Source organism: Clostridium drakei, assembly GCF_000633595.2.
GTDB classification, from domain to species: Bacteria; Bacillota; Clostridia; order Clostridiales; family Clostridiaceae; genus Clostridium_AM; species Clostridium_AM drakei.
In genome coordinates, this window is the sequence record NZ_JIBU02000013.1 from 1 (window position 1) to 115,343 (window position 115,343).

The 115,343-nt window shown below is 29.1% G+C and carries 121 protein-coding genes (1 of these 121 running past the window's edge); 5 read left to right on the plus strand and 116 right to left on the minus strand.

Annotated features, from left to right (window positions below; all coding sequences use genetic code 11):
• Positions 1 to 72: 72 nt before the first annotated feature.
• From arcA to dapF, 39 genes are all read right to left on the minus strand, one after another.
• Positions 73 to 1,335, minus strand: a complete 1,263-nt coding sequence (gene arcA / locus EG57_RS0207210; RefSeq protein WP_032076790.1) for an arginine deiminase — start codon at positions 1,333 to 1,335, stop codon at positions 73 to 75.
• Between the two features lie 640 nt (positions 1,336 to 1,975).
• Complete coding sequence (spo0A, locus tag EG57_RS0207215; RefSeq protein WP_032076579.1) at positions 1,976 to 2,791, minus strand: sporulation transcription factor Spo0A; 816 nt, start codon at positions 2,789 to 2,791, stop codon at positions 1,976 to 1,978.
• Between the two features lie 220 nt (positions 2,792 to 3,011).
• The gene (spoIVB, locus tag EG57_RS0207220) at positions 3,012 to 4,220 is read right to left on the minus strand and encodes a SpoIVB peptidase (RefSeq protein WP_032076580.1); all 1,209 of its coding nucleotides are present in this window, start codon (positions 4,218 to 4,220) and stop codon (positions 3,012 to 3,014) included.
• A gap of 190 nt (positions 4,221 to 4,410) precedes the next feature.
• Positions 4,411 to 6,111, minus strand: a complete 1,701-nt coding sequence (gene recN, locus EG57_RS0207225) for a DNA repair protein RecN (protein WP_032076581.1) — start codon at positions 6,109 to 6,111, stop codon at positions 4,411 to 4,413.
• A 22-nt stretch (positions 6,112 to 6,133) separates the two neighbouring features.
• A complete protein-coding gene (locus tag EG57_RS0207230) occupies positions 6,134 to 6,583 on the minus strand; it encodes an arginine repressor (protein WP_032076582.1) in 450 nt (149 codons plus the stop codon).
• A gap of 51 nt (positions 6,584 to 6,634) precedes the next feature.
• Positions 6,635 to 7,087: an arginine repressor gene (locus EG57_RS0207235; RefSeq protein WP_032076583.1), complete on the minus strand. Its 453-nt coding sequence runs from the start codon at positions 7,085 to 7,087 to the stop codon at positions 6,635 to 6,637.
• Positions 7,056 to 7,937 carry an NAD(+)/NADH kinase gene (locus EG57_RS0207240; RefSeq protein ID WP_032076584.1) on the minus strand — a complete coding sequence of 294 codons (882 nt, stop codon included), beginning with the start codon at positions 7,935 to 7,937 and terminating at the stop codon, positions 7,056 to 7,058. The genes EG57_RS0207235 and EG57_RS0207240 overlap by 32 nt, the downstream gene beginning before the upstream one ends.
• Complete coding sequence (locus EG57_RS0207245; RefSeq protein ID WP_032076585.1) at positions 7,934 to 8,758, minus strand: TlyA family RNA methyltransferase; 825 nt, start codon at positions 8,756 to 8,758, stop codon at positions 7,934 to 7,936. Before EG57_RS0207245 ends, EG57_RS0207240 begins: the two co-directional genes overlap by 4 nt.
• Positions 8,759 to 8,775: 17 nt before the next feature.
• The gene (dxs, locus tag EG57_RS0207250; protein WP_032076586.1) at positions 8,776 to 10,638 is read right to left on the minus strand and encodes a 1-deoxy-D-xylulose-5-phosphate synthase; all 1,863 of its coding nucleotides are present in this window, start codon (positions 10,636 to 10,638) and stop codon (positions 8,776 to 8,778) included.
• A 2-nt stretch (positions 10,639 to 10,640) separates the two neighbouring features.
• Complete coding sequence (locus tag EG57_RS0207255; RefSeq protein WP_032076587.1) at positions 10,641 to 11,189, minus strand: membrane protein; 549 nt, start codon at positions 11,187 to 11,189, stop codon at positions 10,641 to 10,643.
• Positions 11,190 to 11,569: 380 nt separating this feature from the next.
• The gene (locus EG57_RS27240; RefSeq protein WP_278246449.1) at positions 11,570 to 11,698 is read right to left on the minus strand and encodes a hypothetical protein; all 129 of its coding nucleotides are present in this window, start codon (positions 11,696 to 11,698) and stop codon (positions 11,570 to 11,572) included.
• A gap of 240 nt (positions 11,699 to 11,938) precedes the next feature.
• Positions 11,939 to 12,820: a polyprenyl synthetase family protein gene (locus tag EG57_RS0207265; protein WP_032076588.1), complete on the minus strand. Its 882-nt coding sequence runs from the start codon at positions 12,818 to 12,820 to the stop codon at positions 11,939 to 11,941.
• 33 nt (positions 12,821 to 12,853) lie between these two features.
• Complete coding sequence (locus EG57_RS0207270) at positions 12,854 to 13,072, minus strand: exodeoxyribonuclease VII small subunit (protein ID WP_032076589.1); 219 nt, start codon at positions 13,070 to 13,072, stop codon at positions 12,854 to 12,856.
• Positions 13,073 to 13,102: 30 nt separating this feature from the next.
• The gene (gene xseA / locus EG57_RS0207275; protein ID WP_032076590.1) at positions 13,103 to 14,302 is read right to left on the minus strand and encodes an exodeoxyribonuclease VII large subunit; all 1,200 of its coding nucleotides are present in this window, start codon (positions 14,300 to 14,302) and stop codon (positions 13,103 to 13,105) included.
• A 57-nt stretch (positions 14,303 to 14,359) separates the two neighbouring features.
• Entirely contained in the window at positions 14,360 to 14,827 is a 468-nt protein-coding gene (nusB, locus tag EG57_RS0207280) for a transcription antitermination factor NusB (protein ID WP_032076591.1), read from the minus strand.
• Positions 14,828 to 14,979: 152 nt separating this feature from the next.
• Positions 14,980 to 15,372, minus strand: coding sequence for an Asp23/Gls24 family envelope stress response protein (locus tag EG57_RS0207285; protein ID WP_029160985.1), 393 nt, complete (start codon positions 15,370 to 15,372; stop codon positions 14,980 to 14,982).
• 149 nt (positions 15,373 to 15,521) lie between these two features.
• The gene (locus EG57_RS0207290; protein WP_032076592.1) at positions 15,522 to 16,028 is read right to left on the minus strand and encodes a SpoIIIAH-like family protein; all 507 of its coding nucleotides are present in this window, start codon (positions 16,026 to 16,028) and stop codon (positions 15,522 to 15,524) included.
• Positions 16,029 to 16,087: 59 nt separating this feature from the next.
• The gene (gene spoIIIAG / locus EG57_RS0207295) at positions 16,088 to 16,723 is read right to left on the minus strand and encodes a stage III sporulation protein AG (RefSeq protein ID WP_032076593.1); all 636 of its coding nucleotides are present in this window, start codon (positions 16,721 to 16,723) and stop codon (positions 16,088 to 16,090) included.
• A 16-nt stretch (positions 16,724 to 16,739) separates the two neighbouring features.
• The gene (gene spoIIIAF / locus EG57_RS0207300) at positions 16,740 to 17,330 is read right to left on the minus strand and encodes a stage III sporulation protein AF (RefSeq protein WP_032076594.1); all 591 of its coding nucleotides are present in this window, start codon (positions 17,328 to 17,330) and stop codon (positions 16,740 to 16,742) included.
• 31 nt (positions 17,331 to 17,361) lie between these two features.
• Positions 17,362 to 18,525 (minus strand): stage III sporulation protein AE, encoded by a 1,164-nt coding sequence (gene spoIIIAE, locus EG57_RS0207305; protein WP_032076595.1) that lies wholly within the window; start codon positions 18,523 to 18,525, stop codon positions 17,362 to 17,364.
• Positions 18,526 to 18,534: 9 nt separating this feature from the next.
• Positions 18,535 to 18,918, minus strand: coding sequence for a stage III sporulation protein AD (spoIIIAD, locus tag EG57_RS0207310; RefSeq protein ID WP_029160990.1), 384 nt, complete (start codon positions 18,916 to 18,918; stop codon positions 18,535 to 18,537).
• A 90-nt stretch (positions 18,919 to 19,008) separates the two neighbouring features.
• Entirely contained in the window at positions 19,009 to 19,206 is a 198-nt protein-coding gene (gene spoIIIAC / locus EG57_RS0207315; protein ID WP_007060027.1) for a stage III sporulation protein AC, read from the minus strand.
• A 40-nt stretch (positions 19,207 to 19,246) separates the two neighbouring features.
• Entirely contained in the window at positions 19,247 to 19,765 is a 519-nt protein-coding gene (gene spoIIIAB, locus EG57_RS0207320; protein WP_029160991.1) for a stage III sporulation protein SpoIIIAB, read from the minus strand.
• Between the two features lies 1 nt (position 19,766).
• The gene (gene spoIIIAA, locus EG57_RS0207325; protein ID WP_032076596.1) at positions 19,767 to 20,693 is read right to left on the minus strand and encodes a stage III sporulation protein AA; all 927 of its coding nucleotides are present in this window, start codon (positions 20,691 to 20,693) and stop codon (positions 19,767 to 19,769) included.
• Between the two features lie 147 nt (positions 20,694 to 20,840).
• Complete coding sequence (locus EG57_RS0207330; protein ID WP_032076597.1) at positions 20,841 to 21,212, minus strand: CD1247 N-terminal domain-containing protein; 372 nt, start codon at positions 21,210 to 21,212, stop codon at positions 20,841 to 20,843.
• Positions 21,213 to 21,251: 39 nt separating this feature from the next.
• Positions 21,252 to 21,809, minus strand: coding sequence for an elongation factor P (gene efp, locus EG57_RS0207335; protein ID WP_029160994.1), 558 nt, complete (start codon positions 21,807 to 21,809; stop codon positions 21,252 to 21,254).
• 66 nt (positions 21,810 to 21,875) lie between these two features.
• Entirely contained in the window at positions 21,876 to 22,952 is a 1,077-nt protein-coding gene (locus tag EG57_RS0207340; protein ID WP_032076598.1) for a M24 family metallopeptidase, read from the minus strand.
• 212 nt (positions 22,953 to 23,164) lie between these two features.
• Entirely contained in the window at positions 23,165 to 23,578 is a 414-nt protein-coding gene (locus EG57_RS0207345; RefSeq protein ID WP_032076599.1) for a hypothetical protein, read from the minus strand.
• Between the two features lie 18 nt (positions 23,579 to 23,596).
• Positions 23,597 to 24,079: a hypothetical protein gene (locus EG57_RS0207350; protein ID WP_032076600.1), complete on the minus strand. Its 483-nt coding sequence runs from the start codon at positions 24,077 to 24,079 to the stop codon at positions 23,597 to 23,599.
• Entirely contained in the window at positions 24,080 to 24,838 is a 759-nt protein-coding gene (locus EG57_RS0207355) for a hypothetical protein (RefSeq protein ID WP_032076601.1), read from the minus strand.
• Between the two features lie 36 nt (positions 24,839 to 24,874).
• Positions 24,875 to 25,300, minus strand: a complete 426-nt coding sequence (locus EG57_RS0207360) for a hypothetical protein (RefSeq protein ID WP_032076602.1) — start codon at positions 25,298 to 25,300, stop codon at positions 24,875 to 24,877.
• The gene (locus EG57_RS0207365; protein ID WP_032076603.1) at positions 25,255 to 25,755 is read right to left on the minus strand and encodes a type II secretion system protein; all 501 of its coding nucleotides are present in this window, start codon (positions 25,753 to 25,755) and stop codon (positions 25,255 to 25,257) included. Before EG57_RS0207365 ends, EG57_RS0207360 begins: the two co-directional genes overlap by 46 nt.
• Positions 25,724 to 26,170: a prepilin-type N-terminal cleavage/methylation domain-containing protein gene (locus EG57_RS0207370; protein ID WP_032076604.1), complete on the minus strand. Its 447-nt coding sequence runs from the start codon at positions 26,168 to 26,170 to the stop codon at positions 25,724 to 25,726. Before EG57_RS0207370 ends, EG57_RS0207365 begins: the two co-directional genes overlap by 32 nt.
• A complete protein-coding gene (locus EG57_RS0207375) occupies positions 26,130 to 26,600 on the minus strand; it encodes a pilus assembly FimT family protein (protein ID WP_032076605.1) in 471 nt (156 codons plus the stop codon). Before EG57_RS0207375 ends, EG57_RS0207370 begins: the two co-directional genes overlap by 41 nt.
• A 57-nt stretch (positions 26,601 to 26,657) precedes the next feature.
• Positions 26,658 to 27,050 carry a prepilin-type N-terminal cleavage/methylation domain-containing protein gene (locus tag EG57_RS0207380; RefSeq protein ID WP_032076606.1) on the minus strand — a complete coding sequence of 131 codons (393 nt, stop codon included), beginning with the start codon at positions 27,048 to 27,050 and terminating at the stop codon, positions 26,658 to 26,660.
• 27 nt (positions 27,051 to 27,077) lie between these two features.
• Entirely contained in the window at positions 27,078 to 28,187 is a 1,110-nt protein-coding gene (locus EG57_RS0207385) for a type II secretion system F family protein (RefSeq protein ID WP_032076607.1), read from the minus strand.
• A 108-nt stretch (positions 28,188 to 28,295) separates the two neighbouring features.
• Positions 28,296 to 29,801, minus strand: coding sequence for a GspE/PulE family protein (locus EG57_RS0207390; RefSeq protein ID WP_032076608.1), 1,506 nt, complete (start codon positions 29,799 to 29,801; stop codon positions 28,296 to 28,298).
• Positions 29,802 to 29,907: 106 nt separating this feature from the next.
• Complete coding sequence (locus EG57_RS0207395; RefSeq protein WP_032076609.1) at positions 29,908 to 30,987, minus strand: hypothetical protein; 1,080 nt, start codon at positions 30,985 to 30,987, stop codon at positions 29,908 to 29,910.
• Entirely contained in the window at positions 30,988 to 31,809 is an 822-nt protein-coding gene (dapF, locus tag EG57_RS0207400) for a diaminopimelate epimerase (RefSeq protein WP_032076610.1), read from the minus strand.
• A 283-nt stretch (positions 31,810 to 32,092) separates the two neighbouring features.
• Here dapF and EG57_RS0207405 point away from each other — a divergent pair, with 283 nt between their 5' ends.
• Entirely contained in the window at positions 32,093 to 33,829 is a 1,737-nt protein-coding gene (locus EG57_RS0207405; RefSeq protein ID WP_032076611.1) for an Rqc2 family fibronectin-binding protein, read from the plus strand.
• Positions 33,830 to 33,871: 42 nt separating this feature from the next.
• Here EG57_RS0207405 and EG57_RS0207410 read toward each other — a convergent pair whose 3' ends face one another.
• From EG57_RS0207410 to mraZ, 26 genes are all read right to left on the minus strand, one after another.
• The gene (locus tag EG57_RS0207410) at positions 33,872 to 35,023 is read right to left on the minus strand and encodes a THUMP domain-containing class I SAM-dependent RNA methyltransferase (RefSeq protein ID WP_032076612.1); all 1,152 of its coding nucleotides are present in this window, start codon (positions 35,021 to 35,023) and stop codon (positions 33,872 to 33,874) included.
• A gap of 97 nt (positions 35,024 to 35,120) precedes the next feature.
• On the minus strand, positions 35,121 to 35,981 hold the full coding sequence (locus EG57_RS0207415; RefSeq protein ID WP_032076613.1) for an N-acetylmuramoyl-L-alanine amidase family protein: 861 nt from the start codon (positions 35,979 to 35,981) through the stop codon (positions 35,121 to 35,123).
• Between the two features lie 65 nt (positions 35,982 to 36,046).
• A complete protein-coding gene (gene uraA, locus EG57_RS0207420) occupies positions 36,047 to 37,384 on the minus strand; it encodes a uracil permease (protein ID WP_032076614.1) in 1,338 nt (445 codons plus the stop codon).
• A 59-nt stretch (positions 37,385 to 37,443) separates the two neighbouring features.
• Positions 37,444 to 37,977 (minus strand): bifunctional pyr operon transcriptional regulator/uracil phosphoribosyltransferase PyrR, encoded by a 534-nt coding sequence (pyrR, locus tag EG57_RS0207425; protein ID WP_029161012.1) that lies wholly within the window; start codon positions 37,975 to 37,977, stop codon positions 37,444 to 37,446.
• A 157-nt stretch (positions 37,978 to 38,134) separates the two neighbouring features.
• Positions 38,135 to 39,052, minus strand: coding sequence for an RluA family pseudouridine synthase (locus tag EG57_RS0207430; protein ID WP_032076615.1), 918 nt, complete (start codon positions 39,050 to 39,052; stop codon positions 38,135 to 38,137).
• A 2-nt stretch (positions 39,053 to 39,054) separates the two neighbouring features.
• Positions 39,055 to 39,501 carry a signal peptidase II gene (lspA, locus tag EG57_RS0207435; RefSeq protein WP_032076616.1) on the minus strand — a complete coding sequence of 149 codons (447 nt, stop codon included), beginning with the start codon at positions 39,499 to 39,501 and terminating at the stop codon, positions 39,055 to 39,057.
• A 69-nt stretch (positions 39,502 to 39,570) separates the two neighbouring features.
• On the minus strand, positions 39,571 to 40,176 hold the full coding sequence (locus EG57_RS0207440; RefSeq protein ID WP_029161015.1) for a TraR/DksA C4-type zinc finger protein: 606 nt from the start codon (positions 40,174 to 40,176) through the stop codon (positions 39,571 to 39,573).
• 109 nt (positions 40,177 to 40,285) lie between these two features.
• A complete protein-coding gene (locus tag EG57_RS0207445; RefSeq protein ID WP_032076617.1) occupies positions 40,286 to 40,978 on the minus strand; it encodes a 5'-methylthioadenosine/adenosylhomocysteine nucleosidase in 693 nt (230 codons plus the stop codon).
• An 11-nt stretch (positions 40,979 to 40,989) separates the two neighbouring features.
• Positions 40,990 to 42,066, minus strand: coding sequence for a 3-dehydroquinate synthase (locus EG57_RS0207450; protein ID WP_032076618.1), 1,077 nt, complete (start codon positions 42,064 to 42,066; stop codon positions 40,990 to 40,992).
• A gap of 109 nt (positions 42,067 to 42,175) precedes the next feature.
• The gene (locus tag EG57_RS0207455) at positions 42,176 to 42,832 is read right to left on the minus strand and encodes a DivIVA domain-containing protein (RefSeq protein WP_032076619.1); all 657 of its coding nucleotides are present in this window, start codon (positions 42,830 to 42,832) and stop codon (positions 42,176 to 42,178) included.
• Between the two features lie 20 nt (positions 42,833 to 42,852).
• The gene (locus EG57_RS0207460) at positions 42,853 to 43,623 is read right to left on the minus strand and encodes a YlmH family RNA-binding protein (RefSeq protein ID WP_032076620.1); all 771 of its coding nucleotides are present in this window, start codon (positions 43,621 to 43,623) and stop codon (positions 42,853 to 42,855) included.
• Between the two features lie 2 nt (positions 43,624 to 43,625).
• Positions 43,626 to 43,895 (minus strand): YggT family protein, encoded by a 270-nt coding sequence (locus EG57_RS0207465; RefSeq protein ID WP_029161020.1) that lies wholly within the window; start codon positions 43,893 to 43,895, stop codon positions 43,626 to 43,628.
• 15 nt (positions 43,896 to 43,910) lie between these two features.
• Entirely contained in the window at positions 43,911 to 44,378 is a 468-nt protein-coding gene (locus EG57_RS0207470; RefSeq protein WP_032076621.1) for a cell division protein SepF, read from the minus strand.
• A gap of 14 nt (positions 44,379 to 44,392) precedes the next feature.
• The gene (locus tag EG57_RS0207475) at positions 44,393 to 45,055 is read right to left on the minus strand and encodes a YggS family pyridoxal phosphate-dependent enzyme (protein WP_032076622.1); all 663 of its coding nucleotides are present in this window, start codon (positions 45,053 to 45,055) and stop codon (positions 44,393 to 44,395) included.
• Positions 45,056 to 45,239: 184 nt separating this feature from the next.
• Positions 45,240 to 45,968, minus strand: a complete 729-nt coding sequence (locus tag EG57_RS0207480) for a DUF881 domain-containing protein (RefSeq protein ID WP_032076623.1) — start codon at positions 45,966 to 45,968, stop codon at positions 45,240 to 45,242.
• A gap of 10 nt (positions 45,969 to 45,978) precedes the next feature.
• Entirely contained in the window at positions 45,979 to 46,320 is a 342-nt protein-coding gene (locus EG57_RS0207485; RefSeq protein ID WP_029161024.1) for a small basic family protein, read from the minus strand.
• Positions 46,321 to 46,362: 42 nt separating this feature from the next.
• Complete coding sequence (locus EG57_RS0207490) at positions 46,363 to 47,073, minus strand: DUF881 domain-containing protein (protein ID WP_032076624.1); 711 nt, start codon at positions 47,071 to 47,073, stop codon at positions 46,363 to 46,365.
• Positions 47,074 to 47,087: 14 nt separating this feature from the next.
• Positions 47,088 to 47,858 carry a cell division protein FtsQ/DivIB gene (locus tag EG57_RS0207495; protein WP_032076625.1) on the minus strand — a complete coding sequence of 257 codons (771 nt, stop codon included), beginning with the start codon at positions 47,856 to 47,858 and terminating at the stop codon, positions 47,088 to 47,090.
• A gap of 136 nt (positions 47,859 to 47,994) precedes the next feature.
• A complete protein-coding gene (gene spoVE, locus EG57_RS0207500) occupies positions 47,995 to 49,104 on the minus strand; it encodes a stage V sporulation protein E (protein WP_032076626.1) in 1,110 nt (369 codons plus the stop codon).
• A 47-nt stretch (positions 49,105 to 49,151) separates the two neighbouring features.
• Entirely contained in the window at positions 49,152 to 50,105 is a 954-nt protein-coding gene (mraY, locus tag EG57_RS0207505; protein ID WP_032076627.1) for a phospho-N-acetylmuramoyl-pentapeptide-transferase, read from the minus strand.
• A gap of 12 nt (positions 50,106 to 50,117) precedes the next feature.
• A complete protein-coding gene (locus EG57_RS0207510) occupies positions 50,118 to 51,506 on the minus strand; it encodes a UDP-N-acetylmuramoyl-tripeptide--D-alanyl-D-alanine ligase (protein WP_032076628.1) in 1,389 nt (462 codons plus the stop codon).
• 15 nt (positions 51,507 to 51,521) lie between these two features.
• Positions 51,522 to 52,973 carry a UDP-N-acetylmuramoyl-L-alanyl-D-glutamate--2,6-diaminopimelate ligase gene (locus tag EG57_RS0207515; RefSeq protein ID WP_032076629.1) on the minus strand — a complete coding sequence of 484 codons (1,452 nt, stop codon included), beginning with the start codon at positions 52,971 to 52,973 and terminating at the stop codon, positions 51,522 to 51,524.
• Between the two features lie 80 nt (positions 52,974 to 53,053).
• Positions 53,054 to 55,243: a stage V sporulation protein D gene (locus EG57_RS0207520; protein WP_032076630.1), complete on the minus strand. Its 2,190-nt coding sequence runs from the start codon at positions 55,241 to 55,243 to the stop codon at positions 53,054 to 53,056.
• A 58-nt stretch (positions 55,244 to 55,301) separates the two neighbouring features.
• Complete coding sequence (locus EG57_RS0207525) at positions 55,302 to 55,787, minus strand: hypothetical protein (RefSeq protein WP_032076631.1); 486 nt, start codon at positions 55,785 to 55,787, stop codon at positions 55,302 to 55,304.
• Positions 55,788 to 55,814: 27 nt separating this feature from the next.
• Positions 55,815 to 56,744, minus strand: a complete 930-nt coding sequence (gene rsmH / locus EG57_RS0207530) for a 16S rRNA (cytosine(1402)-N(4))-methyltransferase RsmH (protein ID WP_032076632.1) — start codon at positions 56,742 to 56,744, stop codon at positions 55,815 to 55,817.
• A 24-nt stretch (positions 56,745 to 56,768) separates the two neighbouring features.
• A complete protein-coding gene (gene mraZ, locus EG57_RS0207535) occupies positions 56,769 to 57,197 on the minus strand; it encodes a division/cell wall cluster transcriptional repressor MraZ (protein WP_032076633.1) in 429 nt (142 codons plus the stop codon).
• A gap of 401 nt (positions 57,198 to 57,598) precedes the next feature.
• Between mraZ and ychF the strand changes: the two genes are divergently transcribed.
• Positions 57,599 to 58,699: a redox-regulated ATPase YchF gene (ychF, locus tag EG57_RS0207540; protein WP_032076634.1), complete on the plus strand. Its 1,101-nt coding sequence runs from the start codon at positions 57,599 to 57,601 to the stop codon at positions 58,697 to 58,699.
• A 423-nt stretch (positions 58,700 to 59,122) separates the two neighbouring features.
• Here ychF and EG57_RS0207545 read toward each other — a convergent pair whose 3' ends face one another.
• Entirely contained in the window at positions 59,123 to 61,432 is a 2,310-nt protein-coding gene (locus tag EG57_RS0207545) for an AAA family ATPase (RefSeq protein WP_032076635.1), read from the minus strand.
• Positions 61,433 to 61,777: 345 nt separating this feature from the next.
• Here EG57_RS0207545 and EG57_RS0207550 point away from each other — a divergent pair, with 345 nt between their 5' ends.
• On the plus strand, positions 61,778 to 62,182 hold the full coding sequence (locus EG57_RS0207550) for a hypothetical protein (protein WP_032076636.1): 405 nt from the start codon (positions 61,778 to 61,780) through the stop codon (positions 62,180 to 62,182).
• A 35-nt stretch (positions 62,183 to 62,217) separates the two neighbouring features.
• On the opposite strand, the gene EG57_RS0207555 is transcribed toward EG57_RS0207550, so the two are convergent.
• The gene (locus EG57_RS0207555; RefSeq protein ID WP_414629341.1) at positions 62,218 to 64,764 is read right to left on the minus strand and encodes a calcium-translocating P-type ATPase, PMCA-type; all 2,547 of its coding nucleotides are present in this window, start codon (positions 64,762 to 64,764) and stop codon (positions 62,218 to 62,220) included.
• A gap of 203 nt (positions 64,765 to 64,967) precedes the next feature.
• On the opposite strand from EG57_RS0207555, the gene EG57_RS0207560 reads away from it, so the two are divergent.
• Entirely contained in the window at positions 64,968 to 66,602 is a 1,635-nt protein-coding gene (locus EG57_RS0207560) for a putative manganese-dependent inorganic diphosphatase (RefSeq protein ID WP_032076638.1), read from the plus strand.
• 83 nt (positions 66,603 to 66,685) lie between these two features.
• On the opposite strand, the gene EG57_RS0207565 is transcribed toward EG57_RS0207560, so the two are convergent.
• From EG57_RS0207565 to EG57_RS0207730, 34 genes are all read right to left on the minus strand, one after another.
• The gene (locus tag EG57_RS0207565; protein WP_242859827.1) at positions 66,686 to 66,937 is read right to left on the minus strand and encodes a hypothetical protein; all 252 of its coding nucleotides are present in this window, start codon (positions 66,935 to 66,937) and stop codon (positions 66,686 to 66,688) included.
• 114 nt (positions 66,938 to 67,051) lie between these two features.
• Positions 67,052 to 67,846: a flagellar basal-body rod protein FlgG gene (locus tag EG57_RS0207570; protein ID WP_032076640.1), complete on the minus strand. Its 795-nt coding sequence runs from the start codon at positions 67,844 to 67,846 to the stop codon at positions 67,052 to 67,054.
• Between the two features lie 13 nt (positions 67,847 to 67,859).
• A complete protein-coding gene (locus EG57_RS0207575) occupies positions 67,860 to 68,639 on the minus strand; it encodes a flagellar basal-body rod protein FlgG (protein WP_032076641.1) in 780 nt (259 codons plus the stop codon).
• A gap of 196 nt (positions 68,640 to 68,835) precedes the next feature.
• A complete protein-coding gene (locus EG57_RS0207580) occupies positions 68,836 to 69,372 on the minus strand; it encodes a DUF6115 domain-containing protein (protein WP_032076642.1) in 537 nt (178 codons plus the stop codon).
• 29 nt (positions 69,373 to 69,401) lie between these two features.
• A complete protein-coding gene (locus tag EG57_RS0207585) occupies positions 69,402 to 70,127 on the minus strand; it encodes a FliA/WhiG family RNA polymerase sigma factor (RefSeq protein ID WP_032076643.1) in 726 nt (241 codons plus the stop codon).
• 4 nt (positions 70,128 to 70,131) lie between these two features.
• Positions 70,132 to 70,806, minus strand: coding sequence for a flagellar brake protein (locus EG57_RS0207590; RefSeq protein WP_032076644.1), 675 nt, complete (start codon positions 70,804 to 70,806; stop codon positions 70,132 to 70,134).
• An 11-nt stretch (positions 70,807 to 70,817) separates the two neighbouring features.
• Positions 70,818 to 71,696, minus strand: coding sequence for a MinD/ParA family protein (locus EG57_RS0207595; RefSeq protein ID WP_032076645.1), 879 nt, complete (start codon positions 71,694 to 71,696; stop codon positions 70,818 to 70,820).
• Positions 71,693 to 72,886 (minus strand): flagellar biosynthesis GTPase FlhF, encoded by a 1,194-nt coding sequence (gene flhF / locus EG57_RS0207600; protein WP_032076646.1) that lies wholly within the window; start codon positions 72,884 to 72,886, stop codon positions 71,693 to 71,695. Before flhF ends, EG57_RS0207595 begins: the two co-directional genes overlap by 4 nt.
• Positions 72,886 to 74,901, minus strand: a complete 2,016-nt coding sequence (flhA, locus tag EG57_RS0207605) for a flagellar biosynthesis protein FlhA (protein WP_414629342.1) — start codon at positions 74,899 to 74,901, stop codon at positions 72,886 to 72,888. Before flhA ends, flhF begins: the two co-directional genes overlap by 1 nt.
• Before the next feature lie 68 nt (positions 74,902 to 74,969).
• Positions 74,970 to 76,802: a fused FliR family export protein/FlhB family type III secretion system protein gene (locus EG57_RS0207610; protein WP_032076648.1), complete on the minus strand. Its 1,833-nt coding sequence runs from the start codon at positions 76,800 to 76,802 to the stop codon at positions 74,970 to 74,972.
• 51 nt (positions 76,803 to 76,853) lie between these two features.
• Positions 76,854 to 77,123 (minus strand): flagellar biosynthesis protein FliQ, encoded by a 270-nt coding sequence (fliQ, locus tag EG57_RS0207615; protein WP_032076649.1) that lies wholly within the window; start codon positions 77,121 to 77,123, stop codon positions 76,854 to 76,856.
• 10 nt (positions 77,124 to 77,133) lie between these two features.
• A complete protein-coding gene (gene fliP / locus EG57_RS0207620; protein ID WP_032076650.1) occupies positions 77,134 to 77,910 on the minus strand; it encodes a flagellar type III secretion system pore protein FliP in 777 nt (258 codons plus the stop codon).
• Complete coding sequence (gene fliO / locus EG57_RS0207625) at positions 77,903 to 78,259, minus strand: flagellar biosynthetic protein FliO (protein ID WP_032076651.1); 357 nt, start codon at positions 78,257 to 78,259, stop codon at positions 77,903 to 77,905. Before fliO ends, fliP begins: the two co-directional genes overlap by 8 nt.
• 23 nt (positions 78,260 to 78,282) lie before the next feature.
• Positions 78,283 to 78,822 carry a flagellar basal body-associated FliL family protein gene (locus tag EG57_RS0207630; RefSeq protein ID WP_032076652.1) on the minus strand — a complete coding sequence of 180 codons (540 nt, stop codon included), beginning with the start codon at positions 78,820 to 78,822 and terminating at the stop codon, positions 78,283 to 78,285.
• An 86-nt stretch (positions 78,823 to 78,908) separates the two neighbouring features.
• The gene (locus EG57_RS0207635) at positions 78,909 to 79,136 is read right to left on the minus strand and encodes a flagellar FlbD family protein (protein WP_032076653.1); all 228 of its coding nucleotides are present in this window, start codon (positions 79,134 to 79,136) and stop codon (positions 78,909 to 78,911) included.
• A 109-nt stretch (positions 79,137 to 79,245) separates the two neighbouring features.
• Positions 79,246 to 80,295, minus strand: a complete 1,050-nt coding sequence (locus EG57_RS0207640) for a flagellar hook-basal body complex protein (RefSeq protein ID WP_032076654.1) — start codon at positions 80,293 to 80,295, stop codon at positions 79,246 to 79,248.
• An 83-nt stretch (positions 80,296 to 80,378) separates the two neighbouring features.
• On the minus strand, positions 80,379 to 80,765 hold the full coding sequence (locus EG57_RS0207645) for a TIGR02530 family flagellar biosynthesis protein (RefSeq protein ID WP_029162662.1): 387 nt from the start codon (positions 80,763 to 80,765) through the stop codon (positions 80,379 to 80,381).
• Between the two features lie 20 nt (positions 80,766 to 80,785).
• Complete coding sequence (locus EG57_RS0207650) at positions 80,786 to 81,517, minus strand: flagellar hook capping FlgD N-terminal domain-containing protein (protein ID WP_032076655.1); 732 nt, start codon at positions 81,515 to 81,517, stop codon at positions 80,786 to 80,788.
• A 37-nt stretch (positions 81,518 to 81,554) separates the two neighbouring features.
• Positions 81,555 to 83,024, minus strand: a complete 1,470-nt coding sequence (locus tag EG57_RS0207655; RefSeq protein ID WP_032076656.1) for a flagellar hook-length control protein FliK — start codon at positions 83,022 to 83,024, stop codon at positions 81,555 to 81,557.
• A 5-nt stretch (positions 83,025 to 83,029) separates the two neighbouring features.
• Complete coding sequence (fliJ, locus tag EG57_RS0207660; protein WP_032076657.1) at positions 83,030 to 83,467, minus strand: flagellar export protein FliJ; 438 nt, start codon at positions 83,465 to 83,467, stop codon at positions 83,030 to 83,032.
• An 18-nt stretch (positions 83,468 to 83,485) separates the two neighbouring features.
• Positions 83,486 to 84,793 (minus strand): flagellar protein export ATPase FliI, encoded by a 1,308-nt coding sequence (fliI, locus tag EG57_RS0207665; RefSeq protein ID WP_032076658.1) that lies wholly within the window; start codon positions 84,791 to 84,793, stop codon positions 83,486 to 83,488.
• 12 nt (positions 84,794 to 84,805) lie between these two features.
• Positions 84,806 to 85,573, minus strand: coding sequence for a FliH/SctL family protein (locus EG57_RS0207670; RefSeq protein WP_032076659.1), 768 nt, complete (start codon positions 85,571 to 85,573; stop codon positions 84,806 to 84,808).
• Complete coding sequence (fliG, locus tag EG57_RS0207675) at positions 85,557 to 86,573, minus strand: flagellar motor switch protein FliG (RefSeq protein ID WP_029162668.1); 1,017 nt, start codon at positions 86,571 to 86,573, stop codon at positions 85,557 to 85,559. Before fliG ends, EG57_RS0207670 begins: the two co-directional genes overlap by 17 nt.
• Positions 86,574 to 86,579: 6 nt before the next feature.
• A complete protein-coding gene (gene fliF / locus EG57_RS0207680; protein ID WP_032076660.1) occupies positions 86,580 to 88,166 on the minus strand; it encodes a flagellar basal-body MS-ring/collar protein FliF in 1,587 nt (528 codons plus the stop codon).
• Between the two features lie 21 nt (positions 88,167 to 88,187).
• Positions 88,188 to 88,499: a flagellar hook-basal body complex protein FliE gene (fliE, locus tag EG57_RS0207685; RefSeq protein ID WP_032076661.1), complete on the minus strand. Its 312-nt coding sequence runs from the start codon at positions 88,497 to 88,499 to the stop codon at positions 88,188 to 88,190.
• 11 nt (positions 88,500 to 88,510) lie between these two features.
• Entirely contained in the window at positions 88,511 to 88,945 is a 435-nt protein-coding gene (flgC, locus tag EG57_RS0207690) for a flagellar basal body rod protein FlgC (protein ID WP_032076662.1), read from the minus strand.
• 28 nt (positions 88,946 to 88,973) lie between these two features.
• Complete coding sequence (gene flgB, locus EG57_RS0207695) at positions 88,974 to 89,375, minus strand: flagellar basal body rod protein FlgB (protein ID WP_032076663.1); 402 nt, start codon at positions 89,373 to 89,375, stop codon at positions 88,974 to 88,976.
• A 430-nt stretch (positions 89,376 to 89,805) separates the two neighbouring features.
• Complete coding sequence (locus EG57_RS0207700; protein WP_032076664.1) at positions 89,806 to 90,666, minus strand: flagellin N-terminal helical domain-containing protein; 861 nt, start codon at positions 90,664 to 90,666, stop codon at positions 89,806 to 89,808.
• 37 nt (positions 90,667 to 90,703) lie between these two features.
• The gene (locus tag EG57_RS0207705; protein WP_032076665.1) at positions 90,704 to 91,384 is read right to left on the minus strand and encodes an Ig-like domain-containing protein; all 681 of its coding nucleotides are present in this window, start codon (positions 91,382 to 91,384) and stop codon (positions 90,704 to 90,706) included.
• Positions 91,385 to 91,451: 67 nt separating this feature from the next.
• Positions 91,452 to 92,126, minus strand: coding sequence for a hypothetical protein (locus tag EG57_RS0207710; protein WP_032076666.1), 675 nt, complete (start codon positions 92,124 to 92,126; stop codon positions 91,452 to 91,454).
• A 200-nt stretch (positions 92,127 to 92,326) separates the two neighbouring features.
• On the minus strand, positions 92,327 to 97,654 hold the full coding sequence (locus tag EG57_RS0207715; RefSeq protein ID WP_052037773.1) for a DUF5050 domain-containing protein: 5,328 nt from the start codon (positions 97,652 to 97,654) through the stop codon (positions 92,327 to 92,329).
• A gap of 189 nt (positions 97,655 to 97,843) precedes the next feature.
• Positions 97,844 to 100,114 (minus strand): cell wall-binding repeat-containing protein, encoded by a 2,271-nt coding sequence (locus tag EG57_RS0207720; protein ID WP_032076667.1) that lies wholly within the window; start codon positions 100,112 to 100,114, stop codon positions 97,844 to 97,846.
• Positions 100,115 to 100,129: 15 nt separating this feature from the next.
• Positions 100,130 to 102,871: a cell wall-binding repeat-containing protein gene (locus tag EG57_RS0207725; protein ID WP_032076668.1), complete on the minus strand. Its 2,742-nt coding sequence runs from the start codon at positions 102,869 to 102,871 to the stop codon at positions 100,130 to 100,132.
• A gap of 185 nt (positions 102,872 to 103,056) precedes the next feature.
• Positions 103,057 to 103,395 (minus strand): hypothetical protein, encoded by a 339-nt coding sequence (locus EG57_RS0207730; protein ID WP_032076669.1) that lies wholly within the window; start codon positions 103,393 to 103,395, stop codon positions 103,057 to 103,059.
• A gap of 366 nt (positions 103,396 to 103,761) precedes the next feature.
• On the opposite strand from EG57_RS0207730, the gene EG57_RS0207735 reads away from it, so the two are divergent.
• Positions 103,762 to 104,094 carry a single-stranded DNA-binding protein gene (locus EG57_RS0207735; protein WP_032076670.1) on the plus strand — a complete coding sequence of 111 codons (333 nt, stop codon included), beginning with the start codon at positions 103,762 to 103,764 and terminating at the stop codon, positions 104,092 to 104,094.
• Between the two features lie 304 nt (positions 104,095 to 104,398).
• Here EG57_RS0207735 and hepT read toward each other — a convergent pair whose 3' ends face one another.
• The 15 genes from hepT to EG57_RS0207805 all read right to left on the minus strand — a co-directional run.
• Positions 104,399 to 104,803, minus strand: coding sequence for a type VII toxin-antitoxin system HepT family RNase toxin (hepT, locus tag EG57_RS0207740; protein WP_032076671.1), 405 nt, complete (start codon positions 104,801 to 104,803; stop codon positions 104,399 to 104,401).
• The gene (gene mntA, locus EG57_RS0207745) at positions 104,796 to 105,206 is read right to left on the minus strand and encodes a type VII toxin-antitoxin system MntA family adenylyltransferase antitoxin (RefSeq protein WP_032076672.1); all 411 of its coding nucleotides are present in this window, start codon (positions 105,204 to 105,206) and stop codon (positions 104,796 to 104,798) included. Before mntA ends, hepT begins: the two co-directional genes overlap by 8 nt.
• Before the next feature lie 135 nt (positions 105,207 to 105,341).
• Complete coding sequence (locus EG57_RS25730; RefSeq protein ID WP_084572181.1) at positions 105,342 to 105,509, minus strand: YjfB family protein; 168 nt, start codon at positions 105,507 to 105,509, stop codon at positions 105,342 to 105,344.
• Between the two features lie 83 nt (positions 105,510 to 105,592).
• Positions 105,593 to 105,823 (minus strand): hypothetical protein, encoded by a 231-nt coding sequence (locus tag EG57_RS0207750; RefSeq protein WP_052037775.1) that lies wholly within the window; start codon positions 105,821 to 105,823, stop codon positions 105,593 to 105,595.
• A gap of 203 nt (positions 105,824 to 106,026) precedes the next feature.
• Positions 106,027 to 107,034 carry a dTDP-glucose 4,6-dehydratase gene (locus EG57_RS0207755; protein ID WP_032076673.1) on the minus strand — a complete coding sequence of 336 codons (1,008 nt, stop codon included), beginning with the start codon at positions 107,032 to 107,034 and terminating at the stop codon, positions 106,027 to 106,029.
• 49 nt (positions 107,035 to 107,083) lie between these two features.
• Positions 107,084 to 108,142 (minus strand): UDP-2,4-diacetamido-2,4,6-trideoxy-beta-L-altropyranose hydrolase, encoded by a 1,059-nt coding sequence (gene pseG, locus EG57_RS0207760; RefSeq protein ID WP_032076674.1) that lies wholly within the window; start codon positions 108,140 to 108,142, stop codon positions 107,084 to 107,086.
• A gap of 33 nt (positions 108,143 to 108,175) precedes the next feature.
• A complete protein-coding gene (locus EG57_RS0207765) occupies positions 108,176 to 109,192 on the minus strand; it encodes an SDR family NAD(P)-dependent oxidoreductase (RefSeq protein WP_032076675.1) in 1,017 nt (338 codons plus the stop codon).
• A gap of 122 nt (positions 109,193 to 109,314) precedes the next feature.
• The gene (pseI, locus tag EG57_RS0207770) at positions 109,315 to 110,370 is read right to left on the minus strand and encodes a pseudaminic acid synthase (RefSeq protein WP_032076676.1); all 1,056 of its coding nucleotides are present in this window, start codon (positions 110,368 to 110,370) and stop codon (positions 109,315 to 109,317) included.
• A 32-nt stretch (positions 110,371 to 110,402) separates the two neighbouring features.
• Positions 110,403 to 111,086 carry a PIG-L deacetylase family protein gene (locus EG57_RS0207775; RefSeq protein ID WP_032076677.1) on the minus strand — a complete coding sequence of 228 codons (684 nt, stop codon included), beginning with the start codon at positions 111,084 to 111,086 and terminating at the stop codon, positions 110,403 to 110,405.
• Entirely contained in the window at positions 111,079 to 111,774 is a 696-nt protein-coding gene (locus EG57_RS0207780; protein ID WP_032076678.1) for a formyl transferase, read from the minus strand. The genes EG57_RS0207775 and EG57_RS0207780 overlap by 8 nt, the downstream gene beginning before the upstream one ends.
• 9 nt (positions 111,775 to 111,783) lie before the next feature.
• Entirely contained in the window at positions 111,784 to 112,233 is a 450-nt protein-coding gene (locus EG57_RS25385) for a GNAT family N-acetyltransferase (RefSeq protein ID WP_052037777.1), read from the minus strand.
• A gap of 27 nt (positions 112,234 to 112,260) precedes the next feature.
• Complete coding sequence (locus EG57_RS0207790) at positions 112,261 to 112,995, minus strand: cytidylyltransferase domain-containing protein (RefSeq protein ID WP_032076679.1); 735 nt, start codon at positions 112,993 to 112,995, stop codon at positions 112,261 to 112,263.
• Positions 112,996 to 113,007: 12 nt separating this feature from the next.
• Complete coding sequence (gene hisF, locus EG57_RS0207795; protein ID WP_032076680.1) at positions 113,008 to 113,763, minus strand: imidazole glycerol phosphate synthase subunit HisF; 756 nt, start codon at positions 113,761 to 113,763, stop codon at positions 113,008 to 113,010.
• A gap of 20 nt (positions 113,764 to 113,783) precedes the next feature.
• Positions 113,784 to 114,401 carry an imidazole glycerol phosphate synthase subunit HisH gene (gene hisH, locus EG57_RS0207800; protein ID WP_032076681.1) on the minus strand — a complete coding sequence of 206 codons (618 nt, stop codon included), beginning with the start codon at positions 114,399 to 114,401 and terminating at the stop codon, positions 113,784 to 113,786.
• Between the two features lie 24 nt (positions 114,402 to 114,425).
• Positions 114,426 to 115,343 carry the 3' portion of an N-acetyl sugar amidotransferase gene (locus EG57_RS0207805; protein ID WP_032076682.1) on the minus strand. 234 nt of this gene lie beyond the right edge of the window, so only the last 918 of its 1,152 coding nucleotides appear in the window; the start codon falls outside the window, past its right edge; it ends in the stop codon at positions 114,426 to 114,428.

Genomic DNA, 115,343 nt, shown 5'->3' on the forward strand with positions numbered 1-115,343 from the left:
ATCAATGTTAAAAAGTTTCTGTTTCTTAAATTAAATGCCATTTCTTCATTTCTCCCTTACATTACATACTAATTAAAGATTTTCTCTATAAAGAGGCATGCTCATACATCTTGGGCCTCCTCTTCCTCTTGATAATTCTGAAGAAGGAATAACATGAAGTTTTATTCCATAACTTTCCAAAATTTTATTTGTTACATGATTTCTTGAATATACAACAACTTCACCTGGAGCAATAGCTAAAGTATTTGAACCATCGTTCCATTGTTCTCTTGCAGCATGGATTTTATCTCCACCACCACATCTTATAAGTGTCACTTTTCTTCCTAGATGCTTTTCTAATACAGCTTCTAATTCCATAGTCTGTTTTTCAACTTTTAATCCACTAGCAGATTTTTTATCTCTAGTTATTTCATATACTGTTAATGGTCCTTCTATTTCAGGATGTATAGTGAACTTATCATAATCAACCATAGTGAATACAGTATCCAAATGCATAAATGCTCTAGATGCTGGAATATGGAAAGCTAATACTGTTTCAAAATTTGTATTCATTTGGAATAATCTCTTACAAACTTTTTCTATTGAAGCTGAATCAGTTCTTTGTGAAATACCTATAGCTAAAACTTTTTCACTTAAAATTAATTCATCTCCACCTTCAAGAGATGTTGTTTCATCTCTATTAAACCATAGTGGAACATCTTTACCTTTAAATCTTGGATGGTTTTCAAATATGTATTTTGCAAATATAGTTTCTCTATTTCTTGTTTGAGTTCTCATATGATTCAAAGTGATTCCATTAGCAATTGTTGCAAATGGATCTCTTGTAAAATACAAGTTTGGCATTGGATCACATATGAAAGGATAAAAATCGTTTACTTGGTCATATAGTGAGTTTCTTATATATGAATCCAATTCTTCTTTTCTTATTCCTGCCATCATCTTGTCTACCATTTCTTTATTAGAAAAAGTATTTAAGTACTCTGTTAATGCTGCTTTTAATCCTTCACTTTCAACTCCAGCTTCATCTATGAACTGGCTTATAAATTTAGCTTTAACCGCTTTATCTTCAATAGCTTCTGCAGCAAGTCCTTCAAGATAAAGAACCTCTACTCCACAATCTCTTAAAGTTTTTGCAAAAGCATCATGCTCTTCCTGTGCTACCTTTAAATATGGAATATCATCAAATAACAATCTTTCAAGAAGTTCAGGAGTCAAATTTTCTACTTCTTGTCCTGGTCTGTGTAGTAAAACTGTTTTTAATCTACCTATTTCTGATGTAACATTTAAAGCGTTATTTTTTCTAGTTAAATCTTCTTTAGTTTTAGTTCTTTCTATAGTTTCCAAAACTATCCCTCCTCATTTAATACAAAAATATAAATTTAACAATTAATAATTGATAATTGATATTTAATGCTTAACTTTTAGTAACCACCAAAATGGTTACTACCTTTTATGGATTCATTATAAATAAAAAAAAAAACGTTGTCAATGCCTGATTTTGGAATATTTTCTTTAAAAAAGAATAAATATTCAACTTATTATGTTATTATGCTAAGTCAAAAAAATGATATTGCGTAATTTTAACAATTAAACTAATTAGTAGCACATATATTTTTATAAATATTCAAAAAAAAAAAGTTATTTTTGTCAAAAAAATAACTTTTTAGTCATATAAATTTCACAATCCTATAAAGCTTATACTTTTCACTGAATACTATTCCTTATTATTTTTAATAAATTTTCAGTAATTTTTGACAAAATAAAAACACCTTTTGTATATTGATTATTTAAACCAACATACAAAAGATGTTTTTAATAATTCAATTTTAAATTTATCTTTAAAATGATTATAAAATTCCTCCCTATTAGTGCTTATACTTTAGCAACCAATAAGGAGGTGTGCATTTCACCTATAAAAATATAAGTTGGCTTGCACGTATAATGTGTATACACATTAAGGTATTAATACAACTAGTTAACATACCTTATTTTTTAATCTTAGCTTATCAGCAACCATCGCAATGAATTCTGAATTTGTTGGCTTACCTTTATCATTGTGTATAGTATATCCGAATATCTTGTTTATAGTTTCTACTTGTCCTCTAGCCCATGCAACCTCTATAGCATGCCTTATTGCTCTCTCTACTCTACTTGCTGTAGTATTATACTTTTTAGCTATAGAAGGATATAACTCTTTTGTTACTGCAGATAAAAGTTCCATATTGTTTACTACCATAGTTATAGCCTCTCTTAAATACATATATCCTTTTATATGTGCTGGAACTCCTATTTCATGTATTATGTTTGTTATTTCCTGTTCAAGATTAGTAGGTTCGTTTTTAGTAAATTTAATTCCTGTAGTATCAATAAATGAAATTGTTTTCTTAGGTTCATCTCCATTACTTATGGTATTATTAAACATTTGTCTTATTCTCTTGGTAAAAACATCCATATCAAATGGCTTTACTACATAATAGTCTGCACCTAGTGTTATAGCTCTTTGAGTTATTTTATCCTGTCCTACTGCCGAAAGAACAATTATTCTTGGCATAGGATCTATATTCATACTACTTAGTCTTTCTAAAACTCCAAGACCATCAAGATGCGGCATTATTATATCTAATACTACCAAGTCCGGATGCTTTTCCTCTATAAGTTTTAATGCTTCTAATCCGTCTTTTGCAATACCTGTTACTACAATATCCCTCTGGTTTAAAAGATAATCATTGAGAATATTACAAAACTCTTTATTATCATCCGCAATAATCACACTTATTTTTGATTCTTCCATATTTCTTACTCCCCTTTATTATTTTAATTTCCATTTCTTAACAAATTAATTAATTCGACAAAACTAATTTAATTCCTTCTTAGAAATAAAAAATTCTATATTAAATTTAAAAGATAGCATAATTTATGCTATCTAACTTTATTCTATCATACTTTTTCCTATTATTTCAAATTTATTTGTATTTTTATTTATCAATATTTTTATTTATCTGCATTTTTATTTATTTTGATAAAATATTAGCATCTTTAAGCATCCATTCTATATATATGCCATAGCCAGTATCTGGTTTATTTATGAGCACATGAGTTACTGCACCTATTATTTTTCCTTCCTGTATAATAGGACTTCCACTCATTCCTTGAACAATACCTCCAGTCTTGGCTAAAAGAACAGGATCTGTTATCTTTATTACCATACTCTTAGGTCCTGGTGAATCTTGTGCTAGCAATTTCTCTACTCTTATATCGTAAAATTTTGGTTTTTCTCCTTCTACAGTTGTTAAAATCTTAGCTGGTCCTTCTTTTATTTCATTTCTCAATGCAATTTTCATAGGTTTAATATTTCTATTGACTAGCTCACTACTTCCTTTACCAAAAATACCACATTTAGTATTTTTATATATTTTGCCTATTATATTTTCTTCATTTACAAATATGCCCTTCAATTCACCAGGATTGCCCTTTAACCCTCTTTTTACTGATATAATTGAGGATGGTACTATTTCCCCTGAACTTATATTTAAAATAGTTCCAGTATCAATATCTGTTATAGGATGACCTAATGCTGCAAACATTCCAGTTTTTTCATCATAAAAAGTTAATGTTCCTACCCCAGCTGTACAATCTCTTATCCATAGTCCTATTTTTAAATTATCATCTTCTGGATTTTTAATAGGTTTAACTTTCTTTTCAATTTCTTCTCCTTTTCTCTCTATTATTATTTTTAATTCTTCTCCATTTGAGTCATTTACTTGTTTTTGAACATCTTCTGAATCCTTAACAAGACAATTGTTTATTTTGATAATATTGTCTCCTATTTGTATGCCAGCTAAAGCTGCAGGACTAGTTATCTTTTCCTTTTCTGTTTTTATATCAGATAAAGCTACCACCAAAACTCCTTTTGTATTAAGTTTCACACCTACTGGTTGACCTCCAGGATATAAAACTATGGAGTTACTTACAGACTTTAGTGACACAAATTTTACAGGCAATATCCCTAATAAATTTACACTTACTTTTTTATCTTCCAAATCTATATTTTTTGTTTTATCTGCTTCTCTTAGTTTTATTAGATTGTCAGATTTTAAAATTTCACCTTCTCTTATAAATATAGTAGTAGGTATATTTTGTGCCTTATAGTAAGAAACTATCATTAATAACAGGATAGGAATTAAAATACAGCATAACATTTTTTTAATTTTTTTATCCATGCTTTTGCCTCCTGTCTTTAATTTATCTGATTTTAAGTTTCCCTTTACAAGCGCTTATTATGCTATTATATACTTTCATTTAAAGTCATCTTTTTATTTTTACACTAAAATTTTCAGTAAAAATTTATAATTCACATCTATGGGATTGAATTATTAAATAAATAAAAAAAACTGCAAAAATTTGCAGTTTTTATATAATTAATTTTTTTCTAGAATTAGCCATTTTTATAAGTTCTTTAGCATGTTCTAAAGTCAACTTCGTAACTTCAGAGCCTCCTATCATTCTAGCTATTTCATATTCTTTTTCCTGATAATTCATCTTTCTAATTGTAGTATAGGTTTTTTCATCTTTGACTTTTTTAGATACCCAATAATGTATATCTGACATACAAGCAATTTGTGGAAGATGGGTTACACAAAAAACTTGATGATTTTTAGATATAACATACATCTTTTCTGCCACACATTGAGCAATTCTTCCGCTTATTCCAGTATCTATTTCATCAAATACTACAGAAGGTATATGATCTTTGTCAACAAATACAGTCTTTAATGCCAACATTATTCTGGAAAGTTCTCCACCTGATACTACTTTCTCTAGAGGTTTTAAAGGTTCTCCTGGATTTGTTGATATATAAAATTGAATTTTATCCATACCATTTAAGTAGAACTTTGTTTGAAACTCTATATTTACTTTAAATGTACTCTTTTCAAGCCCCACAAAATCTAATTCGTTTTTTATCCTTAACTGTAATTCATCAGCTATTTTGCATCTTTCTTTGTGAAGCTTTTCTCCATATATCTTTAACTCTTCCATTAAATTATTTCTTTCATTCTTTAAATTTTCTATTATCTCGCTGCTATTTATCATTTCATCATATTGAAATTTTATTTTATCCCTATACTTTAAGATATCATCTATACTATTACCGTATTTTTTCTTGACTCCATTTATTTGATATATCCTACTATTTATATATTCTAGTTCTCCTTCATCATAAAAAATATCATCTTTTATACTTCTTATCTGTTCTATTCCATCTTCAATATAATAATAGGCATCTTTCAAAACATCTACTATTCCTTTTATTTGGGATAGATTTTCCTGTACTAAAGAAAGATCTTTTATAGCAACTCCTAAATTATCATGAATAGACATCGATTCTTCACTGCCAGTATAAAGACAAGCATATGAATTATTTAATGTATTGTTTATTTTTTCTGCATTTGAAAGTACTTTATATTTTTCTTCAAGCTCTACATCTTCATTTTGTTTTAATTTTAAGGAATTTATTTCATCTATTTGATATTTCAAAAAGTCTATTAGCTTATCTCTTTCTCCATCTTTACCTGCAAGTTCATTAATTTTGCTCTCAATTTCACAAAGTTTATCATACTTTTCCCTATAATTTAATAAAAATTCTCTTAAGTTTTCTTCTCCATAAGAATCTACATAATCAATATGATTTTCTGCCGATAATAAATTTTGGTTTTCATGTTGTCCATGAATATCCAGCAAAGTACTACTTATTGACTTTAAAGTATTTATCAATACTGATTTTCCATTAATCTTTGTAATACTTTTTCCTGATTGAAAAGTCTCTCTGCTTATTATAACCAATTCATCACTATCAACACCTATATCATTTCGTTTCAACATTTCTAATGTTTTACAATTTGTTAACGTGAAAATTGCTTCTACAAAGGTTTTATTTTCACCAGTTCTTATTAAATCTTTATTAAACTTGCTGCCAAGAACATAATTTATAGCATCTATAATTATAGATTTTCCTGCTCCAGTTTCACCTGAAAGCACGTTGAATCCATCATCAAAAGATATGCTTAAATTTTCTATTAATGCAAAATTTTTTATATTTAACTGAAGAAGCATAATTTCTAAATGCCTCCCTACTTTAAGAAATCATTTTTTTCATTTTTTGTGCTATAATTTCTGCCTTTTCACTATCTCTAGCTAGCAAAAATATTGTATTATCTCCTGCAATAGTACCAGCTACACCATCAAAATTTAATGTATCAATAGCTTCAGCAGCCGCCGCAGCAGATCCTGTCATAGTTTTTATAATTACAAATTTATCTATATTTTCAACATTAACCACAGTTTGGGAAAATATATTTATAAGTTTATTTGATAGAAAACTTTCTGTATGTACTATAGTTGCATATTTATAATTACCGTCATCAGCTAAAACTTTGATCAATTTTAATTCTTTTATATCTCTTGAAACAGTAGCCTGTGTAACATCCATACCACTCTTTCTTAATTCTTCTGCTAGTTCCTCCTGTGTTTCAATGTTTTTTGAATTTATAATTTCTAGTATTTTAGCATGTCTGGTTATCTTCATAATTTCACCTTCACATTCCTTTGCCTATATGTAATTTTTGCACATTATATCCTATTGAGAAATTATTTTTTTCATATCTTGAATTATTGTTTTCGCTTTATCAGTATCCCTAGCCAATATTAAAATGGTATTATTTCCTGCAATAGTACCAGCTATGCCATTAAAGTTTAATGAATCAATAGCTTCAGCTGCTGCATTGGCAGAACCACTTATGGTTTTTATTATAATAAAATTGTCTACATTTTCAGCACTAATTGCAGTTTGGGAAAAAATGTTCATTAGTTTATCTGATAGAAAACTCTCTGTATGTACCCTAGTAGCATATTTATAATTCCCATTATCACCCAAAATCTTAATTAATTTTAATTCTCTAATATCCCTTGAAACAGTAGCTTGTGTAACATCCATTCCACTTATCTTTAGTTCTTCTGCTAAACTTTCTTGTGTTTCAACATCCTTTGAACTTATGATTTCAAGTATTTTGGCATGTCTTGTCACTTTCATATTCTTCACCTTCGTATCCCTTTGATCTAAATGTAACTTTTTTTCTTAGTGTATCAAAATAATCATTACTATTTAGTTTAACTAATTTACATTTATTTTTTGCACTACAAACATTTACAGATTGAGCCTTATCCACTTCTATCCACTCTTGACCATCTATAGACAAAAATATGTTTTCATTATTTTTAGGGAAATTTATAGATATATTGCTTTTCCCATCTAAAACTATAGTTCTTGCCCCAACAGTTTGCGAATACATAGGAGTTAAAACAAAATTATCTAAAGTTGGATAAATTATAGGTCCTCCTGCTGATAGAGAATATGCTGTAGAACCTGTAGGGGTACTTATTATTATTCCATCAGCTGCAAAAGTGTTATAATATTTATTATCAATATAAATTTTATATTTTACTATTCTTGCCAAAACTCCTTTTGATAAAACTACGTCATTTAACCCTACATGCTGATTTATTACACCATCTTTTTCATAACTACACTGAAGCATTGTTCTTTCTTCAACAACATAATCTCCCTTTAAAATACTCTTAATAGCATAACTTATGTTTGAACTTTCTACTTGAGCTAAAAAACCTAAATGCCCTATATTGATTCCAAAAATAGGCACATCATATTTAGCTATGTGTCTTGCAGTATTTAATATTGTTCCATCTCCGCCTAAAACTATAATCATATCTAGTTCATAACTTTTTTTCTCATTTAACCCTATGCAATCTTCATATACACTAATATTAATATTCTTACATTCATTATAAATAGTTTTTAATATAAAATCTAACATTTTTCTTCTTTGGTCTTTTGTCGTATTTACATTAATACCTATATTCTTCATAGTGCCTCCCCATTAAGATTAGCATGTGCTGAATTTACTACATTCATAATATCATCTTCACAATAAGTTCCAATATAATCTTTTTCCTTAGTAAAATAAATTAAATATTCTATATTTCCTTCAGGTCCCTTTATAGGTGAATAATCTAATGCAATTATTTTTACGTTTTGCTTTTGAACAAATTCTGCAACTTCCTTAACAACCTCTTCATGAGTTGATTTTTCTCTTACTACTCCCTTTTTTCCAACTTTCTCTCTACCTGCTTCAAATTGTGGCTTTATTAGGGCCATTATTCTTCCACTCTCATTAAGTAAATTTAAAACTGCTGGAACTACTTTTTTTAAGGATATAAATGATACATCTATACTAGCAAAATCTGACAATTCACCTACATCTTCTGGTTTTAAATATCTCACGTTAGTTCTTTCCATACATACCACTCTTGGATCTGTTCTTAACTTCCATGCAAACTGTCCATAGCCTACATCTACAGAAAAAACTTTTTTAGCCCCACTTTGAAGCATACAATCTGTAAATCCTCCAGTAGAAGCACCTATATCCAAACACATTTTATCTTTTAAATCTATATTAAAATTCTTTACAGCTTTTTGAAGTTTTAATCCTCCTCTACTTACAAAAGGGAGTTTTTCTCCTTTAAATTCTATATTTGAAGATTCTTTTACCCTTTCTCCACACTTATCAACTCTTTGATTATCTATAAATATTTCTCCAGCCATTATACTGGCTCTAGCTCTTTCTCTAGAAGAGAATAATCCCTTTTTCACCAATAATACATCAAGTCTTTCTTTCGCTTCTGACATAGTAAACTCCTTTATTCTTATACTATTTTCAATACATTTTTTACAATTCCCTCAACATCTAATCCATATAACTTATACAATAAATCTGGTTTTCCATGAGTTATAAATTCATCTTTAAATCCAAGATTAATAACTTTTACCTTTTTATCAAGAGTATTTATATATTCAAGTACATATGATCCAAGTCCCCCTCTTATAACATTATCTTCTATAGTTACAATATTCATGCCTTCTTCTACTAACATCTTAATTAATTCTTTATCTATAGGTTTTATAAAACAGGCATTTACAACACTTACGCTAATGCCTAATTCTTTTAACTTCTGTTTTGCTAAAATAGAATGTTGAACCATTTTTCCTTGAGCAATTAATACTATGTTTCCTTCTTTACTGATTACTTCCCATTTCCCTAATGTAAAATCATTGATAGGTTCCATTAGAACTTTCTCATTATCTCCGCCTCTTGGATACCTTATTGCTATAGGATAATTTTGTTCCACAGACCATCTAAGCATATTTTTAAGTTCCAAAATACATTTAGGTGACATTACTGTTATATTAGGTATATGTGTCAAAAATGACAAATCAAATACTCCTTGGTGTGTTTCACCATCCTGACCTACAATTCCAGCTCTATCAACAGCAAATATAACAGGTAATCTTTGTATGCACACATCATGTAATATTTGATCATATGCTCTTTGAAGAAATGTTGAGTAAACAGCAAAAACAGGTTTTAATCCAGTCTTGGCCATACCTGCTGCCATAGTTACTGCATGTTGTTCTGCAATACCTACATCAAAAAATCTACTTGGAAAAACTTTCGAAAATTCACCTAGACCTGTTCCGTCTCTCATAGCTGCAGTTATTGCCACTACATTATTGTAATGCTTTCCAAGGCGAACCATTTCCTCTCCAAAAGCCTTTGAATAAGTAACACATGAATCAGCACATGCTTCTCCACTATCACAATGAAAAGGTCCTATACTATGAAATTTTCCAGCGTTCTTTTCTGCAAATTCATAACCTTTTCCTTTTTTTGTTATTACATGTATAATTACAGGTTCTTTAATATTTTTGGCTTTTGACAATACTTCTGTAAGCTCTTTCAAATTATGTCCATCAACAGGACCTAAATATTTAATTCCCATATCTTCAAAAAACATACCAGGAACTATCATCTGCTTTATTCCATTTTTTATTCTTTCTAAGTATTTAGCCATGCCTTTACCTATATTAGGTATCCTTTTCAATGCACTTTCTACTTCTAATTTAAATTTATTATACTTAGGATCAATTCTTATTTTATTAAGATATTTTGATACTCCGCCTACATTTTTTCCTATAGACATTTGATTATCATTTAATATTATTATTAACTTAGTCTTTCTATATCCTGCGTCATTTAATGCTTCTAATGCCATACCTCCAGTAAGAGCTCCGTCACCTATTACAGCTACTACTTCATGTGTTTGTCTCTTTAAATCTCTAGCTCTAGCCATTCCAAGTGCTGCTGATATTGATGTACTGCTATGTCCTGTTTCAAAAAAATCATAAATACTTTCTGAGCTTTTAGGAAATCCACTTATACCTCCAAATTGTCTCAGAGTATTAAATTTTTCTTTTCTACCTGTAAGTAATTTATGTACATAAGCTTGATGTCCTACATCCCATATAAGTTTATCCTTATCCAAGTCCAATATGTTGAATAAACTCAATGTTAATTCTACAACACCTAAATTAGACGCAAGATGACCTCCTGTTTTTGAAACATTCTCTATTAAGAATTCTCTTATTTCACCAGCTAATTGTTGTTGTTGTTTCAATGACATATGTTTTATTTCATGTATTCCTTTATAATTTTCTAGTATATTTGACATTTTTATCTATCCTTTTTTAAAAAATATATTATTTTGCAAACTTTAAATAGTATTTCATTACTTCTGTTAATGGCTAAATTCTTTCCTATAGACTTTCCTCCTATAGTAAAAGCTCCTATAGCCACTCCTATAAGTGTATTTATAATATATGTATTTACGCCTGGAAAAAGTAAATGAGCCTTACTTCCTATGTATACACCTATAGAACCACTTACTATTCCGCATACATCACCTACTACATCATTACATATACTAGATGTCTTATCTGCATTTTTTATAAGCTTTATAGCAATTTTAGCGCCCCTTACTTTCTTAGATGCCATAGCATGAAATGGTATTTCATTAGCTGCAGTAACAGCTACGCCTATAATATCAGATATTATTCCTGTAAATATAATAAAAATTAATATAATAAAAGCTACTAAGATATTTACTTTTTTTAGTAGCACATCGGACAAAAGAGAAATACTTCCGCAAATTATCATGGAGCCAAAAATAACTTTCAAAATCCATTTAGTATTACTCTTTTTATTATTAGATTTACTTCCCAAATATTCATTCCTCCAAAAGTTATGTATAACCAAGTTTTAAAATTTAAAACTTCCATTCACTTTAAAATATGCATTGGTGGTAGCATACTAGGTAAACTTTGCGGCTTAGGTCTAGTAGGATTTCCCATAGAGTAATCTAAATGTCGCCATTTGGACGGTTTCCCTTTAATACTCTATCTACATTGTCGCCATAAATAGAACTAGATCGCCACTTAGTCCGCACTGTAATCCCTAATATACTTTTGCTCAAAACAGTCTAGGAGATTTCCTCAACAGTTAGGTGCTTTTCTAGCCTCTTTTGCAGAATAGGTTTCTTTAAGCAATAGCCTGAATTTTTTGGCCAAAACTTCAGATTTAAACTTACATCCACCTAAATCCACTCAAGGCAGGCTACACTGCACATAGCTTTTACACCACATTACAGGTTTAATCCATTGACGTACACTAGGCATCTCGCCACATGTACAAGCAATGGTCTCCACGGTGGTAGGGTCAGTTGCGCATGCCATTGCGGCCGCCCCATCCTCCTTACTCCCAGCACCAACCCATGACTGGGCGTCATAAGCCAGCACAAGGAACTTCATCGATATGCCCTTTGACGGATTTTTAGCCCCGTCCTCAAAAATCACTTACCTGACTAGAATACTGCACCACCTTTTATATTTTACAGTAAAACATTATATCATAGCTTTTTTATATATTCAAAGTATGTTTAAATCCAAATTCACCATAATGCTACAAATACAATATTATTTTTCCCTATTTAATAAAAATAGTGTTAAATCTTTCAATTTAGATGTATCTCCAGAAATGTTATCCAGCACTTCTATACATTCTGCTGTAATTGAATTACACATTTCAATACATTTATTCAATCCATATGTTGTAATAAATGTGGTCTTATTATTATCCAAATCACTTTTAGCTTTTTTGCCTAAAACTTCTGTATTTCCAACTATGTCTAAAATATCATCCTTTATTTGAAAAGCAAGTCCAAGCTTTTGTCCATAGTAATCTAAATTTTCTATATCTCTTCTTGGAGCCTCACCTAGTACTGCTCCTGCTATTATAGATGCTTTTATAACAGCTCCTGTTTTCTTACTATGCATGTAATATAATTGATCAATTGGTATCTTAGTATTTTCACTTAATATATCAACAGTTTGACCTCCAACCATACCTTCAGCTCCTGCACTTTCAGCAATAATACTGCATGCTTTTATAAAATTGTACTGTTGATTTATACAACTTTTTAGCATTATACTCATGCCTTCATTTAAAAGTCCATCTCCTGCAAGAACAGCCACTGCCTCTCCAAATACTTTATGATTTGTAGGTTTCCCTCTTCTTAAATCGTCATTGTCCATACATGGCAAATCATCATGGATTAATGAGTAAGTATGAATCATTTCTACAGCTGAAGCTATGGGCAAAACTTTTTCAAAATCATCTTTATAAAGCATATAGGTAAGTAGTAAGAGTAACGGTCTTATCCTCTTTCCTCCAGCACCTAAACTATACTCCATAGCTTCATAAATTTTCTTATTATAACTTCCTTTGTCCTTAAAATAACTCCCCAAACAATTTTCAATGCTATTTCTCAAATGTTCTATTGATATCTCTTTCTCCATATCACATTCCCCATTCTTAATTGTTAATAAAATCTAACTTTCTACTTTAAAATCCTTTTCCCCTGCTTCTGTGAAAAGCTTTATTTTTCCTTCTGCTTCACTTAAAATTTTATATAATTTGTTTGTAAGCTTTACACCTTCTTCATATTTTTTCATGCTTTCTTCTAAAGATAAACTTCCTGTATCCATTTCGTTAACTATTTCCTCTAGCTTTTTTACCATAGCTTCATAAGATTCATTTTTTCTGGGCACAAGATCACCTTCACTCTCAAATTTCTATAATTAATTTTTAATATTTAAGTAAAACTCTTCACTTCCATCTTTTAAAGTAATTTTAACCTTATTTAATTTTCTTAAATTTTGTATGGTGTTTACAACACCTATTTTATCACTTTCAATAAGAGCATACCCCTTATTTAGTATATTCATTGGATTATGTGCTGTAAGTAAAGAATTAGCCTTAATAAGTTTTTCTTTTTCCTTTTCTAACCTTGTTTTTATCTTTATATTCATTAATTCCTTTAATCTATCAATGTTGTTATATTCATTTACTATATATGAATAAGGACTATTAACATCTAAGTTTCTTTTAATTAATTCTAAAGAATTCTTTTTTTCCTTTAATATAAAATCTATTAAATTATTTAAATTGTTTTTATAAGAATTTATTTTACTTTGCAAATCTTCCAGGTTAAATACTGCTAATTCAGCCGCAGCTGAAGGTGTTGGCGCTCTTCTATCACTAACAAAATCTACTATAGTATAATCAGTTTCATGTCCTACCCCTGTTATTATAACTTTTTTTGAATTATATATTGAATATGCCAGCTTTTCATCGTTAAAACACCATAATTCTTCTATAGAACCTCCACCTCTTGCTAATATAATAATATCTATATCATTAACTTTGTTTAAGTACTCTATAGCCTTTATTATACTTTCACTAGCATTCATTCCTTGAACTAAAGCAGGATATATTAAAAGTTCTATAGTACTATTCCTTCTTTTTGACACATTAATTATATCTCTTATTGCCGCACCAGTAGGTGAAGTTATTACTCCAATTTTTCTAGCATAAGAAGGTATTTTCTTCTTATGTGTTACTTCAAACAATCCCTGACTTTGAAGTTTACTCTTCAACTTCTCAAAAGCCATATAAAGCTCTCCAACACCATCTGGCTCTATATCATTACAGTATATTTGATATGCTCCATCCTTCTCATAAACAGAAACTCTTCCTTTAACTACAACCTTCATTCCATTTTCAGGCATAAACTTCAAATTCTTTGCTGAACTTCTAAACATAACACAATTTATTTTGCTGTATTCATCCTTTATAGAAAAATATATATGTCCACTACTATGAAGTTTAAAATTAGATATTTCTCCTTTTACATTGGAGTTTCCCAATATAAAATCATTATCCACTAACTTTTTTATGTAACCATTTAACTCAGATACAGTTAAAGTTTTAATATACATTATTATTCACCTTTACAAATTAGACATTGAAAACTCAATTCAATGTCTAAATCTTAATTATTTTTCCTTAATCATGCTGCCTAAGACTCCATTTATAAATGCTGCAGACTTATCTCCTGAATATCTTTTAGCTAATTCAATAGCTTCATTTATGGATACACTTTTAGGAATATTTTCTTCATATAAAAACTCATAAGTACACACCCTTAATATAGCTATATCTAGCTTAGATAATCTGTTAAGCTTCCAATTTATAAGATGATTTTCAATTTTTTTATCTATAGCTTCCTTATTTTCTTGTACTCCTTTAAGAACTCTTATTACATATTCCATATCTATATCTTTTAGGTCAATATTTTCAGGGTCTATCTCATTTTTACCTTCAATACCTGTAATTTGCAACTCACTTTTGTCTAACTCTATATTTTCTTTCAAGTTTACTATAACATCCTTGAAATCTTCCTTATTTATAGTCATTTGAAACAATAACTTCATAACTAGTTCTCTTGATTTTCTTCTGTTCATTTCTTCCTCCTAATTTTGCCAGATAATATTCTATTATTAATTATTCTCAGTTTAGATATAATTATACTTAAAGTATTTATGTAGTTCAAGTGTACTAGCATAAATATTTACTAAAACATGGAAACACCCTCTGAATTCAGAGGGTGCAAATACTATTCTTCAATATCTTCTACAGAATCTTCTACCTTTGGTATCATAACATTTTGAACATGTATATTTACTGCTGAAACGCTAAGTCCAGTCATGGATTCAACAGCTTTTTTTACATTATCCTGTACTTCTAATGCAACATCAGGTATTCTTATACCATATTCTACTACTACATATAAATCAATAGCTGCACTACTTTCTCCAACGCTTACTTTAACACCCTTTGACAGGTTTTTCTTTCCACTTAATATCTGAGTTATTCCACCTACAAGGCTAGCACTCATTCCTACTATTCCTTTTACTTCCGTAGTTGCTAATCCTGCAATTACACCAACTACTTCATCGGATATTTTAACAATACCTAAGTCGATTTCATTTTTAACATTATCTTCCATTGGCAATACCCCCTAGTTCTTGACGTAAATCAAAAATCTTATTTATATTATACCAAATAGATTTATCTTTTACAAACACAGAATTTTTATGCTAAAAAAAAGAGAATTAAGAAATTTTCATTCTATATTCTCCATAATAAATTTTTATTTTATTTAGTTTCAATTTCCACTTCCTGTATTTTTGCTATTCCCATAACTACATTTTTCATATCTCTTGTATCCTTATCCGTTAGTTTGTCCTTTGCTTTTACTACTAATCTAGCTTTACTTCCTTCTATAGAACATAATACATCTTCATATCCTTTACTCTTAAGAGTAGTTTCTATTTTAGATTCATAGTTAGTATTCATAGCTAAATCTGTATATTTTTTAGAAGCATCATTCTTTTTGTCACTGGTAACATTTTTATCATCGATAAAAGTCTTTAATGTCTGTAATGTTTGAGCATTTTTGTTATCTCTTGTTATTTTAGCTTCTTCAAAGAATTCAGACTTGTTATCTTTACTACTACTATTATTTAGTGATACTGTACTTTTTCCAGCACTATTATCTCCCCCATTTACATATAAAGGATTATTAAGCTTTGTAGCAAGCACTCCAGCACAAACAATAAGCGCTAGAAGAGCAACAATAATTACAGCTTGTTTTTTATTCATTATTAATTCCCCCCATCTACCTTTCTAAAAAATTATATGCTTTAAAATTTTTATATATACTATTTTTTCATAGGATAAACATTAACTTTATCTTCAGATATATTAAATAAGTTGACCACAGCTTTTGTTATTCTGAGTTCAGTAAGCTTGTTTTCAGATCCTTCTGCCACAACACAAACTCCTGAAACCTTTGGTTTATATGTTTTAACTATAAGAGGTTTGGATTTACTTCCATCATTAGTTATAACCACTGTACTACCATTATTTTTTTGAGTTGAATTTCTTACTCCACCTTCATTGTCCTTTTCTTCTGTAGTGTTTGTAGAATCACTTACATTAACTGCTGGAACTTGTTCCTCTCCACTTTCAAAACTAACCATAACATCTACTTTACCTACACCTTCAATTTTTTCTAAAGTACCTTTAAGTTTATCTTGAACTTCATTTTCATATTGCTCTTGATCTGTATTTTGTTCTTCTGTTTTTTGTTGTTCTTTAGTTGTCTTTGTATTATTTTTATCTTGTGCACTTATCTGTGTATTTGAAGTCTTAAAAAAACTAATACTTATAAGAATTAATATTCCTACTAAAAAAGCTATAAATAAATTGGCTCTGTTATTTTTATCATTAAGATAACCATTTTTTTCTTCATCCCCTTGTTTTTGAAACAACTTTTTTAAATCCTTTAAATTCATAGTTTACCTCCTTATTTCATAGTTTGTGTACCTTTATTATGTCTTTAGAAACATTTAGTTCCTTGCTTAAATATGTTGTAATATTTAAACTTTCTTCATCATTTACGCTATCTTGATTATTAACTACTTTACTACTTGTTCCTATTTTGATTTTTTTAATTTTTTCCACAGTACCTTCTTTTATACCTACATTAATATCTTTTATTTCAACTTTTTCTTTTTCTTTATCATAATTTGCATCTACTTGAACTTTATAACTACTGTCTGGATATTTTTCCTTTAATTTTTTTTCACAGCTATCTTGTAGATTTAATTTAAAAGCTTCCAAAGTACTATTTATACTTTTTTCCTTGTATTTGTTAAAATCATCATTAAATTTACTATTATTATCTATACACTGTACTGCATTACTTGTATAGGTATTTATATCAAAGTTTTTATCAAATAGTTTTATTATAGGATTTATAAAAACTGTAATTAAAATTAATCCTAATACAAATTTTGCATACTTTTTCAAACTATTATTTGGTAGAATCATTTCTACAGCTGTAATAAAAAACACCGCTGTACAAATAGTTATAATCCATGCTTTTAGTGATTGAATCAACTTTTATCACCTTCTTCTAAAGTTTTTTAATTTACACTCCCATCATCACTTTTCCAGCTGATGCAATAATAGCTACCATTATGAAAAACATAACTGAAACACTTATAAGACAAGAGGCTATAAGTATCAAAGAATCACCTGCAGAAGTTATACAATTTACAAGCCTGCTGTCACTAATAGGCTCTATTAAAGCTGCTGTGAGTTTATACATAAATGCCATGATTAAAATTTTTAACACTGGAAAAAGCATTATTATAATGATTATAATTAACCCCAAGCTGCTTAAAGCATTTTTCAATAATATAGAATAGCCAGCTACAGTTGATATAGCATCAGAAAGACTCTTTCCAACAATAGGTACAAAATTATCTACTGCAAACTTTGCCGTCCTAGCTGTAACCTCATCAATAGTTTTAGAAGTAATTCCCCTTATAGTAATTATCCCTATAAAGACTGTCATTATAATTCCTTGTGACCACAATGTGACCTGATTTAATAATTTAGTAAGTTTATCTATTTTATATTCATTGGACATATTATTTACAAATTGAAGTACAAATGCCATACATATTACAGGAATTATTATATTCATAAATAAATTTGCGCTTATTGTTATTGTACCTATAATTACTGGATCCATTACTGCTGCTTCTACAAATCCCCCAACACTTGCAATTAACATTATTAGTACTGGAATAAGTGCTGTCATAAAATCTGTCATTTCCTTTATTGTTGTTCTTGCAATATCTACTCCCATATAAAAACTTTTTGCCATTATTATTATTAAAAGAGAGTAACACGCAAAATATGCTATATTAGATAAATCTTCACTGCTGAATGCCTTTTGAAGATTTGTAAGCAATGCACAAATTAAAGCTATTGCAACTAAAACAGCAAGAAGCTTTAAAGAAGCAATTACTTCTCTAAACAGATAACTACCAGCTGCATTTAAAACCTTTTTAGTTGATATTTTTCCATCGCCTGTTTTTATAAAACTCTTTACATATTCCTTTATATCCACATCTTTTAATACTTCATATTTAGTTTTCATATTGGACATATAATTGTATAATTGTTCAACTTCTTCACTTTGACTTTGATTTTTTAAACTTTCTGAATAATTATTATTTTCAGCTGCTTGTACATTAAAAGACATAGTAAAAATTATAAATAAAACACATATAATTTTCTTCATAATAAACACCTACATAATTTTTAATATTGACTGTAATACAGCCATAAGTATAGGAATTGCCAGTGCTAAAATTAAAATCTTACCGGCAAATTCAACCTTTGTGCCTATATTGCCTTGACCTGCATCTTTGCATATTTCACTGCAAAAGGAAGCAAGATAAGCAATCCCCAATATTTTAAATACAGTAATTAGATATACAAAATCTATATTGGACTTAGCTGATAATTCTTGAATAAACTGCAATATAGACGTAATCTTTGTTATCATAAATAGAAAAATAAGTATTCCTACTGCCATACTTACATATATTGCTAAATCGCTTCTTCTATTTTCAAAAATCATTACTATAAAAAGAGATATAAAGGCAAATGTAACTATCTTTATTATCTCCATAGCTTCCTCCTTTCGTTTTAAACACTGGGTGATTTTGCTTGTTCTTAATATCAAAATTACCCGTTAAAATCCATTTAATCTTTTAACCTCCTAAAGTTGAAACATTGTTCTCACTGTAGTAAATAGTTTATTAACTAAATTTATCACCATCATAAGCACTATTAATATACCAGCCAAATTTGCTACTACAGCATAGTCCCCTTTGCCACTTGACTCCAAAACTTTATCTATAATTATTATTACTATTCCTACACCTGCAATTTTGAATATTAAGCTTATGTCTAGCATTTTTAACCCCTCCCTTTTCAAGTAAAGAATATTTACTAATCTAAATTAGCATTATAACCACCATAGCTCCTAATGAAAATCCTAGGTATCTGCACATCTTTACATTTTTATTCATGGAAATTTCAGAATTTTCAATTTGTTTCTTTAAACTACCAAGTGTTAGTGAAAACATTCTTTTTTCTCCATCTATATCACATTCTCCAAGAGTCTTAGCTAAATCTAGTATTACATTTAAATCTTCCTTATTTAAATTTAAAACTTCTTTTTTATCATTAAAAACTTTACAAAATGCATCATATGCACTATCAACAGCATTAGAAAATAATAAACTTGAAATTTCTTCAAATATGCTTTTTATAGGATATTTGCTCTTTTCAGCTATGTTAGAAATAGCTTCTGGTAACGGAGTAAACGTATAAATCATATCGTTCTGAAGTTGATTAATGCATCTTTGAAGCTCATTAAGTTGTTTTGTCCTCTTTTTAAAACTATCCCCATAATTAAATCCTATTGCCGTGGATGCAATTATTATAATAATACATGCTAAAATCTTTAACATTTTAACGCTCCCATATTTTAGATTTATTTTTAAAATCATATATATATTCAACGGTACCTGCTCCATTATTACTACTCAATACTATTGCTCTTTTAAATACTTGATTTTCTACAATTTCTTTAAAAACTGGTCTCTTATATAAATCTTCTATTCCATATCCATGTATCGTAGTAATTAAATTTACTCCTGAATTTAATGCAAATAAAATACTATCCATATCTTTATATGTTCCAATTTCATCACATACAACAACATCAGGAGACATACTCCTTATTGCCATCATTATTCCTTGACTTTTAGGGCAACTATCTAAAACATCAGTTCTTAATCCTAGCTTTAATTGAGGTATTCCATTGTAACAGGCTCCTATTTCACTTCTTTCATCAATTACACAAACTTTTTTACCTACAAATGTCTTTTGTTTCATTCCATCAGAAATATTTCTTACAATATCTCTTATTAAAGTAGTTTTTCCACATTTAGGAGGAGAAATTACTATTGTATTTATCACATTATTATTTTTAGTGATAAAATTCATTAACGAATCAGAGCATCCTATAACTTCTCTACATATCCTTATATTTAGAGATGCTATATTTTTAATTGTCTTTACCTCATCTTTTTCTATAACACATCTTCCACATATTCCTATCCTATGGCCTCCTCTAATGGTTATATATCCTTTTTTTATTTCTTCTTCAAAGGCATATATGGAATAGTTGCTTATCCTTTGTACAATTGACTTTAAATCTTCCCTATTAGGTATATACTTAAATATCATTTCTTCTTTCCCATTTTCAAATACTAAGGGCTTGTCTGCTCTTATTCTTATCTCTTGAAGCTCTCCTTTCAATGAAGCTTCTGTAATAAAATTCTTTATACTTTCTGGTAAAATATTAAAAATTTCTTTCGTATCTATTTTTCTCATCTCCTTCCTTTATATCTATTTCTATTTTTGTTTATTCAAATTTATTCCATATCGATGTAAAATAATTTTAAAAAAAGACCATATAAATGTTTAATACATTCATATGGTCTTTTTCCTAATTTTATTCATTATATATTTAAGAATTCTTTATGTTGTAATTAAATTATGGCAATTAGGACATGTTATTTTTTCTTTTTGTTTTACTATATCTTTATCAACATAAACGTCATCGCCGCAGTTAGAACATTTCAACTGAATGAAATTATCTCCTTCATCTTCACATAACTCATAGTCATCATCATATATGTCATCCTGTAAACTAGATAGATCTTCATCTATAGCATTTATATAATCTTCCATATCTTTTTGTGATTCAGATATTTCATCAACCTCTTCAGCTATAACTTTCAACACATTGATTATCTCAGTTAGCACTTTTCCTTCCTTAGTAGTGGTATCAATTTCCAGTCCATCTACTAGTCCATTAAGATAAGCTACCTTTGATATAATATCACTCACCATACCACATCCTTAAATTTATTTTGCCATTAGTATTCCTTAAACTCTTTCCATGTATTCTCCAGTTCTAGTATCTATTCTTATCATTTCGCCTTCGTTTACAAATATAGGCACATGAACTACCGCACCTGTTTCAACAGTAGCAGGTTTTAACACATTAGTAGCAGTATTACCTTTAACACCAGGATCTGTCTGTGTTATTTGTAATTCAACAAAGTTTGGAGCTTCTACTGAAAAAGCTTCTCCTTTATAAAATTTGATTATAGCAAACATATTTTCCTTTAAGAATTTAATAGCTTCTTCAACTTTTTCAAAATTTAAAGGAATTTGCTCAAAAGTTTCCTGATCCATGAAGTAATATAATTCTCCATCAGAATATAAATACTGCATTTCTTTTCTTTCTATTACAGCTTCTTGAAGTTTTGCTGTTGGGTTGAAAGTTGTATCAGTAACTCCTCCTGTTATAACATTTCTAAGTTTTGTTCTAACAAAAGCAGCTCCTTTTCCTGGTTTTACATGAAGGAAGTCTATTACAGTATACACTTGTCCATCTTGTTCAAAAGTAGTTCCTTTTCTTAAATCTCCTGCTGATATCATTTATGTATCCCTCCAAAATTTATTAATCATTTTTATATTATAACCCTTTCAGGTAATTATATACGGTTAATCTATGCATATAAGCTTCTTTGTTGACTTTGACAATACCTCTGATCCATTTTCAGTAATTACAAGTAAATCTTCTATTCTGACGCCACCAAATCCTGATATATATATTCCTGGTTCATCTGTAACTACCATTCCTGATTCTAATTTTTGAGTATTTCTATATCCAACTATAGGTGACTCGTGAATTTGTCTTCCGACTCCATGTCCAAGGCTGTGTCCAAAATAATCTCCATAACCCTTTTCAGTTATGTATCCTCTTGCAACTCCATCCACTTCAGTAGCAGATACTCCAGGTTTATAAGCTTTCAAAGCTCTTTCCTGTGCTTCCAATACTATATTATACACTTCTATCATTTTTTCCGAAGGTTCTCCAATAACTATAGTTCTTGTCATATCAGAACAATACCCTTTATAAACACATCCATAGTCAAGAGTCAAAAATTCACCTTTGTTAACTACCTTTTCTGTAGCTTCTCCATGAGGTAAACTTGATCTAACACCAGATGCTACAATTGAAGGAAATGATAAATCTGTAGCTCCTAACTTTTTCATATAAAATTCAAGTTCAAGACCTATCTCTCTTTCTGTCATTCCTGCTTTTATAAATTTAAGCATATGATCAAAAGCTTTATCCGCAATTTCCGCTGCTTTTCTTATTAATTGCAATTCTGATTCATCCTTTACAAGTCTTATTTTTTCAACCATTCCCCCCATAGGAACCAATTCACATTGAACTTTAGACTTATATATATTATAAGTAGCAACTGAAATTATATCCTCTTCAAAGCCAAGCTTTTTAATAGTATTATTTTTAACTAATTCACCTAAAAAGTCTTGAAAAGAAGTACCTTTATTATACTGAAGCACTTCATAATCTTTAACTTGCTGCCTTGCTTGTTCTGTAAATCGTGAATCAGTAATAAAAAATGTTTTATCATTAGTTATTACTGAAAAACTTTCATTTCCTGTAAAACCACTTAAATAATTCCTATTACAATCTCCAACCAAAAGAACAGCATCCATACCTTTTTCAGCCATTAATTTTCTAAGTTCCCCTATTCTCTTTTTAAACATATTAATTCCCCTCTACAATTCAAGCAAATTATAATATATTACTAATTTACCTAATTTTTACAAAATTATTCACTTGTTTTCTTATCATATATCATTTAAATTCCTTCAATATAATAAGCCTTGTGGACAATGTTATTTTATCAAAACTTGTGATTATTTGCAAATACTATTAAATGTTTATATTTGCTTCTTATACATTATTGGATTTAATTCTACTTTGAAAATTTCATATTTATTTCAGCATTTATTTTGTTTTCAGTATCTTTTTCTATAATCAAATTACTTATATCAATAAATCCATTTTTATTTTGTATTTTTTTCAATATATCTTTTGTTTTTTCAACATCCCAATTACTTTCTACTTTAACTGTTGATACCTTATCATCTTTTTTATTATCAATTTCAGTTATTCTTACATCCTGTTGATCCTGCAAGAACTTTATAACATCGCTGTATTGAATTCTATTATAAGTTAGCTGTTTATTTTTTCCTAATTGCTCTAGGTTACTTAACTTTGTATTACATTCAATTCTTTTATTAATTAAAAAATAATTTTTAACTAATAATGTTACAAAAAAGATAAAGCACATAGTTAATATAACTTTATATTTTTCTTCCTTATTCATACTCCAAATCCTTTCCCATTATTTTAGCTGTAACCTTATTTCTGATGAATTATCATCATTCTTGTTTGATAGACTATCATTTTTGTGTAGATCATTAATATATGTTATATTAAACTTATTTGTATCTTCAATCTTTTTTATAAATACTGAAAAATCTACTGGATTTATATTAAATTTGATGTCTATATTTCTTTTTTCTATATTCAAACTTTTAAAATCAATATTTTTATAAATATCTTCTTCAAATTTCAAAAATGTATTTAAAGTTTCAGTATTACTACTATGTAATTTAGCTTTTTTATCAACATTTGCTTTTAATGAAACAATTTTTTCATTAGTTTCATTACTTATAGTATTTACCTTATTTCTATTTATCATTATCATATCTATCAGTATTAAATCTAAAATAAAAAATATAATAGTAAATATCTTTAAAATTTTTAATTTCTTTATTTTTATTTTTTCCAAATACCAATTAGGTAAAAAGCGTCCGCAATTCACTTATATTACCTCCAGCTTATCTTTACATATAGTTCCAAGATCATTACAATTATATTTTTTATAAAGTGTTTTTACTATGTCTTGATATGGTAAATTTAACAAAAATATATTTTTTAAGTTTCCAATCACACCCGTTATTCTACACTTTTCTTTGAACTTATCCATAATTTGTTCAAAATTGTCTATATGAACATCTTGAACCACACTATTAGCAAATATTTTTCCATCTATGCATGCTAAAAGATAAAGTTTATTATCATACAAAAAAGCAAGAATATATTCATGTTCCTTAATTATTTTTTTATAATTATTTAAAATACAAAATTGTATAGGATATACACCTTTTACGTTAGCACCTTTTTCTACACATTTTTCTATAATATTATCTTTATCCCAATTTAAGCAAAATACAATTATCTCCAAGCTCTTACCATTATCTTTAAATACATCATATGTAAACATTATGTTATCTATATCTATACTTTTAAAATGATACCTAAGTTCTGTTTTAATGATAGAATTAAGCTTTCTCTTGCTTACCTTTGGTATTTGTATAAGCTTTACGTATATTTGCTCTCCCTGTACTATAATAAAAATATTTCTGCTGTGAAAATCAATTTTAATATCATCTATACTTTTACCTTTAATACCCAAGTCTTCTTTCCAAGTACCTTCTTTTATTTTACCAATAAGACTTTTACTCATAATATCATTATATATTAATCCTTTTTCATTAATTTGCAATATACCACTTTTCATAATTTTTTCAATTCAGCTCCTTTTTTAAAAAATATTTTAATCTATGCATCTATAAAAAATAAAGTTATTCTCAACTTTATATTGATAATGCTCTTCTTTACAAAATTTATTATTCACATTGTACATAAGTACTAAATAATTATTTGTATCATATTTAATATAAGAGTTATCATATTGAACTATAGAACCCGTCTTAGAACTTAAATAATTCTTTACTTCATCATTTGTTAGAGTTGTAACATCCTTATATAATAATTCATCTAATTCAGTAAGCATATATTCTTTAATTTTTTGAGTAGGATCAACTTTTAATACACTCTTTTCCATATTCAAATTGTTTTGTCTTTTTAGAACTTCTAATTTAAAACAACTTAAAGCTATAAAAATACAAAAACTAACTATAAACATTACATATATTATAATGAACCCTTTTGATCTTCTTCTATTTTTAATGGAAAACATCTTTTATACACATTACCCTTCCTAGTTTCTATAGATACATATAGTACCTGCCTATCTTTTTCAACTTTAAAATCTTTAATATTCTTTAATATATTATTTGTTGTAGAATAATACTTTGAATAATAACTTATTATTATGTCAGAATCCCTGTTTGTCCTTATATAATTAAATCCTCTTCCATCATATCTTCTTATTACAATTACATTATTGTTTTCTGTTTTTACATATCCTTCATTATTTATTTCCTGATAAATTAAGTTAAAAGCCTCATTTATATAAAAAGATTCTCTACTAGAGTTTATTTCCTGTCTATAAACTTTCATATATTTACACATAACAATTGCTTGAACAGATGTTATGATGCCTATTATTGAAACCACTAGCATAAGCTCTATTAGTGTAAATCCTTTTTTTATGCATATTTTATTTTTTATATTTTCCCTTATAGAATTCACACTGCATAATCCTTTCTTTGTTAAGAATTTTAACATACAATTTTAAATTAACTTTATAAACCTTATCCCCATCTATATTCATTACAATATAAGGCTTTTTTTCTGGTTTACCTTTTGTAAACAATCTTCTCAAGTTTTCTCCTTTAAAATTATCCAATTCCTCTGTATTTATTGAGCAATAATATTTTCCTTGATCTTTTAAATTTTGTAAATCATTATAAGTAAAATTATAAATCATGTTATTTTTTATGTACTCCATACCTACCAAATATTTCTTCATACTTTTGTTGTACTTTTCTAAATTTAAAGCGTCTAATTCTGTTCTTAAACATGTAATAAACAAAGTTGAAAATAAGGTAATAGCACATAATACTTCAATGAGAGTAAATCCTTTTTTCTTCTTTAAAATCGACATAAGTAGTTCCTACACTCACAGTTATGCGGTGATTATTCCTCCTATCTTTAAACCTAATAGTACAAGGATCTGTGATCTTACCTGCACTATTTATTTCCATTTTTCTGCCTTTTTTCCCTATAGCTAAAATAAATTTATCAGGTAATTTCATTTTATGAATCTCTTCCAATCCGCAATTTAAAGTTAATTCACTTCTATCTTCATCCAAATATATATATCCTCTAATATCATTATCTCTACAATATTCTCTTGAATTATTGATAAAATTAACCATTACATTTCCAAAGGTCTCACCTTCAATATCATTTTGCAATGTATTTAGACCTGTTAAATTTATAAAGCTGTAACTTAATAATATCGAAATTATTGTAAGAACCAGCATTAATTCTATTAATGTAAATCCTTTTGATTTTAATTTATTTTTAGTCATAATTTTATAAACCTTTATTCATTTTTATTCTTAATAATTTAAATTTACAACTTCCAACTAATTTTTAGGGAATATTTGTTTATCACCATATTTCACTATATATGTACTGTCACTTGCATTTATTTCTACAGAATAATTCTTATCATCACTTATATAAGCAATATTAACGCTTTGATCACTTGCATTACTAACACTAATATTTTTTGCTGAAGTAAGCTGTTGTACAGTAGTTGTTACATCAGTTCCATCAAACTTACTATCATTATTACCATAACTAGCCATGGCTGCAGTTTCTATTTGTTTTGCAGTATTTACAGCCTTAGCATTTCTAGCCTTTTCCTGATATGCTGAAACCTTAGGTACTAAAAAACCCATTAATATTAAAATTATTGTTATAACCAACATAAGTTCTATCAATGTAAAGCCCTTACATTTGTGAAAATTCTTCATATTTTATCCCTCCAAAATCTTTCTATTTTAATTTATTGAATCCATAATATTGAATATTGGAAGAAGAGCTCCTACTACAAACATTCCTATAAAGACAGCTAAAACCAATATTGTTACAGGTTCTATAAAATTTACTATTTTCTTCAAGTTATCTTCAACTGCACATTCAAAAATATTTGATATTTTGAATAAAATAGATTCTATATCACCGCATTCCTCCCCAACATCTATTAAATTTAGAAAAGTTGAATCTCCTATACCTTGTTTTTTGAAAGAAAAATAAATACTCTCCCCTTTTTTTATGTCCTCTATAGAATTAATTATCTTATTTTCTAAAACTTTATTTTGTACTGTACTTAAACATATATTTAATGATTTTATTATTGGAATACCAGAAGAAATAAGTATGGCCAAAGATTTACTGAACTGATGAAGTAAAAATTTGCTATAAATACTACCTATAACAGGTAACCTTATCTTCAAACTATCAAAGTACTCTTTTCCTTTATGAGTTCTACTAAATTTATATAAAATAAAAATAGTTGTAATTAATATTAAATTTATAATAAAAAATTTATCCTTTAAAAAAACAAAAATCCATAAAATTGTAGATGTTAAGATTGGAATACTTCCTCCTGAGTTAGAAAGAATAAACATAAATTCTGGGACTATTTTCATCATTAAGAATATGATTACTACTATAGATGTAATTAAAACCATTATTGGATATGATATTGCAGATTTTATTTTATTAAATATTTTATACCTTTTATCATAATATTCTGATAAATATTTAAATACTATTTCCAATTTTCCTGATTCTTCACCAACTTTAATCATTTCTATCATAAATAAAGGATATATATGAGAAAATTTTTTTATACTTTCATATAGTGCTTCTCCTCTTTCAATACTTTTCTGTACTTGATGCATACTTTCGGTTATTACTGATTTTCTATTTTGGGTACATACTATATTAAAAATTTCTGATATTGAAAGTCCTGATTCTATCATTTGGCCTAAATTATTGCATAAGATACTTATATCTTGTAAATTTACTCTTTGAATAAACAATTTGTTTAATAGCTTTTTATTAATTCTATACTTCAATAAGAAGTACCCTTTTTCTCTAAGCATATTGCTTAAATCTTCTACACTTTCAGTTTTATATTTTCCTTTAATTTTATTTCCATCTATGTTTATAGCTCTATAACTAATAAATATACTATTCTCCCCCTTTGCCTTTTAAAGATTTTTTCTTATAAGCTCATCATAGGTTGTTATTCCATTTTTTATAAGCTCTATACAATTGTCTTTTATTGACGTTATATATTTATTTAAGTTATACTTATCAATATGTTCAATATATTTCTTATTAACAACATTAATATCTTTTAATACTTTAAAGTTTACTATTTCATAGACTACCGTTCTATCTTTATATCCAGTACCTCTACACTTATAACAACCTATTCCATGATATAATTTGTCATCAGAATTTAAATTCAAATACTTTTTTTCAGCTTCTGATGCATAATAAGACTTTCCACAGTATGGACAAATCTTTCTTACTAATCTTTGCGATATAACTCCAATTAAAGCATCTTCTATAAAATATGAAGGTATTCCCATTTCTAAAAGTCTAAGTATGGATTCAACAGCACTATTCGTATGTAAAGTACTCAAAACTAAATGCCCCGTTATTGCTGCTCTTATAGCTATATGTGCAGTTTCCTCATCTCTTATTTCTCCAACCATTATCACATCTGGATCCTGCCTAAGTATACTTTTAAGTCCTTGTGCAAAGCTAAGTCCTACTTTATTATTTACTTTAACTTGATTTATATTATCCATAATACACTCTACAGGGTCTTCTATACTTGTAATATTTTTTTCATTTTTATTTAAAGTATCAAGCATAGAATATAATGTAGTGGATTTTCCACTTCCAGTTGGTCCAGTTATTAGAATTATTCCGTGAGAATTTTTTAGCATGTTTTTTATAGCTTCAACATCATTTTTTAAAAATCCTAAAGAATCTAATACTTTTATATCCTCAGATTTATACAATATTCTTATTACTATTTTTTCTCCTAATATAGTAGGAAGAGTAGAAATTCTAAAATCATAATTTTTATTTTCATACACATACTTAATTTTGCCATCTTGAGGTATCCTTTTTTCTGAAATATCCATAGAAGCCATTATTTTAAATCTTGTACACACAAGTGGATATATATCCTTAGGTATTCTTGTAAAACTACTTATAATACCATCTATTCTGAATCTTACTAAAACATCCCTTTGAAATGGTTCTAAATGTATGTCACTAGCTTTTTCAGATATAGCCATATTTATTATAGAATTAATAATTTTAACTACTGGTGCTTCTTGTAAACTTTCATCATTTGTAAATTCATATCCATTTTTTGCATTGTAAATTTTTTTTTCTGTTTTAATAATTTTTATAGCCTTCTCTACACTGCACTTACAATAATAAGCATTTATTGCATCTACTATTTTATTCTTATCTCCGCGAAAAAATTTTACTTCCCTATTGCTTATAAACTTCAACTCATCCTTCAATAAAAGGTCTGGATTTTCATTAATTACAATATATAAACATTGATTCTGCTCTTTAATCGCTATTAAACAATTTTCTCTAGCAATATTTTCTGGTATTTTCTTTACCATTTCATCTTCAATGTTTATACTTTCTAAATCAATATACTCTAACTTTTCACTACTCATAATTAAATTATTTTTAAGCCTCCATTTATCATATTATTATTTGAAATTATAACCAATTGAGTTGTTTTTAAACACAAATAAGGCATATGATTAAATCATATGCTTCTTATTTTACACTACTATAAACACTATAATTACCTTGCTCTGTAGATATTAAATTTACAGAGTTCTCTTTTTCATTATACATATAAACATCTTTTTTGATGTTTTGTTCTAAACTTTCTATACCACAAAAATATACATTATCATTATTATCTATTGCTAATCCTGATGACACATCCAAATTTTTAGGAAAATCATAAGTAAGTCTTTTTAGAGTTAAATTTTTATAAGAAAACACATATAATGCATTTGTTTGACCGCCTTCAGTTCCTAAAATAAAGACTTCTTCATTGTTATAATTTGTAATAGTTTTATATATTTCTGTTAAGTTAACAGCTATACTTTTAGCAACTTTAGTTTTTATGTCATAATAATATAACTGTTCACCGTCTCCCTTGCTGTTTAAAATTAAAGTACCATTTTTCATAGGAGTAAAATATACACAATTTCCATTTATACCATCTAAATAGACTTCCTCTTTATCCTTACTAAAATCATAAATATATATCTTCTGTGAATTTTTTTCCCCTTCTATACTTCCATAATAGACTATTTTATTTTCATCTATCCATTCATAAAGTTTACCTGATACCAAAACTTTTGATTTTAATTTTAAATATTTATTATTTTTTATATCATATACTTTCATTCCCTCTGCACTACTTAATGAATTGCTTTTAAAAGTTCTAAAAGCCAATTTATTTCCATTACTGTTTAGTTTTAAATCCAATGCGGAATAAAAATCTTTCAATTGAAGTTTTTTTCCTAATGAATTTATATCTATAATATTTTTATTAGAATTTTCACCATTTGGCATACTTATAGAGTGTACATAAACTGAATTTTTAACAGCATAAGCCATATCGATAACATTACCTGTAGTACTGCCAACATTCGCCAGAGCTTTATCATCTATTTTGAAAGCATTAAAGTTACCATTATTATTTTCCAATACAGTAACTTCTGAATAGTTGGGTACATTATTTTCTTCCACCTTTTGCTCTTTCTTTATGCCACATGAAACAAAAGTTAAGCTTGTTAAAAATGTAATAATTAAAATTACAGATTTTAAAAAAGATTTCATTTACAATTCATATTCCCCTTTAAAAGAAACTACTGCAGGACCCGTCATAAAAATTCCATTTTTCTTTATCTCTATGAAGAGCTTTCCACCTGGTACTTGAACTTCTACACTTTCACTAGTAAGTGTTAATCTGTTGGCAGCTATAACAGAAGCACAGCTTCCTGTACCACAAGCTAAAGTAGGACCTGCTCCTCTTTCCCAGGTTTTTACTTTAACTTTATTGCTACTTACTACTTCACAAAAATTAACATTTGTACCATCTGGAAAGAATTCAGATTTTTCTATAGCCTTTCCTTCCTCTATATTATAATCTTCAAGTTTTCCAAATATAATTGTATGAGGAACTCCCATAAGCATGCTTGTTATATTATACTCTTTCTTTTCTACTTTTATTCTCTTATTTACAACTTCTTCATTAAACCTTGCAGGTATTTTTTCCACTTCAAAGGAAGGTATACCCATATTAATAGTTACTTCCTTTATACTACCATTTTCTAAATGTAAAATAGCTTCTTTTACACCATCACCTGTTTCTATAGTTATAGATTCTCCCTTTACTATTTTTTCATCCCACACATATTTAGCAAAACATCTTATACCATTTCCACACATAGAAGCATAAGAACCATCTGCATTCATTATAATCATTTTTATTTGTGCAATATCACTGTTTCTCACTAATAATATTCCATCTGCACCTATAGCAAATTTTCTATCACAAAGTTTTTTAGCTAATTCTCCTTCTTTACCTAAAAAACTATTTTTTCTATCATCTATTACTATAAAATCATTTCCTGTTCCTTGCATTTTCGTAAACTTCACTATAATTATCCACCTTTCTTATAATAAAATGACTTGTGATTTTAATATATTCTTAATAAATGAATAAACTTCAAAATAAGTTTACTACTAGAAAGTAAATTTAGCAATAATATATTAAAAACTTGTTTTATTAACATTTTGTATCATTTGCAAAGCATTGAATTTTCATAGTTTGTTTATTATACAAACCTTTATTTTAAAATTTCAAAATGATATAATACTATAGATATATGTGAGTATATATATAATTAACTACTTTAATTTGTAGAGAGGATGATAACATATGGCCTTAGATGGTATTTTTATACATAGTGTAATAGATGAATTAAAAAAATATTTATTAAATGGTAGAGTAGAAAAGGTAAATCAACCTGAAAAAGATGAAATAATTTTATCTATAAAAAATCAAAGAAAAACTTACAAACTATTAATAAGCGCTAGTTCTGTTTATCCTAAAATCCATCTTACCCAATTATCCAAAACTAATCCTATGCAGCCTCCATTATTCTGCATGGTTTTGAGAAAGCATATAAATACTGGAAGATTAATAAACATAAGACAATTAGATACAGATAGGATAATCTTTCTAGACTTTGAAAGCAGTGATGAATTAGGATTTAACAGTATTTATACTTTGGTTATAGAAATTATGGGAAGACACAGTAACATAACATTAGTTCGTGACAGAGATCAATTTATTATGGACAGTATAAAACATATTACACCAGAAATAAACACTGTAAGATTTTTATATCCTGGCATTAAATATGTACTGCCTCCTAATTCTACAAAACTAAATCCTTTTAATTATACTATAGATGAATTTAAAGATTTTATAGAAAAAAATAATGTAAAATATGAAAAAAGCTTTTTTTCTAAAGTATTTACAGGAGTTAGTTCTCAATTTTCTAGTGAGATTTTTTACGAATTTGTTAATGAAAATAGAGAGTTTTCTGAAGCAAATTTATCTAGTATATATGATTTAACTAAAAGAGTTTTTCATAGTATAAAACAAGACAATTACTATTTTGCATCTTATTCATTAAATGGAGTAGTGAAGGATTTCTACTGTGAAAATTTATACTCGCTTAAAGAATATACACAAAAAAATTATTCTTCTCCTTCAACACTTTTAGAAGAATTTTATTTTTCAAAAGATAAACATGATAGACTAAACAGCAAAAGTTCTGATTTGCAAAAGCTCATAAATGTAAATTTAGAAAGATGCTATAAAAAAATAAATATACTAGAAAATTCCCTTAATGAATGCCAAAACAAGGATACATATAAAATATACGGAGAAATTTTAACAGCTAATATCTATAGTCTTAAAAAAGGAGATAAAGTTGCAAAACTTCAAAACTATTACGATGAAAATATGGATTATGTAGACATTAAGCTAGATGTTAATAAAACTCCTTCTCAAAATATTCAGAAATATTTTAAAAAATATAACAAACTCAAAAAAACTGAAGAAGCTTCTAAAATACAATTGGAACTCACAAAAAAAGATGTAGATTATTTACAATCTGTATTAACTAATATAAAGAACTCAGAAGATTATGAAAGTATAGAAGAAATTAAAAGGGAACTAATGGAAACTGGATACCTCAAATTTAAGAAAAATCACAGTAACAAAAAAGTGAAGCCTTTAAAGCCTATGAAGTTTGTATCTAGTGATGGCATTGAAATATATGTAGGAAAAAATAATTTTCAAAATGATTACCTAACATTAAAATTTGCAGACAAAAGAGACATGTGGATGCATACTAAAAATATTCCTGGTTCACATGTAATAATAAAAAACTTTGGAAATATACCCGATAAAACTTTAGAAGAAGCTGCTAAGTTAGCTGCTTTCTATAGTAAATCTAAAGATTCTACAAAAGTAGCTGTGGATTACACTGAAGTTAAAAATGTGCATAAACCTAATGGTTCAAAGCCAGGAATGGTAATCTACTATACTAATAAAACTATTTTTATAGATCCTGAAAAACCATCTATACAGCAACTACAATAAGTCCATAAGATAAAAAATGCGAAGCTTTGCTTCGCATTTTACTTATTTCGTTGCATTAAATTTTTTATCATTTTCTGGTTTTGCTCCAAAATACTGATAGTAATAACATTTTATTCTTCCATTATAAAGCTTTCTATTTTTATTAGCTTTTAATCCAAAGTGTGTTTCAAATTCTGGATGAGAAGTTATTACAAAGTAAGACCAATCGTTTAAATTTTGAAAAACTTCACCCATTTGCTTATAAAGTTGTTCTATTTGTTTTTCATTTCCTAATCTTTCTCCATATGGAGGATTACATATTATAAATCCATACCTTTTTTTTGAGCTAAACTCCTGTACTGGAATTTTTTGAAAAGCTATGCAATCTGCCACTCCAGCTTTCTCAGCATTTTGTCTAGCTATTCTAATTACACTACCATCTATATCTGAAGCTAATATTTTAACTTCACTCTTGTTTATAGCATTTCGAGCAAACTTTCTATTTTCTTCCCATATATTTTTAGGAATTATGTCCCAATTTTCAGAAACAAAACTTCTATTTAATCCAGGTGCTATATTTTTGCCTATAAGAGCAGCTTCAATTGCTATAGTACCTGATCCACACATAGGATCTGCAAGCATCCTAGAAGGTTCCCACTTACTTAAAAGCACTAAAGCTGCTGCTAATGTTTCCTTCATAGGTGCTCCACCTGCAAGCGCTCTGTAGCCTCTTTTATGAAGTCCAGCACCAGATGTATCTACTGTCAATGTAACTATATCTTTAAGAATTCCAACTTCTATTTTATATTCGGTACCATCTTCACTAAACCATTCCGTGTTATATTCTCTTTTCATAGCTTCTATTACTGCTTTTTTAACTATAGATTGACAATCTGGAACACTAAATAGTGCAGATTTCACAGACTTACCAACTACGTGCATAAAAGCATCCTTTGGCATAAGTTTTCCCCAATCTACTGCTAAGGTACCTTGAAATAACTCTTCGAAGCTTTGAGCTTTGAATTCTGACATTTTTATTAATACTCTATCTGCAGTTCTAAGCCACATATTGCAAGTTACTATATCACGCTCATCACCTTCAAAAGTTACTTTTCCATTCTCAACTTTTAAATCATAATATCCAAGTTCTTTTAATTCATTTGCTACTATAGCTTCTAATCCAAAAGTTGCTGTAGCAATTAGTGTATAATTCATATTGTTCCTCCAAGTATAATTAAATTTATCACCTATCTTGTAAAACTAAATTCATGTCAAACATAATTATACTCATAATTAGTAATTTTTTAAAGGATTATTTAATTGCTAGTTTAATTCCATGACATAATCCTTGTGCTAGTTTATTTTGATATTCATCTGAGCACAATAATTTATCTTCTTGAGCATTAGATAAAAATCCCATTTCTACTAAAACTACAGGCACCTTTGACCAGTTAAATCCTGTCATATCATTTCTTTGTACAACGCCTCTATCATTCATACCAACTTCACTTACTAAAGCATTTAAAATTGTCTTTCCATAATACATACTTTTTTCACTTATATTTCTAGTATCTTCATTTATAGGTTCAGGAACCAGCATTGATGCTCCACTAACTTTACTGCTATCACTTGAATCAGCATGTATTCTTATAACTAAATCTGCATTTTCCTTATTTCCTATTTCTGCTCTTTCCACATTACCTAAACTCTCAGAAATTTTTGTTTTAGTCATTTTTACTATATATCCTTCTGATTCTAGTAAAGCTTTTAGTTTCATTGATACACTCATATTCACACTATATTCTGGAGTTTTAGTAACTACACCTTCAGCCCCTCCACCATCCTTTATTTTCATTTCTGAAGAACCAGGTGCTAAAGGCTCCTTTTCTAAATTTGATCTATCAGCATGACCAGGATCTATTACTATTATCTTTTTCTTTAACTCTGAAGAATTATTTACAACTGAAGCAGTTTTAGTTTTTTCAGCGCTATTACTTGCAGTTGTACTATTATTGTCATTTGATTTATCTTGCTTAGTACTTACTTTATTTTCTACTGGTGCAGTTGCACTTTTACTTTTAACTGCAACATGAGATTTATATACAAAAAATCCGGCTATTGAAACTCCTACAACTAATAGCAATCCAACTACAAAGCCTACATTTTTTTTCATTATGTTATCATCTCCTAAAAAAATCATACCAGGTAACTGTAAATTAATACAGTACCTGGTATATATTATACAGCTTTACTTGACTTAGATTCTAAATCAGTTTTCAAATCATCTTGTACTTCAACCTTTTCAGTCGCACTTACCTCAGGCAATATTAAGTTTAATACAATTCCTACTAAAGTAGCTAATGCTACACCTGCTATTTCTACATCTGCTCCATTAAATTTAAATTTAACAGCAGCTCCACCTATTCCTATTACTATAATAACTGATGCTAGCAATAGGTTTTTCTTTTTGCCAAAATCAATTTTATCTTCAACAAATACTCTAAATCCTGATGAAGCTATTATCCCAAAGAGTAATATACTTACGCCACCAATAACTGGAAGTGGCATATTTTCAATTATAGCAGCTACAGGTCCTATAAAAGAAAGCATTATTGCTATTATTGCAGCTCCCCCAATTACCCAAACACTATATACTCTTGTTATAGCCATAACTCCTATATTTTCTCCATAAGTTGTGTTTGGAGGTCCTCCAACAAGTCCTGCAAATATAGTAGCTACACCATCACCTAAAATTGATCTATGAAGACCTGGTTCTTTAGTAAAATCTCTTCCAACTACATTATTAGTAACATATACATGCCCTATATGTTCTGCTAAAGTTACAAATGATACAGGAGCCATAAGCATCATGGCATTTAAATTAAACTTAGGTGTCATAAAAGGAGGCATTCTAAATACCTTAGCACTAGCTATTGCCTCTACAGCTTTATGAGGTATGATTCCTAAACATAATGCTGCTATATATCCTACTACTATAGCTACAAGCACTGGTATTACTCCTAAGAATCCTTTAAAATACATACTTCCAATTATCCCTACACCTAATGTGATCATAGATACTGTGATCCATGCCCATCTTGGTACACTTTGTAATGATGCATCTGTATAAGCCGAGTTTAAGCCTGCCCAATTTATAGCAGTTGATGCTAATCCTAAACCTATTACTATAACTATAGATCCTACAACTACTGGCGGCAACGCTTTATTAAGCCAGTTAACTCCACAAAACTTAATTATAATTGATACTATAATATAGACCATTCCTGCCGCTAAAACACCTGAAAGCATAGCTTCGGGGCCATAGTTTTTAGAAGCTACCATCATAGGTGCTATAAACGCAAAGGATGAACCTATATATGCTGGAAGCTTAGCTTTAGTACAAACTATATAAAGAAGTGTACCTACCCCACTGCAGAAAAGAGCAATAGATGGACTCATTCCTGTAAGAATAGGAACAAGTATGGTAGCTCCAACCATAGCAAAAAGGTGTTGAAAACTCAATGGAATAGTAACTCCTATAGGCAATTTTTCTTCTACATCTACAATATTTTTCATTTAAACTCTCCTTTTTTTAGCCTCACTGGACTAGTTTAAAAATATAATTTATTTAATTTTTATAATTCATCAATCTTTACAATATCAGCTCCATCTATTTCAGAAATCTGAACTGATACTACCTCGTTTCTAGAAGTAGGTATATTTTTCCCCACATAGTCAGATCTTATTGGAAGTTCTCTATGTCCTCTATCTATTAATACAGCAAGTTGTATCAATTCAGGCCTTCCAGCATGTATAACAGCATCAATAGCCGCTCTGACTGTTCTTCCTGTATATATTACATCATCTACTAATATTACTTTCTTACCTTCTACATCAATTAAATCCGTATCTTTTAATTTAGGTTGATCATACAACTTACTTAAATCATCTCTATAAAGAGTAATATCAACAGTTTCTACAGGAATTTTTACTCCTTCAATCTCCTCAATTATTTTTGAGATTCTTTGAGCTATAGGATATCCTCTTCTTTTAATACCTACAAAAATAATATTCTCTACTCCTTTGTTTTTTTCTATTATTTCATGAGATATTCTAGTTAAAGTTCTTTTTATGCCTTTATCATCTAAAACAACTGCTTTAGTTTTCACAAAAATCCCCCCTATTTACATAATAAAAAAACTCATGACGAAGATCATGAGCATAATTATACACATACAGCTTTTGCCTTATGACCTCACAGGATCTTCTTAAAGGTACACTATTAATTTTTTTATACATCTTAATTATGATAACATAATACCTTTTTTATTTCAATTCATTTCTTAAAACATTTAGCACTTTTTTGAAGTAATCTGGTATATCAGACATAAATTCAATGTATTCATTAGTGCTAGGATGTATAAAACCTAACTTTTTAGCATGAAGCATTTGTCCATTCAAGTTAAATCTTTGTTTTTTATAACCATAAACAGGATCTCCAACTAAGGGGTGTCCTATATAAGCCATGTGCACTCTTATCTGATGTGTTCTTCCAGTTTCCAATACACATTCTACAAGAGTATTATTTTTAAATCTCTCCAATACCTTATAGTGAGTTACTGCTTTTTTACCATCCTTAATCACAGATATCTTTATTCTTTCTACAGGATGCCTTCCTAATGGTTTATCTATGATACCATCATCTTCTTTTAAAATACCTTCAACTAATGCTGTATAGGCTCTAGTCATAGAATGATCCTTAAGTTGCTCTGCTAACTTGTTATGAGATTTATCATTTTTAGCAACTACTAATATACCTGAAGTATCTTTATCTATTCTATGCACTATCCCAGGTCTTGTTACTCCATTTATTCCAGATAGATCACTGCAATGATTTAAAAGAGCATTAACTAATGTACCAGTATAAACTCCTGAAGCTGGATGAACCACCATACCCTGTGGCTTATTCACCACAATCACATCACTATCTTCATAAACTATATCTAATGGTATATCCTCAGGTTCTATATCCAATCCAACGGGATCAGGTATAGTAATAAGTACTTTATCTTTTATCTTCAACTTGTAATTGCTCTTTTTTAAAATTCCATTTACTTTTACCTGTGACTTCTCTATAAGTCCTTGTATGTAAGATCTAGATTTATCTTCCATTCTTTCTGATAAGAATAAATCCAACCTAGCATTCACTGAATTTTCATCTATAATAAATTCTCTAGTTTCCATACTTACTTATCTTCCTTTATTAAATAAATTGCTAATAAAAAGGTTCCTGTTACTACTAAAACATCAGCCACATTAAAGGTAGGAAAATAATATACATCTTTATAATGTAAAGTTAAAAAATCTACTACATACTTATAATAGGTTCTATCGATTAAATTTCCTATAGCTCCACTTATTATAAGCGCCAAACTTATTCTCAATAATTTTGAAGCTGGTCTATATTTTATAATATAATAAATTATACCTGCCATAACAAAAAATGTAACTAAACTTAAAAAAACTACCTTATCCTGCAAAATACCAAAGGCAGCTCCTCTATTTTCTAAATAAAAAAGTACAAAAAAGTCTTTTATAACAACTATTCCGGAGGTATTTGATAACTCTTTAAGAGCCCATAACTTTGTAATTCTGTCCAATATCAATCCCAAAATTATTATTATTAATTCCATTTACATCCCCCTTTTAAAGCTTAGGAAAAGTTAACAAGAAATTTCTTGTTAACTTTTACATTTCAATTACTATGGTAATTGATTCTTATACTGTTCATTGCTTATTCTTTCTATTGGTTCCACATAATCCTCATCTTCATCACTATATACATCTATTACATTTTTTATTCTGTTAAATCTTCCTACAGCTTGATAACTATCTTCTGCATCAAAGCCTACTTCATCTCTGCGGTCGTTATATCCATATCCAAAAGGATAACCAGGTTCTTGTTTTTCTATAGGCGTATTTTTTTTCTCCTCTGAATAAGAATTACTAATCCATTTTTGACATTCTACACAATGATCTGTATAAGGAATAAATTCTAATCTTTCTTCTTTTATATCCTTACCACATATACTGCATTTCCCATAGGTACCTTTATCTATGTTTGAAAGTGAATTCTCTATCTTTTTTATAATAGATAACTCATTACCTTTAAAGGCTATTCCTCTTTCCTTATCAAAAATTTCAGTAGCAATATCTGAAGGATGATTATCATAAAAAGACAACTCTGTAGATAGTTCAGCATTAGAATTAATAGTTTCATTTTCCTCCATTTGCTTTAATAAACTATATACTCTCTTTTTTTCTGATTCTAATTTTTTTCTAAAATGTTCCAATCTCTCATTATTCATAACCCCAGAACTCCTTTCTTATTGTAGAGTAAAAACAACCTATTTTTATTTTTACTAAAAATATTTTATTTATTCTGCAGTTATGGAATAATTATGGAATCAAATTAAGTTATATATTCATAAGCATGCTCTTCAAAATATCTGTTGAGTTTTTTATAGCTATTGGTGCAAACTTTTCATAATCCATATGAGCTCCATTATTAGCATTGTCAGATATGGATCTTATAACTACAAAAGGTATATTATTTAAATAGCATACCTGTGCAATACTTCCGCCTTCCATTTCACAAGCTAGTGCCTCAAATTTTTCATTCAACCACTTTATCTTCTGTGTATCAGAAATAAATTGATCTCCTGTTACTATTCTTCCAATAAAGCTATTGCTCTTTTCAATATCTTTGCAAGCTGCTTTAGCTTTGTATACAAGATTTATATCACATTTAAAATCAAAGCTATCCAATCTTGGAATTTGACCTACTGGATCTCCAAAAGCTGAAGCATCCATATCATGTTGAACAAGATTATTAGCTATAACTATATCACCTGGATATACATCTTTTCCAATGCCTCCTGCTATACCAACATTTATTACCTTATCAACTTGAAAATCATCTATCAATATTTGAGTGCATATAGCTGCATTTACTTTACCAATACCACTTCTAACAACAACTACTTGTTGATTGTAAATTTTTCCTGAATTAAAAAGCATATTGGCTTTTATTTCTTTTCTATCTAATTTCATTTCCTTTAACAAAATTTCTAGTTCTTCATCCATAGCTCCGATTATTCCTATTACCATATTTTTACCCCCTAGTTTATACTTTCTTTTAAGGCCATATCAATTTCTTTCTGACTGACCTCAACCTTTGTTTTGTACCCTTCATTATTCTCTAAAAGCACAAATTTTAATTTATCATTATTTTTATTATCATGGTTAATAGCATACATAAATGAAGAATAATTGTCAACTTTATACTTTGTAGGCATCTTAAGCTTTTTTAATATACTTTCTACTTTACTATATATATCTGAAGATATATTAAATTTATTTTGAGATAACTTTATACAAACAAGCATTCCAAGACCTACTGCTTCTCCATATGATACCGTAAACTTAGATGACATTTCTATTCCATATGCTATTGTACGACCAAAACTCAATATATTTGTTAACCTTTTACTTCTATACTCTCCAACTAAAATTTCTGATTTTATTCTTATACATTCTTTTACTATATGATCTAATTTATCATTTTCTCTTTCTAGTATATATTTATAGTTCAAATTTATAAAATTTAATAATTCTAAATCACCAATTACTCCATATTTAACAACTTCACTTAAACCATCTTTAAATTGTTTATCACTTAATGTTTTTAAAAATCTAGTACATACATATACAAATACGGGACTATAAAAATTTCCTATTAAATCTTTAACATTTTTATAATCAAATCCTACTTTCCCATCTATACAACTATCAATCTGAGATAATAGAGTTGTTGGTACATTTACAATTTTTATTCCTCCCATATATGTTAATGCAGCAAAACCAGCTAAATTTCCAATAATTCCTCCTCCAAAGGCTATAATAGTACTATTCTTATTGGCATTGTTTTTTAAAAGGAAATCATATAAGTTTTGTACAGTATAAATATTTTTTTCCTTTTCACCTTGAGGAATACAAAAAATTTTACAATTGTTTTCTGACTTAATATGCTCTATTATATCTTTATACAATTCATATATTAAACTATCTGTAACAATAAATATTTTTTCATTTATCTTAATTTTGTTTTTTTCAAATAAGGTATGAAACTTATTAATATTATTATCTATGTAAACACTATACTTTTTGTCTATTGTTTCAACAATTACCTCCTTCATTCATTTCACCACCTTTATTATAAAGCTTAAATCACATTTATATTATACCATATACTCAATATTTCTATTTAAATAGCATAAAAAAAAGCACTCTTACTGAGTGGCTTTTTTATTTTACAAAAAAATTTTTAATTTCTTCTAACTCATTTTCATTATTATAAAACTCTGAATCTGATTTTGGATCTTCATATTTAGAACCAGAACTGTTTGAATTTTTCTCTGGTATAATTTCTATTTCTTTTTCTCTGATTTCTCGATTTTTTATAGTTTCATTTACATTTTCACTACTTTCGTAGCCTATATTATAATTTTTAATAAATTCCTTTTCCATATCATCAAACATTTCTAATTGAGATCCCATAAAACTTCTAAACTTAGTTCTAAATTTACAAAATTCCTGCTTCATTCTTTCAAACTCATCAGTAATTTGAATCACATCACTGTGAGCCTTATCGATTATCTTCTGAGCTGCATCATTAGCATTTTTTAATATTAATTCACTTTCTTTTTTAGCATTTTCTCTAGCCTGTTCAGATGCATTCTGTGCTAAAAGCAAAGTATTTTGTATTGTATTCTCCATTTTATTATAATGCTCTATTTTTTCTTGTATGCCTGAGAGTTTTTCTTTGTAATTTGAATTTTCTTTGTAAAGAACTTCATATTCTTCAGCTATTTTATCTAAAAATTCATCTACTTCTTCTACACTATACCCTCTTAAAACTTTTCTAAATTCTTTTTCTGTTATATCCATTGAAGTTATCTTCATTGCGAACTGCTCACCTCAAATCAAATAAATTTTTTTACAAGGATTTTTATTTTTCCACTATTCGTCCATCCAACTTCTTCTACAATTTTAAATTTTCCATACCCTCTTACAGTTATTATTGTATCACTGTTCAAAATTTTATTCTTCCTAAAATCCTCTGAATAGTCTACTAAAACTTTCCCTTGCTTTACTAATTCTTCAGCTTTACTTCTTGATATATTACACAAAGTACTTACTACACAATCAATTCTAAGAGAAGAAACATTCACAATAATTTTCTGAAAGTCATATTTAGGAATTTCTGAACTATATATATCTAAAACATCAATTGTGCAATGAGTTTTACCTATACTAACCAGGTTCATTTTTATGTAATCAACTATTTCTTCCTGCACGGCAACATAACATCCATCATTGCTAAGTATTAAGTCTCCAAATTTTTCTCTCTTAACACCTAATGCCATTAAAGACCCTAAATAATCTTTGTGCCTAAGATTATTAAATTTTGACTTTCCATTAACTCTAATAAGGGTGACAGGATAACAATATACATGATCATTGGAAAAAGCTATAACTTTTCTTTCTGCATCTTCAAAAATACCATAAGAGTAAATGTTTATACCAAGTTCCTCACTTAAACTTTCTATGGTTTTCCAAGTTTTAGGAGTATAAAATTCTCCTGTACAGATTACTTTATTAATTTTTTTGGCTAAAATAATCTTATCATAGATATTTGAAGCTATATTATTTTCTAAAAAGCTTACCTTATTTAAGAAATCTTTTTTATTCACAACTATAACAATACAGTAAACACAATTTTTCTTATTATATCTAGTATTACTAATGCAAGTATAGGTGAAAAATCTATCATAAAACCAGGCATAAGCTTTTCTTGAATTTTTCTTCCTGGAATCATAAACGGATCTGTAAATACATGAAGTAAGTCTAAGAAACCATTACTTCTTCCTGGCATAACCCATGAAAGAATTACATCCAATAATATAGCACCTTCAAGAAATCTAAATAATAAATCTAGCGCCATTACTAAAGTACCACTTATCATTTTATCCTCCGAACACTACTTATTCCAGCCAAAAATTCCTTTATTTGATAGTTCACTTTTAAAATCATTGCTAACCTCTACTGTTGCTGGTGACAGTAAGTAAACTCCTCTTTCTACTTCTTCTAAATCTCCTCCTAAAGCATAACTTGCTCCACCCATGAAATCTAAAAGTCTTTGAGCTATTCTTTGTTCTAAGCCTGTAGTATTTATAACTATAATTTTTCTATTCTTTAATTCATCGCAAATATCTGCTGCTTCTTCATAAGTAGTTGGTTTCACTATTTTCACCTTAGCAGCAATAGTAGTATGTATACTTACCACCTTATTTTGTCTTTTTGAATTTGATATAATTGGCTCTACTGAAGCTGTTGTATCATTTACTGCCTTTGCCTGTCTTCTCTCTTCTGTTTCTTCTATTTCCTCTTCTAAATCATCCTCTAGGCCTAAAAAACCCATAACCTTACTTATAACTTTACCTGACATTTAATTTACCCTCCTCAATTATTATAATTTCTCTTTCCAAATATTCCTTGACCAACTCTTATCATATTTGACCCTTCTTGTAAGGCCATTGAGTAGTCACCACTCATACCCATAGATAAAATATCCATTTGTATATTTTTAAAGCTTTTCTTCTTTAGGTCTTCAAAAATGTCTTTCATTTTCTTAAAATGACATCTACAACTTTCTTCTGTACCCTGTGGTATAATAGCCATAAGTCCTTTAACCTTTACATTATTACAGTTTTCACACTGTTGTAACAGCTCATCTAATTTCTCTAACAAAATACCTGTTTTGCTTTCTTCTCTGCCTATATTTATTTGAATCAGAGTATTAGCCATTTCGTTATTTGCAGAATAATGCTTCTCTATCTCCTGTAAAAGTCTTATACTATCTAAAGATTGAATAAGGTGAACTTTTCCTACTATGTATTTCACTTTATTTCTCTGAAGATGACCTATTAAATGCCATTTTATATCTTTAGGAAGTTTATCATATTTATCTATAAGTTCTTGAACTTTATTTTCTCCAAAGTCCCTAATTCCTATATCGTATACTTTGTTTATTTCTTCAACAGTTTTGGTCTTTGAAACTGCTATTAAAGTAACATCTTTTTCTATAGCATCCTTTATAATCCTTACATTTTCTTCAATTGACAATTTCATCGTCTCCTTTACTGTCCAATTGATGTTGCAATTTTATACAATTAAAATGGTATAAAATACATTCTTCATAAGTATATTCTTCATAAAATTTAAAAATCCTTCAATAAATCCACAAAATTTAAATAAAATTTTAATTAATTATAATATGTCATTAAAATCTAAATTTCGCTAAATAACATTATTCATTTTTACTACTTATTAGTGATTTTTTTTGTTCTCCAGTATAGGCTGGGACAGTTAAGTTATCACATTGCTGTACATCTACTCTTACTTTTCTTGTTATTAAACTTTTTAAATAGTTTTCATTTGACAGCATATAATTATACATAACTTCTTTGTTACCTATAGCATAAATTGTAAATGGAGCCATCATTTTAACACCATTAATTCTTAAAAAAGCACCACTGCAGTATATTTCAGTCTTATCAACTACTCTTTGACCGTTTATACTTATAGCTTCTGCTCCTGAATTTTTAATGTCATTTATTACTTGCATAATATCCATATCATGAACTAATCTTAATGCCTTTTCAAATGCTAAAGAATTTTCTATATCTTTATCATTTGCATCATTTAACATTATTTTTATTCCTTGTCCTTCTAGAGCAACTTTTCCTAAAATAATATTATTTTCATTTAATTCTTCAACTATTCCATTAGCAACTTGTTCTTCATTTTTTTCATTACTTTTATACTCTACAAGCTTAGAATTATATTTTTGATATTGTTGTATAAGTGCCGCTATATCACTATAAAGCTTGTTTTTATAATTATAAGAATCTTGATATTGCTTTGCACTTAAAAAAACTCTATCTGTAGTTCTTGTGAAGCTAATATTCATAGATATTAATATACCTATAATTATTGAGGCTATAAAAACAAAAGTGCTAGCTTCATTGTTTTTCATTTATCTCACCTCATTGATGATTTCTTGCCTTCTCTATTAATAATCTTCTTATAGTAGCAAAGTTATCAAAAATTCTTCCTCCAAATACTATTATTGCTGCAAGATATATAGGTACTCCCATCTTATCCCCTAAGTATGCAAGTCCAGCTGCCAATACTGCATTTCCAAAAAAACCTGAAATAAATATATCTGGTTGAAATTTTTTTGATAAGCTTCCTTTTATTGCACCAAATACGGAATCTAAACAAGCTAATATTGCTACAGACATATACGGAGAAAATTGTTCTGGAATATTTACTTTCCATACAATACCAACAATTATTCCAATTATAAGTCCAATAAAACCAATCACTTTATACCACCCTCCAAAACTATTATATATTTAACTTATTTATTATTGTACTGGTTTTGCATATTCAAATTTGTAAGTTTTATTATTCTTTTTAATTTTAATATCATCTGATTTTTCAAATTTCACATCACACAAACCTTTGAAATCAGCAAAAACTTCTGGAAAACTCATATCTCCATATAATAAATTTTTATCTCCTATTGCTTGTATAACAATTCTGCTAGATGGAGATATTTTTTCATCATTTATCAAAATATAGCTTCCTGCAGTTCTAATTCCTGTCCTTGAAAGTATTCTTATATCATTTATAGATATAGCTTCTGCACCTGCAAATTTTAACTCATTTACTAAATACACCAAATGTTTATCCGTTATATGATCTCCCATATTATTTCCCAAAAATCTAGCATCAGGTGTAAGATAAACAGTTATGCCAGGTCCATGTACATCTATAGATCCAGTAAGTACTCTAGTATCTTCTAACTCTTTTAAAAGATTTTTTGTTGTATCACTTTTTCCTGCTGCTGCATTTTCATAATTTTTAATTTGATTTTGAAGATCATTAACTTTACCCTCAAGTTCTTGTTTTTGTTTTTTATATTGCTCAATTTCAACAGTAACATCTGTACCATTTTTATTAGTTAGGTTCAATGTTTTATCTTGCCTTACGATAGTCTTAAGCTGGTATGCAAGCATAAACCCTAAAATACCTAGTACTACAGCAACACTTATTTGAGCGTTAACCTTACGCATTTTTTTATATCCTCCTACTTTTGAATAGAAAATACAGGATTACCATCAAAGCTTACATCCACATATCCTTTAGCCCCTTTTAATCCTTTGCTATTAATTATATTCAAAGCTTCATTAACCTTTTTATCAAGCTTATCACTTCTACCAAGTTTAACACACATATCACCAAAATATATTTTTATATCTATAGTACTATTTAGGTCTATATAAGTAATTCCAATAGTATTTTTGCTATTTAAAATAATACCTCCTAAATCAGTAACTATATCTATTTTTGATTTGTCATCATTTTTTAACACTTTACCAATTTCGCTTTTATCATAGTCAAAGCCATCTAATTTAACTAAATGCATTTCCTTTATATCATCTTTTTTTTGAAGGACCACTCCATTTTTATCTACTATGAAATACTTGTTATCTTTTGTATTATAAAACAATGCTTCTCTTTCCTTTATATTTATTTGTACTGTAGCTGGCAACTTTCTTTTTATTTGTACTTCTGAAATATAAGGATTGCTTAAAATGTTATTTTCACCATTTCGAACATTTATATAAAATATGTTATTACCTTTAGATAATGTTGATAAATCAACAATTTCCTTAGATGAAATATTTCTATTTCCACTTACCTCAATGTTTTTTATATTAAAATAAGGATGCTTTAAACATAATGTAATACTTATTGATAACAATAAAATAAATAGCATAAATATTTTTTTTATTCTTTTTCGCTTTCTTCTTCTTAAAATCAATTCATTTTCTGTTTGGGGAGAAGTTAAAGCCATAGTATATCAATCCACCTCAATTTTTCAAGATATATATATAATAACACTCTATTAAATTAATTTCATTAAATTTTTCATTAAATTTTTCTTAACTACATAAATTATAGCATTGCTTATTGCAATGCTACAATGAATATTAATATTCTTTTTGTCTAGATATATTTAGAAGTGTTCCCATAGCCACTAAATTAATGGCTAAAGCTGACCCTCCATAACTTATAAAAGGAAGTGGTACACCAGTTACAGGCATTGATCCTGTAACAACTGCTATATTAATTATTGCTTGTATTGCTATAACCGATGTAATTCCTGTGGCTAAAAGAGTTCCATAAGTATCTTTTGCCTTTACTGCTGTTACTACACCTCTCCATATAAGGACAATAAAAAGTATAATAATAATTGTACAACCTATGAGGCCCAATTCTTCACCAATTATAGAAAATATAAAGTCATTATGAGGTTCAGGTATATAATAACATTTTTGCCTAGACATTCCAAGTCCCATTCCCCATATTCCACCAGATCCCAAAGCTAAAAGTGATTGTATTAACTGATATCCTGTATTCTTTGGATCAGCCCATGGATTTAAAAAACTACTAAACCTAGCCAATCTGTATGGCTCAAATGCTATTCCTGCTGCTCCCGCTAAACCTACTAAGCCTAATAACCCTAACATATGGGATGTCTTAGCACCTGCTACATAAAGTACAATTAATGTAACTATCATTATTACTGCTGCTATACTTAAATTTTTTTCTTTAAAAACCATACCTGCATAAAAACCAGATATAATGAGATAAGGTACAATACCATACTTTAATGTCTTTATTTTTTCTCCTTTACTTTCTATGCTCTTAGCCATATAAAATACCACTATGTATTTTGCTAATTCAGATGGCTGAAGTGATGGTAATCCTCCAATTTGTATCCATCTTTGTGCTCCATTTACAGGCTTAAAAGCAAAAACTGCTGTCAAAAGCACCACAGTAATTATCATAATTATTTTAGTATATTTTTTAATTCTATGATAATCAAGCTTTATAGTCATAAACATAAATAAAATTCCTACTAAAGCTGCTCCTGCTTGCTTTTTTAAGTAATAAGTACTATCTTTTATGTGTGGATTAAAATATGCACTATAGGAACTAGCACTATAAACCATGACAACACCAATTGCCACTAAAAGCATTATAGTCGAAAATAATACAAAATCAATAGGACCCATTTTATTAGTGGGTTTATTCATCCCTATATCCTCCTACATAAATTACTTTTATCAGACTAAACATTCACTTACAAAGACAAAAAAGCAAACAAACATAAAATTACTGTAAAAATACAAAATACAGAAACTACCTTAGTTTCATGCCAGCCTGATAATTCAAAATGATGATGTATTGGACTCATTTTAAATATTCTTTTTCCTGTAAGCTTAAAAGATGCTACTTGAAGAATTACAGATAATGCTTCCATTACATATATTCCACCTACTATTATAACCAATAATGGCAATTTTAGTATCAACGCTACTGCTGCTACTGCTCCACCTAAAGCCAGTGAACCTGTATCCCCCATAAAAACTGCTGCTGGAAAGGCATTGTATCTCAAAAATCCTAAAAGTGCACCAGCAACTACAGCACAAAATATTGCTAGAGTATAGTGACCCATAGCAAAACTCACTAATGCAAAGAAAGTCATAACCAATAATGTAACAGATGTTGCTAAACCATCTAGCCCATCTGTTAAATTAACAGCATTAGTAACAGCTGTAAAATAAAAAACTATAAATGGAATGTAAACCCATCCCAAATCCAAAGTTCTATGAGCAAAAGGTACTATTATAGAAGTACCTATGTCTGGATTTTTAGCTGCATAATATGCAAACCAACCTGATACACCTAAAAGTAATATCATTTTTTGATAAGCTCTAAGCCCTAAATTTTTCTTTTGTATAATCTTTAATCCATCATCTAATGCACCTATTATTCCAAAAGCTACAAAAGCATATAAAGCTATCATAGCTTCATCACCCGGTTTTTTTATAACAAGAGCCATAGTTATAAAGGAAGCTAGTATAAATATTATTCCTCCCATAGTAGGCGTTCCTGATTTTTTTTGATGACTCTTTGGTCCTTCTTCTCTTATACTCTGTCCGAATTTAAGCTTATGTAATATTGGAATTATAATAGGACCTTCTAAAATTGATATAAAAAATGCAACTAATACTGAATAAATTAATCTATCCATTTTATAACCCCCCTATAAATTATTTTTCTTAAGTTCTTCTACTATTTTTTCAAATTTCATGGATCTAGAAGCTTTAACTAAAATTGTATCTCCTTCTTTTAAATATTCATTCACTAAATATTTTATACCTTCATTGTAATCATCAAAAGCTTTATACTCAGCCTTAGTACTGGATTTAAAGCCTTCTTCAAAAGCTTTATTATATTCTCCAAATATCAAAAGTAAATCTATTCCATTTTTTGCTGAATATTCACCAATTTCTTTATGAGATTTGTATGATTGTTCTCCCAATTCTCCCATAGTTCCAAGTACAGCTATTCTTCTACTAGACTCTACATTTTTTAAAACATCTATAGCTGCTTTCATAGAATCAGGATTAGCATTATAACAATCATTTAATATATTAAACTTTTTTCCTTTAATAAGATCCATTCTCATAGCAGTAGCTTGAAGATTTTTTAATCCTTCTTTTATGTCTTTATATTCCATACCTAATATTCTTCCACAAGCTATAGCTAGTAGTGAATTAGATATTGTATGCTTTCCTGGTATTTCTACATGAAATATCTCTTTGGATTTTTTTTGATTTTCCTCTACACTAAACTCTACAAAATTTTCCTTAAGTCCTATATCACAAGCATTAAGATTGTTTTTATTTTTCATACCTGTAGTATATATAGAAAATTTATTACTCTTTACTTTAGAAAGAAAATCATCGTCTCCATTTAGAATTAAGATATTATTCTTATGAAAAAAATCCGTAATCTCCAGTTTTGCCTTTAATATGTTCTCTCTTGATCCAAGATTACCTATATGACTTACACCCACATTAGTAATTAAAGCTATATCAGGTTTAGCAGCTTCTGCCATTCTATGAATTTCATTTAAATTATTCATTCCCATTTCTAGTACTGCTATATCATAACTATTATCAAGTTTAAATATCATTGAGGGAAGCCCTATCTCATTATTAAAGTTTCCTTGTGTTTTAAAAACTTTATACTTAGAACTTAATGCTGCAGCCAACAAATCCTTAGTAGAAGTTTTTCCATTAGATCCAGTTATACCTATTACCTTTAAATTTAACTTGTTTCTATAAGCTCCAGCTAAATCCAGTAGTGCTTTTTTCGTATCTTCAACCTTTATTATGGTAGTTTTCTTTTTTATTTCATCTTCTATATACTTAATTTCATCTACAATGCATATAGCAGCTCCTTTATCACTAGCAACTTTTATATATTCATTTCCATTAAAATTTTCTCCTTTTAAGGCTATGAATATATCATCTTTATCTATTTTTCTAGTATCCGTACTTATTTGATTAAACTTTTCATAGTTTCCTTGCAATACAATTTTTCCTTGTACTGCATTAACTATTTCATCAAAGGTCATATGTTCCAATTGTAAACACTCCTTCTATTTATTCAATTCCTTTATAATTTCTGCAATTACTTCTCTTTCATCAAAATGAATAGTTTTATCCTTTAATATTTGATAATCTTCATGTCCTTTTCCAGCCACTACTATAACATCATCCTTTTTTGCCATTTCCATAGCCTTTTTTATAGCTTCTCTTCTATTTTCTACCACAATATAATTATCTTTTTGTACACCTGTTACAACTTCTTTTATTATTGACATAGGGTCTTCAGTTCTAGGATTATCTGAAGTAATAACCGCTTTATCACTTAATTCTGTGCCTATTTTGCCCATAATAGGTCTTTTAGTATTATCTCTATCTCCACCACAACCAAAGACACTTATAAGTTTACCTTTTGTAAACTCTCTTGCAGTTTTTAATATATTTTCTAATCCATCTGGAGTGTGTGCATAATCCACTATAACCTCATAACCCAAGTTATAATTTTTAGTCACTATTTCACACCTTCCAGGCACACAAAGCATAGCTTCTAACCCTTGTTTCACACTTGCAAGACTCATACCTTCACCTAAGCATGCAGCTGCACTTCCAAGAGCATTCATAACATTATATTTTCCTGGTATATTTAAATTTATATGCTGAGTTTCATTCTTGTATGTTATGTCAAATTCTACTCCTCTAGAATGCATATGTAAATTACTTCCCTTAACATCAGCCTCTTTATCCATTGCATAAGATGTCTTTTTTCCTTCTGAATCCTCATATACTCTTTCACCATATTCATCATCTATATTTACTACTGAATTTAATGTATTTTTAAATAATATAAGTTTTGCATTATAATAATTTTCAAAAGTCTTATGAAAATCTAGATGATCTCTTGTTAAATTAGTGAATATTGCTTGACAAAATTTTATACCATATACTCTGTTTAGATATAATGAATGAGATGATACTTCCATAATGCAATAGTTTACTCCTTCTTCTACCATTTCTGCAAACAGTTTTTGAAGTTCTAAAGATTCTGGAGTAGTTCTATGAGCTGCTATTTTTTTATCTCCAACATAATTTGCTATAGTTCCCAAAAGTCCAACCTTATATCCCTGAGCTTCTAAAACAGATTTCATCATAAATGTTGAAGTAGTTTTTCCATTTGTACCTGTTATACCCATTACCTTTAATTTATCTGAAGGATGATCATAATAATTTGCTGCTGCTAATGCTAAAGCTTTTCTAGTATCTTCAGTTTTTATAACTGTACATTCAGTTAAATTTTCTATATCTTTACTACAAATAACAGCTGCGGCTCCATTACTTACTGCACTGTTTACATATTTATGTCCATCTGTGCTATACCCCTCAATACACACAAATAAATCTCCACTTTTTACATTTCTGGAGTCATACTGAATTTCCCTTATTTCTAAATTATTATTTCCATTTAATAATTCATAATTTATGTCCTTTAATATTTTTTTCAAATTCATAGAAACACCCCTTTTTAATTCTCTTACATAGCATTGGCATGCAACACATATGATTTTCTATGTATTGCATGCCTAATATTTTAATCTCCTAGTATGTCAGTGTCAAGTTTTACCACCGTTCCTTTTTGCACTTCATCTCCTGGCTTAACACTTTGATCGGATACTACTCCTTCTTTTTCAAATTCTGCTTTCAAGCCTAAACTATTAAATACGGCTTCAGCTTTCTCCTGACTTAATCCTTCAACATCAGGAACAGCTACTACTTTATTATAATTTGATGTGTTTCCCGTGTAAAGTAGAATTTTAGTACCTTCTTTCACTGTATATCCTGGTTTAGGATTCATATCTACTATATAGTCTCCATTTGAATCTAATTCATCAGTTAAATTATGTTCTTTTAAAATTTTTTCTGCATCAGATTTTTTCATTCCTCTTACATCTGGAACTATAACATCTTTTAACATACTCTTTTTTACATCTTCACTGCTAGCATCACTTTTAATATCCAAATAATTAAATATATCATTAAAAACTTGTTTTGCTACAGGTGCAGATATTTGTCCTGCATAATAATTAGAAGGATCAGGTTCATCTATAGATACAAACACTGTTACTTTAGGATCACTAGCTGGTGCCATCCCCGCAAAAGATGCTATGTATTTACCTTGCTGATATCCACCAACTCCAGCTTTTTGTGCAGTTCCAGTTTTACCTGCTATATGGTATCCGTCTATAAAAGCTTTTTTACCTCCACCTTCTGCAACTACCTTTTCAAGATAACCTCTAAGCTGTGATACCTTATCTGAATTCACAATTTTCTTACTTTTAGCTCCTGATATATCAAACTTTTTATCCGTAACTTCACTACTTAGATTATTATCATAATGAGATATTTCCTTCATTACATGAGGTGTTATTAATGTTCCTCCATTTGCTACAGCATTAAATGCTGTAAGATATTGAATTGGAGATGCTGTATTTGCCTGTCCAAACGATATGGTTGCTAAATCAATATCACTGATAGCACTTGTCTTTTTAACAATTCCTTTAGCCTCTCCTGGCAGATCTATACCTGTTTTCTGTCCAAAACCAAACTTTTGTATATACTTATTTAAATTTTCTTTTCCTATCATCTTTCCTAGTTGAGCAAAACCTACATTACAAGAATTTTTTAATATATCAACAAAAGCTTGTTCACCATGTCCAGCAGTCTTCCAACAATGTATAACCTTTTTTCCTATGGTTATACTTCCTGAACATGAAAATTTATCACTTTCTTTAACTGCATTTTCTTCTAATGCAGCAGTAGCCGTTATAACCTTAAATATAGATCCCGGCTCAAAGGCATCGCTAACTGCTCTATTTCTCCACAACTTTTGAAGTTCATCATAAGATTTATCTTTAATCCATGGTTCATTAGGATTATAATCTGGTTTATTTACCATAGCAAGAATTTCACCATTCTTGGGATCCATAACTATTACAGTAACTGCTTTTGCTTTATTATCACTTAAAGCTTGGTCGGCAGCTTTTTCACAAAAATGCTGTATTGTTTCATCTATGGTTAGAACCACATCTTCTCCATCTATAGGCTTAGTGTATTCTGAAATAGTATTGGTAAATTGTTTACTTTTTTTATCTGTTTCTGCTATTCTCATACCTGGTGTTCCCGAAAGCTCTTTGTTATAATAAAGCTCTACTCCAGTAAGTCCTGTTCCATCAGAATTTGTATGTCCCATAACGTGTGCAAGAAAATTATTATTAGGATAATATCTTTTAGTATCAGCAGATACTAAAACTCCTCTTAAGTTTAAACTTCTAACATTATCAGCCTCTGCTTTTTCTACTCTTCTTTTCAATGTAGCTGATCCAAGAGGTAGTCCTCCTGGTAGTGTTTTATTAAGTATTTTGTTAACTTCATTTTTATCCATAGTCAAAGCTGAAGCCAACTTACTTGCTATATCATCCTTTGATAAGTTTTTTTCCTTTATTGTATCTCTTAGGGTGTTCATATCTAAATCTATTCTATAAACATTAGCACTTACTGCTAACTCATGTCCACTTCTATCTAGAATTCTACCCCTTTTAGCATCAATTTTTACTTCGCTTGTCCACTGATCAATAGCAAGTGCTTTTAATTTAGAAGATTCATAAGCCATAACATAAATCAATCTGTTAAATAACAACAAAAATGTTATAAAAAGAAAACTAAAAATTATTATCATTCTTCTTTTGATGATAACTTTATCTCTGTATTCCTTTTTATTCAATAAATTTACCCCCGTAAAAATTGCTCTTTTAAAAATTTAAAAATATTATTCTGCCTAATTAAAATAGCATTTTACTTAATTTACTCCATATGCTTTTATACGTTTGAGTATCTGACTTCTTATCTGAAGTTTTTACAACTTCCTTATCTAAATCTGCCTGTACTGCTATACCCTTATCAGGAAGTATCATATGTAATTTTCCAACTGCAGCATCTTCTATATATTGAATGTTATTATACTTAACTAAATCTACCTTTAAATTTTCATTATCCCTGTTTATTTCATTTATATTATTACTTATAGAATTTAATTTCTGCTGCATATTATAAATTACACAATATCTACCTACGAGTATTACTCCTACAGTAAAGGCTAAAGTAATGTTTCTTATTATCTTAATTTTACCTTTTAACCTTTTTTGTCTTAGCTTCTTTTCCTTTGCTCTTCTTCTTAATTTTTCTTGCTCTTCTTCTACGTAAGGTACATATTCAGGTTGGAGAACAGTATTTCCTGATATAATATTTTCTTTATTTACCACTATCACTTTATTCACCTCACACCTTTTTTAGAACTATATTCTCTCAGCCACTCTCAGTTTAGCACTCTTACTTCTTGAATTATTTTCTGCTTCTTCTATTGATGGTTCTATAGGCTTTCTACTTATAAGTTTTACAAGAGGTTTTTTACCACATACGCATATTGGAAAATCCGGAGGACATGTACAGGGCTTTTCCAATTGTTTAAACTTAACTTTTATCTTTCTATCCTCTAATGAATGAAATGTTATAATAGCTATCCTTCCTCCTTCATTTAAACGATTTACACTATCCTCTACAGCCTTATCCAATATTTGTAGTTCTCTATTTACTTCTATTCTAATCGCCTGAAAAGTTCTTTTAGCTGGATGACCATCCTTTTGAAATTTTGCAGGTATTGCTTTACGTATTATATCTACAAGCTCTAATGTAGTTTTTATTGTTTCCTTTTCCCTTTTCTGCACTATAAATTTTGCTATCCTTTTAGCAAAATTATCTTCACCATATTCCTTTATTATTTTAAAAATCTGCTCTTCACTATAAAAATTCACTATATCATATGCAGAAGTACTACTATCTCTATTCATCCTCATATCTAAAGGAGCATCTTTCATATAACTGAATCCTCTTTCAGCTTCATCTAATTGATAAGATGAAACCCCAAGATCCATCATAATTCCATCTACTTTTTCTATATTTAATTCTTGTAAAATTTCATCTATATTATAAAAGTTATTATGAACATAAGTTACATTATTAAATTGCTTCAATTTCTCACCTGCCGCTTTTAATGCAGCAGTATCTTGATCTATGCCTATAAGTCTTCCTCTAGGGGAAAGTCTTTTAAGTATTTCATAAGAATGTCCTCCTCCTCCTAAAGTACAGTCTACATATATTCCATCTTCTTTTACGTTTAATGCACCTATAGTTTCATCTAACAATACTGATACATGTTTAAAATCCATCTAAAAATCTACCTCCAACTTATGTTATATTCCAAGTTCACTCATTTGTTCCGCAATCTTATCAAAATCTATATTCGAACTATTATATTGTATCCATTTCTCCTTGCTCCATATTTCTAATCTATTGGATACTCCAATACTTACTATTTCCTTTTTTATCTCTCCATATTCTAAAAGGCTTTGTGGAATCAAAGTTCTTCCTTGCTTATCTAACTCCATTTCATTGGCACCAGAAAAAAAGAACCTAACAAAAGCTCGTGCATTTTTACTCGTTAATGGAAGCTTTCTTAATTTATCTTCTAGTACACTCCATTCCTCAATAGTATAAGCATATAAACAACCATCTAGTCCCTTGGTAAGTATAAACTTACTTCCAAGCTCTTCCCTAAACTTAGAGGGTATGATTATTCTATTTTTATTATCTAATGCATGTTCATACTCCCCTATAAACATTTTTTACACCTCTACTTGGTTATTTACTCCACTTCACTCCACTTTTAACCACTAATTTTACATATTCTATATTAACATAAAAATTCCTTCTTTGTCTAAAATAATTTTAATTATTTTTTTAAGGGAATTAAAATTATTTTTCACTATTATTCGATAACATCTACTTTAATGTTCCAATAAACAATACTAAAATAGATTACAATAAAAATTATATTACTACTTAATTCGCTATAATTTTAAATAAAGCACTCAACTTTAACACATACAAAGCCTCGATTTAATAAACATAATGCACTTTTTAGAGAACAATTGATAGGTTGAAATACCTTCATTTGTAGAGTATAATTTAATAGAAAAAATTTAAGTTTTTTATAATATATAATTGAAAGGAATGTACATAAATGAAACTTGGAATCGTAGGATTACCTAATGTAGGTAAAAGTACTTTATTTAATGCTATAACAAAAGCTGGAGCTGAATCTGCTAACTATCCTTTCTGCACTATAGAGCCTAATGTAGGTGTAGTTAGTGTTCCTGATAAAAGATTGGATGTTCTTGAAAAAATGTATAATTCTAGAAAGAAGGTATACACTGCAATAGAATTTTATGATATTGCAGGATTGGTTAAAGGAGCAAGTAAAGGAGAAGGTCTTGGAAATAAATTCTTATCTCATATTAGAGAAGTAGAATCCATAGTTCATGTAGTAAGATGTTTCGATGATCCTAATGTAGTTCATGTAGATGGTTCTATAGATCCTATTCGTGATATTGAAACTATAAATCTGGAGCTTATATTTTCAGACATAGAAGTAATGGACAGAAGAATTGAAAAAATTGTTAAGCTTGCTAAAAGTGGAAGTAGCAAAGAAGCTAAAGCTGAATATGAATTAATGCTTAAAGTTAAAAAACATCTTGAAGACGGTAAGCCAGTTAGAACTTTAGAGTTAACTGAAGATGAAAGCGAAATCGTTAAAGGATATTTTCTACTTACAACAAAACCAGTATTATATATAGGAAATATTTCTGAAGATGATTTAATTTCTGGTAATATAGAAAATGATTATGTTAAGAAAGTTAAAGAATATGCTTCTAAAGAAAATTCTGAAGTAATAGTTATTTCAGCAAAAATAGAAGAAGAGCTTTCTACTCTTGAAGATGATGAAAAGAAAGAAATGCTTGAAGAATATGGACTTGATGAAGCTGGATTGGATAAGCTAATACATGCAAGTTATAAGCTTCTAGGCCTTATGAGTTTCTTAACTGCTGGTGTTCAAGAAGTTAGAGCATGGACAGTAAAAAATGGGACAAAAGCACCTAAAGCTGCTGGCAAAATCCATACAGATATTGAAAGAGGATTTATAAGAGCTGAAATAGTATCTTATGACAAACTTGTAGAGTGTGGATCTGAAGCTGCTGCAAAAGAAAAAGGTTACTTTAGACTTGAAGGAAAAGACTACATCATGCAAGATGGAGACATTGTTAACTTTAGATTCAATGTGTAGAATGCTCATATTATAATAAATACATTATGACACAACTTTTTAGGCGGAGTCCGCATCTCTAGATATATGGTGTATAAAAGCCAACCGTTTATTAAGAAGCTCTAATGCCAAAAATTTAAAAAATCCCTACCCGCTCAAATGTCCCGTTCTGGGACTTTCGCGGCTTGAATCGTCCTGATTCAAATTACGAGATTTTTTAAATTTTTAGCATAAGAGCTTCTAAAATTCACTCAAAAGCTTTCATACACCATATATCTAGAATGCTTCCTCCGCCTAAAAAATTGTGTAGTAAATGTAACACTTCTAATTATGATGAATTGCTAACATCACTTATGACAATATAATCATATATCACGGAATAAAAGTTAAAATCCAAACTTCCACTGAACTCTTGCATAGTATTATGCGTAATGTGAAAATTTTTTATCTACTTTTTTTATGCCTTCTAGTGTATTTTTTTAGCTCTTTACTTAATTCATCCATAATTTCATTGTAGCCGGAATTTTCTATTCCCATTAGCACCTCTACAGCATCTTTCACACAGCTCATAGAATATATGTGAAAATTGCCATTTTTAATTTCTTCTTCTATTTCTTTATTTAAAACAATATTATTTAAATTAGATTCTGGAACTAAAACTCCCTTGTCTTTTATTGTGTCCTTTAATTTACATACCTTGAAGAAGCCCTCTATTTTTTCATTTACTCCTCCTATAGGCTGTACTTTTCCAAATTGATTTATAGATCCTGTAACTGATATATTTTGTTTTATCCCTATTTTACTTAAAGCTGATATCATGGATACTACTTCCGCTACAGATGCACTATCTCCATCTACTGTGCCATATATTTGTTCAAAGCTTAAATGAAAATCTACAGGTATCTTTTCATAACCACCTATAAGATTGCTTATATATCCTTTTAATGTGCTTATGGCTTTATTGTGTATATCTCCACTTAAATTACTTTCTTTTTGTACATCTATTATATTTCCTTCTCCTTTATAACAACAACAAGTTATTCTTATAGGTTTCCCAAAGCTGCAGTACCCTGTGTCTATAACAGATAAACCATTTACTTGACCTATTTGCTTTCCTATTACATTTATAAGTATCTTGTTATCTTTATAGTTTTCATTTATTTCTTTTTCTACTGTTTCTTCAGTATATACTGTATCTATTATATCTTTTTGCTCTATTTTATCTCTATTATCTTCCTCCACTTTATTATTAGAAATTGTAAGTACTCTATTTAATTCATAATCATCTATATAAAATTTATTTTTATTTTCAGCTTTTCTAGATAAAAATTTAGCTAACTCTGTTACACCTTCCTGAGACAGATGATAAAAATTGTTGATTCTACACATATTATATATTTTTATTAAGAAAGATTTTTTTGTTTCCTCATTAATATCTAATAAAGATTTATATTCAGCTCTAACTTTAAAAACTTTTTTAAAATCTTCGTCGTAATTGTATAAAAGATTATAAAGATTATAGTCACCTATAATTATTATCTTTTCATTAAATTTAACAGGTTCTGGCTTTAGACCATTTAAATTTAAAAACTCCAAATATCCTCTATTATAATCTAAATCTACTTTACCACTCATAATAGATTTTTTTAAATGATAATATGCTGAAGGATTATTTAAAAGACTATTTGCTCTAACTATAACGCATCCACCATTTGCCTTTAAAAGTGATCCTGGTTTCATTAAATTTATATCTGTAATATATGACCCATTTTTATTTTCATATTCTATGCTTCCAAGCAGATTATTTACACTAGGATCTTCTTCAAATATTACAGGTGGTTCATTATTTTCACTATTATCCACTAAAACATTTATCATATATTTATATATTTCATCATTTATTTCCTCTTCATCATCTTCATAATTCATAGAATATATTTCTTTAACATTCTCTTCTATTTGAGCGCAAATATTATTTAAAAACTCTATAATATCCTTGCTATCTCTAAACTTTTGAAAATATTCTTCTTTAATATTTTCTGTTTTTCCAATATAATAATCATCTATAAATCCTTTTATCCTTTCAATTCCTGATTGTTCTATATTTTTTAATTCTTCCAAAACTTTTTGAGCATCCTTCTTTAAGCTGCTAGCATTATTTAATATCTTTTCTTTCTTTTCATTTTCTAACTTTTCATATTCACCCTCATTCATAACTTCTTCTTTATCCTTCATTGGAATGAAGGTAAATCCGTTTTGAGTTGCTCTAATAGTAAATCCTTGTTCTTCAGAATCCTTTAATAACTTATTAATTAAATCAGATCTTCTTTTATGGATACTTTCAATTATTTCTTCCTTTTCACTATTAGTTGAATCAGTATAAAATTCATAAGTTATTTCTGAATATATTTTTTGTATTTTTTCTAAAGTTTCTTTTAGAACTTTTCCTTTACCAGCCATTAAAAATAATACCTTAGGACACTTCTCATCATCTTCTATGACATAGCATATATCAACTAGCTTTTGCTTAAACTTTAAATTTCCCTTTACAAATTTTATGATTTCTTCCAATTTATCTTTTGAAAAATCGTCTATTAAATAAACATTATACCCCTCTTTATCTATTTCTAAAGCCATCTTTAATTTTTTATACATTTCATTATCATCAGGCATATGGTAGCTATCTTCTTTCAATTCTGCATTTTCAAACTCAAATTTATATACAATTTCTTCAGCTGTCAATTCTCTATGCATATCCCATCCTCCTTTTATCGCTTACTATAATAATATTCTTAAAATTATTATTTAGGCACAAAAAATTAAAAAACCGTTAATTAGTTTTTATCATTTTATTTTTAAATTTGAATTTTCTTATCACATTGCATATAATAGTACTATAATTTAAAACTTTTTTGACAAAGTATAAGTTTATTTAGTATACTTATAGCGTATATGTACATCCAATGATAAGTGTGAATTATATTATAAAAAAACATAATACTATGTTATAAATACACTATCTAAATTTAAAGCTATACGGATTGAAACAGCTGAAAAACTCAGCATTCCATAAAATTTAAACGTAAAGGAGTTATTACCATGAGTTTTAAAGAAAAAATTGCTCAATACTACACAAAGTCTTATTTTAAAAAATATGGTGACAGACTTACTCAAGTACAAGGAACCGTAGTATCTGTTAAAATTACTGAAAAAACTATATTGTGGATATTCCATAAATTAAATGTAACCCTTTTGGTAAGACCTGAGAGAAGTAAAAATGTTGTAAAATGTTCTTATATGAAAAATAGGTGGTTTAAGAAACCAGAATTTGTAACTATATCTCAAGGAAATTTAGTTTTGGTTCAAGGTTTAAAAGGTAAAAAAGGTAAAGAAAATAGAGAACAAATCGAACTTATTAATATAAGAAATATTACAACAAAAAAAGACTTAGTACCTATGGATGGAAAACCTCAAAGGACGCAAAGGGTTCAAAGAATCAAATAAAGGATAGAATTGCTAATGCAATTCTATCTTTTTTATTATTTAAAGTATAAGTATAAGCTATTAGTTAATGCTATTATACCTGAGAAAAATATTACAATTCCCCATTGAATTAAATTTAAAGCTGCAGTATGGAATACCATTTGCATAAATGGTATGTATAATACACATATAAGCATAGCCATTGATATAGTTACAGCTCCAAGTAAATAAATATTTGTAAATAAATTTATTTGAAATATAGAATGTTCTTCTGATCTACACTCAAACACATGTATCAACTGTGATATTATTAAAGTACATAACGCTAATGTCCTGCAGGTTTTTAGGTTATATCCATAAAATTTTCCTACCATGAAGGCTAATATTGTACATACTCCAATTAAGGTTCCCCTTATAACTATTTTTTCACTTAAACCTCTTGCAAATATGCTTTCATTTTTAGGTCTAGGTTTTCCAATCATTATATCCTCATTAGCTGGGTCCACTCCTAATGCTATAGCTGGCAACCCATCTGTTGCCAGATTTACTAGTAAAATTTGTATAGGTAAAAGTGGTGTATCTAAATAAAATAGAGAAGATAAAAACATGGTAAGTACTTCTCCTAAATTACAAGAAAGCAGGTACCTTATAAATTTTCTTATATTATAGTAAATAACTCTTCCCTCTTCCACTGCTGCCACAATAGTTGCAAAATTATCATCTAAAAGTATCATAGAAGAAGCCTCTTTAGTTACATCTGTACCTGATATTCCCATAGATATACCTATATCAGCTTCCTTAACTGCGGGTGCATCATTTACTCCATCTCCAGTCATAGCTACAATTCTATTTTTTGATTTAAACGCCTTTACAATCCTTAGTTTATGATTAGGACTTACTCTAGCAAATACAGATACTCTCTCAACCAATTCTTCTAATTTCTTATCGCTTATTTTGTCCAACTCTTCACCAGTTATGACCTGTGATTGATCCTTACAAATATCTAGTTCCTTACCTATAGCAAAAGCTGTGTTTTTATGATCTCCAGTTATCATTACTGCCCTTATTCCTGCCATTTTGCATTTTAAAACTGCATCTTTAGCTTCCTTTCTAGGTGGATCTATAATTCCTGCAACACCTAAAAACACAAGATTGTCTTCTAATGATTTTCCTCTTACAATCCCCTTATCCTTGTATGCACCTGCTATGCATCTTAGTGCATTAAAGGACATATTTTCTACAGCTTTTTCTACTTTTTCTTTGTAACTTGACGTAAATAATCTTACCTCACCTCTATATAAGATATATTTACATCTACGTATTATTCTTTCTGGTGCTCCTTTTACATAACAAGTTTCTTTTGTACCTTCTCTCATTATTACAGACATCATTTTTCTATCAGAATCAAATGGAATATCATATACCCTATTTGCTTTAACTAAAAAATTTTTTAGTTCACTACCATCTTTAAAAAGAACTTTAATTAAAGCTGTTTCTGTAGGATCTCCAAACAAACTTTTTGAAATATTCTTTTCCTTAAAATCAAAATTACAATCATTACAATATGTAAAAGCTTTCTTCAATAATAAATTTTCAGGAATTGAATCTTCATCTACTTTATATATTTTTTCATTAAAATACATGGCCTTTACTGCCATTTTGTTTTCTGTTAAAGTCCCGGTTTTATCACTGCAAATAATAGAAGTACATCCTAGTGTTTCAACTGCTGGAAGTTTTCTAACTAAAGCATTCCTTCTAAGCATTCTTGAAACTCCAAGTGCTAAAGCTACCGTAACTATAGCTGGAAGACCTTCTGGAATAGCTGCAACGGCTAAGCTTACCCCTAGAAGAAACATTTCATATTTATCTTGCCCTCTCCAAATTCCAGTAAAGGTTACGATTATGCATATAGCAATGCAAATTATTACCAGAACTTTTCCAAGTGAAGCTAATTTTTCCTTAAGAGGAGACCTTTCATTTTCTATATTTTCAAGCATACCTGCTATTTTTCCCATTTCAGTTTTCATACCAGTTTCTACTACTCTTGCCCTAGCTTTTCCCTTTAAAACTGTAGTGCCCATAAATATTGAATTTTCTTTAGTTTTGCAACTTTTTTCCACACCTACAGATTCGCCTGTCAAAAGAGATTCATCTAACATAAAATTGCTATCTTCTATCAACATACAGTCTGCTGGTACTCTGTCTCCACTTTCTAGAAGTACTAAATCTCCAATAACTAATTCTTCTGCATTTACTACAGTTAAATCTCCTGACCTTACTACCTTAGCTGTAGGAGCTGCCATTTCCTTCAATGCCTCTAAGGATTTTTCAGTTCTATATTCTTGAAAAAAACCAAGTATTGCATTCATTACAACAATTATAAGTATAGTGATAGCATCTGCTTTCTCCCCCATAAAACCTGATATAGCTGTAGCTGCAATAAGTACCCAAACCATAAAATCATTAAATTGTTGAAGAAATATTTTAATTGCAGATATTTTCTTCTTTTTTTCTAATCTATTAGGTCCATACTTTTTTAACCTTCTATTGGCTTCTTCTTGTGTTAGTCCATTTTGTAATTCTCTTTCATTAATCAAATACATCCCTCCCTCTTTTTTAGTTGTTTATACAATTTAAATATATGCCTTCAATTACCACTATTATGAAAAAATAATAAAAAAACAAATACTATGCACGAAAGTATATACATGAGATTTCGTATATATGTTGTATAAAATATTACTATTGTATATAATAATATGTAGCAATCATTAGAATTTAGTATAAAATTAGGAGGATTTAAAAAATGAATGATGTAGTATACATAACAGGACATAGAAATCCGGATACAGATTCTATTTGTTCTGCCATATCTTATGCAGAATTTAAAAATAAAACTGGCGTAAATGCTATTCCCATAAGACTTGGAAACATAAACAGAGAGACTGAATTTGTATTAAATTATTTTGGAGTTAAAGAGCCTAAATTAGTTGATACAGTTAAAGCACAGATAGGAGATTTAAACTTTGATAGCGTTGCTCCCATTTCTCCAGACACTTCTTTAAAAACAGCCTGGTCAATGATAAGAAAAAATAATGTAAAAACTCTTCCTGTAGTTGATGACGAAGATAGACTAATAGGTCTTGCTTCTCAATCAAATATAACTTCTAGTTATATGGATATATGGGATAACAATATAATACAAAAAAGTGGAACAAATCTTGAAAATATACTAGATACACTTTCTGCTAAATGTGTTTATGCAATAGAAAATGAGCCTAAATTTGCAGGTAAAGTAGTAGTTGCTGCTATGCTTCCCGAAAGTGCTCAAGAAGTTATAGAGGAAGGGGATATTGTAATCTGTGGAGATAGAGAAGATGCTCAAAATGTATGCTTAAATTGCAAAGCTTCTCTTATGATTATAGCTGGTAACCACGATGTAAGTGATACTATATTAGAAAAAGCTAAAAGTGTAGAATGTTGTATAATTATAACTCCCTATGATACATTTACTGCTTCAAGACTAATAAATCAAAGTGTTCCTGTAAGTTACGTGATGACTAAAGATAGCTTAATTTCTTTTAAAACTGATGATTTTATTGAAGAAGTTAGAGAAGTTATGCTTGAAACTAGATACAGAAGTTATCCTGTAGTAAACTCAGAAAATAAAGTTGTAGGAAATGTTTCTAGATATCATTTGATATCTCAAAAAAAGAAAAAGGTAATTCTTGTAGATCATAATGAAAAATCTCAATCCGTACCTGGACTTGATGATGCTGAAGTACTTGAAATAGTAGATCATCACAGAATTGCTGCTATTCAAACAGGTTCCCCAATATATTTTAGAAATGAGCCTGTAGGATGTACTGCTACAATAGTTGCTTCTATGTTCTTTGAAAATGGTATAAAACCATCTAGAAAAATTGCAGGTCTTTTATGTGCTGCTATTATTTCAGATACTCTACTATTTAAATCACCTACATCAACTAATGCTGATAAACATGCATTAAAGAGATTAGCAAATTTAGCTAATATAGATCCTGAAACATTTGCAAAACAAATGTTTAAAGCAGGTTCTTCACTTGAAGGAAAAACACCTGATGAAATACTTAATCAGGATTTCAAAGCATTTACTATAGGTGGAATTAAAGTTGGTATAGGTCAAGTATCTACTATGGATGTTGAAAGCTTCAACCCAATAAGAAAAGATATGCTAGATTTAATGGAAAATGTTTGTAAAGAAAAGGAATTCGGCTTGATTTTACTTATGTTAACAAATATACTAGAAGGTGGATCTGAATTAATCGCAGTTGGTGATCATACAGATGCTGTTGACGAAGCCTTTGGTGTAGTATTAAAAAACAATTCTGCATATGCACCTGGAGTGCTTTCAAGAAAGAAACAAGTTGTACCACCATTAACAGCAGTAATGTCAAAATAAATCTTATAATCATTAAAAAGAAGTACATAGATTATATTAAGTCTATGTACTTCTAAATATTTTTTGTTAAAATTCTAATTATGCTAATCTTCTATTTCACTCATTTCTACAGTTTTCATCTTTAGACCATACATGTTATTTTGTGGCATATTGCCCATCATTGCTCCAGGCATATTTTGCTGCATCATAGGCCCTATCATTTGATTCATCATCATTGGATTCATCATCATTGAACACATATATTTCATCATAGGACACGTAAAATTTTTCATTCCACAACTATGTTCTTGTATTTTAGCCCCCTTTTCTTTATTACAACCACCTCTGCCATACATTCTTTCCACTGAAAACCCTCCTAAATCATTACATCTATATATTATATGTATGTAGAATTCATTTATTGACAGAAATATTGTATAAATAAAAACACTGAATTAAATTTCAGTGTTTTATCTACCCTTCATACTATTTACCAGTCCCCACATTTCGTCACCTGTTTTCATAGCTTTAGAACTAAGTTCAAAAGCTCTTTGTGCCATTATCATATCTGTAAATTCTTTTCCAATATTTACATTTGATTCTTCCAATTTACCTTGAAGTACATCGCTGTTTTGTGCAATATTAATTTGTGCTCCTGGATTAGCTGTATATAAATTGTTACCTATAGAACTTAAAGCCTCTTGTCCTACTGGATTATAAATATTAATCTTTCCATAATATACAGTGCTACTATTATCAACATTTAAATAAATTTCTCCATTTTCCTTAACAGCAAAATTATCTTGAGTAAACACAGTACCTGAATTAAATAAATTTGATCCTTCCTCTGTAAACTCTATATCTAGCCTATTACCATTCTTATCTACAATATCTCCATTATTATCTACATTAAAGCTTCCTGCTCTCTCATAAGCCTTAGTCCCATTAGGAAGAGTAACTCTAAAATACCCTTCCCCATCTATTGCAAAATCTGTTTTAGAATCTGTTTGTCTTAAAGGACCTTGAGTGTTATCTCTATACCAATTTGTAGATTTAACTCCTGTGCCATTTATAGGCTCTTTAGGATTATTTCCACTATTAGGATATCCTTTTCTATTTAAAGTTTCATAAACTAAGTCTTGAAAGCTTACATCTTCTCTTTTATATCCTTCAGTACTTTCATTAGCTATATTATTAGAAATACTATCTAGTTTATCTTGTTGAGCATTCATTGCACTTTTACTGCTCCATAAAATTCTTAACACAACGTCACCCCTTCTATCTTACAGATCCAATTTCATTAGCCGCTTTAGATAAAGTTTCATCAAGTGATTGTACAATTTTTTGATTAGTTTCAAAAGTTCTCATAGTGGTAAGCATACTAACCATTTCATTAACTACATTTACATTAGATTTTTCCAAAGCTCTTTGTCTAACAACTGCCGTATTTTCTGCAGGATTTGTACCTTGATAAAGATTATCTCCTACCTTTTTTAAGGTATTATAATCATTGAAATCTACTGTATACATCTTATACATTGGCACATTATTTATACTTACATTACCGCTAGTATCACTTTTTAATTCTCCACTTCCTACATTTATAGGACCTAAAGAATTGTTTTGCAAGTTTCTTCCTAATACTGTATCACCAGAATCATTAACAAGAATTCCATTAATATTCACATGAAAGTGACCGTCTCGCGTATAATATTGTCCGTTGTCCACACCATTGTTCCTCTGTACTACGAAAAAACCCTTTCCTTCTATAGCAAAATCTGTAGCTTTATCCGTTGATTCTATATTTCCTTGAGTAAAATCAGTATTTACAGCATCTATTTTACTTCCAAGACTTATTGATCCTAATACATTCCTTACATTTTTTCCTCCAACTATCTTGTCATAATTTTGGAGCATTACATCATCAAACTTTTTAACAGCTAAATTATCACCTTTAAAACCTACTGTAGTTGCATTAGCTAAATTATTAGTTATTACATCCTGTTTAGCTTCCTGAGTTATCATTCCTGAAATTGCAGTATAAAGACTTCTTATCATTTGCCCACTTCCTTATTATTAATTACTTTAACTTCATCTGGATATATCATTCCCATTGATCTAGCCTTATCCTCAATATTAACTTTACTGATTGCATAGTTAAATTTGACTCCAGTCATAAGAATTGTAGATATAATAATGCCTATACCTATACCTATTAATAATTTTCTATCGCTTAAAAAATCTAATAAAGCTTTTACTTTACATATAATTCTTTTATTAATAGCACTTCCCCCTTACCAATGTTAAGTTCTTCAGCTATTTCATCAACAGACATTCCTTCATTTATCATTTTGTTTATCTTATCTAACTTTATGCCATTATTTCCCACTTTAATATTTTCGGATGTTTTAAGCTCATTATTTAGTTTATTTTCATCATCTTCTATTTTTATTTCACTTTTGTTTTCTACTTTATCTTTTTTATCTAATTCGTCATTAATTTCTATATGTAATTGTTCTTCTACAATTTTATCTTGTAATTCACCTTTTGATCCGCAATTAGTAAATTCCATTGAGTTTACTCTAATCTTTAAATCTTCTATTTCTTTTTGTAACTCTAGTATAGTTTCGGAAAATTCCTTCTTAACTTTACCAATTTCTAGTTTATAATCTGTTAAATCTTCTTTTTTATTATTTAATACACTTGTAAACTTTTCCTTTTTCATAGCATTAAAGTTTAACAATATTAATAGTGTTCCTGTTATAATTAAAACTATTATAACTAAAATCATAAATTTCCTCACTTTTAATTAAAATTTAATTATATGTATTTAAGCTTTTGCATTGCACTTCTCAAATGTACAATGGCTCTACTATGAAGCTGACACACTCTAGATTCTGATACACTTAAAACTTTTCCAATCTCTTTCAATGTCAAACCTTCATAATAATATAAAGATAAAACTGTTTTATCCTTTTCATTGAGCATATCCAATGATTTTGCTAAATATTCCAATTCCTCTTTTTCTTCTAAATTTTTTTCTGGACTTGGACTTTTATTATCCTGTATAGTTCCAATTAAAGGAATATCATCATCCTCTGAGAATATTAAATCTTCTAATGAAACAATAGATATATAATTTATATAATTTTCTATTTCTATCATTTCTTTTAATGTTATTTTAAGTTCATTAGATATTTCTTTATCAGAAGGTTCCCTTCCCAAAGTTTTTTGAAGTCTCTCTACTGCAGCATTATATCTATTCAGCTTGTCCATAGCTCCTTTAGAAATAGGACTATTTTTTCTTATTTCATCTATCATTGCACCCTTTATTCTTATCGAAGAATAAGTGGAAAACTTCATTCCCCTAGTATCATCAAACTTACCTATAGCATCCATAAGCCCAAGCATTCCATAACTAACTAAATCTTCATAGTCTATATATTTGGTTTTGCCTATTATAACTCTTGATGCAATATATTTAACTAAAGGTATATATTTTTTTACCAGCTCTTCCTTAACATCCAGTCCGTCTGCCAATGCCATGATTCTAATCCCCCTTTACTCCATTTTTCATCTGATTCCTCATAATATGAAAAACCAGTTTTATTATAGTTTCTCGGGTAGTTTTATCTAAGTCTAAAAAAACAGTTCCATAAATAATTTTAGGACTTTTTTTATCACTTTCTACCCTTACTATCTTGGTTTTTACAGTAATACTTTCTTGTTGTAAAGGGATTGTTACCATTAAAATATCCTTACAGTTTACTTTTTCTTCCAACTCTCTGTTAACAGCAAGTCTCATACCGCCTCCACTTATATCCAGTGAGTATGCTTCAAAGAACTCTATTTGATTATCCCCTATACTTTTCATATCTTTTGCCAAATTTATTCTTGCACAAACCACATTAGTCATAAAAGGAATTCTGACAAAATTTCTTCTCTGTAACTTTATAAAAACATCAGGCTTCTTTATCATTATAATAAGTATTTTATCTACTTTTCTTCCTAAAACTATAGTTTCAAATCTATATATTTCTTTATCATAATAGTATACACCAGTAATTCTTTCTTCTTTCCTTAAAGGTAGATATTGACCATTATTTACCGGTATACTTATTGCTACATATTCTTCTGTAATATCTTGAATATTACTTTTATAATATCCGTCTTCCATTTCAATTTCTATTTTACCGTTAATTAAGAATTCTACCTTTTCACTCATATAACTACTCCTTATGAAAATATATTGAATATTTTTTTAAATAAATCTTGTACACTTTTTCCACCTTTTTCATTTTCAATACCTACTATTTTTTTTGCTATATGTTCTACATCCTTAGCTACTGTTGAGTTAGGGTAACTTGTTAAAAAAGGCTCCTGACTTCTTACGGCTTTAATAAGTTTTTTATCCTCACTCATATGACCTAAATACTGTAATTCTATATTTAAAAACTTTTTTACTACATTACTAAATTTATTATACGTAGCTTCACCCTCTTCTGCATCTATGGTCTTATTCACTAAAACCTTAGCAGACTTTTTCAATTTAAAATGATTTACTGTTTTAAGAAGACTATAGGCATCTGTAAGTGAAGTTGGTTCTGGAGTTGTAATAATTATTAATTCTTCTGAGCAAGCAATAAAACCAAGTACACTTCTATTCACACCTGCACCAGTATCAATTATTATATAATCAATATCGTTCAATTCTGATAATTTTTCTATAAAAGACTCCCTTTGAGCTTCTGTTACTTCTTCAAACTTTGAAATACCAGTTCCTCCTGGAAGAAGTTTTACTCCAAGTGTTCCTTCAATTACCACTTCTTCTATGGATTTATTATCAAATATTATATCATATACGTTAAATTTTGGCAAAAAACCCATAAGTACGTCATCATTCCCCATGCCTATATCTGCGTCAAATATAAGTACTTTTTTCCCCATCTTTTGTAGTGCGATAGCTACATTTACTACAAAATTACTTTTACCAACTCCTCCTTTACCAGAAGTTACAGTAATAATTCTTGGTTTAGATGAACCTAATTTACTTTCTTGTTTTACTATTTTTTCTTTTTGTACTAGATTTCTTAATTTTTCAGCCTGATCCATCATATACTATCCTCTCCTAGTATAAGATTAGTTATTTCTTTTGAAGTAATAAACTTTATATCATCTGGAACATTTTGTCCTGTTGTAACAAAGGTTATTGGTTTTTTTGAATCTTTACATATATTTAGTATAGAACCATATGTAGAAGTTTCATCCAACTTAGTAATTATTATATTACTATAATTTAAAGGCTTATATCCATCAAGTATTACATCTATATCTCTATTTTTTGTAGTACAACTCATTACTAAATTTACATTATCAGTATTAACCTTTTCTATAAAAGCTCTTAGTTCTGATATCTGCATAGTATTTTTACTGCTTCTTCCTGTAGTATCTACTAATATTACATCGCAATTGCTCATGCTTTCTACTGCTGCTTCCATTTCCTTTATAGTTAAAACTACTTTAAAAGGTATATTCATTATATCTGCATAAGTTTTAAGCTGTTCTACTGCACCTATTCTATATGTATCTATAGTTATAAGCCCTACTTTTTTTCCTTCTAAAAGTGCCATCTTACCTGCCAATTTTGCAATAGTAGTAGTTTTGCCAACGCCTGTTGGTCCAACGAGTACTACTACATCACTTTCTTGCATAGGCCTTGTAAGTATAACATGTTCCATTACTTTCTTAATTTTTTCTTTATCAGGTATATCATCAGGTATCATTTTCATTTCATTCATTATGTATTTAACAACTTCATCTTCTATATCCATTTTTTCTAAATATAGTTGCACTTTACTTTTACCAATAGTTATATTTGATCCTTTAACCATTTCATCTAACATACTTCTCATTTCTTTTACTTCATTCATAAGTTGTCCATTATTTTTTTCTAGCATCAACTTATAATTTTCATCAAAAATAACTTCAGTTCTTTTTATCTGTTCATTATTCGATTGTATATTACTTTCTTTGATTTGCTTTTCATTTTCTTTTATTTTACTATTCATTATCTTTTTTATAGCTTGTATACTTTCTTCTACATTTTCTCCACTATTTATATCTCTAGATGGTTTTTTATTATCCACGGCTGCTGTAACTTCCAAAACTTTTTTTGAAAAAAATCCCCAAAAGCCTCCTTTTCTTATCCTTCTTTGACTTATTATAACGGCATCTTTTCCTAATTCATATCTTATTCTAGTAAGTGCTTCGCTCATACTCTTAACTATGTATCTTTTAATTACCATTATATCGAAATCACCCCTTCAGTTTTTATCTCTATTTCATTTGGTATTTCATTAAGAGACAACACATTTACTGCTGGAAAAACCATTTCTATAAGCTTTCTAAAAGCAGGTCGTATTTTAGGAGATACCAATACTACTGGTTGGTTTTCATAAAAATACACAGAATCTAAAGTATTTTTTACAGAGCCTAAAATTTTACCTGTAGTATCTGGATCTATAGCTGGGAATGATCCCTGCATAGATTTTTGTATATTATTCCCTATGAGATCTTCTATTTTAGGATCTAGTGTAACTACAGATACAGCTCCATTTTCATCTACAAGTGGATTGCAAATACTTCTTCCAAGAGCAAATCTTACATATTCCGTTAAGACCTCAATATCTTTTGTGGTTCTAGAGTTATCTGCTAATGATTCCATTATAGTTACCATATCTTTAATCGACACTCTTTCTTTTAAAAGATTTTGAAGTACCTTTTGAAGTTCACCTATAGTAAGTAAATCTGGTATCAATTCTTCTACTACTGCACTATACTTTTCTTTTACTGAATCTACAATAACTTTAACTTCCTGTCTTCCTAATAGTTCATAAGAATGATTCTTTATAGTTTCTGTCAAATGAGTGACCATAACAGTAGTTGGATCTACTACTGTAAACCCTTTTATTTCTGCTTCTTCTCTTTGGTCATTATTTATCCAAACTGCTGGAATTCCAAAGGATGGTTCCATGGTTTTAATACCTGGAATCTCTGTTTCACTATTTGTAGGGTCCATACATAAAAGCATGTTTGGCATAAGTTCTCCTTTTGCCATTACAGTTCCTCTTATCTTTACTACATATTCATTAGTTTTCAATTGAAGATTATCTCTTATTCTAATAGGCTGAACTACTATCCCCATTTCTATAGCACATTGACGTCTTACAGAAGTTACTCTTTGAAGTAAATCTCCTCCTGCAGCCTCATCTGCCATAGGAATAAGTCCATAGCCTATTTCAACCTCCATAGGTTCAACGGAAATCAAATTCATTACATTCTCTGGTTCCTTACTTTCTGTTTCTACTATCTCCTGCTGTTCAACTTCCATTTGCTGAATAACTTGTTCCTTTGCATCTTTATAAAGAAGGAATGCAGCTGTTCCACAAGCTACAGATAACATAAAAAATGCAAAGTGTGGAAGACCAGGTATTATAGCTAGAAATAAAAGAACTACTGCTGCTATTGCTATAACCTTTGGAAATCCAGTTAATTGTTTAATAGCTAAAGTACCAAAGTTTTCTTTACTGCCTGAACGAGTAACTAATATACCTGAAGCTGTAGATATTAAAAGTGCTGGTATCTGAGTTACAAGTCCATCACCTATAGTAAGTTTTGTATAAGTTTGTGCGGCAGTTGCTACATCCATATTAAGCATTACAGCACCTATTATAATACCAGCTATAACATTTATTACTGTAATTATAAGTCCTGCTATAGCATCTCCTTTTACAAACTTTGAAGCACCATCCATAGCCCCATAAAAATCTGCTTCATGCTGTAAATCTTCTCTTCTTTTCTTAGCACCACTTTCATCAATAAGTCCTGAATTTAAATCAGCATCTATACTCATTTGTTTACCAGGCATAGCATCTAATGTAAATCTAGCTGAAACTTCTGATACTCTGCCTGCTCCATTAGTAATTACTATAAATTGTATAATTATTATAATAAGATATATAATTACACCTACTACATAATTTCCACCTACAACAAAGCTTCCAAAGGAATTAATTACTTCTCCTGCATACGCATCTCTAAGTATTAATCTTGTAGAAGATACATTAAGAGCTAACCTAAACAAAGTAGTAATTAAAAGTAATGTTGGAAATACAGAAAACTGTAAAACCTCTGTGGTAAACATTGTTAAAAGTATAATCACTACGGATACGGTAATGTTAAATGCTATAAGTATATCTAGTATTCCTGAAGGTAATGGTATTATGATCATCATTACCACAGATATAACTACAAAAGCCATTATTATATCTACATTGTCTTTTATATTAAATCTTTTTTTACTATTTTCCAAAATACCACCCCTGTATTTTACTTACGTTCTTTAATTTTATATACTAGTGCTAATATTTCCGCTACAGCTTCATACATGTTCATTGGAATTTCCTCATCCAATTCAACCTCACTGTACATAAGCCTTGCAAGAGGTTTATTTTCAATTATAGGAACATCATTTTCTTTAGCTATTTCTTTTATTTTTAATGCAACTCTATCTGCTCCTTTAGCAGCTACCACTGGAGCCTCTAATCCTTCCTCATACTTAAGTGCAACGGCTATATGAGTAGGGTTAGTAACAACTACAGTAGCTTTAGGAACTTCCTGCATCATTCTTCTAGTAGCCATTTCCCTTTGCTTTTGTTTTATTTTGCTTTTAACTTGAGGATCTCCCTCATCTTGCTTATATTCTTCCTTTACTTCTTGTTTGGACATCTTTAAGTCCTTATTATGTTGAAATCTCTGATAAACATAATCTATTATTGCAATAATGATCATTAATATAGTTATTCTAAAAAATATATTAATTGTAAGCTTACTTATTGCAGCTGCTACTGCTTGTGCATTAAGACTTCCTAAAGTAAGTATGTACTGATAATTATCTTTTACAAACTTATAACCTACAAAACCCACTATTGATATCATAGCTAAATCTTTAAAAAGCTCCATAACTGTTCTCATTGAAAAGATTCTTTTAAATCCATTTATAGGATTCAGCTTTGATAAATCAGGTTTTAATGGTTCTGAAGTAATAAGTGCTCCTGTTTGAAGAAAATTTGCTAGTACTCCCATAAGCATAATTGGAAGCACAACTGGAAGGAATATTATTCCTATTCTCCATACAACTATAAATAATATTTTTTGCACACTATCATAACTTAATGACATAGTTAAATAATTATTTAAAAAAACTATCAATGTATTTTTAAGTCCATTGCCTACATAACCACCTAAAGCTACAATAACCAGAGTAGAAGCAAGTAACGTAAATGCTAATGCTATTTCTTTACTCTTAGCTATTTGTCCTTTTTTTCTAGCATCACTCTTTTTTTTCGGTGTAGCCTCTTCAGTTTTGTCATCAGATGCGAATATTATAAGTAGAGGTATAGTTTTATAAAATCCATTTATGGCATCTTGCATTCCATAAAAAGAGTTTTCTATCATTTTTAAAAATATAGGAAGTGCAAAGCAAAACGCTCCAAGTCCTACAAGTATTTTTACTGGCATTCCAAGTATCATTACATTCAACTGTGGAACTGTTCTAGAAACAAGTCCCATAGTTATATCTGTTATAAGAATTATCAATACTATAGGTATTGCTATTTTCACTGCTATTTCAAAATACTCAATAAATACCCTTATTATCAAATTTATTGAATTTTGATTTAAGAAAAAATTTCCCAATTTTATAACTTTAAAGCTTTCCATTAAAGCTTTTATAAGCATATGGTGTCCATCTACTATAAAGAAAATCACCATGCTAAACCAATATAATATATGTTCTATGAAAGTAGTGTTGCTGCTTGAAGTTGGATCAAACATTGTCATCATGGAAAATCCAACCTGCATATCCATAATGCTGCCAGCAAAGCGCACACTGTTAAAGCATAAATTTGTTATAAAACCTAATGTAAATCCTGCAACTGCTTCATTCATACAGTTTATAATAAATGGTAAATTATTATTTATATTGTTGATACCTGCATAATCAACACCAGGTATCAATATGTATGCCATAATTAAGGTTATACCTACCTTAACTGTAGCTGGAGTTCCACTTGGAAAAAATATAGGGACTACTACAAAAAAACAAAACATTCTAATACTTATAAGTATTAATGCTGTAAAATATAAAGTATCTACGAAAATCTCCTCCCCACATTTTTAATTGAGATTCTTTACTATAAATAACTTTTAATTTTATTGTGTAATATGTGCTATATATGTAAATATTCTTTGTGTAAAATTCACTAATTGATGAAGCATCCAACTGCCTGTAACAAGTCCAACTACCGCTATTGCAATAAGTTTTGGTACAAAAGTTAAAGTCTGCTCTTGTATCTGGGTAGTAGCCTGAAATATACTTATAATAAGTCCTACTAATATTGAAATTATCAAAATAGGTGCTGATACTATAAGTCCTGTTTGTATTGCATCCTTTATAATGCCCATTACCATATTTTCACTCATTTAGCTCACCTCACGAAAAACTTGAAACCAAAGATTTTACAAGCAAATACCATCCATCTACCATTACAAATAGTAATAGTTTAAAAGGCAGTGATACCATAGCTGGAGGAAGCATAAACATACCCATTGACATAAGAACACTAGCTACAACTAAATCTATTATCATAAATGGTATATAGATCATAAATCCTATCATAAAAGCAGTTTTAAGCTCACTTATCATAAAAGCAGGTACTACTACATAAAGTGGTGCATTATCCTTTGTAATCTTATAATTTACCTTTGCTGTATCTATAAATAGTTGAAAGTCTTTCTTATAAGTATATTTAAGCATAAATTCTCTTAAAGGTTTTGCCCCTTCATCTATAGCCTGTTCTTGGGTTATTTTATTCTGCATATATGGTTGGATAGAATTAGTATTAACTTTACTATAAACTGGCTGCATAATAAATACTGTTAAAAATAATGCTAGTCCAATTAATACTGTATTTGGAGGAGATTGCTGTGTTCCCATAGCACCTCTTAAAAATCCAAATACTACTACAATTCTTACAAAGCTTGTCATCATCATAATAAAAGAAGGTAAAATTGTGAGAATTGTGAGCATTATAAGCAATTTTATATTTCCAACATACTGTTGTGGTGTAGTTGCATTATCTACTGAGATATTTACCTTTGGTATAGGAAAAGCCTCTGGAGCTGCATAAACCTTAGACGCAGCAAATATCAAAAATATAAATCCTAAAACTAAAGTACTTATTATAACTTTACTTCTGTTTTTATTCATCCTTATCTTCCTTTTTAAATCTAAGTTTTCTATAAAAATCCTTAAAATCAGCATACTGAGGTATAGTTTTTGAGGCTTCTACACTTAAAATTTCATCTTCATTAAGCTCTGAAATTATACTTATCTTACCCACAGTAGATGACAATACATACCCTTTATCTCCAATTTTAACTACCAATAGAGAATTTTCTTTTGATATAGGTGTTCTCTCTAAAATTTTTATATATTTTCCTTTTTGAATATTTTGAAGTTTGTTTCCTCCAAACTTCACAGATATATATATAAGTATAAGTACAAAAGGTAAACATATTATTATTTTAAAAAGCATTACCCAAAATTGTAAATTCATATAATTCTCCATTCTTTAGAATTCTATTGAACTAAAAGATCACTAAAGTAAACATTGTTAATCTGACCTTTTTTAAGTAAAGGATTTATTTTTTGAATAAGTTCCATTTTCAAATTATCCATATTTTTTGGTGTTATTTCAGCAGCTTTTTTACTTCTAAGTACAGCAATAACAGCATCTCTTATTAATGGTTTTTTCTCTGTTAACTCAGTTTCTAACTTTGAATTTTTATCATATCCTACAAAAATCTTTGTCTTTATATATCTTTTTCCATCTTCATCTGCTAAATTAACTAGACATTCATCTAGTCCTACATTTTTTTCTGAAACTATTTGTTCCAAATAGCTTTGATTTTGATTCTGATTTTGATTTGTCTTTGCTTGTGTCTGTGCTGTTGTTTGTGCCGTCTGTGCTGTTGTTGCTGCTGTTTTTTGTGTTCCTTTATCCTTTGCAAACTTGGAGTATCCAAAGTATGCACCTGCACCTACAATTATTAGTGCTATTAATCCCATTAATATAAGTTTTATTTTTTTTCCACCTTTTTTTTCTGCCTTATTTTCCATTTTACTTTCTCCTTTTTCGCTACATATTAGTCAACTTATAAACTTTCTACTGTTAACCAATAAATGTGAAGTGAAGCTTAGTCTAACTACCTACGTAAATCAGAATTTTTTTCAGAAGGTTGTTTCACATCACCTAAAAATATTTTTCTTTTATATTGAATAACTTTTTCAATAATCTCATCATTAGATTCTTTAACTAAATATTTCCTACCATTAATTAACGTTATAACGCTTTCTGGTATTTGCTCTAGTTTTTCTATCTGATCTGCATTTATAACGAAAGGTTTATTATCAAATCCTATAATCTTTATCATATAAAACCTCCATTTTAATTAATAGTTGAAAGTGAAGAATATATCTTCTTTATTTTAACTATTAATACTAAACACTCAATTCTTCACTCTCAACTTAAAACTAATTTAACTATCTCTTCAAATTAACTAAATCCTGTAATATTTCATCTCCAGTAGTTATTATTTTACCATTAGCTTGAAAAGCTCTATTAGCTATTATCATATTAGTAAATTCTTCTGCCAAATCTACATTAGACATTTCAAGCATACCTTGACGCATATCTCCATAGCCTTTACTATTATCATTATCTTTGTCACCAGCTGCACTTCTCACTACAGGTTCACCAGAATTTGGTGATGTTTGGTATAAGTTTTTACCCATTTTTGTAAGACCTGCATCGTTTTTAAAAGAAGCCATTGCTATTTGCCCAAGAACTGCTGTACCACCAGTATCCAATGTAGCAGTAATTGTTCCATCAACTCCTATAGCATAAGATTGCACTCTAGAAATTTTGTCTCCAATTGTTACACTTTCAGGTATAATTAATGGTATTAACTTATCATTAGAAATTGATGTATCTGCTCCTCCATGACCATTATCAGTGTCAATTGTAGCCTTAAATGGCATTTTAGGATTATCTTTTCCCTCTTTATAATCTATTGTGACATTACTATTAGCATATCCGTATACTCTTAATCCATCTGATGTTAATAAACTTCCTTGAGTATCTAATGTAAATGACCCATCTCTTGTAAAACTAGTTGTAACTCCATTTGACGACATAGAATGCGTTGCTAAATCAGGAATTCCAATAGTTCCTGTATCTGTATTACTACTATCACTTCCTTCTGGAGGAATTCCCGTTCCTACAATAAAATATCCTGGTCCATCTATTGCTGCATCAAGAGGTCTTGAAGTTGGCTGCATACTTCCTGTAGAAGTAGTTGTATCTATACCTGCTAATTGAACTCCAAGGCCTACCTGTCTTGGGTTAGTACCACCTAAATTTGCACTAGCACCTGTAGCTGATGCCATACTTTGACTTACCATATCTTGAAATCTTGCTCTTTGAGATTTGTAAGCTGTAGTACCTGAATTGGCTATATTATTACCTATTACATCTAACTTTCTCTGATTAACTTTAAGTCCACTTATTCCTGAGAACATGGATGGTAACATAAATTTATACCTCCTAAATTTATTTATTTTTACTTTGCTTCAATCGTTCCGCAAAGTTAGGCACCCTTATTAAGGTCCTGCCCTTATAATATAACTACACTATCAATATTAGTAAAAACATTGTTTTTACTATTTTCCTTAGCCATAGCTGTAATAATAGTCCTATTTTTTATTGAAGTTACAAGAGCTGTATCCTTATAAAGAATTAGAGTTTCTTTGCTTCCTTTTTGCTCTGCTTTATTAATACCTTCATTTATATTTTTCATGTCACTTTCATTAAAACTTATATTTCTTTCCTTAAGTCTTTCTGCTGCATGATTGGATATAACAAAGCTTTCCTTATTGTCTATCTTATTATTTAATAAATCTTTAAAAGAATTATTATTCTTATTAATTTTTTTATTGCTACTATTATAACCTTGAAAATCTTGAATTAAACAAAGCTTACCATTAATAACTCTATATCCCATAATATCACTCTTCCTAAAAATTAGCTGGATTTTACATTAGTTATTTCATCATATTGGAAATCTTTCGTTTGATTATTCCCAATATCTACAGTTACTTTTATTTCACCATCAGCTCTTGATACCGCTTTTACTACTCCAACATAATTTTTATTGGTACTATCTTTCTCCTTTAGTTCTACTGTTCTACCTATTAAAGCTGATGCATTTAAAAATTCATTAGTATTGTTCATAGTGTTTGTATAATTATTTATACTACTTTGATCATCTATTTCAGTAACATTCTCAATATCAAATTTTTGTATATCAGGAACTTCATTACCCTTATCATCTTTTTTTTGTCCCACTAATACATTTAACTGTATAGTATCTCCACTTTTAATTACACTAGTTACTAATCCATTATAGAATTTTCCATTTGGATCAAGCTTATTTAAATTTACAGTTTTACCTATTAAATTATTGGCACCTGTAAGCTTCATAGTTGTATTTAAATTAACCATTTGCTCCAAGCTTGAAAACTGCGCCATTTGTGATACATATTCAGTTCCGTCTTTGGCATTTGAAGGGTCTTGATTTGATAACTCTGCAGCTAATATCTTAAAAAATGCATTTTTATCCATATCTTGACCTTTTTTTACTATTCTAGTGCCTCTTCCAGTTTTAGTAGCATTAGCATCATTAGCTTTATTAATATCATTAGAATTAGTATTATTAGCAGTATTTGTATTTGTAACACCGTTTACTTCAGCCATACCCTTACCTCCTAACTTTTAAAACATTAAGCCTTTACTATGCTAAAATATTTAAATTACTTTCTATTACATTCTCATCTTCTAGTTCATTTGCTACTTCATCCACAGCATCTATAGCTCTAGATTTTTTGTGGTCTTTACTATTTTCATTGTTTCCTTGATTTGAACCATCTTTGAAGAAGGTAGTATCTTCATTATAAATATTTAAAGAAAGACTATTAATTTTTATATCATTATTTTGAAGCTTTTGTGTTATATCTGACATATTAGAATTTAATATGTTAAAAGCTTCCTTATTTGAAGCACCGATAGATGCTTTCATAACTCCACCTTCCACAGTAAGCTTTATAATAACTTCTCCTAACTCTTTTGGTGCAATTTTCACTGTTAAATTCTTTATATTATTAGTTTCCATATACTTTATAGTTTTTATTACATCACTAGCCATATTGTTTTTGTTTATTACCATATCAGCTACATTTTCTACTTTAACATTCTTATTTATATTATTAAATTGAGCCATAAAATTTGTAGCTTTTGAAATTTTGTCTCCACTATCCCCATCACTAGTAAGAGATTTCAAAAACTTATCTTCTTTTGATGTTTCTTTATTTGAAGAAGAATAATTTTCATCAGTATTTTGATTCTGCTCCTTGCTAGTAACGGATGTTTGATAAACATTTTTGTCATTTGAAACTTCCTTATATGCTTCTTTAAAATCCGAAGAATTAGTTTCGCTGTTCTTATTTACATTTTTCTGTAAATTAGCATCATTCAAACTTGCATTTAAGGCTGATTTGAGTTCTTGTTGAAGTTTACTTACAATATCTTGTGAAGCTGTAGACATATTAGCTTTACTTAACTTTTCAGTCATTTGTGGTATCACTTCTTTTTCTACTTGCGAAATTACTTCCTTTGTTAAAAGTAGCTTTACTGTAGGATCTTGTATCTTTGAAAGATTTTTATCTAAAGCTTCTTTAAACTTGTCTCCAGTAGAATTCAAAATTTGTGAAAGTTTATCTTCAGTAAGATTTTTACCTTCATTTCCTATTTCTTTAACAACAGAATTTGCAACATCTTTTATATCAGATATAGTATTAGCTTTTAAATTTTGCAAATCTTTAGTATCGACTTTCAAAAGAGATGCTAAAAGCATTAGTAATTTATCTGAATCTATTTTACTATTTGAATCTTTATTTAGTATTTTTTCTACTATAACATTTTTCAAATCATCTGGTGACTTAATATTTTCTATGTCCTTATCAGATAGACCTGCTTCTTTTAAAGCTCTTTTAGTTTCCTCAGAAATTTCAAATTTAGAATCTTTTAAATCCTGAGACTTATTATTTTTATTGGAAGTTTGAGTATCTTGTGTTGCTGAAGTTGTTTTAGATAAGACATCGTTAAATGTATTACTACTCTTTGAAGCATCACTTTTGTAGTTAACATTATTACTAGAACTGTTAGTATTACTTACCACATTTAAAACATTCATACTTGTATTCATTTTTTTCACCTCCTTTCATGATTTCTTATAAATCCATATAAAGCAAATTCATCATTATTTCTCTGCTCTATAAGATTTTGCTCTTTTAAAAATGCCTTTTCACCTTTTTCCTTGAGTATTTCAACTGTTTTTCTATCAATTTGCTTCTGCTTTAAATCATATCTTTTATCTTCTAGAATTCTTTCCTTTTGCTGAAGCTCTTCCGAAGCTTCATTTATACTATAATTTATTGCATTCAAGTATATATGAGTTATTCTACGTTTTATAACTGATTCATTCCCCTGAATATTTCTATATTTTTCATAGTTTGCATTAAGTTCTTCTAATTTTGTCTCCACTTTTAATTTCTGGTTTTGAGCTTCAGTAAAATTTCTTTTACTTTCTTCTTCCTTATCCAACCTTATATCCAAAAGCTTTTGTAATCTAAAATTGTATTTACTCATAAAATCCCCCTTTAGCCTTTATTGAAAAATATTTTTTAAACTTTCAACACTTTCTGAAAAGGTCATATGTTCTTTCATCCCCTGTTTTAAGTAACCTATTATGTCATCATAATACTGGATTGAAGTATCTACTTTTTCATTACTCCCCTTTACATAAGCTCCAATATTTATCAAATCCTCAGAATTCTTATAAGTTGCAAGAAGATCTCTGGCAAAGGAAGCTGCTTTTTTATGCCCATCTTCTGCTACTTCAGACATAAGTCTACTTATGCTGCTAAGTATGTCTATAGCTGGATAATGATTTTTAGCAGCTAAAGCACGAGATAACACAATATGTCCATCTAATATACCTCTTACAGCATCTGCTATAGGTTCATTAAAATCATCCCCATCTACTAATACAGTATAAAATGCGGTAATAGATCCTTTATCTGACATACCTGCTCTTTCCATAAGCCTAGGTAGCTTTGCAAAAACAGAAGGTGTATATCCCTTTGTTGCTGGAGGCTCTCCTATAGCAAGTCCTATTTCTCTTTGTGCCATAGCAAATCTGGTTACAGAATCCATCATAAGTATTACCTTATTACCTCTATCCCTGAAATACTCTGCAATTGCTGTAGCAGTAAAAGCACCTTTAAGTCTTACTAAAGCGGGCTTGTCTGAAGTTGCACACACAATTATAGATTTTTTCATACCTTCTTCACCTAAATCTTTTTCTATAAAGTCTTTAACTTCTCTTCCTCTTTCCCCTATAAGCGCAATTACATTTACATCAGCTTCTGCATACCTTGCAATCATACCAAGAGTTGTACTTTTTCCTACACCACTACCTGCAAAAATACCAATTCTTTGTCCTTCTCCACAGGTTATAAAACCATCAATAGCACGAATTCCTGTAGGTATAACGTCCTTTATTCTTCTTCTTTTTAGAGGATCTGGTGGTTCAGTATCTAGTGGATATACAGTTCCTATATTTATCTCTTCTCCATCTAAAGGTTGTCCAAGTCCATCTAAGACTTTTCCAAAAAGTTCATCTGAGCATTTTACACTTAAAGGTATTCCTTCTGGTACCACTCTGCATCCAGGTGCAATGCCTATCAACTCTCCTAAAGGCATTAATATAACATTTTTTTCTCTAAAGCCAACAACCTCACAAGTAACAGGATGATTTCTTTCATTATATATTGTGCAAACCTCACCAACAAATGATTTTATTCCTTCTACCTCTATTGTAAGTCCTATAACTTTACTTACAATTCCCTCTGAATAATTAAAATTCGTTTCTTCAATTTTTTTATTCAATGAACTAAAGTTTATATCAATCATAAAAGCACCTGCCTACTCACCTTTGAGCACTATATCTTTTATCTTTTCCATAGCTATATTTACATCAACTACAACTTTGCCATTTTCTCTTTCAATAACGGCTTTACCAAGTTCTACATCCTTATCGGGAATAATGAAAATATCTCCTCTAAATGGAAGTTGTTCTTTCCATAATTCTACTTTATTTTTCAACTCTTCACAATAAATTTCATTACTTTTTATTATGAAAGTTTTGGTATTTTTTACTTCAGCTAAAGCCTGGAATATTACATCATTTAATGAAGCTTCATCTTTAACTTCGCTCTTCAAAACAGCTTCTACACAATTTACTATCAAATTTCTTATTTCCTGTTCCTTTTCTTTTAAATATATTTCTTTTTCTTCTTTACAGCTTCTCAATACATTATCAGCATTTTCCTTTATCAATTGTCCTTCTGCTTGAGCTTTTTCTAAATTTTTTTTATAACCATCTTCATAAGATTTATTAAATCCATCATCATAACCTTTTTGAATTCCTTCATCGTAACCTTTTTCATAAGCTTCCTTTTGTAATCTTTCTGCTTCTGTAAAAGCTTTTGAAAGCAATCCATCACTCTGTTTTCTAGCATTTTCTAACATAGTTTTCGCTAAACTTTCATAACTATCTATGAATGTTTTAGCATTAGTTTCTGCTAAATTTTTTTGTTCAATTTCTTCTTTTGTTTCAAACTCTGTTACTATTTTTTTTAAGTCATCTTTATCTACGCTAGTATTTTTAATAATTCTATACGATGATTGCATCTTCTCCACCTCTTGATATTACTATCTCTCCAGCTTCGTCTAATCTTCTTATAATGCTTACGATCCTCTGTTGAGCTTTCTCTACATCCATAAGTCTTACTGGTCCAAGGAATTCTATATCTTCCTTTAAAGCAGCTGCTGCCCTCTTAGATTGATTTCTAAAAATAGCATTTGCAACTTCTTCTGAACAACCCTTAAGTGCCAAACCAAGTTCTTTATTTTCAACTTCTCTAAGAACTCTTTGTATGGAAACATCATCAAGAGTAATAATATCTTCAAATACAAACATAGACTCTTTAACCTTTTCTGCCAATTCAGCATCTTCTTTTTCAAGACCTTCAGTAATATTTTTCTCTGTAGTTCTATCAACCTGGTTAAGTATATCTACTATAGTTTGAACTCCTCCAATTACCTTCATATCAGACTTAACTACTGAAGATAACTTACCATCTAAAACTTTTTCAATTTCCTTTACCACTACTGGAGATGTATTACTCATTGTAGCTATTCTATAAGCAACCTCTGCTTGCACATCTTCTGGTAATGCAGATAATATTTGTCCTGATTTATCTGATTGAAGATAACATAATATAAGCGCAATAGTTTGTGGATGCTCATTAGTTATTATATTTAAAAGTTGATGAGCATCTGCTTTTCTAGCTATTGCAAAAGGTCTAAATTGTTGAGTAGCTTCTGTAACCTTGTCCAATATTTCCATAGCTCTTTGACTACCTAACGCTTTAGATAAAAGATTTTTAGCATAATCCATTCCGCCTTCAGTTAAGTAATCTTTAGCCTTATTCATTTCTATAAACTCTGCAAGTATATCCTGTTTCTGTTCGGACTTAACTGATGCTATGTTAGCTATTTCATAGGTTATTTTCTGTATTTCCGACTCTGGTAATTTCTTAATTATTCCTGCAGAAGCTTCTGGACCAAGGGTTATAAATAATATGGCTGCTTTTTGAACACCTGTTAACTTTTCATTTTCTCTAGCCAAATTTTATCACCTCTCATCTTCTGCTAGCCATGATTTTACAATATCTGCAACTTGATCTGGCTTTTCCTTTGCATAGTTCTTTATTTCATTTTCCACATGTGTCTGTTCATTTTCTTCTTCAAAATCTACAGGCTTAAATTTAAATTGTTGTTTTGTAGGTTCCATTTCGTCTCCTACAAGTACGTCAATTCCACCAGTTTCGTCATCAAATAAATCTTCTTCCTCTTCTCTCTTCTTTCTTCTCCACAAGAATAGAGCTATCGCTGCACCAAGAATTACTGCTGCTAAAATTCCAAACATTATATAAGTTTTACTTTTCTTAGCTTGATCAGCCGCTTTATTCATAGCATCCAAATCTTTTTTAGCCTGATCCTTTATTGTAGTGTCAAAAGGAAGTCCTTCTACATTTATAGTATCTCCTCTTTTAGCATCGTAACCTATAGCTGAAATTGCCAAGTTATTTATGGAGGTTTTAGTAGTAGGATCTACATTTCCATCCAAAGCTACAGATGCTGTCAATCTTTTAACTGCACCTGGTGCCTTTATAGTTTTTTGTTTTACTTCTGATACATCATAATTTTTAGTGCTTTCATCATGTGTTGATGCACCATTTCCATTGTTAGTAGTTGTAGTATTACTCATATTATTATCTACAGGACTACTAGAAGCTGTATTTCCCTGTCCCGTAGAAGTATCTTTTACATTATGTTCACTTACTACAACATTTTTAGGATCATATGTAGTAGAATCTTGTTGTACGGCATCGAAATCCAAATCAGCATTAACTTTAACTTTAACTTTATCTTTGCCATAAACAGCCTCCAGCATATTGGAAAGCTTCTTTTCTAACTCTTTTTCATACTCCTGTTTTAACTGCTGTTGCTTTTCTGCTGAAGTAGTAGAATCACTGGTTATATCCTTTTTATCATTAAAAATATCTTTAGAAAGTAAATTTAATTTATCATCAATTATTTGTACATTTTCTTTAGGTACATTCTTAACACTTCCTGATATTAAGGCTACTAAAGCTCTTACTTGATCAGAATTTAACTTTTGTCCTTGTTTCATCTGCAAAGTTACAGAAGCACTTCCTGGTTGAGTATCTTTAACGAATTGTGTATCATCTGGAAGTACAAGACTTATTCTAGCATTTTGTATTTCCGGAAGACCCTTTATGGTTCTTTCTAACTCTCCTTGAAGAGCTCTTTGATAGTTTATTTTCATTTCCGCATCTGTAGATCCTAATTTCGTTTTATCTAAAAGTTCAAACCCTTGGCTTCCATTAGTCATATTAACTTCTGACAACATTTGCATTCTCAATTTGTCAACTTGATCCTTAGGTACTAATATAGAATTGCCTTGAACTTTTGCATTAACCTTATCAGCTTGTAATTGCTTATAAACTGCTGCAGAATCTGTAGAACTCATGTTAGAAAATAAAACATCATATTTTGTTGAACCAAAGTATATGCCTAGATATATAAAAGCACCTATAACTGCTGTGAAAATTATTCCAAAAGCTATCTTCTTTTTTTTACTTAAGCCCTTCCATTTTTCTATTAAATTTTTAAAAATTTGTGATAGCTTACCCATTAACTTAGCACTCCTTACCTACTATAACTGTGTCCTATTTAATTCCTGATAGGCCTCCACGAACTTATTCCTAATTTGGACTGCAAGTTCTAATGACATCTTTGCTTCTTCAGTATCCAACATAACTTTATGTATATTTGTTTCATCACCTTTTATAAAGCTTTCAGTAGTATCTTCTGATTTTATTTGCTGAGCATTTACGTCATCCAATTTTCCTTTTAAAAATTCTCCAAATCCAATTGATTGAGTTTCTCCGTTACCATTTTTATCATTATTACCAATTCCAATTTCCTGAAAAATTTTACTATCAGGAACAAATTCATTTATTCTCATAATAATCTATCCTACCTTCCAATTTCTAGAGCTTTTGAAAACATAGTTTTTTCAGAACTAATAGCATCTATATTAGCTTCATACGCTCTTGTAGCTACCATCATATCTGCCATTTCATTTAAAATATTTACATTTGGTTTAGATACATATCCTTGAGCATCTGCATCAGGATTAGATGGGTCATAAACTCTTCTAAGGGGAGATTGATCATCTACAATTCCAACAGCCTTTACTCCAAGAGGAGTTTCTTCATACTGTCCATTCTGCTTATTTAGTTGTGTATTTAAATTTTCTTGAAAAACTGCAATTTTTCTTCTATAAGGTTGTCCATTAGCACCTCTAGTAGTATCTACATTTGCTATATTAGATGCTATTGTATCCATTCTAAGCCTCTCCGCTGAAAGTCCACTAGCACTTATTCTTAGATTATTAAATGCTTTAATCATAAAATTTCTCCCTTCTTAACTATCAAAATTATTTTCCACTAATAACATATTTTTCTGAAGTTAATCTACTATTAACCTGATTTAATAGAGCCATATACATAAGTGTATTTGCAGCTTGATTTGTTTTTTCATTTTCTATATCTACATTATTTCCATCTTCATTCATACTGGTAGAGTTATCTGTCTTTGTATTTATTTCTCCATAATTTCCTTGTAGCTTAATATGTTTACCATCTGTAGTTTTCAAATCTAAATCATTCATATTGCTTTGTAAAGATTCTTCAAAAGTTACATATTTTCTTTTATATCCCTTTGTATTTATGTTGGCAATGTTATTTCCTATTGCCTTACTTCTTTCTGTGGAAGCATCTAACCCCTTCTTTATCAAATTATAAACTTCCTGATCTTTAGAAATATTCCCTATATTCAACTCCAATCCCCCATTTTCATATATATTTCTCCAAAATTTCTATAATTTTAATATAATTTTACTTTATATTAAAACCAACTCAATATAAACTATTTTATCATAAAATTTAAAATAAATGTTAACTTTTATAAAATTTATTGTAATTTTTTTATTATTTTTAGCACAAGGTTTTAATTTCATTTAAAAACATATTAATGTTTTTTTGCTATTTACTCTAAAATTTAAAAACTTAACTTAAATAATACTATTTTGTCCTTATTATTATACAATATCAAGGTATGTTTTACTATATAATTTCAAAATGTAATTTTATGCAAGTTTAATTTTGTAGAATTTTCAGAATAAATAGAATTAGCACTCATTTTTTAATAAAAAAAGAAAAAACAGTACCAATTTAATTTAACTAAAACTTAGTACTGTTTTCTAGATATTATTTACTTCTTACATTTTCGAGTATTTTTAATGCATCTTGAGGTAACTTATTCGTTTGAACCATCATAGCATTTCCTGCTTGTACAAGTATACTTGCTGTACTATATTTAACCATTTCTTCTGCTACATCTACATCTCTAATTTCACTATCTGCTGTCTGCATTTGCATGGAAATGCTATCAGCATTATTTACATTTTCTTGAAATCTATTTTGTAAAGCACCATATTGACTTCTTACAGAAACTATTATATTTAACGATTTATCTATTATACCTAAAGCATTATCAATATTATTGCCTTCTTTTACGTTATATAGTTCTCCCGACTTTAATTGTGCCAAACTTTTACCATCTTCCGTTTTAAGATTTTTAGATGATACATCCCTTTTTGATATTATAACTTTCTCCCCTGAATTTGCACCAATAGTCATCTCTATATCTTTATCCTCACTTAAAAGTTTAACTCCATTAAATTCACTATCACTAGATATATCATCCATCCCATCTACCATTTGATCAATTTGATTCTGTATTGTCTTTCTATCTTCTGGAGTAGCCGAAGCGCTTCCTGATTGTATAACTAATTCTTTTATTTTGTGAAGCATTTCATTCATTTCATTTAATCCACCATCTGCTGTCTGCAGCATACTCATACCATCTTGAGAATTTCTTGCTGCCATCTGAAGCCCTCTTATTTGCATCCTCATTCTTTCACTTTCGGCAATTCCATTAGGACTATCTTTAGCATTATTCACCTTTTGCCCAGAAGATACTCTTCCCGATGAAATACTTTCATTATTTAATGCTTTCGAATAATTCATATAAACACTTAAAGATGCCAAATTAGGATTTAATCTCATACCATTCACTCCAAATCATATAAATTGATTTTTACATTTAGTTTGCTAAACTTATATTCATATTAATATTATTTTTTGTAGAATTTACGTCTAATGTAGAATCTCCAAGTAAATTTCCTCTATTGTCATAAAAATAAACTTTTACTGAACTTCCTCCTATAATTGAAACTGCAGTAGTACCAATATCAAAGAAATTCTTATTCCCTTCTATTTTATACTTTGATGCAGAAGGCAAATTTGTAAATATAGTTATTTGTTTAAAACTAGGGATCATCTGAGCAACTAATACATTTGCTGAAGCATTATAACCATTATTATCCTTAGAAGTTAAATTAAATTTCAACACAGCAGCCTTAGGCAAACTTTCTCCTTTTTTAGATTTAACATTTTTGCTTATATTCAATTTATAATTATGTGACATCTTATATCCTCCATAAGGTGGATTAACTTTTGCCAAATTTTCATTATCTCCTGCGGAAATACTTACATCAACAGTACTCCCATCTGTAAGATCTTGCAGAGTAACATTATTATTTAAAGAACTAATATCCACTGGTGTTTTAAATTGCAATGTCCATATTTTGTTTACATCACTTATAGCTCTATTTCCCATATCATTAAAATCTTCTGCTGCCGAAACACCTAAAGCACCATAAGAAACACAACAAATCATTACAAAAGTTAAAATTAAGGCTGCTCTTCTTATAAGTTTTTTCAATTTTTATTCCTCCTTTAAAGTATTACTTATTTATTATCGTCAGTACACAGTTATTTCTTTATGGTCATTACTGCAGATTTAAATTCATATTACTTTTACTTGTAGAAACATCCATATTAGTTGTTCCAAGTACACTTCCTACTGAATCACATATATAAACTTTAACAGTATTTCCTCCTACTAACGACACCATAGGTTTGCCTATATCAAATAAATTATTGTTTCCTTCTATTTTATATTTCGATGCATTTGGTATATTGGTAGAAATTATTGTTATTTGCTTAAAAGCATCAATAAGAGGTGATACTACAACACTTGCAGATACAGTATATGCACTATTACCTTTTGGAGCAACTATAAAATTAAGTGCAGTAGTTCTGGATAAGAAAGCTCCGTTTACTAACTTTATATTTTTACTTATAGTAATTTGATAATTATGTCCTACAACATAACCTTCTGATGGAGCCTTCACTTTAACAACTGATTTACTTTCTCCTTGTATAGGCGTTATATAAAGATTTTTATCTGATGTAATATCTTTAATTTGCACATTACCAAGTACCGAATTAAAATTTATATCATTATTAAAAGTTATTGTCCAAGTTTTATTTACATCAGTTATAGTTCTAGTTCCTAAATTTAAAACACTATCATCATTAGCCGAAACACTAATACTACTAAATGTTAATGATATAAGCATAAAAAGAGCTATAAAAATACATTTTTTAAATTTTCTTATCAATTCTCTTCCCCCTTAATTTTTACTACCAACCCTAAATTTAAAATGCTAATATTTCTTATCATAGTTTAAGGAGGAAGGTATTTCCTCCCTCCTATTAATTGTTTTTTATCTATACATCTTTAAAGGTAAAGTTACAAATACTTTCAAAGTATTCAATAACTAAACATTTTTAAAACTTCATGTATTCCATAATGTCTAAATTAGTTAGATGACCACAATGTACCTGCCGCTGTATACGAATAAACTTTTGCAGCATAAGGATTTCCAGCCTGATCTGTAAGTGAGCCATTATGTGTTATAGTAGCTGCATCATTAACACCACTTAGTGTGAATGATATTGTGTGAGTCGTTGAATTATAAATCGCACTATCTATTGTAACATTACTAGTTGTAAATGATGATTTAACATCTATTCCATTTCCTACAGCACTACCGCCTATATATAATGGTGAATCAAAGGTTACCAATAAAGTAGTTGCCTTATTCGTAGGTCCTGTTGGCCCTGCTGGTACTGTTGATGTTGGTGCAGTTAAATCTGCTGTAAATGCTGGTACTGCAGCAGATACAGTTCCTGCTAAATCAACTGCATACACTACATAAGCTGTTCCATCTGTAACTTTTGCATTATTAGCTGTTATTGCTATTGTTGTATCAGTATCAGCTGCAGTAACTGCAGCACTTCCTATACTAGCTGCTGTAATAGCTGATGCTGTACTTGCTGTTACAGAAGGCACTACATATAATGTACTATTACCTTTATTGCTCTGTGCTACCACATTAAATCCATCTGTTTTTTCCTTTGCACTTACTAACGCATCTCCACCAGCTGTTGATGCTGCTGTAACTTTTGCTACTGGTGCCACTATTGGTGCTGAAGTAAGACTAACACCAACTGAAGCTGATAATGAATTTAAGTTAGCATTTGTTCCATCAGCTATACTTAATACATAAACCTTGTAATCTCTATTTGTAATTGCATCTCCATCACTATCTTTAGCTGAAGCATCCAATTTTACAACTAAGTTTGATCCTGTCTTAGAAACATTTGTATAGTTCGTTATTGAATTTGCTGCTGCTAAATCAAGTGCTGGTTTCGAATTCTTAACCACAATAACTCTGTAACCTTGTACTTGATTTGTATCTGCATTTGATGTTTCACCTGTTGATTTATCAAAGGTTACTTGTAAATCACTTCCATTATTGTTATTTCCAACATCATAAGCTGCTATATTAAGGACAGCTGCTGGTGCTCCATTAAACTTAATACTAATAGGAGTTGTTGTAATATCATTAGTTGCTGTAGTAATTCCATCTGCATTTATTAATTTTGTATGATTTATCTTAAATGTTAAATTGTCTACACTATCTTTAACATCATTTGAAGTTGCTTTATTTGAGAAAGTAATTCCCAAATGAGTGTCATCTAATTTTGTTACAGTATATTTTAAGCCTACTGGTAAATTAGTTGGAGTTACATATCCACTATCATTTCCATTTACATCAGTATCTGCTGCAACTTTATCCGCAAATTTTCCATTTTGTATTTCTACTACTACCTTATCAGTTGGAGTTCCATCTGCATTTGTTCCAGATATAGTTCCATCATTAGCTGATGTTTCAATAAACGTTGCTGGTGAAACTGATTTTATGCTTGGTACTAATGTTAATGCTGCTGATGTCTTATTACTTTCCTGCTTTCCTGAATCTGTTCTTGTTACATATACAACAGTATCATTAGCTGGGAATCCACCAGTTATAGTTACTGCTACAGGTCCTGCTACATCATTATTAGTTGCTGTACCTATTAAATTACCTGAAGCACTGTATACCTTAATTATAGAACCATATGGTATTTTTTCTGTTGTATTATTACCTACAACTACTTTGTCATCTCCAGAAGCATTATCTGTTACAGATATATTTACTGGTGCCTGAGATCCACTACTTGTATCTAACATAGTAAATGAAATTTTAGTATTGTTTGTATCTCCATTAATAGTATTTGTAGTATCTAATACTAACGAATAGCTTCCATTAACTGTTAATTCTTTTCCAACTTGAGTTATTAGGTGCGTAGTTGGATCTGTGGTATCTGTTGTTTGGTAAGGTGTTGTTGCTCCATTTAAAGATATAGATGGCACTGTAGTACAATTTAATTTGTTCACAATCGTTGGAGTTACTGCTGATTTATAAGTTCCTCCATTAAATACTCCTGTTACATCAGGTGAAAGTGCTTTATCTATAGAATCAACTCTAAATGTCTGCTTAGTAGTACTAACTGCACCATTTTCTTTACTAGTTGTAGTTACAGTAAGTTCATATTCTCCATTTTGTTCTACAGTATTACCAGGTACAAAAGCTACTGTTGCTGGATTAGTTACTGGTGTATAAGTTACACTTCCTGGATTACCAGCAGCTGTTTTTGTCATCTTGATAGTAGCTGAACTATAAGTTCCTGCTAAGTTTGTCCATGATGGTGTTGCTTTGCAATAAGTATCCACACTATCAGGATTTGTTACTGTATCCTTAACTGTTCCAGCCTTCTCCACCATGCTAATATCAACGGATGCAGGTGCTGAAGAATTGATAGTAAAACTAATAGCCTTACTATTATATGCATCAGATGGAGTCATATTGCTATCATGTTTCTTAGCCGTTACAGTCAATATATAATCTCCATTTCCTGCTGATGGTAATTTTAAATCGCTTAATAATGTTGATGGAGTTACATTGTTATCTATTACAGTACCATCTTTCTTAGTTAGCTTAGCTGAATAAGTTATACTTCCTATAGTACCTGTATTCCAACTTACATCTGGGAATGTAGATTTACCATTAGGATCACTAGGATCTACTGGTCTGGTAGAGTAAATCTTTCCACTTTCAATTCCAGTTACTTGAGGAACCGGGAACAATCCAAAGGTTACAGGATCACTTTCCATTAATGGTCCACTTGCCTTAACCTTAACTTGTACTTGTAATGACATAGTCATTGAAATTGATGTGCTTCCTCCCTGACAATCCTTCCAATCATCTGTGTTGTATCTATATTGCATTCCTGCAGCACTTCCAATAATCTTTCCAAAATTCAAATCTATAGATATGTTACCTGGAACTACAGCTTTACCTATTTCTATAGGAGTTGATGGCTTACTGTCCACATTTCCTGCAAGTACAACTCTAAGCATTTGTTTTTTATTATCTGTACCTAATGGTCCCGTTATCTTAGTATGCATATTATTTACTGTTATTTCACCCTTATCGGTTGCAGTATCAGTTATATAATCTGTAGGAAGATCTGGTATAGTTCCATCTGCATTTTCATCATTTATATAAACCTTATAAGATTTTCCTGGTTTTAAACCTGTAATTTTCTGATCCTGAGCATTTATAGCAAAACCTACTGGTGCTTCTGCTGGACAAGGTACTCCTACCTTACTTCCCTCTGCTTTGTCTTTTGCTGTTACAGTTACATATATAGTAGTTCCATTTGGATCAAAGTTTAGTCCTGATACAACTGCTTTATAATTACTATCTACCACCGCTGTTTTTACTGGTTTTGTATCTGATATATTGGTGTAAACACTTATTACATCTCCTGGATTCAACTTTGTATTTACTCCATTTACTGTTACACTATCTTTACTTCCTACTTCATTTACAACAGTTATATTATTTACATCTATTGTACCTGAATCGATAGATACAGTCATAGTAACCTTTGTACCATATCCAAGTATAGTTCCTGTATAAGTATATGATCCTTTTGATATCTTAGGATTAGCTCTATCCCAATTTACAACTAATCGACGCTGATTTCCACCACTCATTGTAGCAGAAACATAATCTGGAAAATTAAACTTTGATATATCATCAGTAGAATAGCTTTTCCCAGGCTCTACACTAACTACTTTATCATTTAGCTTAGGTTTTGTAATGGCTGTTCCCTTTGTAGTTCCATCTGAATCTTTGGAAATAGTAGACGCTTTTCCTGACTTCATATAGTAAAGTGAGTCACCTACTAAATTCAAATAATCTGCTGAATCATTTACTACTTTATAACCATTTCCTGTACTATCTAACTTATATATTCTTTTTCCATCAACATTACTTATATAGTAGATATTATTATCATCTACACCACATACTATTGTAGCTATATCTGTAACGCCCTTTAAATTTGTAGTTCCATTTCCTTTTTGAGGAATGTTAGTAACTATACTTAATGGAGTTGGATTGCTAGTATAAGTACTACCACCCATAGATCTATAAAGTTTACCATCTTTTCCTGTGTAATAAACTAAATAATCATTAGATGCACTTATAAATTCAGTATTTATGTCACTTAATTTCGTTTTTGAAGCATTGTTTAACAAGTTACAACTATATAGTTTATTATTATCTGAAGCATTTACGTAAAATATAAAGTTATCTCCTACACTTAAATATTTAGCAGAATCCGATATAAGTTGTCTTCTTCCTTGAGAATCATATACATATATTCTTCCTCTATCGGAGTTATTTATATAGTATATTTTGCTTCCTACTACATTTATGCAGGCAGCCATATCATCAGAAATTTTTTGTCTTTGAGTTCCATCAGTTCTTACTTTATATATTCTTCCCATATCTTTATAATTACTATAATATACCCAATCTCCAACTACATTTATATATTGAACACTATCATCACTTATAACATAATCCTCTACACCTGTTACACTTTTTTTATAAAGCTTGTTACCATCTGCTGTGTTTTCATAATATATCCAACTTCCAGTCTTATCTATAGCTGCAAAACCATTGTTAGTTATATTTATACCAGTATTTCCATGTACTGTATCATCATCTGGATTACTATTTGGTGTTGGATTTAAAATTAAAGAAGTATTTAAAGTTCCCGATGTAGAATTTCCTTGATTTAGATTTATATATCCTTCTGCAAGTTCAGTTAATCCATCACTAGCATATACTCCAAAAGAAATTCCTGTTCCTGACAAATTATTTCCCATAAAAGTTGCTACATCTGTAAGCGGAGTAGTTTGGCTATCTCCAACTTTAAAATAAGATGCATTACTTACTCCTGATACTGATGCTTTAACTGTATACATGCTAAGTCCTGTAGTAATAGTTTTATATGTTACATTTACTATAGCAAACATATTTGTGTTTGCATTAGTAGGATCTGTATACTCATTATTAGCATTTGCAACAATTTTTTGTTTTGTTCCTGTGGCAGTGTAAAAAGTTAACGTACCTCCAACTTTCGATACAATTTGACTATCATCTACTGGTGAACCAGTAAATATATCCTGTGCCTTTCCTGTACTATCCACATAGTATATAACTCCCAAATTATTCATTAATTGATCATTTATATCTGCTAAATGACTTGAATTATTAAGATATGCTGCATCATAAACATTATTGCCAACCATTATTGAATTCTTCGGTAATTTAGCTTGTACTGCTGAACCAAGCCCAAGCACAATGACTGCAGTCATAACTAATATTTTGGTTCTTTTCATTAATCTTCCTCCTCACATATATTAAATCCAATTAATCTTGAATTAATAAACAAATTAAGTATATATTATTATACTCGTATATTTATTAGAAACTTTTAGTAGAAAAGAGCAGATAAGCTGCTCTTTTCTAACTAATTTTTAAGAGTTAAATATATAAAATAACATATATTAGCATCTTTCATCTAGTAGTTAGTTACTAGTTCGATCAACCTGTAATGTTACATCTATTGTATTAGTACCATTTGAATTAATATAGTTATTTATATTTGCTGTAGCTTTGTATTTCTGAGAAGTTCCATCACTTAAAGTTAAATAAGCAGGATTCCAAAGATTTACTCTAACTCGTCTTATAATAAACTTTCCATCAATCGGATTTATTAAAACAGCTCTAAGTTGCTCTGTAGCTTGTGACATATCATAAACCCCAGTATTAGGTATAGGTATAACTACTTGTAATTGACGATTAGTTTTATTTGTTTCCCATGCTTTAGCCGTTGTTATCGCTTGTATTCTTGGAATTATTCCAATTTTAGCTTTAACCTTAGTATTGTTTCCTATAGTTCCCTCCAAAGTAACCTTGGAAATTCTGCAATCATCTACTAAATCATTTTCACTGGTTCCAATAAATGTAGAGTCTACATTTACTGATTTTGTCCATGTTACTTTTACTGGTTTCTTAGTTGTTGGATCCATCACTGTTGTTGGATAATCTGATCCTTGAATTATGGCTGCTAATTCTCCTAAATCCTTTATATCATCTGTAGGATTATCTGGATTGTCAGGATAATTTGGATCTTTAGGATCCTTTCCACCTTCACCTGTAACAATAAGCATAAGCCCTACTTTCTTGCTATATCCATTAACAGTTCCTTCATAAGTATAAACTCCAGTAGCATATTTAGTTTCACTTCCCCAGGTTACAGACACACTTTGGGTTGAATTATCAGTCATTATAGCTGTCAAAGTAGCTGGCAACGTAAAGTCTGATTTTTTTGCTACAGTAATTTTTATATTATTTATAGTTTTTATAGTTTTTGAACTTGTACCATTATCACTAACTGTTAAAGTAAGTTTAACCTTTTTACTATAGTTATCAACAGTACCATAAAAAACATACACCCCTGGTTTATTTCCACTTTGGCTTCCATAATCCCAGGTAATAGGTACTTGAATTTTAGTTCCATCAGTCATCTGAGCCTCTATAGTACTTGGAACATTAAAGAACTGCCTGCTGCTTGCTGTTTTTACTAAATCATCAATTTTGTAAGGTATTGGCTTAACTCTAAGTGTAGCAAGCACAGTTTTATCAGTACCACGAATAGTTCCTGTAAAAGTATATATTCCTGGTTTGGAAGTATTTATTTTAGTAAGATTCCAATCTACATTAACTTCCTTCTTACTTCCATCACTGGCAGTTACAATCATAGTTGGTCTTGGTGTATATTTTTCATTTTGAATTATAGTATCAGTAGGATTGTCAATATTAGCTACTGCACTTGGTAAATTTTTAGCAATTTGCTCAGATTCATAACTAACTGCTCCTGGTCCTCCTAAAACTTTTATGTCATTAATTATATGGGACTTCAAAAAATTCTGTGTAGCATATGACATAGGCGAATCCACAAATATAATTGGTGAAGTAGTTTTTGAAGCAAGTGCTGAAGCTCCTAAAGAATCAGGAAAATCTTTAGCTGATGAAATATATACAGTATCTATATTTAATTCTCCTAGAAAAGCATCAACTACACCTATATTAGAACTATAAATATCACCACCACCTATTCTCTTTATATTAGGAAGCCCTGATATTACAGAATCGCTTATTTTATCTTGTCCACCTATTACATATATCTGATCTGCTTTTTTATATCCTTGAAGATATTTACTTACAGAAGCTGGCATACTATAGGTATCTACAGGAATTACTGGCATCCCTTTAGCTGCTGCTATAGCTGAAATAGACATACCATCTCTAAAATCATCACTATTTATAAGTACTACTTCATTAGATTTGCTAACTTTTCCTGCTATCTGTATTGCCGTATCAAATCTATTAGCACCCCCAAGCCTTGTAATCTTAATTCCTCTGGATTTTAAAGAATCTTCTACAGCTTGAGATATAACTCCCTTACCTCCAATTATAAATGCATTTTTAACACCTAATCTATTTATTTCTACAGAAGTATAAGGATTTAGAATATCTTTAGATGTAAGTAAAATAGGGGCATCATTCTTTTTAGCTAAAGGCGCTGCTGCCAAAGCATCCGGAAAATTTTCACCATTTACTATAACTACATTTTGAGAACTTTTCCAACCATCCTGACAAACTTTAGCTGCAGTCTCATATCTGTCTGCCCCATTATATCTGGTTGTTATAGTTTCAGCTTTAACCTTCAAAGCTGAAAAACATAAGCTGGCTGCTACAACTGCTACAATAAAAGTTAATTTTTTGCTTTTCAATATTACTACTCCTTTCTAAATTTCTTCTAAAACTGCATCTACAGCATTAAAGAAATCTTTATAATTCTGGTACATTGTTATTTTTTGTGAAGCTAAATCACTATCCTTTTGAATTTCCTCAAGTGCATGTTGAAGATTTTTTATATCCTTGTTACTTGAATAATTTGGCGTTTCATATGATGCCTCTTGAAGCTGTTCTTTAATCTTTTCCACATCGTTATTGTATTTTTGTACTAAATTTCTATAATAATCATATCTATAATCTGAATAGATATAATTTATTTTTCCTATTAGCTTTTCTTTTTCTATAGGTTTAGATGCAGATGAAAGTTGTATTTCCAAATCCTTAACCTTTTTATTCATAGAATCTTTTTTACTCATTTCCTCTACATTATAGTTAATACTATTTAATTGGTTTTTAAAGCTGTCTATATACCCTTGATTCATACCACTTAAAGACATTCCATAAGTAATCCAATCTCTGTTTCTATAAAGATCTTGCAATTGACCATCATATGTTCCTAAATCATATGCATGGTATAGTTTTCTATATCTAAGTTTAGTATAATTTCCATAGTTATACATGCTTTGAAAATTGGAAATTTCATCCTTAATTTGAGCATCAATTGTAGCATCACTATCATATGAGTTAGTACCTATAATTGATGATACATCAAAATCTTTATAATATAGAGATTTTGTAATATCCAATATTGGTGTATAGTCTTTTATAGGATTATCCTCTATATAAAGAGTAGTTAAATGTGTAAGTCCACTAAGGGCAGATACATCATCTATTTTATCATTGCTAGCATTTAAATATTTAAGATCAGTTAATTTTTTTAAGGATTTTAAATCATCACTGTCTATAGAGCTGTTATAGCTTATATCTAAATAAGTTATACCTGTCAATTTTTCTATAAAATCCAAATCATATAAATCACAACGACTTAATTTTAATGTGGTCATATTAGTTAAATCCTTTAAGCTATCCAAACTACCAACATAATTACCATTTAAGTTCAAAGATACTAAGCTTGTCATATCTTTTAAATTACTAAGACTTGTTATTCTATTTTTATTGCTAGAATAATCATCCAAAATACTATTACTTAGATCTAAAGAAACAATATGCTTTAACTTTTTAAAAACATTATCACTAGTTTCACCATATTCTGTAGCATTTTCTTCCTTGTACATATTCCTTGAATGGTCAAGATCAGATATCTGGTTATCACTCAAATTAACTTCTTTAAGATTTACTAAATTTGAAATATAAGATATATCTTCTATATTATTATGACTTAAATTAAGATTTTCAAGTTCATCTAACCTTACAATAGGACTTATATCCTTTATTTGATTGTAGCTCAAATTTAAACTTTTAAGATGGATTAAATTTTCAAGTCCTGAAATACTTAATATATTCTGATTAGTGAGATCTAAAGAAGTTATTCCTTTTACATCTGAAAAATATATATTTCTATCATGAATGTTCAATTTGTCTCTTATAACTTTTTCAAAAGCTTTATCTGGAAATTTAACAGAATCTGAATCCGATTTAAATCCTATCACATTATCAAAAGCTATGTTACCAAAAATTTCACTTACTCTTGTTCCTGGCATTACTCCTTCTCCTCCAAGAACTGTGAGATATTCAGGATTTACAGAATCACTTCCATAATTAGGAATTTTGCTTAAAATAAAATCTTTTATTATCCCCGAATTAGACGAAGCAGAAAGTATTATAGGAGATTTTGTTTTGGCAGCAAGTGCTGCTCCAGACAATGCATCTGCAAAACCTTCTCCTGAAGCTAAGTACAAATTATTAATACTTAACATATCACCTTTAACAAAATATTGAGTTTGTTTATTATTATCATCACTGCTGTCTTTATTTTGTGTGCTTGTACCATTGGATTTTTGCATAAATCTTGCTATGGCATTTATATTTCTATAATATTTGTCCTTTCCTTCGATCCTTTCCACATTATTTCCTTCACCTTCAAATTCATTAACTACATTATCAGTTACTACATCACTAGCTCCCATTACAAAAACATGGTAATCTCTAAAAGTTCCTGAACTTGTGTTAGCACTGCTGCTGCTTGAACTACTATTGCTACTATTATCATATTCACTATTTTTTATAGTATTTAGACTTCTTATATACTTTTTTGTCACATCAGGCACATAATTCTTAGGAACTAAAAGCACAGGAACTCCCATAGCTGCAGCAGCAGGTCCTATAGATAAAGCATCTGCGTAATCTTCTCCTGTAGCTACTGTAAGTGCTTCTACTTTACCAAACTTTTCAGCTATTTTTACTGAAGTTTCATATCTATCTGACCCTGATAGTCTTTCAGTCTGTATACCTTGATTCTGTAATTGTGCTTCTATAGAACCACTTATAGAGCCTTGTCCACCTATTAAAAATACCTTTCCAACATGAAGCTGCTTAATTTCATCCATAACATTTGCTGGCATAGAATTACTATAAGTTAAAAGTATCGGAGCATCATACTTTTTAGCAAGAGGAACTGAACTTAAAGCATCTGGATAATTTTCTCCACAAGCAATAACTGCATAATAAGAAGATGACCACCCATCTTGTGCTACCTTAATACAAGTATCATATCTATCACTTCCTCCTAATCTTTTCATAGTAGGAAATGATGCTTGTACTGTATGTGGAAATGCAGTACCTAGAACAAAAGTCAGTATTAAAATTGCTATATTTTTCCTTCTTCTAATCACTTTTTTTCCTCCAAATGTAAAATATAAATTTATATCAAAAAACATACTCTATTTATATTATTATCGAACAATGTTTAATTATCCTTAATCACTATTTAGAGGATAATTATACCACATATTACAAAATTCATCAAAAAAATCTAGGAATATGCACAAGCATCTTATCCTAGATTTAAATTCTTTATTTAAAACATCTTAGTCTCATAAGGTTCTATTTTAACATACACTTCAAACATTTCCAAAGCTTGCTTTTCAGTTATCTGTCTATTTACCAATTTTCTGTGTAAAATATACAGATTAGCATTCATGTCCGGATCAGTAGTTTTTGTTTCTTTCATTTTCTTTAATATTCTCTCCTCAAGAGATAGACTATTTATACTTAACTCTTCCTCTAACAGATTAAATAATCTTTCCGCTTCTTTTCTTACACTCTTTTCTTTGCTTGTAATTTTTATAGTACTTAAACCATTCCTTACTTTTTCTATAAGCTGTCTATCTATGTACATTTTTCCTTCATTATCCAAATTACATTACCACCTTTATATTCTTAACTTAGTATATAATAGTAAACTTCATTAATTTTATTTTATCAACTAATTTACCTCTATGTCAATTGAATATGTCAATTAAATATAATTTATTTAATAAAAATTTTATTTATTTTTAACAATATATATACATTGTTAGAAAATATTCAATAATTTTACACTAAATATGTAAAATTTATAGGCATATAAAAGACAAATGAAATTTTTAATACGTATACACCATAATGATTTTAAAATATATAGTTGTAAAAAATATATTTTCATAATGTCACCTTGTTGTGATTAATATTTACACGTATGGTTATAATTTCCTATGAGAAAATTAATAGGGAGGTCTATAAATTGAATAAAGTAATGCTTATAGGAAGACTCACTAGAGATTCTAAAATTATAAAATTGCAAAATAGCTCAAGAGGTGCTGTAAAATTCACATTAGCTGTGGATAGAAGTTTTGCCAAGAATAAAGAAAACAATGCAGACTTCATTGATATAGCATATTGGAGTGATCATCCTGACAAAATGTACTCTTACCTCACTAAGGGAAAATTAGTGGCTATAAGTGGAAAAATAGCCAGTGGAAGTTATACTGATAATAATAATGAAAAAAAATATTTCACTATGGTTCAAGCAGATACAATTAGGTTCTTAGAAAGTAAAAAAGATAAGGCTATGTAGAAAAATATAGTAATTAATTCAGCTTTCGCAGTTTAAAAATAATACAACACAATATTTTTGAGATGACAGAGAACAGTAAAGGAGGGTTTTTCTTCGTTTCACTAAAGTGAAACATTGCCTGACTTATATAAATTTGAAGCTTCTTTTGCGTTAGAAAAACAAACTTTGAAATTAATTTTCTGACGGAAGGAATAAAACTCACATTAATTGTCCTCTGTCCTCAGAAACTCTATCAATTGTCAACTTTACACAACATTAGTTATTATTAAGTTTATATTATATGCGATTTACATATAAATTTCACCTATATATAAAGCATCAGTTGAACAAATTCCTTCAACTCTAACAAATGCTTTTCAATTATTTGCTTCACTATTTCTAAATTTACAGCTTGATAATCATGAACTGCTATGTTCCTAAATCCAACCATAGCCTTCAAATTTTTCATAAGTTTTTCATCTATAATGTTGTTACTATAAAGCACTTCAAAAGCATCTCTGCTATTTTGCGGAATTCCAAGTTTTTTTTCAGAAACAATGTGCATTGCTAAATCTATAGATGCTTCACAAGCTCTTTGTATATTTAAAATTATAGAATCCTGTTTTGTATAATTCTTTAGGTTCTCAAAATTATTTTCATACTCTTCATTTATCCTCTTTATGCATCTTTCTATAACTGATATTTTATTCAGTATAACATCTTTACTCATATATATGCCCCCTCTGCTTTATACTATTTAAAATTATCTCCCTTTCCTCATTTAATAAAGCATAATCTTTAAACACATACATTTCAAAATACATTCTTCTTTTATCATCTGAACAATATATTACTTTTCCTTTTCCCACTATCTGTGCCTTAAATACTGTAGATGCATTTTTTAAGTTAATCAAATCTACATCTCGTTTTAGTATATCTGCTAATTCCTGTGCTAGCATAAAAACTTCATATTCAGTAATTTTTTTATCACTCATAAAAGCAATATCTATATCACTATCTTCTCTAAAAACTCCATTTACACTTGAACCAAATAAATATATTAAATAAGGCTTAATGTTTTCAACAAGAAAATCAGTTATTTTTTCTATATTAATATTTAAATTCTGTTTCATAACTCTCCTCCCATCTTATTATATATTTTACCACATACTCTTTTCTTTAAACAAAAAACTAACAAAATGCATACTATACATATTGTTAGTCTTAATTGATAATATTTAACCTTGTACATAGATAAATTAGCACTTTTATCCTCTTGAATCAAAATTTTGTCCAACATTAGGATCTGAAATCATTTCTGTCATTTCTTTTGCATTTTGTTTTCCACTATCCATAGCCATTTTCATCACTGATATACTAGCCTCTTCCATTACCTTACATTGACTCATTCCAACTGCTAATGACGCTATATCCATATTCCCATCCCCTTTTAATAATTTTTCCAACTTATTACTATATTTCGTTGATTTAATAATTATCTTAAGTATACCTTTTATATTTATATATATCTGCTTTCCTCATCAATACCCTTAATTTGTGATTCTAAATATTTGATTTTCTTATTTAATTCTTCTCTTTCCTTGATACTAATATTATTCCCTGCATTTTGTGCAATGCGCTTCATTTCTAACAATTTTCTTTCCATAATATCAAGCATTTTGATTCTATACTTTACCCACTCTAACTCTTCCTGCAACTTTTTTAAATTTTCATCTTCTTCATATATCACTTAATCAACTCTTCTCTTAATGTACACTTAATAATTATTAATATTCTTACAAACTTAACATACTAAATAAATATACAATTATTTTTCTTTTTCACTAAATTTAGTATGAATTTCACATTTTGCTGACAAAACAATATTTTCTACACTATATATTTTACCATATTTACTTTCATTTAATTGTTATAAATTCAATATATAAATTATTACTTCAATAATTTAGTAACTCTTATCCACTGTTCTGTTTCTTCAATTCCTTGTTCTAAAGTATATTGTGGTTCCCAACCAATTGAACTTTTAGCTTTTTCATAATTACACTTCAATTTCATTATTTCACTCTGAGGATGAATATGTTTTATGTGTTTTATGCAAACTCTATCCTTTGTAATAACTTCTGCTAATTTATTTATAGTAACATCTCTTCCAGTTCCTGCATTTACTATTTGCCCATTCACTTTTTCAGAATAGCCTGACATAACTACGAATCTTGCACAATCCTTAACATAAAGTAAATCTCGTGTTTGTTCACCTGATCCATATATATTTATATCTCTACCATGAATTGAATTATTTATAAAAATTGCTACAACTCCTCCTTCTCCACCAGTTTTCTGAAATGGACCATAAGTATTAAAAGGTCTTATAACTACAGTTGGCAGCTTATATGCATTATAATAGGATAATACCATATTTTCTGCTGCTATTTTACTTCCTCCATAGGGAGATACAGGCTTTATAGGATGATCTTCAGAAATTCCTGTTTCATTTGCTATATCATATACCATACAAGTACTCATAAATACCACCTTACATGGATAAGTATCCTCTGAAGAATCTAGAATCCAACCGTCTCCATCCATTCTTCCATTCTTACCAAACATTTGTACTTTTGCTCTTTCAAGTATGTTGAAGGTTCCAACAGTATCATTAAAAAATGTGGTTCTTGGATCATCTATACTGTCTTGAACATTTATAGATGCTGCTAAATGATATACTATATCAAATTTTTCTTTAAATACTTGTTCTAAAATTTTATTATCTTTTATGTCTCCAATTATAAATTTAAAATTCTCATTGTTCTTAAACTCTTCTATGTTTTCCATTCTTCCATTAGATAGATTATCCAAAGCCACTATTTTATGATTATCTTCTAGTAATCTTTTTACTACCCAACGACCTATAAATCCAGCTCCTCCAGTTACTAAAATATTCATTACTCATCACTCCATATCAAAAATTTTGCAGTTATAACTAGAATAAAATTTATGCTGTAATTATATTGCTTATTCTCTCTGCTCCCTTGCCATCTATAAGCTTTGAAGCCTTTAAGCCCATATTTTTTCTTAAATCATAATTGTCACTTATATCCCCAATAGCTTTTATAAATGTATCTTCATCTAATTCATTATACCAGCCTATATTTCTTATTATCCCTTGTTTATGCATTTCACAAGCTATACCTTGTTGATTATCTGCTATTATAATTCCAATAGTAGGAACTTTACAAGCTGCTAATTCATATAAAGTACTTCCGCAAGCTGATACTGCCATATCAACCTTTTGCATTAATGAACACATATCCACATTATGATACAGCTTTATCCTTGCACTTTCAAATTCCTTTAGCTGTTCTATATTATTAAAAGAAGGTCCTATAACTACATGAAAATTATAATTTAAAGACTTAACCCAAGATAATAATTTTAATGTAATATTATTTGGATCCGCTCCTCCTACAGTAATCATTATATTCTTCACTGTTTCAGGCACACATTTTTCTTCAATATTTTTAAATTCTTTTCTTAACATAACATACTTACATCCGCATAGTAATTTTGAATTCTCATTGGTCTTATAATTAAACTTTTCGGCACCTATATTTTGATTTATTAAAAAATCCACATCATAATAATATAAATTCATATCATCTATATAAGCTGTTCTAGAAAATGCATTCTTTGTTTTGCTAAAATAATATTCATCAATATCATAACTATCAGTAATTAATAAATCTGCTTTTATGTTCATCATATCGCTAATCAAAAAATTTTCTCTTACAAAATAAACTTTAAAGCCTACTGATAAAATTTTTTCTATGCCCATTTTATATTTATCTGAAACATAATTTTTTATAAATTCATTATGATTAAAACCATAAGTTTCGTTATTTAAATTCTTAATATCATATGTAAAATTATCTACCCTGCATATGTAAAAAACATGATTATTCTTATTTTTTAACTCTTTTGCTAAAACTAAAGTACGCATAATATGTCCCATGCCTATTTTAGCTCCTCCATCAGCACGAATTGCTATTTCCAAAAAATCACCTACTTAATATTTGCTCAATTATATTTAAATAAGATTTTCTTCTAAAAGCATAGTTCTTAATTGTTCTTTAGACATCACATCCATACTTGAAGAATTATAACTTCCAACTTCCGCCTTAATCTCATTAGTATAATATCTTTCCAATTCATTAGCATAAGTTGGAGGTATTACAGAATACATGCTGCCAAGATCATAAGCAAATTCTGATTCCTCTTTAGTCATAAGTTCTTCAAATTTCCTTTCACCAGCTCTTAAGCCAATGTGTTTAATATCTATTTCTTCACGTGGTATCTTAATTTTTTTACAAGTTTCCTCCAATACAACTTCAGCTAAATCCTGCAGCTTTACTATAGGCATTTTAAGAACAAAAGCTTCTCCACCATAAGCCTTTTCTCCTGCTGTCATAATAAGCTTTACAGCCTGGCTTAATGTCATCATAAACCTTGTCATAGTTGAGTCCGTAACAGTTATACATCTATCTTCCTCTATCTGATTTTTAAACAGAGGAATAACCGAACCTCTTGAACCCATAACATTACCAAATCGTACAGCCACAAATCTAGTCCTTACGTACCCTTTACTAAAATTTGCAGCTTGTACAAGTTTTTCAGCTAAAAGTTTAGTAGCTCCATAAGTATTGGTTGGATTTATGGCTTTATCAGAACTTGTAAATACTACAGATTCTACATTATTATGCATAGCAGCCTTTATTACATTTTCCATACCTTCAATATTAGTCTTAATGGCTTCTGTAGGATTATACTCACAGGAAGGTACATGCTTCATAGCTGCCAGATTAAATACTATATCGACGTCGCACATGGCTCTTTCTAATCTTTCATAATCTCTAACATCTCCAATTAAATATCTAAATAATTCACCATGTTTAAATTGTTTTTCCATAACAAATTGTTTGTACTCATCCCTACTAAAAATTCTTATTACACTTGGGTTATCTTTTATTAACTCTTTAATAAGACCTTTCCCTATTGTTCCTGTTCCACCTATTATTAATACTTTTTTATCTGTATAGTAACCCATTTTTTTACACTCCTAAATGCAAATTATTTCATTATAATTCTATATTCGTTAATTTTTATTAAAAATTAAGAACTAGTACACCATACTAGTTCATTATAACATTAAACTTGCTATTCCTTTATTCAAAACTTTACCATACTCCATTGTAATGGAACCCCTTTTTCAATATCATAATTAGCTTTTTTTCCAATTACTTCTTTATAATATCTTGGATGAAGTCCAAATCCTGGTCTTATGGAACGAATATTTTCTTCTGTAAAAATTTCTCCTGTTTTGATATCTTTAACTACAAATAAGGAACGTGAAAATTCTCTGCTCTTTTCCATTTTATCTGTTAACCTATAAGAAACTTCTCCTAAAGCTTTCTCAGTTTCTCTTATAGATTTAACCATAGTTTTTAATTCCTCTGGCTCTAGCGAAAAAGCTGCATCAGGACCTCCATAAGACCTGCTTAAGGTGAAATGTTTTTCTACTATTTTAGCCCCAAGTGCAACAGCTGCTATAGGTACAGAAATGCCTAATGTATGATCAGATAATCCTGAAATCACATTAAAAGTTTGCGCTAAATTAGGAATAGTTTTCAAGTTTATATCTTCATATGGTGCTGGATATGCACTTGTACATTTTAAAATGGCTATTTGATTATTGCCAACTTTTCTACAAGCATTAACGGCTTCTTCTATATCGCTTAAAGTAGCAATTCCTGTAGCTAAAATAACTGGCTTTCCTTTTGATGCTATGTATTCTATAAGTGGTATATCGGTTATTTCAAATGAAGCTATCTTATATGCAGGCACATCCATATTATCTAAAAAATCCACAGCTGTTTTATCAAAAGGTGATGAAAAACATATAAGTCCTTCTTCTTCTGCAATTTTTTTTAATTTAGGCTGCCATTCCCAGGGAGTGTATGCTTCTTTATATAAGTCGTAAAATGTTCTTTCATCCCATAATGTACCTTGATTAATTTTAAAATATTTATTATCACAATTTATAGTCATAGTATCTGCAGTATATGTTTGTAATTTTACTGCATCTACACCAACTTCTTTTGCCTTTTTTATAAGTTTTATTGCATTATTAAAATTATGTAAGTGATTTGCGGAAATTTCTGCTACTATGAAAACTGAATCATTATTACTTATAGTTCTATTACCTATTTTTAGTTTCTTCTTCATAATTTTATCACCTTTCCTTGTACAACTTCCTTTTATTTTATAATTCTAACAACTTCAAAAGCTTCTGCATATTTTGTTCCAATTACACTCCCCCACTTTTTAGCTGTAACTTCTAAATTTTCTATAGACCTTGGATGTGGAAAATTTCTCATTTCACTTTTATAAAAACTTACAGAATTAAGTTTTTTATCTAAAGTAAATGTTACATCTACAAAATAATTAGGTTTAAAACTATTAATATATTCAAAGTTCCACTCACTAGAGGACACAGTTTCAAAAGAATAAATTTCTTTAACACAATAACTTTCAATAGGTCTTGAAGCTGTTAAAACAGCTTCATAGGTTTTTCTATGATCCACATTTAAATCTCCACTATGATGGGTATATATAATATCAGGTTTAACCTCTTCTATATATTTTTCTACTATTTTTACAACATCTAATAAATCTATTGAATCAAATCTGTTATCTGGAAAATTCTCAAAATAAACTTTTTCATATCCTATAACTTTAGCCGCTTTCAAAGTATCTTTATGAAGATCTTCTATATTTGAAACATCTGCTAAATCTCTCTTACCATATCTTGAAGTTATTCCTTCACCTAAAATCAAAGCAAAACATTTATCATTACTTTTAATATGATGAACTATTGTAGCTCCTACTCCTAACAATTCATCATCTGGATGTGCTGCAACAACTAAAATTTTTTTATTCATCCTTATCACCTTCATCTATTATTTCAACATCAGCAATTATTTTTCCGCTTTTTAAACTAGCTCTAGAAAATTCTAATTTATATTTACCAAATTTTAAAAAAGCCCTTGGATAATCTTCTCCATCAAGCATACGAACATAATCATAGATTTTATCCAAAGAAAATTCTTCTTTTAATTGACTTTGTTCAGGCCTTCTTCTATTAAATTCTATAACTTCTCCTACTTGTTCTTTTGGAATAATAGCATTTTCAATAATATAAGGTATCATTTTATTAAATATAATATCTGAAGCCTTTATAAAAATTTCATCTGCAGTCCCATTTAAATTTAAATCTTCCTTTAAATATATTAGTCCTGTATCAATTCCAGCCTCAACTTTAATTGCAGAAATTTTTGTATTTTTAATTCCACAAGCTATAAGATTTTGAAGAGGGCTTCCCCCTCTTCCAAAAGGCAAATCTGTCATATGAAATACAATACAATTAAAATTTATATATATTTCTTTTTTAATTATCCATGACCAATGAGGAAAAAAAATATATTTTGGATTTATATTTTTAACTTTTTCATAAGTAAACTCTTCTTTTTCTTTTATTATAAAAACATTATATTTATTTAAGTATTTATTTTTAAATTTTCTTGCATTTTTTACATTCCATGTTTTTGTAGTAGATATAATTATATTCACATAATCACCTTATATTTCCTTTAAATATATAAAACATTCTTTTTCTAATATCTTCTTATAATTATTTTTTTCAAAAGCTTTCTGAGACTTAATATTGCTATTTTTAACATTGCCTACCAATCTATTAACATTAATACAATCACTTATAATATATTTTTCTAGCATATATAAAATTTTATATCCATATCCTCTTCCTCTATACCTTTTATCTATACTATAATCTATAATTCCACAATTATTTTCAATGTTAATTCTTACTTGTCCTACATCAATGTCATCATAACATAATATGAAAATAATGCAATTGTTTAATTTTATCATACTATTAAACCAATCAATATGATTTTCATATAATATTTTATTTTTATTAAAAGAATTTTTTCTAACTTCTTCATCATTTGCCCAATCAAATAATAAACCACAATCGTTTAAATTTACTTTTCTTAAAAATAATCCCATTTTAATCACCATCTATATTTAAAATCTTTAAATTTCTTTCTGCACAATATTTTTATTGATTTCTGCTAATTGCGGATAATTTTCATATAAATTTAATATATCCTTCATATTAAAGTCATTGCCTTTTTCTAAATATAAATGTTCATATATCGTCTTGATCAATTCAAAATCATCTTTTGTATCTAATGTCCATCTTAAATCAGAATAGTCAATATCATTTACAAAATAGCCCAACTTAAAAGTATTAGTATCTTCCCATATATATGGAGTTACATGCTCTTTATCTTTATCTAAAACTGTCTCACAAAAAGCTTTTTCTAAAGCAGTAAAGCTAAACACTTCTGTATCTAATCCTCTTGGATAAGTTCTTGCAACAGTATTACTTACATAATCATATTTATAATTATTATCTATATAATATTGTATAATTTCTTCTGTAATTTCACTATCTATAAGAGGACAATCGCTTGTAACTCTAACTATTACTTCTGCATTATTTTCTTTTGCAGCGTAATAATATCTTGAAAGTACATTTTTCTCAGAACCTCTAAAATATTTTACACCTAATCGCTCTGATTCTTTAACAATAATATCATCTTGTTGTAAATTTGTAGTTGCTATTACTATCTCATCTATATTTTTAACTCTTTTTAATCTATCAATATCATGTTCCAATACTGTTTTACCACATACTTTTTTTAAAACTTTCCCTGGTAACCTAGTAGAACCAATTCTAGCTTGTACTATGCAAACTACATTCATTAAGTATCACCTTTACTTTCTAACGGGTATACCCTTACTTGCCAAAAACATCTTTGCCGCTCTAGGAGTTTTTTCGGTAAAATGAAATATACTTGCAGCTGCAACAGCTGAAGCTTTTCCGTCCTTAATAGCTTTAAACATATCTTCATAGTTTCCAGCTCCACCAGAGGCTATAACTGGTATTTTTACATTTTTTGTGATTTCATTAATTAAATCTATATCATAACCTTCCATAGTTCCATCTTTTTCTATGGAAGTAATTATTATTTCTCCTGCTCCATTCTTTTCAATTTCTTTTGCCCATCTTGAAACTTCAATCCCAGTACACTTAGTACCGGAATGAGAATAACAATAATATCTTCCATTTTCTTTTTTAGCATCTATACTAACTACTATACACTGACTTCCAAACATTTTTGCTCCTTCTCTAATTAAATTAATGTTATTGAAAGCCTCTGTATTTATAGAAACTTTATCTGCTCCTGATCTTAAAAGTTTCTTTATATTTTCTATAGACTTTATTCCACCACCAACAGTAAATGGTATAAAACATTCCTGTGAAAATTCTTTTACAGATTCATAATCAGGTTCTCTTTTCTCATTTGTTGAACTTATATCTAATAATATAAGTTCATCTACTCCTCTCATATTATAAACTTTAATGGCAGGTAAAACTGTATCTATCCTTCTCCAACTATTAAATCCTATTCCTTTAACGAGTCCAACATCTTTCCATAAAAGTGTGGGTATAATTCTAACTTTTAACATAAGTTATTCTCCTATTATTACTATATACTTAAAAAGTTTCTTATAATCCTAAATCCTGATTTTTGGCTTTTTTCTGGGTGAAACTGAACACCATATACATTATTTTGGGAAATTGCTGACACAAACCCTCCACAATATGGAGTTTTAGATATTATACTTTGTTCATATTTAGGTATAAAATGATAACTATGAACAAAATAAAAATCTGTTTTTTCATCTATCCCTAAAAATAAATCACTATTATTAATCATATATATTTCATTCCAACCTACATGCGGTATTCTTTCATTTTCATTCTTACTGACAAGTTTTTTTACTTCTCCATCTATTAAACCTAATCCCTCTATTTCTTTTCCTTCATATCCTTTACTAGCTAACAACTGCATACCTAAACAAATTCCTAAAATCGGAATTTTATCTTGTATTGCTATTTTTTTTATTACTTTAGTCCAACCTTTGCTATTAAGATTATTCATACCATCATAAAAAGCACCTACTCCTGGAATAACTATCCTATCAGCACTAAACAATTCTTCTGGTTCGCTGCATATACGCACTTCATCAGCCTCACATTCTTCAAAAGCTCTTTTAACTGACATTAAATTTCCCATGCCATAATCAATTATATATACTTTCATGTTCAACACCTTTTTAATATAAGATTATTCATTATCATAATTAATTTTAGTTAAATTTCCATTTTTATCTTTTATCAACTTACCGTTTTTATCAATTAAAAATAATTTTTTATTTGTAAATTTATCACATATTTTCACAAACTCATCTACAGTAATATCCAAAGGCTTTAGTATGTCCTCTAAAGGTTTGCCCAAATAAGTCCATGGAAACTTTCCATCATGTTTTTTTACCATTTTCAAAGCATCTTCCCTTGTAAGTCTACCTCTTCTTATATGTAAGGATGCTATATCAGTAGCTCGGCAAAATCCAAACTTTAAAAATTTAAAATAATCATGTATTCCTGTTTGATAATTATCCAAATTTTCATAATCAACAATTGAACCTTCTACCGTAGTATTATATGTTGTAAATCCATTATTTTCAGCTATTAAGGCATTAGTATATCCATCCCAAGGAATATAATATCCTAAAAACAACCCTGTAACGCCTACTCTTTTAAGTTCTTCATTTGTGGGATACATATAAGGTATTAAATGTTTTTTTTCTATTCCATCTAATTCTATTAAATCTGTAACTCTCATTCCTAAAAGGCCACCAAACTCTTCAAGCCATCTTCTATCTAATATATTGTTTTCACTTGCTGCTGCTGGACCACCATACTCATTTTGTGAATTTTCTCCCCATATTATAAGAGGAACATTAAATTGAACAGCTGCCCTAACAGGTATAGTAAAAATACTGACATGTTCTGGCCATGATATATCTCCAACCTGTTTTAAACCTATTTTATTTAACTTTGCACGTACAATTCTATTATTGGTAAATTCAATATAATCAACACCTAATCTTTTTATATTTTCTATATTTTTTCTACCTATATCTGATAAGTCACAGGTAGTTGCAGTTACACATAAAGGATTCATTCCAAACTCAATCATTTT

Bases quoted from the DNA above. Each gene is read 5' to 3' on its own strand.
- spo0A (WP_032076579.1), bottom strand. From the start codon at position 2,791: ATGGAAGAATCAAAAATAAGTGTGATTATTGCGGATGATAATAAAGAG.
- spoIVB (WP_032076580.1), bottom strand. From the start codon at position 4,220: ATGGATAAAAAAATTAAAAAAATGTTATGCTGTATTTTAATTCCTATC.
- recN (WP_032076581.1), bottom strand. From the start codon at position 6,111: ATGCTTCTTCAGTTAAATATAAAAAATTTTGCATTAATAGAAAATTTA.
- EG57_RS0207230 (WP_032076582.1), bottom strand. From the start codon at position 6,583: ATGAAGATAACCAGACATGCTAAAATACTAGAAATTATAAATTCAAAA.
- EG57_RS0207235 (WP_032076583.1), bottom strand. From the start codon at position 7,087: ATGAAAGTGACAAGACATGCCAAAATACTTGAAATCATAAGTTCAAAG.
- EG57_RS0207240 (WP_032076584.1), bottom strand. From the start codon at position 7,937: ATGAAGAATATAGGTATTAATGTAAATACGACAAAAGACCAAAGAAGA.
- EG57_RS0207245 (WP_032076585.1), bottom strand. From the start codon at position 8,758: ATGTCAGAAGCGAAAGAAAGACTTGATGTATTATTGGTGAAAAAGGGA.
- dxs (WP_032076586.1), bottom strand. From the start codon at position 10,638: ATGTCAAATATACTAGAAAATTATAAAGGAATACATGAAATAAAACAT.
- EG57_RS27240 (WP_278246449.1), bottom strand. From the start codon at position 11,698: ATGGCATGCGCAACTGACCCTACCACCGTGGAGACCATTGCTTGTACA.
- EG57_RS0207265 (WP_032076588.1), bottom strand. From the start codon at position 12,820: ATGGAGAAAGAGATATCAATAGAACATTTGAGAAATAGCATTGAAAAT.
- xseA (WP_032076590.1), bottom strand. From the start codon at position 14,302: ATGTATATTAAAACTTTAACTGTATCTGAGTTAAATGGTTACATAAAA.
- nusB (WP_032076591.1), bottom strand. From the start codon at position 14,827: ATGAACAGAAGAAAATCAAGAGAACTAGTTATGAAGTTATTGTTTCAA.
- EG57_RS0207285 (WP_029160985.1), bottom strand. From the start codon at position 15,372: ATGGAAGATAATGTTAAAAATGAAATCGACTTAGGTATTGTTAAAATA.
- EG57_RS0207290 (WP_032076592.1), bottom strand. From the start codon at position 16,028: ATGAATAAAAAACAAGCTGTAATTATTGTTGCTCTTCTAGCGCTTATT.
- spoIIIAG (WP_032076593.1), bottom strand. From the start codon at position 16,723: ATGAATTTAAAGGATTTAAAAAAGTTGTTTCAAAAACAAGGGGATGAA.
- spoIIIAE (WP_032076595.1), bottom strand. From the start codon at position 18,525: ATGAAGAAAATTATATGTGTTTTATTTATAATTTTTACTATGTCTTTT.
- spoIIIAD (WP_029160990.1), bottom strand. From the start codon at position 18,918: ATGGAGATAATAAAGATAGTTACATTTGCCTTTATATCTCTTTTTATA.
- spoIIIAC (WP_007060027.1), bottom strand. From the start codon at position 19,206: ATGCTAGACATAAGCTTAATATTCAAAATTGCAGGTGTAGGAATAGTA.
- spoIIIAB (WP_029160991.1), bottom strand. From the start codon at position 19,765: ATGTTAAAGATTTTAGCATGTATTATTATAATAATTGCATCCACGGCA.
- spoIIIAA (WP_032076596.1), bottom strand. From the start codon at position 20,693: ATGAGAAAAATAGATACGAAAGAAATTTTTAATATTTTACCAGAAAGT.
- efp (WP_029160994.1), bottom strand. From the start codon at position 21,809: ATGATATCAGCAGGAGATTTAAGAAAAGGAACTACTTTTGAACAAGAT.
- EG57_RS0207340 (WP_032076598.1), bottom strand. From the start codon at position 22,952: ATGTTTAAAAAGAGAATAGGGGAACTTAGAAAATTAATGGCTGAAAAA.
- EG57_RS0207345 (WP_032076599.1), bottom strand. From the start codon at position 23,578: ATGAATAAGGAAGAAAAATATAAAGTTATATTAACTATGTGCTTTATC.
- EG57_RS0207355 (WP_032076601.1), bottom strand. From the start codon at position 24,838: ATGAAAAGTGGTATATTGCAAATTAATGAAAAAGGATTAATATATAAT.
- EG57_RS0207360 (WP_032076602.1), bottom strand. From the start codon at position 25,300: ATGTTTTCCATTAAAAATAGAAGAAGATCAAAAGGGTTCATTATAATA.
- EG57_RS0207370 (WP_032076604.1), bottom strand. From the start codon at position 26,170: ATGTCGATTTTAAAGAAGAAAAAAGGATTTACTCTCATTGAAGTATTA.
- EG57_RS0207375 (WP_032076605.1), bottom strand. From the start codon at position 26,600: ATGACTAAAAATAAATTAAAATCAAAAGGATTTACATTAATAGAATTA.
- EG57_RS0207380 (WP_032076606.1), bottom strand. From the start codon at position 27,050: ATGAAGAATTTTCACAAATGTAAGGGCTTTACATTGATAGAACTTATG.
- EG57_RS0207385 (WP_032076607.1), bottom strand. From the start codon at position 28,187: ATGCTTAGAGAAAAAGGGTACTTCTTATTGAAGTATAGAATTAATAAA.
- EG57_RS0207390 (WP_032076608.1), bottom strand. From the start codon at position 29,801: ATGAGTAGTGAAAAGTTAGAGTATATTGATTTAGAAAGTATAAACATT.
- EG57_RS0207395 (WP_032076609.1), bottom strand. From the start codon at position 30,987: ATGAAATCTTTTTTAAAATCTGTAATTTTAATTATTACATTTTTAACA.
- EG57_RS0207405 (WP_032076611.1), top strand. From the start codon at position 32,093: ATGGCCTTAGATGGTATTTTTATACATAGTGTAATAGATGAATTAAAA.
- EG57_RS0207410 (WP_032076612.1), bottom strand. From the start codon at position 35,023: ATGAATTATACACTAATTGCTACAGCAACTTTTGGATTAGAAGCTATA.
- EG57_RS0207415 (WP_032076613.1), bottom strand. From the start codon at position 35,981: ATGAAAAAAAATGTAGGCTTTGTAGTTGGATTGCTATTAGTTGTAGGA.
- uraA (WP_032076614.1), bottom strand. From the start codon at position 37,384: ATGAAAAATATTGTAGATGTAGAAGAAAAATTGCCTATAGGAGTTACT.
- EG57_RS0207430 (WP_032076615.1), bottom strand. From the start codon at position 39,052: ATGGAAACTAGAGAATTTATTATAGATGAAAATTCAGTGAATGCTAGG.
- lspA (WP_032076616.1), bottom strand. From the start codon at position 39,501: ATGGAATTAATAATAATAATTTTGGGATTGATATTGGACAGAATTACA.
- EG57_RS0207440 (WP_029161015.1), bottom strand. From the start codon at position 40,176: ATGAATAATGAGAGATTGGAACATTTTAGAAAAAAATTAGAATCAGAA.
- EG57_RS0207445 (WP_032076617.1), bottom strand. From the start codon at position 40,978: ATGGTAATAGGAATAATCGGAGCTATGGATGAAGAACTAGAAATTTTG.
- EG57_RS0207450 (WP_032076618.1), bottom strand. From the start codon at position 42,066: ATGAAGGAGGTAATTGTTGAAACAATAGACAAAAAGTATAGTGTTTAC.
- EG57_RS0207455 (WP_032076619.1), bottom strand. From the start codon at position 42,832: ATGAAGATAACTTCAATGGATATAACAGAAAAAGAATTTAGAAAAGTT.
- EG57_RS0207465 (WP_029161020.1), bottom strand. From the start codon at position 43,895: ATGATAAGTGGTACTTTAGTAATGGCGCTAGATTTATTATTTAGATTT.
- EG57_RS0207470 (WP_032076621.1), bottom strand. From the start codon at position 44,378: ATGTCAGGTAAAGTTATAAGTAAGGTTATGGGTTTTTTAGGCCTAGAG.
- EG57_RS0207480 (WP_032076623.1), bottom strand. From the start codon at position 45,968: ATGAAAAACAATGAAGCTAGCACTTTTGTTTTTATAGCCTCAATAATT.
- EG57_RS0207490 (WP_032076624.1), bottom strand. From the start codon at position 47,073: ATGCGTAAGGTTAACGCTCAAATAAGTGTTGCTGTAGTACTAGGTATT.
- EG57_RS0207495 (WP_032076625.1), bottom strand. From the start codon at position 47,858: ATGGCTTTAACTTCTCCCCAAACAGAAAATGAATTGATTTTAAGAAGA.
- spoVE (WP_032076626.1), bottom strand. From the start codon at position 49,104: ATGAATAAACCCACTAATAAAATGGGTCCTATTGATTTTGTATTATTT.
- mraY (WP_032076627.1), bottom strand. From the start codon at position 50,105: ATGGATAGATTAATTTATTCAGTATTAGTTGCATTTTTTATATCAATT.
- EG57_RS0207515 (WP_032076629.1), bottom strand. From the start codon at position 52,973: ATGAATTTGAAAAAAATATTAAAGGACATAAATTATGAATTATTAAAT.
- rsmH (WP_032076632.1), bottom strand. From the start codon at position 56,744: ATGGATTTTAAACATGTATCAGTATTGTTAGATGAAACTATAGGTGCA.
- mraZ (WP_032076633.1), bottom strand. From the start codon at position 57,197: ATGTTTATAGGGGAGTATGAACATGCATTAGATAATAAAAATAGAATA.
- ychF (WP_032076634.1), top strand. From the start codon at position 57,599: ATGAAACTTGGAATCGTAGGATTACCTAATGTAGGTAAAAGTACTTTA.
- EG57_RS0207545 (WP_032076635.1), bottom strand. From the start codon at position 61,432: ATGCATAGAGAATTGACAGCTGAAGAAATTGTATATAAATTTGAGTTT.
- EG57_RS0207550 (WP_032076636.1), top strand. From the start codon at position 61,778: ATGAGTTTTAAAGAAAAAATTGCTCAATACTACACAAAGTCTTATTTT.
- EG57_RS0207555 (WP_414629341.1), bottom strand. From the start codon at position 64,764: ATGTATTTGATTAATGAAAGAGAATTACAAAATGGACTAACACAAGAA.
- EG57_RS0207560 (WP_032076638.1), top strand. From the start codon at position 64,968: ATGAATGATGTAGTATACATAACAGGACATAGAAATCCGGATACAGAT.
- EG57_RS0207565 (WP_242859827.1), bottom strand. From the start codon at position 66,937: ATGTATGGCAGAGGTGGTTGTAATAAAGAAAAGGGGGCTAAAATACAA.
- EG57_RS0207575 (WP_032076641.1), bottom strand. From the start codon at position 68,639: ATGATAAGAAGTCTTTATACTGCAATTTCAGGAATGATAACTCAGGAA.
- EG57_RS0207580 (WP_032076642.1), bottom strand. From the start codon at position 69,372: ATGATTTTAGTTATAATAGTTTTAATTATAACAGGAACACTATTAATA.
- EG57_RS0207585 (WP_032076643.1), bottom strand. From the start codon at position 70,127: ATGGCATTGGCAGACGGACTGGATGTTAAGGAAGAGCTGGTAAAAAAA.
- EG57_RS0207590 (WP_032076644.1), bottom strand. From the start codon at position 70,806: ATGAGTGAAAAGGTAGAATTCTTAATTAACGGTAAAATAGAAATTGAA.
- EG57_RS0207595 (WP_032076645.1), bottom strand. From the start codon at position 71,696: ATGATGGATCAGGCTGAAAAATTAAGAAATCTAGTACAAAAAGAAAAA.
- flhF (WP_032076646.1), bottom strand. From the start codon at position 72,886: ATGGTAATTAAAAGATACATAGTTAAGAGTATGAGCGAAGCACTTACT.
- flhA (WP_414629342.1), bottom strand. From the start codon at position 74,901: ATGGCTTTTGTAGTTATATCTGTGGTAATGATGATCATAATACCATTA.
- fliQ (WP_032076649.1), bottom strand. From the start codon at position 77,123: ATGAGTGAAAATATGGTAATGGGCATTATAAAGGATGCAATACAAACA.
- fliP (WP_032076650.1), bottom strand. From the start codon at position 77,910: ATGAATAAAAACAGAAGTAAAGTTATAATAAGTACTTTAGTTTTAGGA.
- fliO (WP_032076651.1), bottom strand. From the start codon at position 78,259: ATGAATTTACAATTTTGGGTAATGCTTTTTAAAATAATAATATGTTTA.
- EG57_RS0207630 (WP_032076652.1), bottom strand. From the start codon at position 78,822: ATGGAAAATAAGGCAGAAAAAAAAGGTGGAAAAAAAATAAAACTTATA.
- EG57_RS0207635 (WP_032076653.1), bottom strand. From the start codon at position 79,136: ATGATAAAGATTATAGGATTTGATAATAAACCTTTCGTTATAAATGCA.
- EG57_RS0207640 (WP_032076654.1), bottom strand. From the start codon at position 80,295: ATGTTACCATCCATGTTCTCAGGAATAAGTGGACTTAAAGTTAATCAG.
- EG57_RS0207645 (WP_029162662.1), bottom strand. From the start codon at position 80,765: ATGGGATATAGAGTTATTAATGGTAAGCTTTGTTTAATTCAAGATTTT.
- EG57_RS0207650 (WP_032076655.1), bottom strand. From the start codon at position 81,517: ATGGCTGAAGTAAACGGTGTTACAAATACAAATACTGCTAATAATACT.
- EG57_RS0207655 (WP_032076656.1), bottom strand. From the start codon at position 83,024: ATGAATACAAGTATGAATGTTTTAAATGTGGTAAGTAATACTAACAGT.
- fliJ (WP_032076657.1), bottom strand. From the start codon at position 83,467: ATGAGTAAATACAATTTTAGATTACAAAAGCTTTTGGATATAAGGTTG.
- fliI (WP_032076658.1), bottom strand. From the start codon at position 84,793: ATGATTGATATAAACTTTAGTTCATTGAATAAAAAAATTGAAGAAACG.
- EG57_RS0207670 (WP_032076659.1), bottom strand. From the start codon at position 85,573: ATGCAATCATCGTATAGAATTATTAAAAATACTAGCGTAGATAAAGAT.
- fliF (WP_032076660.1), bottom strand. From the start codon at position 88,166: ATGGGTAAGCTATCACAAATTTTTAAAAATTTAATAGAAAAATGGAAG.
- fliE (WP_032076661.1), bottom strand. From the start codon at position 88,499: ATGAGAATAAATGAATTTGTTCCTGATAGTAAAATTTTTCAGGAAATT.
- flgC (WP_032076662.1), bottom strand. From the start codon at position 88,945: ATGATTAAAGCATTTAATAATCTAAGAATAAGTGCTAGTGGACTTTCA.
- EG57_RS0207700 (WP_032076664.1), bottom strand. From the start codon at position 90,666: ATGAGATTAAATCCTAATTTGGCATCTTTAAGTGTTTATATGAATTAT.
- EG57_RS0207715 (WP_052037773.1), bottom strand. From the start codon at position 97,654: ATGAAAAGAACCAAAATATTAGTTATGACTGCAGTCATTGTGCTTGGG.
- hepT (WP_032076671.1), bottom strand. From the start codon at position 104,803: ATGAGTAAAGATGTTATACTGAATAAAATATCAGTTATAGAAAGATGC.
- mntA (WP_032076672.1), bottom strand. From the start codon at position 105,206: ATGAAACAGAATTTAAATATTAATATAGAAAAAATAACTGATTTTCTT.
- EG57_RS25730 (WP_084572181.1), bottom strand. From the start codon at position 105,509: ATGGATATAGCGTCATTAGCAGTTGGAATGAGTCAATGTAAGGTAATG.
- EG57_RS0207755 (WP_032076673.1), bottom strand. From the start codon at position 107,034: ATGAATATTTTAGTAACTGGAGGAGCTGGATTTATAGGTCGTTGGGTA.
- EG57_RS0207765 (WP_032076675.1), bottom strand. From the start codon at position 109,192: ATGGGTTACTATACAGATAAAAAAGTATTAATAATAGGTGGAACAGGA.
- pseI (WP_032076676.1), bottom strand. From the start codon at position 110,370: ATGAAGAAGAAACTAAAAATAGGTAATAGAACTATAAGTAATAATGAT.
- EG57_RS0207775 (WP_032076677.1), bottom strand. From the start codon at position 111,086: ATGAATAAAAAAATTTTAGTTGTTGCAGCACATCCAGATGATGAATTG.
- EG57_RS25385 (WP_052037777.1), bottom strand. From the start codon at position 112,233: ATGGGATTATTTTTAAGAAAAGTAAATTTAAACGATTGTGGTTTATTA.
- EG57_RS0207790 (WP_032076679.1), bottom strand. From the start codon at position 112,995: ATGAATGTAGTTTGCATAGTACAAGCTAGAATTGGTTCTACTAGGTTA.
- hisF (WP_032076680.1), bottom strand. From the start codon at position 113,763: ATGTTAAAAGTTAGAATTATACCCACACTTTTATGGAAAGATGTTGGA.
- hisH (WP_032076681.1), bottom strand. From the start codon at position 114,401: ATGAAAGTATATATAATTGATTATGGCATGGGAAATTTAATGTCAGTT.